The sequence below is a fragment of the Hymenobacter sp. YIM 151858-1 genome (assembly GCF_025979705.1).
Lineage (GTDB): Bacteria > Bacteroidota > Bacteroidia > Cytophagales > Hymenobacteraceae > Solirubrum.
In genome coordinates this window covers 1-115,343 of the sequence record NZ_CP110136.1, presented here as the reverse complement: position 1 = coordinate 115,343, position 115,343 = coordinate 1, and the positions used below count along the sequence as shown (strand labels likewise).

Below are 115,343 nucleotides of genomic sequence, written 5' to 3'. Positions count from 1 at the left end.
AAACGCCCGAGAATACGTGCGTGCCGTGGAAGCCGGTGATGAAGAAGAACAGATCGGCAAACAGCACCGGGCCGTACTGGTTCATCGTGAGGTTTGCTCCGAAGAAGCGCGTCCCATCGGCCATCAGCGTGCCCTCGTCGGTGCCGCTGATAAAGTGCGACCATTCCCAAGCCTGGCAACCCAGGAACATACCACCAAACAGGATAGTCCACAGCAGCCACTTCTGCACGTCGTCCTTATCCATGCGGTGACCTGCTTCCACAGCCAGTACCATCGTCACCGACGACACGATGAGAATCATGGTCATCAAGGCTACGAAGGCCAGCGGGATATCAACCCCGTGCAGGCCTGGGAAAGCATTAAATACTTTCTCCGGAATAGGCCAGTAAGCCGTGCTGAATTGGAAAGCCTCGGGCGTACCGGTGTAAGCAAGGTGGCGGTGACGCACCATGCCGTAGGTGGTCAGGAATGCCGCGAACGTGAATGCATCCGACAGCAGAAAGAACCACATCATCAGCTTGCCATAGCTAGCCTTGAAAGGTTCGTTACCGCCGTCCCAGGTGCCGCTGCGCGGCGCTTCGTAAGCGGCGTTCTGCGTTGCCGTAGTGGAAATGGCCATAGTGTGCGAGAAAAACGAAATCAGTGGTTCAAAAGTAGAAACAAATACAGGTACAACCAAAGCCCACCCAGGAAGTGCCAGTAGATGGTTCCGTTGGTCATAGCCATCATTTGCCGGGAGTGCACCTGAAAACGCAGACTTTTAAGCAGTACCACTAACAGGAACACCAAACCCGTTACCAAGTGAAAGGCGTGTACACCGGTGAGCACGTATACGAAAGAACCCCCTGGGTTGCTATCCTTGCCCCCGAAGAAAATCTTGTTCTGAACCAGCTCTTCCCATACCTGCCATTGCCCAATCAGGAAAAGAACACCTAGGGCAAAGGTTACCAGCATAGCCAGCTGTACGCGCCGAAGCTCGTCGCGGCGAGCCGAAAACCAAGCCCACTGCATAGCAGCACTGCTAAGCAAAATGACTGCTGAGTTGAATACCAAACCTGAGGGCAGATCGAACTCAAGCCAACCACCTTCGCCCCGACGCACGATGAAGGCGCTCGTAAACGCCGCGAACATCATGGTAATGCTGATGATCATCAGCCACAGCAGGAAGCGCAACGGATGAATACCTAGGGCTACTTGCTTATTATTTAACGACTCGGAAGGATGCATATCCGAAATGTTAGAGTTTGTCGATGACTAAGGCTATCTGCACGATCGGGAGGTACAGAAACGAGCCAAACATGATGCGCATCGCGGCCTTCTTGGAGCCGGTACGCATGAGGTAAAACGTCTGCATCAGGAATAAAACTCCGCACAGTACAGCAATAAGCGCCGATGTTTTACCCGTCATGCCAAACTGCATGGGCAGCAGGCTAAGCGGGATGAGCAGCAGCGTATAAGTCATTATCTGAAAGGCCGTGCGCAAATCGCGCCCTCCGGAGGTTGGTAGCATCCGGAACCCGGCTTTGCTGTAGTCCTCATCGAGCACCCAGGCGATAGCCCAGAAGTGCGGGAATTGCCACATAAACTGAATGCCAAAGAGAATCCAGGCTTCTACCGTCAGCATCCCCGTGGCAGCTACCCAGCCAATCATGGGCGGCAAACCTCCGGGTATGGCCCCCACTGCCACACAAATGGGAGAGATACGCTTTAAGGGAGTGTAAATAAACCCGTAGAGAATAAGCGAAAGCAGGGATATGACAGCCGTTAGCGGATTGAAGTACAAGCCCAACAGCAACAGGCCCGCCAACCCCGTAATAACAACAAAAACCCAGGCTTCGGTTATGGTGAGTACACCCTGCGGCAACGGGCGTTGGGCCGTTCGTTTCATCAGCCGATCCAGATCCTTCTCGTATATCTGGTTGATGGTATTTGCAGAGCCCGTTACCAATAAGCCGCCCAGCATTACTAGCAAAGCCTCGGCCCAGTGAACACGCCATGCAAACTCATGCTGGCCGAGCATGAAGCCGATAGCCGCAGAAAACGCTACGGTGAGCGAAAGCCGGAATTTCAGAAGTTGGAAGTAGGCCCTGACCTTTGTCATCAGCAGCAAAAACAATCAAGCCGGGCATTCGGCTCCAAATGGGGCCGCAAAGTTACGCAACAACAAGCGGATGCCGGGCGGTTTGAGGCAAGTGCATCAACTTTCGGTATTGTACGAAGGCCAGAAACTGCACCCCGAACAGCAATGTACCTAGGGTAAGATGAATTGGCTGCGCTGCAGCAGGCATCCCAAAATAGGCGAGCGTGATACCTGCTACAATTTCGAGTACCAGTACCAGCAGCGTGGCGTAAGCCATCTTGATGAGGGCTGCATTACCGGTTTGCAGGAGTCTAACGGCAACATACACGTTACCTACCAACAGCACTGCCGAAAAAGTGCGGTGAAACCTAAATACACCACCTAACTGCCCAATCCATTGGTCGCGGTGCATGTAGTTCAAACCAAAAGCCACCATATCAATATCCTCCCGCACCTGCGTACCTACCACAATCTGCAAGAAGGTAAGAGCGGTCAGACATAAAAGCAGCACAGCCGAACTAGTAGGCAAAGGCTGTGAGGGCCTTGTTACCGCACACTTGTCAGCTCTAACGATAGTCCAAATCAGTAACGCAACCAGCACCAGAGCCAAACTCATGTGTATAGTAACCATAACCGGCAGCAGATTGGTGGAAACCACCAATGAGCCCAGCCATCCTTGTATACCCACTGTTGTAAAACTCAGAAACGTTGCCCAAAAAATTAAGGGGTCGGTTCGACGGTAGGGCCATGCAAAAACGACTGTGAGTAGTATTAGAAAACCAATCACTACACCCGTCAGCCTGTTCAGGTATTCAATCCAGGTTTTGGTGGCGTTGAAATCAGTTTCGATGTACTGATTGGGATGAGCGAAAATGTCGGCCGCTACTTCAGCGAAACCAAGGCTTGCGAGCGTTTTAGCAAGGCGCTCATTTTTGGCTACGCGCTGGGCCGTGTATATCTCCTTATAATTAGAAGGTAATTGATTGATATGAGTAGGAGGCACCCACTGGCCAAAACATTTGGGCCAATCGGGGCAACCCATTCCCGAGCCTGTGCTTCTCACAATTCCTCCTACCAAAATCAGCACGTAAACCGCTACCAACGTTAGGGTAGCGACGAGCTTAAATCGGCGTTCAAAAGCTGGTGTGTCCATCTGAAAAGTAAAACCAGATAAGGCTGCGAAGTTCCGATTGATTTGCTTGAAAAAAGAAAAGGGAAGCCAGAATCTGGCTTCCCTTTTAACATTCAGCGGAACTGGTATTATTCCATTTCGCGCTCGTACGGCAGGTTCGAAGAAACAGTCTGCGAGTACGGGATATTCTGAGGAATGAAGTCCTGCTCTGCGCCGGGCTTGCTGTAGTCGTAAGGCCAGCGGTAAACTGCCGGAATTGCGCCAGGCCAGTTGCCGTGACCAGGAACCACTGGCGTAGTCCATTCCAGCGTATTCGAGTTCCACGGGTTCTCGGTAGCTCGACGACCGCGGAAGATGCTGTACACGAAGTTGAACAGGAATACAAACTGTGCGAAGAAAGCAAAGATTGCAGCTATCGAAATGAACGTGTTCAGGTCAGCAAACTGGTTGAAGGTCTCGTACGCCGTGTAGGCGTAGTAGCGACGTGGGAAACCAGCAATACCAACGTAGTGCATCGGCAGGAATACCAAGTAAGCAGCCAGGATGGTTAGCCAGAAGTGTACGTAGCCGAGCTTTTCGTCCATCATGCGGCCAAACATCTTCGGGAACCAGTGGTAAACACCGGCGAACATACCGAAGAATGCAGAGCTACCCATTACTAGGTGGAAGTGGGCCACCACGAAGTAGGTGTTGTGCATCTGGATGTCGAGTGCAGCGTTGCCTAGGATGATACCCGTCAGACCACCCGATACGAATAGCGAAACGAAGCCAATGGCAAACAGCATAGCAGCAGTAAAGCGGATGTTACCGCGCCACAGTGTAGCCAACCAGTTAAAGGTTTTTACTGCTGAAGGCACTGCAATGATGAGCGTCAGGAACATAAACACCGACCCCAGGAAGGGGTTCATGCCCGTTACGAACATGTGGTGAGCCCACACAACGAACGACAACAGCGAGATACCGATCAGCGAACCAATCATGGCACGGTAACCGAAGATCGGCTTACGAGCATTCGTAGCCATTACTTCTGATACAATACCCATGGCCGGCATGATTACAATGTAAACTTCCGGGTGACCTAGGAACCAGAATAAGTGCTGGAACAGGATCGGGCTACCGCCAACATGGTTCAGAGCTTCACCACCAATGTAGATATCGGAGAGGAAGAAGCTAGTGCCAAAAGAACGGTCAAAGATTAGTAGCAGAGCAGCTGAGAACAGTACCGGGAAAGAAAGCAGACCCAGAATTGCAGTCAGGAAGAACGACCAGATTGTCAGCGGCAATTTAGCCATCGACATACCGGCAGTACGCAGGTTGATTACAGTAGTGATGTAGTTAACACCACCTAGGAGCTGCGATACAATGAACAGAGCCATCGAAACCAGCCAAAGGGTTTGGCCAGCTCCTGAGCCAGGAATGGCTTGCGGCAACGCACTGAGCGGAGGATAGATCGTCCAGCCAGCAGCTGCAGGCCCGGTTTCGAGGAACAGCGAAACGAACATTACCACACCCGCCAGGAAGAAGAACCAGAACGAGAGCATGTTCATAAAGCCCGAAGCCATATCACGCGCACCGATCTGCAGTGGGATGAGGAAGTTCGAGAAGGTACCGCTCAAACCTGCAGTTAGCACGAAGAACACCATGATAGTGCCGTGCATGGTAACCAATGCCAGATAGAATTCGGGGTTAAGCTTCCCTCCTTCTACCCAACGACCCAGCAATGGCTCAAGCCACGTAAGCTGAGCATCGGGCCAACCCAACTGAATACGGAACAGCGTGGAGAGCGTGGCACCGATAAAAGCCCAGGCAATACCTGAAATCAGGAATTGCTTAGCAATCATCTTGTGGTCCGTGCTGAAAACATACTTCGTTAGGAAGTTGCCTTCATCATGGTGCTCGTCGTGGTGGTCGCCGGCTACGTGATGCTGGATGTGCGGCGCGCTGGTTGGTGCCGAGCCCATCGGAATGTTTGATGCAGCCATCAGAAAAGCTTGCTTAATAGTTACTCGTTAGAGGGCGGCTTTAGCCGAAACAGTAGAGGGCACCGCTACAGCAGCTTGTGCTTGTTCAACAGAGGCAGCCTTTTTCTGTTTGAAATCGGCAAGTACATCTGGGTTTTGCTCTACGAACGACTTCTGCTGAGAATACCAAGCAATGTAATCTTCAGGCTCGTCAACGATAATGGTGGCCTTCATTGCGAAGTGACCCCGACCGCAGATCTGATTGCAGGCAATCTCGTAGTTGAAATTCGGGTTACCCGTTTGAGCCCGCATTTCGTCAGTAGTTTTGGTAGGAGTAAACCAAAACTTAGTAGGCATGCCAGGTACGGCGTACATCTGAACACGGAAGTGGGGAGCGTACACTGCGTGCAACACGTCGCGCGAACGGATACGCATCAGCACCGGATGGCCTTTAGGTACGTGTACCTCACCAGCCGTGAAATCGTCCATTCCGCGCTGATCGTTCAGATCGAAGCCAAACTCGTTGGTAGCATCAATCAAACGGTAGTTGATGTTGCCGAGCTTTTGGTCGCGACCGGGGTAACGAACAAGGAAGTTGAACTGCTTACCCATTACCTCTACCTCAATGGCATCTTTTGGAGCAGGACCCATAATGCTCGTCCATTCTTTCCAGCCGCCAAAGATGAGGCCCGACATAACCACCGCTGGGATTACCGTCCAGATAATCTCGATTTTGTTGTTGTGCGAGAAAAAGAACGCACGACGACCTTCACGATACTGGTAACGATAAGAGTAGACAAACAACGCTACTTGAGTTATAACGAATACGATACCGATAACCACCATTGTGGTCCAGAAAAGCTTCTCGGTATGCATGCCGTGTACCGAAGCAATCGGCGGATTCATTTTGTCGAAGTTGTCGACAAACGAATAAGCAAATGCTGCGCCTCCTACAATCAGGAATAACAACATTAAGATGGCATTTACCCGGTTGCTGAGGCCTACTGGCCGGTTATAGCTGCCCGAGAAAATGGAAGTCAGAATCTGTAGCCGGAACAAGAGGCCGAACACGACCAGAAGGAGCACCAGCGCCAGAAGGATACCTAGAGCAATCATTAGTTGTACGTTGTGAAAGTCAGTGGTCCGAACCGCGCAGGGCTTAGGTTGTGTGATGTACGCTCTCCTCTACGAAGGGGTGATTGACAGGAATCAATGATGCCTGTGACAGACGTTTCGTCATCAGCAGAAGGAACGCACCTAGGAATACTAGCGCAGTACCAATCTCAATGATAAACCCACTGTCGGCCTTCATCGTTCCGGGCATAATCATCATGTAGAAATCAAGCCAGTGGCCGATCAAAACGGCAATAGCAACGATTTTCAACATGATCATCTGGCGTTTTGCATCGCGCGTCATCAGAGCCAGGAAGGGGAAAGCGAAGTTGATAATCAGGTTGAAGAAAAACAGCCAAGTGTACTGCCCATTAAACCCGCCTAAGCGCTGGTTGAAGTAAACCGATTCTTCTGGCAGGTTAGCATACCAGATCAGCATGAATTGCGAGAACCATATATAGGTCCAGAAGATGCTGAAACCAAACATCAACTTGCCTAGGTCATGCAGGTGGTTAGAGTTCAGGAAGCGCAAGTAGCCTGCTTGCTTTAAGAAAATAGCCGTTAGTAGGATAGCAGCAATCCCCGCTACCCACCATGAAGCAAACACGTACCAACCAAACATTGTTGAGAACCAGTGCGTGTCGATAGACATAACCCAGTCCCAAGCTGCAATCGAAGAGGTTACTGCGAACAGCACCAGGAACAAGGCTGATACATTGATGCTCTTATCCCAAAAGCCTGTACCTCCAAGCTGGTCTTCTTCTAGCGAAAGCTTACGCAAACGCTCCGAGAAGAACCACCAGATAAGTACAAACAGCACCATCCGGATTAAGTAGAACGGCAGATTCAGGAAACCTGACTTGCCAGCAATGATTGCATCATAATGTTCCGAGGTCGGATCCATGATGCCCTCAGTACGCCAGTGGAAGAGGTTATGACCGCTGGCGAAGAAAACGATCAGCATAATTGCCAAACCGGGCAGCAGCCAAGCGCTGAAGGCCTCAGCAATACGGCGGACGATGATCGACCAGCCCGCGTAAGCAACCGTGTTGATGGCAACGAACACAGTTCCTACAACCGAAATACCAATCAGGTAGGTATTGCTTTGCCAAAGGCTAACAAATAGCCGACGTAGCCAGATAGGGGCATGATCGCCGCCATGCTCAACTGATGCACCAGCGCCCTCTGAGGCACCATGACCAGCAGCGGCAACTTCGTGGTGGCCGCCCACATTCATAGCAGCCATTATGAGACCGATGGCCATTAGCACGACCCCGGCAACAATGAACAGGATGAACCGACGGCGCGCAGCGGGCGAGAGTTCGAGGAACTCAGCCGTTACAGGTTCGTGATGATGCGTTGAAGCCATATTGATTACTCTGCCGTGCCGTTACGAGCTTCCGTGCCACCTTGGCCCGGGGTTTCCGAAGCTTTGTCAGCCTGAGCTTGACCGTACGGCTCCTGATTTTCGGGATTGGTTTTTTGCGTAGGAGTGAGTTCGTCTTGTACCAACTCGCTCATGCCTTCCGGCCCTTTACCTTTCTGCAGTACGCGCACGTACATCGCAATCTTCCAACGTTCTTCGGGGTTGACTATTGAGCCGTGCGGCATCATACGTCCTTTACCCCATTGAATCACGTGGTAGATATGAGCATCGTTCATGTTGGCGTAAGCACCAGCTGAATAGTTGGGAACGCCTTTAAACTTAGCTCCTACAGGTCCATTGCCGTCACCCTGCTCGCCATGGCAGTGTTGGCAGACTCTGGTGTAAAGGACTTTGCCTTCTTCCAGGTTTTGACGGCTGTAAGCAAGCGGATTACGCAAAGTGCGCGAAGCTATACCTACACTGTCTTTACCGATATGGTTGAAGTAGTCAAGCTTACCACGCGGAACCGTAGCAATAGCTGGGTTACGCATATTGATGCCCATCGGATTAACCGTATTAGCATCGTACTGTTTCAGCGGCTCGTACGGGATTGACTCGTACATCTGAGGCGCATACTCCAAGCCTGGATCGTTGGCATCGTTGCAAGCAGTTACCAGCACCGAAGCGAACACAATGGCCGAAGCCTGGACGCCATATTTTACAAAGTGCGTCATTATTCTTTGGTCATTTCTTTCTCGTTCACCTCAGAAGCACCATTGCTGCGCAGCAGCTGGGTGAGTTGAGCCAGATCGGTTCCTTCTTTCAGCTCGATTGCCATGACGAACTTATCATCCGTAGAACGCACGTCCATAACCGGTACGCGCCAACGTGGCCAGAGCTTGCTGATCAGGAAGAAGGTAATCATCATGCCGTGAGCCGTGAAGAGAACCGTCAGCTCGAAAGCAACCGGAATGAAGGCAGGCAGACCAATGTGGGGTTTACCGCCTACGATCATTGGCCAGTCGAAACCCATCATGTATATCTGCATCCACAGAGCAAACGACAAGCCACACAAGCCATAGAAGAACGCAGCAATCGGCAGACGGGAGCGTTCGATACCCAAAGCATCATCGATGCCGTGAACGGGGTAAGGCGAGAAAACGTCGTAGATTTTTACGCCGGCAGCGCGGATGTTTTCAATAGCGTGCAAGAGCACGTCTTCATCTTCGAAGATGCCGAGCGCGTACCGCTTAGTCATGCTTGTTGTAGTTTACGGGAGCAGAAGCAGGAGCACCGGTCGGACGGTAGCTCGACTGTTGAGCGCCGGTGTTGGCACCACCATAAGTCGGACCGTTGTCCACACCGTATTTGAGGATAGATTTAACCTCAGCCATGTTAATCACAGGGAAAAACTTAGCAAAGAGTAGGAACAGGGTGAAGAATAAACCCAGCGTACCTACATAAATCCCGATGTCAATGATCGAAGGCGAAAACATTGCCCAGCTGGATGGGAGGTAGTCGCGGTGCAACGACGTAACGATAATTACGAAGCGCTCGAACCACATACCAATGTTCACAATGATCGACAGAATGAACGTAGCGGGAATGCTGTAGCGAATGCGACGAATCCATACCAGCTGCGGCGAAATCACGTTGCAAGTCATCATCGACCAGTACGCCCACCAGTAAGGACCAGTAGCACGGTTGATGAATGCATACTGCTCAAATTCCACCTGCGAGTACCAAGCAATGAAGAATTCCGTGATGTAAGCAACACCAACGATAGAGCCCGTAATCATCATGATTTTATTCATGAGAGCGATGTGCTCGAGCGTGATGTAGTCTTCTAAGCGGAACACAACGCGGGTAATCAGCATCAGCGTGAGTACCATGGCGAAACCCGAGAAGATAGCACCCGCCACGAAGTAGGGCGGGAAGATGGTAGTGTGCCATCCTGGTACTACTGAAGTAGCAAAGTCCATTGATACGATGGTGTGCACCGATAATACCAGCGGGGTAGAAACACCCGCAAGGATCAGCGAAACCGTTTCGTAGCGTGACCAGTGCTTGGCGCCACCTTTCCAACCGAAGCTGAGCAGCGCATAAGCACGGCGAGCAATCGGACCTTTTGCACGGTCACGAATGGTCGCGAAATCAGGGATGAGACCGGTATACCAAAATACCAGCGAAACCGAGAAGTAAGTCGAAATAGCAAATACGTCCCAGAGCAAAGGCGAATTGAAGTTCACCCACAACGAGCCCCAAGTGTTTTGCAGAGGTAGAACCCAGTAAGCCAGCCAAGGACGGCCCATGTGCAAAACCGGGAACATCGCAGCGCAGATTACGGCGAAAATGGTCATAGCCTCAGCCGCACGGTTGATCGAGGTCCGCCACTTCTGACGGAACAGCAAGAGTACAGCTGAAATCAGAGTACCAGCGTGGCCAATACCTACCCACCATACGAAGTTGGTGATATCCCAAGCCCAGTCAACCGTTTTGTTCAGGCCCCACTCACCGATACCGTACCAAAGCGTACGGTAAACGGAATAGAAGAAAATGCCCAGAAAGAACAAGGCTACGGCTAGCGCGGCCATCCAACGGATGTTCGGCTTGGCCTCCACCTGGCGGCACACGTCCTGGGTGACGTCGTGGTACGTCTTACCGCTCGTTACGAGCGGTATACGTACAGGCGAAACGTGCTGCATATTGATCAGTATTTAGTTTCGAGTTGACTTACGCATTGTGGGGCTCAGCCTTTGCTGCATGTTCAGCTTCAGGCGCGAAGAAGTTCGATACGTCCGTGTTACGGATCTTCGTCAGATACGTAATGTTCGGCTGCGTATTGATAGCGTCGAGAACTTTGAAGCCCCGTTCGCCATCTTCGCGGCGCCAAATCTGCGCCACGCGAGAGTTCGGATCTTTAAGGTCACCGAACACGATGGCTTGGGTTGGGCAAGACTGAGCGCAGGCCGTTACCACTTCACCATCTACGGGACGACGCTTTTCCTTCTTGGCTTCGAGTTTGCCCAACTGGATGCGCTGCACGCAGAAAGAGCACTTCTCGATTACGCCCCGGGCACGTACCGTCACATCAGGGTTCAGAACCATGCGGCCCAGATCGGTGAACATGTGACCGTTTACGGTCTCAAACTTCTCGTTGGAGTAGTACGAGAACCAGTTAAAGCGGCGCACCTTGTATGGGCAGTTGTTGGCGCAGTAACGCGTACCTACGCAACGGTTGTAGGTCATCTGGTTCAACCCCTCGGTGCTGTGGGTAGTGGCAAGTACCGGGCACACCGTTTCGCAAGGAGCGTGGTTGCAGTGCTGACACAGCATCGGTTGGAAAATTACCTGCGGGTTATCCGAAGGATCTTCCATGAGTGCGTAGGTAGCCAGCTTACCTTCCGTCTCGAAAGAGTCTTTGTGCGTATCCGAGCTATAGTAGCGGTCGATACGCAACCAGTGCATTTCGCGACGGTTAATTACCTCTTGCTTACCTACAACTGGGATGTTGTTCTCAACCTGGCAACCCAGTACGCACGAGCCACAGCCGATGCATGAGTTGAGGTCGATAGCCATTGCCCAGTGGTGGTTCTTGTACTCATAGTCCTGCCACAGCGATACTTTGTTCGGCTTCTCCAGACCTTCCGGCGTGGAAATTTTGTCGTACTCGGTTACTGCTTTTGGATTCTTGATGTACTGAGCCAACGTAGCTTCTTGCACCACCGGCTTGCGGTCCATGATGGTGTGGTGCGTCTGCGTTTGAGCAATGGGCTGCGATGCGTCGGTTTTTTCGAGCGTTACGGGCACATTGTACACTACAGCGCCATTGCGAAGCTGAGCAAGCGGGAAGGCATTAGCGCCAACTTTGTCGCCTACTTTACCGGCTTTCTCACGACCGTAACCGATTGCAATACCAACCGATCCTTGGGCTTGGCCCGGCTGGATCAGCACCGGCAGTTCTACGGATTTACCATTGGCTGTCACGCGGATAACATCGCCTTGCTCCCACCCTTGCTCTTTGGCCATGGCACGGGAAACAGTAACGTAGTTACCCCAAGTGGCTTTGGAAACCGGATCCGGTAACTCCTGAAGCCAAGGGTTGTTAGCATGTGAGCCATTACCAACACCCACTTTTTCATAGAGAGCAAGCTCGACACCGGAAGCAGCTTTGGAAGCGGCAACCTCACCTGCAGCTTGATCAGCCGAAACAGCAGGAGCTACTTGGGCTACTGGTGCAGGGCTCAGCGTTCCAGCGGCAACCCCATCGTGCACGGCCTTATCCCAGCCGGCTTGGAAATTACCACCTAGGACACCGCGCCAGTTGTTGCGCAGGTAGTTATAATAAGTGTTAGGGTTACCAGCCCAAACGAGCAAGCTTTCCTGAGCCTGACGAGTCTTGAACAACGGAGTGATTACCGGTTGCGACAAGCTCAGTGACCCACGACGAGGCTCGAAGTCATTCCACGACTCCATCCAGTTGTGGTCGGGGCATTGATACTGGCAAAGCGAAGTAGTTTCGTCCATCTTTTCGTTGAACGAAATGCTCAGCAGCCCTTTGTTCTGCAGAGCTTGCTTTACATCAGCAGCCAGCGGGTGGTCGTAGGCGGGATTAGCGTGGTAGAAGATGACAGCTCCTACTCGGCCAGCTTTCATATCTGCGACCAGACGCGACATGCGAGCATCATCACCCTGACGCACGAACGAAGGCGTTGCAGGATTGATGGTAGTGCCAGTATTACCTAGGGCGGCATTAATAGCCGCTACAAGGGTCTGAACAGCTACATCGTTGGAACCAGAAACTACCAATGCCCGATTGCCGGCAGCCTTCAGTTCGTTGATAGCTTTAGTGAGCTGAGGGTTCTTGTAGGAAGAACCGGCACCTCCACCAACGATTCCGTTGTAAAGCGCCAGCGCAACCTGATTGAGCTCCGAAGGCTTAACAGCTACACGAACATCGGCGTTGGCGCCGGTTAGAGTCATGTTAGGCTCGAACTGGAAGTGACGCGACATCGTCTTCTTAGACGAAGAAACCTTGCGGTTTACGATGTACTGCGACGCATACTCAACGGGGGAAATCCAAGTACCCAGGAAGTCGGCAGCCAAGCTTACAATTACAGCAGCTTTGCTGAAATCGAAACCTGGAACTACACCGCCGTTTGCACGTAGCAGCGCCGACTGCGACACTGCATCGTACATAACGTGCTCGGTGTTGGCATAGCGACCCGCAAACTCAGCAATAACCCGCTTGGTTGTGGGGCTAATGATAGTAGGCGAAACAATTGCAATGCGGCCAGTAACACCAGCAAGCTTGGTGCGAATCTCTTGATCGACCTGATCCTTATCGGCAGGCTTGCCATTGATAGCAAACGACTGCAAACGGGACTGATCGTAAAGGTTCAGCAACGACGCCTGGCCGCGAGCGGACAAACCACCACGCGTAACGGGCGACTCCGGATTGCCTTCAACCTTGATCGGACGACCTTCGCGCGTTTTGATCAGCACGCTGTTGTAGTCCTGACCGTTGAAATAGGTCGAAGCGTAGAAGTTGGCGATACCCGGGTCTACTTCCTCGGGTTTGTTCAGGTACGGAATGGCTTTGCGGACGGGCGCTTCGCAGCTAGCCAAGGTAGCGGCAGCCAGACCAAAGCCCATCAGCTTCAGGAAGTCGCGACGCGGTGCAACCGTATCATCCGTTGAGGGGTGGCTTTCTTTCACCGGCAACGTCCCGAATTCGCTCAGGGCGTTGTGCAAAAACTCCGGCGAGTTCTCGAGCTCCTCAATTCCCTTCCAGTACTTAGGCGACTCTTGCATCGTGGGTTGGGTAGTCGTATTTGGCAGAGAGTTAGGGCGTCGAGTATGAAGTAGCGAACCGCTTGCTTCCTTACTCGGCACCCTAGCTCAGTACTTTCATTATTAGTAGTGGCACTTCGAGCATTCGGTGCCGCCGTTCGACGACACGGTGAACGGAGCACCGGCATTTGCTTTGTCGTGCAGCTTCACTAGGTTGTCGTAGTAACCGTTGCCCTTAGTGTTAAGCGGCGTTTCGCGGTGGCAGTTGATACACCAGCCCATGGTTAGAGCCGAGTACTGATACACAACATCCATATTCTGGATCGGGCCGTGGCAAGTTTGGCACTCGATGCCCCCCACCTGGGTGTGCTGCGAGTGGTTGAAGTAAGCCAAGTCGGGCAGGTTGTGAACACGAACCCACTGAATCGGCTGATTACGCTGGATGGCGCGGTAGATCTTCTTGATTTCGGGAGAAGTCGTTTTGATCTGCGAGTGGCAGTTCATACAGATGTTCGCCGAAGGGATGTTCGCCGACTTGCTCTTGTACACCGAAGTGTGGCAGTAAGCGCAGTTGATCTGGTGCTCACCAGCGTGGAGTTTGTGCGAGAAGGCGATAGGTTGCGAAGGCTGGTAGCCCTGCTGTAAGCCAATTGCCATCAGGCCCTGAATCGACTCATACAGAACAACCAATACGAACAATGTGCCTACTGCTCCTTTAAACCAGCTGGATTTCAGAATGGCCATCCAGTCGGTTTTCTGGTCGATCATCTCCAGGTCACGACCGTCGAGGTCTTTGCGGCCGCGGAGCACGTCGCGCATGATATTGGCGATGATTACCAGCGTAACAACCAGAACGATCAGGACAACGATCAGTACGATTAGTACGACGTTTACATACTTACCGGCACCAGCGGCGCCACCTTCCGATACTTCGCCGGAAGGCTTGCCCTCAGCGCCACGGTCATCACCGCCTACCGCTACATTGGCAGGCTTGGAAGCCTCGGCTTTCACGTAGGCGAAGATCGAGGTGATTTCCTCGTCGCTCAGCGCGAAATTGGGCATCTGTTGCTTCTGGTACTCGTTGAAGATTTTCACCGCGTACTCGTCGCCGCTGGCTACCATCTTGCTGGAGTTCTGAACCCACTTGATAAGCCATGGCAGCGGACGACGCTGCTCAACACCGGCTAGAGCGGGGCCAACTACCACATCGTTGATGGCGTGGCATTGTGCGCAGTTACCTTTGAACAAGGCGTCGCCAGCCGAAATGGCTGCAGCGTCGCCAGCGGGGGCACTGCCCGCTGCAGCCGCAGGTGCGGCTCCGGCTGTGGCGCCGGGGGTCACACCCTCCTTGCTAACTGTCGCGTTATCCTGCGCGGCCACTTGGCCAACCGCAGTAAACGTCAGAAACAGAGCAAGAAGCCAGTGTGAAAAGGGACGTAGTCGGAAGCTACTCATTGCAAAACGTGCTGGAAAAACGTAAAAGCAGGGCGCTTTAGGGCCACAAATGTAGCCCACGATTGCCAGACCACAAACCGGGGTTTGCTAAATTTTGGCCTATCAGCACTGCTTAGAAACATTCTAAAAAGCCTTGTCACACACCTTATTATATATAGGTGTAGAAATGCCTCCCTCAAAACTTACAACTTCAGCCAGGTACCAAGGCATCTGTGTCTTCATTAACCGACTACGTTTTACAAGGTTTGAGAGTTGATCCTCAACTAGTTTACTTAGAGCTGAATAACAAATAACAATCGTAATTGATAAGCTGATTGAGAAAAAGTCTTACCTTTGCCGGCTCATTCATCGTCTCACTTACTTTTTCTCTGTTCCGCAATGGCTAACAGAAACTATGAGACCGTCTTCATCCTGACGCCCGTGCTGAACGACGCGCAGGTTCAAGAGACGATCGAGAAGTTCACGCAGGTGCTTAAGGAAAATGGCGCCGACATCCTGAATTCGGAAAACTGGGGTTTGCGCAAGCTGGCCTACCCGATTCAGAAAAAATCGACCGGGTATTACTTCCTGGTAGAATTTGCCAGCGAGCCTACGCTGGTAGATACACTGGAACTGGCATTCCGTCGCGATGAGCGCGTAATCCGCTTCCTGACTACCGCTCTGGATAAGCACGCCGTTGCTTACAACGAGCGTCGTCGCAAGGGCGAGCTGAATCAGCAGAAAGCAAAACAATCAGAAGCAGTAGCCCAGTAACATGAGCCTCGCCAACGAACGCATCCACAAGCAGGAGCAACGCAAGAAGTACTGCCGCTTCAAGAAGGCCGGCATTCGCTACGTAGATTACAAGAACCCGGACTTCCTGCTGAAGTTCGTGAACGAGCAGGGCCGCATTCTGCCCCGCCGCATCACGGGCACCAGCCTGAAATTCCAGCGCAAAGTAGCTCAGGCCGTGGCTAAAGCCCGTCACCTGGCGCTTATGCCCTTCGTGGCTGACCAGCTGAAGTAGTCCACTACCCCCTAACGACGACTGACCGAGATGGAAGTTATCCTGAAAGACGACGTAAAAGGCCTGGGCTACAAGAACGACGTTGTGAAGGTAAAGCCCGGCTACGGCCGCAATTACCTGCTGCCCCAAGGTCTGGCCGTACTGGCCGACAAAACCAACAAGAAGATCGTAGCCGAGAACGTACGTCAGGCTTCGCACAAAGCTGATAAGATTAAAGCTGACGCTCAAGGGCTGGCCGACCGCATCGGCGACCTGAGCATCGACATCCCTGCTAAGGTGGGTGAGTCGGGCAAGATCTTCGGCCGTGTTACGACGCTGCAAATTGCCGATGTACTGAAAGCCAAAGGCTTTGAGGTAGACCGCAAGCGCATCAGCCTTGATTCGGATCCGGTAGGTGTAGGTGAATACACCGCTTCGATCGATCTGCACCGCGAGGTGAAGCACAAGATCCGCGTAAACGTTGTAGCTGAGTAAGCTGCCCGCGCATGCGCTAGTGTAAAGAAAAGCCCTGCCTACATGGCAGGGCTTTTTCATTGGCCTACTTGGGCAACAAAAGCTGCACCAATCCAAGTTGAAGTTTGGCCGTAAGCTGCTAGTTGCGTAGGTTGGCCTTCCGTATACGGCCCCAGAGGCTGTTTTTGCTAATGTTTCGTACTGAATTAACACTCCGACCCGATTCCAACCCTCTGTCGTTGGGAGCCCGCGTGCTTACGCTAGGGTCGTGCTTTTCGGATGTAATCGGGGAGCGGCTGGCCCAATACAAGGTTCGGACGCTTGTCAACCCGTTCGGCACCGTATTTAATCCGCTGGCGGCAGCGCGGCTGCTGCGTGCAGTAGCGGGCGAAGAAACCGATTGGCAGCAACACCTAGTAGAAGCCCGCGGACGCTGGCAGAGCTTTGATTTGCATGCTACCCTAGGTGCAGACTCCCCCCCTGCCCTGCTGCAACGAATTGAGCAAACCGTACGCGAAACGGCGGAGTTCGTGCGCTCGGCCGATGTACTGGTCTGGACGCTGGGTACTGCTTTCGGCTATCGGCTGCAGGAAACCGGGGAGGTAGTAAATAACTGCCACAAAATTCCGGCTGAGCGTTTCGAGAAAGAATTGCTTTCGGCCGAGGAGATTATTACGGCTGTAACCGAGGCCTACGCTTTGCTGCGGCAAATCAACCCGAAGCTCAGGCTAATTCTGACGGTAAGCCCGGTTAGACACCTGCGCGATACATTGCCGCTGAATGCGGTAAGCAAATCGGTGCTGCGCGTAGCTTGCCATTATTTGAGCGAGCTGTTGCCGGAAGCCACTTACTTTCCGGCGTACGAGCTGCTGCTTGATGACCTGCGCGATTACCGCTTTTACGCGGCCGACATGCTTCATCCGTCGGAAGTGGCGGAGCAATACATCTGGGAGAAGTTCACGGCCGTTTATTTCGACGGCTCCTTCCGGCAATTCGCGCAAGAATGGGAAGGCATCCGTAGGGCACTTGAGCATCGGCCCTTACATGTGGGTGCGCCGGAACACCGTCATTTCCTGGAACAAACGCAGCTAAGGCTCCAGCGCCTGGCTGGCCGCGTAGATGTGCGTGCGGAGATGCGCGATGTGCATAAGCGCATTGTGGCCTTGCCGCCGCCCCCCAAACCCGTGCTGCCGCCCGAGCCTGAAGATGACGAGGAACGCATTGACATTGGCGAAGGCACCGCGCAGGCGGAAGTGCCGAGACCGGAACCCGTTGCGCAACCCGTGCAAGCTCGGCAGGCTGCAACTCCTGTTTCGCCCGAGGCTTGGGTTGAAGCAGTGGAGGAACAGGAAACGGAAGACCTAGGCGATGTTACTCCTGCTGCCGAAGTAGCCCACGAAATGGAATCGGCGACGCCTGAAACGGGCCCGGCCAAGCGCCGCAAGCGCAAACGCGGCGGCCGTAAGCACAAACGGAAAAACCGTGCGGGAGCTGAAGAAACCGTTGCTGATGCTTCTCAGGAGGAAGCAGCAGAGCAAGTTGCGCCGAACGAGCCGACAGAAGCTACAGAAGCAGTTGTGCTGGTTGCCGAAGGGCACGTAGCCGAGCAGCCGCAACAGCAGGTAACCGAACCCAGGCCGCCTAAGCGGCGCGGGCGGCCTACTCGCCAAACGCCGGCCTTGTATGCCGAGCCACAACCCGAGGAGCAGCCCGAGCAAAGCATTACGGCCCCTGCGCAACCTGTTGCAGCAGAAATGGCACCGGAGCCCGCGCCCGCCGAGGCACCGGCAGCCAATGCCGAAGAGCTTCCGCAGCCTCAAAAGCCCAAGTCGCGCAGCCGCGCTGGCCGGGGCAAGGGCAATAGCAAGCTTATGGCAGCAGTAGAATCGGCTATTGATGCGTTGCCAACCTTGGTGCCGGCCCTGCCCGCCGCCGAGCCCGTTGCGCCGGTTGCGGAAGAGCCAAGTAACGAAGCCCCCACCCCGCCTCGCCGGCGGCCGGCACCTAGGCGGAAACCTGCTGCTGCCGCAGCCCCAACGCCGGCCGAGCCGGTTCCGGAGGCAGCTCCGGCTGCTACGCCCGATGCCCCTGCAGTGCCTACCGATGAAGCCGTGCCCGCCTCGGAAGCCAAGCGCCGTGGCCGCCCGCCGCGCCGGAAGCCGCAGGAGCCGCCTGCTACAACTTAAAACAAACCCGGTCCCTAGGGCCGGGTTTGCTGTTTTTACGCACAAGCGTACAAGCCTACTTTCAGCCTCTACCCAAAGCCAGCCACTGCTTATGGCAACGCCTGCCCCCAATGCCAAGCCCAACCGCCTAGCGCGCGAATCGAGCCCGTACCTGCTGCAGCATGCCTATAACCCCGTCGACTGGTACCCCTGGGGCGTGGAGGCGCTTAGCCGGGCTCGGGCCGAGCAAAAGCCCATATTGGTGAGCATTGGATACGCGGCCTGCCATTGGTGCCACGTGATGGAGCGCGAATCGTTTGAGCACGAGCAGATTGCCCAGGTAATGAACGAGCGGTTCGTGTGCATTAAGGTTGATCGGGAGGAACGGCCCGACGTGGATCAGGTATACATGGATGCCCTGCACGCCATGGGCCTGGGTGGTGGTTGGCCGCTGAACGTGTTTCTGACCCCGGAGGCGAAGCCCTTTTACGGCGGCACGTACTTTCCGCCCCGCAACTGGTTTGAGCTGCTGCAGCAAATTGCCAACGCCTACGGCAGCGCCGAGCATCGGCCCGAGCTAGACCAGTCGGCCGAGGATTTTGCGCGGGTGCTACGGGCCAACGATCTGGAGAAATACGGAGCGCAAGTCACGGCTCAGCCGGTAGCCCACGAGGCGTTTCAAACCCTACTACGGAACCTGGCTAAGCGTTTCGATAGACAGCTGGGCGGCACCAAGAAAGCGCCTAAGTTTCCGATGCCGGTAATCTGGCGCTTTTTGCTGCGGGCACATGCCCTTACCGGCCACGGCGCTGCGCTGCAGCAAAGCATCCTTACGCTGCGCGAAATGGCGTGGGGCGGCATTTACGACCAAGTAGGTGGCGGCTTCGCGCGTTATTCGGTGGATGAAGAGTGGCTGGTGCCCCACTTCGAGAAAATGCTCTACGACAACGGCCAGCTCGTTAGCCTGTACGCCGAAGCGTATCAGCTGACGCAGGATGAGCACTGGCGCGAGGTGGTGCAGCAAACCGTGGCGTTTGTGCAGCGCGAGCTAATGAGCCCTGAAGGCGGTTTTTATTCGTCGCTCGACGCCGACAGCGAAGGCGAGGAGGGCAAGTTCTACGTCTTCAGCCTGGAGCAGCTGCGCGAGGCCCTAGGCGACGAAGCGCCCTTGGCGGCCGAATACTACAACTGCACGGCTGTGGGCAACTGGGAGCACGGCAACAACATTTTGCACCGCGGCTACACCGATGCGGAGTTTGCCGAAGCACATCAACTGACGGCCGGCGTAGTAGCCGATTTGGCTGCTGGCTGGCGTGAGAAGCTCCTTGAATACCGCGCCCAGCGCGTACGCCCCGGCCTCGACGATAAAATCCTGACGGGCTGGAATGCACTGATGCTGCGTGGCCTGGTAGATGCTTACCACGCCTTCCATCAGCCAGAGCACCTAGGACTGGCCCTGCAAAACGCCGAGTTTATGGATCGGCACCTGCGCCGCGGCAAGGGCTTGTGGCGCAATTACAAGAACGGCCGCGCTACCATTGTGGCATTTCTGGAAGATTACGCCCTGCTGATCGACGCGTACACGGCCCTCTACGAAGCCACGTTTGCCGAACGCTGGCTGCAACGGGCCCGCGAGCTGACGGAATACGTGCTGGAGCACTTTGCCGATGAAGCCGAGTCGCACTTGTTTTACACCGATAGCACCGGCGAGGCGCTGATTGCGCGCAAAAAAGAGCTGTTCGACGACGTGATACCCAGCTCCAACTCCGTAATGGCGCACAACCTGCTGCGCCTGGGTACCCTGCTCGATGTGCCGGCCTGGCGCGAACAAGCGGCCGATATGCTGGCGCTGGCGCAGGACTTAGCCGTGAAAGAACCCCAGCACCTGTGCAATTGGGCCTCGGTGTACCTCAGCCATTTGGCGCCGCTGGCCGAAGTAGCCATTGTGGGCCCCGAGGCCGAGCATTTCCGCCGCGAGCTGAGCCGCCACTACCTGGCCAATGCCGTGCTGGCGGGCACCAGCACCACCAGCGAGTTGCCGTTGCTGCAGCACCGCGAGGCTGCCAACGGGCAAACCACCATTTATGTGTGCTACAACCACGCCTGCCAGCAGCCGGTGCACAGCGTGGCCGAGGCGTTGGCGCAAATTCGGGCGGCAGCAGCGGGCCAGTAACGTTTGCTTAGCCCTAGGTGCCAGCAGTCTGCTCTGGGGCAGGCATATGGCTGAATAGCCATTTCCGGATGCTCCGACCTAGGGAATAATTGTGGCGTTTGGCGGGCTATCTTTGTTATTCGCCGCTGATAGAACCGTGTCCCAAACGCACCTTTTTTCCCTGCCCCAATCCGAGCCCGCCGCGGCCGACCGCGTCACGCTTTTTGCCGACGTGATTTTGCCGTTGCCGCTGCCCAAGCTCTATACCTACCGCGTGCCCTTCGAGCTGAACGACCAAGTGGTGATTGGCGGGCGGGTGCTGGTGCAGTTCGGGGCGAAAAAGACGCTGAGCTGCATTGTGGCAGCCGTGCACGAAACTCCGCCCAAGGACTACCAGGCCAAGTACATCCTCGAGTTTATCGACGATGCGCCGGTGGTAACGCAGCCCCAGCTGAAGCTTTTCCGCTGGATTGCCGATTACTACATGTGCACCATTGGCGAGGTGATTAATGCGGCCCTGCCATCAGCGCTTAAACTCAGCTCCGAGTCGCGGGTGCAGCTGCACCCGCAGTACGTGGCCGAGGGCACGCCCTACCCGCTCAGCGAGCAGGAGCAGAAAATTGTGGAGGCCCTAGGTACCGAAGACGGCAAGGCCCTGACCTTCTCGGAAGTAGGCGAAATCCTGGGCATCAGCTCCTTTCACAAAGTCATCAAGAGCCTGATTCAGAAGGACGTGGTCTTTCTGTTCGAGCACATTGCGGATAAGTACGCGCCCAAAGTGGTGAAGAAAGTGCGCCTCGCCCACCACTTTGTGGCCGAGGCGGCGCTGGAGGGCTTGTTCGAGAGCCTCGCCAGCAAGCCCAAGCAATTGGATGTGCTGATGCGCTACATCCAGCGGGTGCCGGTGTACCAAAACGAGCACCTCAACCACAACGGGCTCGAAAAGGCAGCCCTCACCAGCTCGCCGCACCTCTCCCCGTCGGCCGTGAACACGCTCATCAAAAACGGCGTGCTCGAGCAGTTCGATCAGATTGTGTCGCGCTTTCCGTTGGATGAAAACGAGGGCAACCAAATGCCTTTTGCGTTGTCAGAGGCCCAAACCAAAGCGCGCGACCAGATATTGGAGCACTTCGGCCAGAAGGACATTACGCTGCTGCACGGCGTAACGGGCGCCGGCAAAACCGAGATTTACATCGACCTGATCCGGAAGGCGCTGGAAGGCGGCGGCCAGGTGCTGTACCTGCTGCCCGAAATTGCCCTGACGGCGCAAATCGTAACGCGCCTCATGCGCGTATTCGGCTCGCGCCTAGGTGTGTACCACTCCAAATTCTCCGACAACGAGCGCGTGGAGGTCTGGAACGGCGTGCTCTCGGGTCGGTTTCAGGTGGTGGTGGGCGTGCGCTCGGCCGTGTTTCTGCCCTTCGATAGTTTGTCGCTGATTATCGTCGACGAGGAGCACGAATCGAGCTATAAGCAGTACGACCCGGCCCCGCGCTACAACGCCCGCGAAGTGGCCCTGATGATGGGCACCTTCCAAGGCGCCAAAATTCTCCTGGGTTCGGCAACGCCGTCGGTCGAGACGTACTACCAGTGCCGCGCCGGGCGCTGGGGCTTGGTACAGCTTACCAAGCGCTTCGGCGAGGCGGGCCTGCCCGAAATAGAGCTGATTGACACGCGGCGCAATGCGCAGCAAGGCCAGAAGAAACCCTCGCACCACTTCACGCCCGAGCTCACGGCGGCTATTGAAGGCCGATTGTCGCAGGGCGAGCAGGTGATTTTGTTTCAGAACCGCCGCGGCTACTCGCCTTTTATCAGCTGCCTGGACTGCGGCTGGATACCCAAGTGCAAGAGCTGCGCCGTGAGCCTGAGCTACCACAAAAACGCCCACGAGCTGCGCTGCCACTACTGCGGCCACCACGAGGCCATGCCGCGCGAGTGCCCGGCCTGCGGCTCCAGGGCTATTCGGGCCATGGGTTTCGGTACCGAGCGCATCGAGGACGACCTGAAGATTATGCTGCCCGAGGCCAATGTGCAGCGCATGGACTTGGACACCACGCGCGCCAAAAACGCCTACCAGCAAATCATCAGCGACTTTGAGCAGCAGCGCACCAACGTGCTGGTGGGCACCCAAATGGTGACGAAGGGCCTGGACTTCGGCAACGTGAGCCTGGTGGGCATCATCAACGCCGACAGCATCATCCACTACCCCGACTTCCGGGCGCACGAGCGGGCTTACCAAATGTTTGTGCAGGTAAGCGGCCGCGCGGGGCGCAAGGGCAAAAAGGGCAAGGTAATCGTGCAAACCGGCGACCCGCAGCAGCCCATCTTCGACAAGGTGATGCGCAACGACTACGAGGACTTTTACGAGTACGAAATTGCGCAGCGCCGCGAGCACATGTACCCGCCGTTTGCCCGCGTCATCAAGATTACGGTGAAGCACGTGGAAGAACGCGTAGCCTTGGAGGCGGCTGTGCTGCTGACGCAGGAGCTGGTAGAGCGCCTAGGTCGGGATGCCGTGCTGGGCCCCGAGGCACCGTACATTTTCCGCATCCGCAACTTTTACCTACAGGAAATCACCATCAAGCTCAGCCGCGAGCATACCGTGCTAAAGCACGCCAAGGCACAGATACTGGAAGCCATGACGCTGGTGCGCGACGAAAAAGATTTCCGGCAGGCCCGCATTGTGGCTGATGTGGACCCGATGTAAGCCCGCGACCTAGGGCTGACAAACAAAAGCGCCCCGGCTGCAGTAGCCGGGGCGCTTTTGTTTAGGCTGGTACGGTGCGCACGACCTAGATTTCCTCGAGCAGGCCGAGTACGATCAGTACGATACCGATGATGGCGAAGATCAGACCGAGCAGGCCAATGACACCGCCGAAAATACCGAGCAGTACACCGATCAGCAGCAGGATGATACCCAGCTTGATGTTTTTGGACAGGGCGTTGGCATCGTCGGCCGAGGCAGCGTTCGACTGCTTCTTCAGCTCGGCTTTGGCAGCCAGCTTGTCAACTTTCTTCAGGGCCTTGGCAATAAGGGCTTTCTGAACCATGTTGGGCTTGGCAGCCGGAGCAGCAGCTACGGCGGCACGCTCTTGCTTAGCTACTTTGGCAGCTTTGCGCGGAGCAGCGGCTTCTTCTTTTACGGGGGCAGCAGCTACCGTGGCGGCCGGAGCTACGGGCTCGTCGGCTACTACAACCGGAGCAGTTTGCTCGGCTACCGGCGCCGGGGCGGGCTTAACGGCTACCGAGCGGTGCTGGTCGCCGTGGTACGAGCTGGTTTTGGGCAGCATAGCGTACTCGTTGCGCGCGCAGCCCGTGAGTGCAGCGGCAAACAGCGCAGCAGCAGCCATTTTCTGGAGGGCAGAGGCAAGTTGCTTCATAGTGGTTATGGGTTAAGAAAGGTTTGAACCAAGGAATGGTACGAATTCGAGCCGAAAATAGGAGTTAGCTCAGACAAAAGAAGTATTAACTATATTCTTTCTTCAATTGATTGAGGATCAATTGGGTTTTTTCCGGCGTAGGGGGCGCAACGAACGGTTTTGCCAGCAAGCGTTGTTAAACCCGCAGTTGCCGTTTTCTTTGCACGCGTCTATGCATCCGGATGCCTCCCTGTTTCTGCGCAAAGCCCTGACCGCCGCGTTGGCCGTGCCTGCGCTGCTGTTTTCCTGCACCCAAACGCCCATTGCCGAGAGCGACGCCGCGCGCGTGGTGCAGCACCGCACCGAGGCCACGCCCGACTCGGCTGGCTACCAGCGCCGCGCCCCCCAAGACCCCAACGGTATTGGCCGCTACTACATGGGCCGCCAAATTGCCCACGTAATGGGCCACGACGGCGCCGGCTGGCTGGAGCGCCCCGACCGGGAGCAGGAAGAAGGCACCGATATTTTGCTGCGCGAGCTGAAGCTGAAACCCACCGATGTGGTAGCCGACATTGGCGCGGGCACCGGGTTTTTCACGTTCCGCATCAGCGAGCAGGTGCCGCAAGGCAAGGTGCTGGCCGTGGATATTCAGCCCCAGATGCTGGAAAAGCTGAAAGCCGCCAGCCAGCGTCGCAAGGTTACGAACGTGGAGCCCGTGCTCGGCACCGTGAAAAACCCCAACCTGCCCGCCAACAGCGTTGATCTGGCCCTGATCGTGGATGCGTACCACGAGTTTGACCACCCGCGCGAAATGATGCGGGCCATCAAAAACGCGCTGAAACCCGGCGGCCGCGTGGCTTTGGTGGAGTACCGCTCCGAAGACCCCAATGTGCCCATCAAGCGCATCCATCGCATGAGCGAGGAACAGGCCCGCCGCGAGCTGCAGGCCGTGGGCTTGCAGTTTGTGGAGAACATCAAAACCCTCCCGCAACAGCACTTGCTCATCTTCAGGCGGCCTTAATTTGCCTCGGCACCTGGGCCAATAACACGGCCGCACCCAACCTATTGGGTGCGGCCGTGTTATTGGCGGGTAGCTACCTAGGACGCGGTTACCGGCCCTAGGTTAATTTTGCCCCATGCACACCCCCGACCCTCGTCAGCTTTCCATACTGGACTTTACTTACGACTTACCCGCCGAGCGCATCGCGCCGGAACCCCTCCCCGACCGCGACGGCTCGCGGTTGCTGGTGTACCGGCAGGGCGGTATTCAGGACCGCATATTCCGGGAACTACCCGCCGAGTTGCCGGCCGATGCATTGTTGGTATTCAACAACACCAAAGTGGTGCGGGCCCGCTTGTACTTGCACAAGCCCACGGGCGGGCAAATTGAGCTGTTTTGCCTGGAGCCGGTGGCCCCCAGCCGCGCTATTGAGCCGGCCATGCAGCAAACCACTGAGTGCGTGTGGCGCTGCCTGGTGGGCAACGGCAAGCGCTGGAAAACCGGTGTGGTGCAAGCCACCTTTACCACGCCCGACGGGCAAACGGCAGTGCTCGAAGCCGAGCGCGAAGCCGCGGAGGAGGGCAGCTCGCTGATTCGGTTTCGGTGGCAGCCGGCCGAGCTGCCGTTTGCGCAGGTGCTGGCCGGCGCGGGCCGCCTGCCCTTACCGCCCTACCTCAACCGCGAAGCCAACCCCACCGACGACGAGCGTTACCAAACCGTGTACGCCGCCCACGATGGTGCCGTGGCCGCCCCTACTGCCGGCCTGCACTTTACCGACCGCGTGTTGCAAGACCTGGCCGAGCAGGGTATTCAGAGCGCCCAGCTTACCCTGCACGTGGGCGCCGGCACTTTTCAGCCGGTGAAAGCCGCCCAAATGGCCGACCACGCCATGCACTCCGAGCCCATTAGTGCCACCCGCGAGGTGCTGCGCCAGCTGATTGCGCACGCACCCAGGCCCATTATCGCCGTGGGCACCACCAGCCTGCGCACCCTCGAGAGCCTGTACTGGCTGGGCTGCCAGGTGGTACGCGGCGGCAGCCTTTCGGGGCTGGTGCAGCAATGGGAGCCCTACGAGCACGCCACCGAGGTGCCCATGCAAACGGCTTTGCAGGCGTTGCTCGACGAGTTGGAGCGCCGCGGCGACGATGCCCTGCAAGCCAGCACGCAGCTGCTGATTGCGCCGGGGTACCGCTTCCGGATGATACAAGGGCTGATTACCAACTTCCACCAGCCCGAAAGCACCTTGCTGCTGCTGGTTTCGGCGCTTATCGGCAACGATTGGCGCCGCGTATACGACCACGCCCTGGCCAATAATTACCGCTTTTTGAGCTACGGCGACAGTTCATTATTGCTTCCTTAGGTATCCTTGTGGCAGGGTTTGCGTAGAAAGGTCGATTCCAATCTGACCTCATCCTATGAAAAAGATACTGATGCTCCTGTCGGCCGTTGCGCTGACCAGCATTTCGGCCATGGCGCAAACCGGCACCACCACTTCGTCGTCGTCGACCACCACGAGCGGCAGCACCACTACCGGCACTACCTCGGGCACTATGTCGACGGGCACCACCTCGGGCACCATGTCGACGGGTACTACCTCGGGTAGCTACAACACCGGTACCACGGGCGGCACCACCACCGGCGGTTCCATGTCGACGGGCACCACGACCACCAACGACGCTAACAGCTCGGCTACGACGCCCGCCACAGGCACCAACACGCCCTACGAGCGCACCAAGTCGGGCCGTATGGTAAGCAACACCGGCAGCGACGTAAAGCGCGGCGGTAAGAAAGTAGGCCGTGCCGTGGGCAAAGGCGCCAAGAAAGTGGGCCACGGCGTGAAGAAAGGCGCCAAGAAAGTAGGCAACAAAGCCGAAGACATCGTAGACTAATCTTCGCCCTGAAGCAATAAAAAGCCCCGCCGGAGCAGTCCGGCGGGGCTTTTTGCTGGTGGCCCTAGGTGCCTACTGGCCTACCATAAACACGGCATTGGTGAAGAGCAGTTTGCCGGCCTGCCAGAAGCCCCGGAACAGCGGGTTGTCGCCGAGGTATATTACCTGGCCGCGGCCCATTTCCTGCACGCCCAACACCACTGTATCGTTGAGCTTGGCGCGCACCTGGCTGCCCGTGAAGCCAGCGGCGGCCTGGCCTTTTTTCAGTACACCCACGTTCCAGCTGCCTTCGCCCAAAAACTGGTAGTTGAGGGGGCTGCGCACCAGCGCGAAGTAGCTGCTGGGGTAGCCAAAAGCCAGCGGATGGGTATTATCGAGCTCCACGCGGTACACGCTGCCCTGCACTTGCTCCTGCAACGACTCGCGCTCCGAGGTGCCGTAGCGGCGCAGCTGGCGGTACGGGTTGGGCGCGGCGCCTTTTTTACTGTTGGTCTGGCTGGAGTCGGCGGGCTTGGTTTTCAGCGCGAAATCCTTTTTGCCGGCCAGGTAGCTCATGGCACCTTCCAGGGCTATGAGGCGGCCACCACTGCGCACCCAGCTTTTCAGGTTCTCGAGCTGCCGCTCGTTCAGCACGTCGGCGTAGTTGCCATCGGGCAGCACCAGCACGTCAAACTTGTTTAGCGGCACCGAGGCAAAATAATCGGTGCCGATTACGGATACCGGGTAGCCCAGCTGCTGCTCGAAAAAGTGCCACACTTCGCCAAACGCCGTAGCATCGGTGCCGGGGCCGGCCATCAGGGCCACGCTGGGCCTGCCTACCCCGTGCACATTGCTCGAGCCTAGGTCGCTGCCTTCGCTGGCAAAGCCGGTTTTCACGGCCGTCAGTTCGGCTCCTACCGAGTCGGCCAGGCTGCGCACCACCGCATCGAAGCGGTTGCCCAGGCCCTGGTTGTTGCCGCGGTTGATGATGAGCGTCCCGGCCTGAAACTTCTGCCCACCGGCCTCGAAGGGCTGGTAAGCCACGCGCACGCGTACCTGGCGCTGCAGCAGCGTGGAGAGCAGCCGGGCATCGCGTAGCGAGTTCCAGCGGGCAATGTAGGCGTAGGTGGTGCCATCGGCGGCGGGCAGCGTACTGTTGGGCTTAGTTGCCGCAGCTGGCGCTTTGCCGCCGGCTTTTAGGTTGGAGGTAAGGGCGTAGCCCTGCAGCCCGTAGGCATACGGCAACGACCACGCCGTGATATCGTAGGTCAGCGAGTCCTCCAGTGCGGCCTGGGGCTCGAACAGCACCTTCACCAACGTCGATTTAGGCTGGTACATGCTTATCACCACATCGGTGGGCTGCAGCGTTACGCCTTCGCGCTTGCCGTTGCTGTAGTTGTAGGCCTGCGTTTTGCGCCGCTCGCCCAGGTAGCCAAACTGTATTTGCTGGCGCTGGAGGTAGTCGACCAACGGCGCCAGGCGTTCGGGCGAGCCGCTTACCACGTAGCTTTTGTAGCGGCCGCGGGGCCGCTGGCGCGCATCCTGGTAGTACTTGTCGAACTCCTTAAGCATTTCCTGCTGGTGGTCGGCAGCAGCCCTGATGGTGGCCCAGCTAGCGGCGTGGTGGTGGGCAATGCGGTCGGCCAACGTAAGCGTGTCGCCGTCGCTTTTGATGTAGCGCACCCCGGCGCGGCCACTACCGCCCTGCTCGTACGTCATGCCAATGGCGCCGTTGAACGAGGGCCAGGTGTCGCCGTAGCTGGGGGCAAACAGGTCGTAGGTTTCGCGGCTGAAATATAGCCAGCCGTTTTTATCGAACACCTGCCGGTTGTAGTCGCCGATGACGTTCTGAAACTTACGCTGGTAGGGCGTAATATCCTCGTGGAAGGGCTTGGCCGCCGGCGAGAAATAATACGGCGCTTCGGCGCTCATCTCGTGAAAATCGGCGTGCACCTGCGGCAGCCATTGGTTGTAGAGGGCTATGCGCTGCTGGCTTTCGCGCTGGGTTTGCCAGGCCCAGTCGCGGTTCAGATCGAACATGTAGTGGTTGAAGCGGCCGCCGGGCCACGGCTCGCGGTGCTCCCAGCTCAGCGGCGAGGCGTTGGCAGGTGCACCCGCCACGCGGCCGTACCACTGCGCGTACCGCTCGCGCCCGTCGGGGTTCACGCACGGGTCGATGAGCAGCACCACGCGCTCAAGCAGGGCTTGCGCCTCTTTGTTTTGCGGGTTGGCAAAGTCGTAGAGCACTTGCAGCACGGCCTCGCTCGACACGGCCTCGTTGCCGTGCACGTTGTAGCTCAGCCACACAATGGCCGGCTGATCGAGGCTGGGCGTGCCGCTTTCGAGCCCAGCGCGGCGCAAGTTGCTGCGCCGGATGTCGTCGAGGCGCTGCAAGTTGCGCGGACTAGCAATTTGCACCACCTCGAGTGGGCGGCCTTCGTAGGTGCGGCCGTACGGTACCACACGCATGCGGTCGGCGTGTTGCTGCGCCAGGTAATCGGCGTAGCGCAGTACATCGGCGTGGTAGGTAAAGCGGCTGCCCAGCTTGTAGCCCAAAAACTGCTCGGGCGACTGCAACGCTTGTTGCGCAAAGCTGGGGGCAGCAGTTGCCACACTCAGGGCCAGCAGCCCGGCGCGCAACACGCGGGTAAACGGTAGAGTCATCGTTGTGCCTAGGTCGGAAAACGTGGGGAGAAGCGAGGGCCTGCGGGGGCCTCGCAACGAATGTACGCTACAAGGTAGCCGAAGTGGTTATACCACCCGCCCTGGGTAGCTTAGCGGCCGCGGGAGCCGGCAAGCCCCGGCTTTGCTTATGGATATTTCGCTTACCACCCCTACCCTGCTCTTCCCGGCGTTGTCGCTGCTGTTGCTGGCGTTTACCAACCGCTTTCTGGCCCTGGCCAACCTCGTGCGCACGCTCAAGGCGCAGTACGCCGAAACCCACAGCGAGCATTACATGCGGCAAATCCGGAACCTGCGGCGGCGCCTGGGGCTGGTGCGCAACATGCAGGCCGTGGGCATTGCCAGTATGTTTGGCTGCGTGCTGTGCATGTTTCTGCTGTACGCGGGCTTTGCCGACCTAGGCAAAATTGTGTTCGGCGCCAGCCTGCTGGCCTTACTGGTATCGTTGGCGTTGTCGTTGTGGGAAATCCAGATTTCCGTGGATGCCCTCAACATCGAGCTAAACGACCTGCAGCAAAACGAACAACGGCGGCAGACCCACGAGGCCAACCGCCGTTGAATGTGTTATTGAAGCTTGGAGCAGCCTTACCGCAGCCCGAAGCTGGCCCCGCTGCCCGGCACAAAGTCGAGCACGATGGAGTTCATGCAGAAGCGCTTGTAGGTAGGCGCGGGCCCGTCGTCGAAAATGTGCCCCAGGTGCGAGTCGCAGCGGCCGCACACCACCTCTATGCGCTCCATGCCGTGCGAGTTATCGGGCAGGTATTTCACCGATTTGGCCCGCATGGGCTCAAAGAAGCTGGGCCAGCCGCAGTCGCTGGCAAACTTGGCATCGGACCGGAACAGGGCGTTGCCGCACGCCGCGCAGTAGTAGGTGCCGCGGCTGTTGGCGTTCCAGTACTTGCCCGTAAAGGCGCGCTCGGTGTATTTGCCGCGGGCCACGCGGTAAACGTCCGGCGACAACACTTTTTGCCACTGCGCATCGGTTAGCCGCAGGCGCGTGGTATCGGTGCGCGAGTAATACGGGTTGCGCGGGGCAGCCGGCCTGGCCGCAGCGGGTTTTTGGGGCTTTGCGCCTGTAGGCTTGGTTTGGGCGTGGGCCGCCGAAAACCAACCCGCTACGAGCAGCAGCAATAAAGCCGTACGAATGTGCATGGTGCAGAAGGTGATGTTGCAATGCTTACGCAGCAGCTGCCCCCATCGGTTTTAGGCCTGCTGGTGCCGGAGCCCATGCGTTGGCAGGCCACGCAGCTGCTGACACCTGCAACAACAAAAAAGCCCCGCAGAAGTGCGAGGCTTTGAAGTGATTCCGCTGGGATTCGAACCCAGGACCCATACATTAAAAGTGTATTGCTCTACCAGCTGAGCTACAGAATCGGTTCCCGGTATTGCTTGCCTGTACAGGCAGTGCTGAAACGGGGTGCAAACTTAACACAGCTCGTCTTAAATCTGCAACTATTTTTTTCAAATCTGCCGAGCAATGCTGTTCCCTAGGTGCGCCTACCTCAGCAACGGCTTGCAGTACAGCACTACTACGCGTGTTCACCGGCCCGAGGGGGCAGTTCGCACAGCGCTGATTGCCATTCAGCAAGTATGGCCGCCGTTCCCTTTTGCCAGCTCTACTTTTGAATCGTCGTCCGGCTTTTGTGGTGAGGGTCGGGCGGCTACTAGAAAGCAAAGGTGCCAGCAAAAGGGTATTGGTGAGAAACTACCTGGCACGTAGGCAAGGCCGCAGTCTTTGACTGCGGCTTTCTGCTTTTGGGGGCAGCAGGTGGCGTTAGTCCTGCGGCGGTTTGGGCCGGCTGGCTTCATCGCGCGGCTTTTCTTTCAGCTGATACAGCACGCTCTCGGCCACTCCCCGGCCAAAAAGGCTAAGCCCGGCGTTGAATACCCCCAGGGCAGCCGTGCCCGCCAATACCCAGTCTTTGGTGGCGGCGCCGTCCTGCATGCGCTTGGTGGCCCACTGAATCAGGCAAATGCCGAAGCCTACCACCACCAGCCCGCTTGGGGCAAATACCAGCCACTTGGTTTTATGCGTCATGTTTCGTCGAGCAATTAGGTGAGCAACAACAACCCGACCGTGGGCTGCCGGTTTACTCGTACGTAATACGGCAAGACAACGGCCGCGCGTTAGCTGGGCCCAAATCCGTTCCTTTGCACCCTACCCCGGTTACTTACTTCGTGCCCATGCCTGCCACTACCTTCCAGCAGCTCCTTCATGCCGCCTTCCGCCAGGAAGGCCCCCTTTACCTGCAGCCCGACGACGTGAAAGCCTACCAAACGCTGCAGCAAGCGGCTCCGGCCGAGCAGGGCTTCCGCTTCGAGCGCGTGCGGCTGTTGGTGGCCATGAGCCTGATGAAGGCCCTGGCCGACCTAGGCGACCACGACGAAAGCCGGCAGGTAATGCAGGTGTTGCACAAAGCCCTGGAGGCCCGCTCCACGCAGCAAATCGACGCTGTCATCACCAAAGAAGCGCACCGATTCGAGCGCCTGTACACCGATTTGTACGTGAACGAGGAAGGCAGCCAACTGCTCAACCTGTTCGAGCGCACGCTCGACGCCGATTCCATCCCGGCCATGGATCAGGTACTGGAAGAGGCGTTCGAGCTGGTTTCGGAGCTGGATTTCGACCAACAGGCTGAGCAGGACGAAGACGAGGACGAATAACCACCGCCCGCGCACCGCATAAAAAAAGCCACCCCGGCAGCTGCCGGGGTGGCTTTTTATTTGAAGCACCTAGGGCCGGGCTTAGTAGCCGGGGTTTTGCGGCAAGGAGCTGCCTAGGTTGATTTCGCGCTGCGGAATGGGCAGCACCAGGCGCGGGCTATCGAAGGTGTATACCGACGTGATGTTGCGCTGCGTACGCTTGTAATCGTGCAGGCGGAAACCCTCGAAGGCCAGTTCCAGTTCGCGCTCCTTCAGCACGTCGTCGAGCGTTACGGCAGTGAGGGCCGCGGCGCCGGCGCGGCGGCGGATGCGGTTCACGTCGTTCAGGGGCGTATCGCCCACCGACGAGCCCAGGCGCACGTTGCACTCGGCACGCGTCAGGTACATTTCGGCCAGTCGGATCAGCGGAATGTTCTGGCCGGGGTCGTTGTACTTAAAGTTGCGCAGGCGGCCGGCACGGGGGCCGTCGCCCGTGTAAATCAACGAGCCCAGAATGGGGCCGGAACCGCGCTGGTCGCCGGGGCCGTACTGGCTGGCAAACGCAGCGACAATCTGCACGTCGCCGCGGCCGTTGAAGCCCGAAGCCCGGCTGGTGTAGAACGTGGCCAAGCCGTCGTTCACGGCACCGGCGTTGTTCTGGTCGTTCTGCTGAATCTCAAACAGCGACTCGCGGGTGTTGCGGTTGGTAAAGGCCGACAGCACCGAGGGATTGAGGCTGGCGCCGCTGTTGTTGATTACGTCGTTGGCCAGGGCCAGGGCTTCGGCGTAGCGGCCCTGCTGCAGGCGCACCCGCGAGAGGAACGCCTGCGCATCGAAGCGGTCGAGGCGGTTGCCGTTGTTGGTGGGCAGCAGCTGAATGGCGGCTTGCAAATCGGTTACCACCTGCTGGTACACCTCCTCCACGGTAGCGCGCGGCAGACGGCGGGCTGCCTGTTCCTCGGTTTTGTTGGGCGTGAGGTTGATGGGCACGCCCGGCTGGCTGTTGGTTTGGCCGGCCCGGTACGGCAGCCCGTACAGGCGCACCAGCTCAAAGTACACCATGGCGCGCATCATACGCGCCTCGCCTTCGTAGCGCTGGCGGTTCGCCTGGTTGGTTACCACCGGCAGCGCATCGATGATGAGGTTGGTGTGGTTGATGGTGCGGTACGAGTGGTCGAAGGTGCGGTCGGCTTCTACGTTGAAGCTCGTCAGGTTCGTCTTCTGGGCCAGCTCGCGGTAGCTCTGGAACGTGCCCAGCCAGTTGATGTAGTTGTTGGAGGCCAACAGCTCGGGCACCAGCAGGTAGTTGGTGCCGTACAGCTGCGGGCGGCCTAGGCGGGCGTAGCCCCCTACCACGGCCGCATCCACGCCCTCGGGCGTGCTCAGGGCCTGTTCGGCGTCCACAGATTGCTGCGGCTGCAGGTCCAGTTGGTCTTGGCAGCCGGTGCCGAGCCCCAGCGTTAGCAGCAGGCCCGCCGCGGCGGCTCGCCGCATTACGTGAGAAGAAAAAGTATTCACGGTCATCAGTCGGTTAGAAGCCCAGGTTTACGCCTACCAGCACGGTGCGTGCCAGCGGCGGCGTGTAAAAGTCGTGGCCGAGCAGCACGTTGGTATTGCCCAGGCCGGTGGTATTCACCTCAGGGTCGTAGCCGGTGTAGTCGGTGAGGGTGATGATGTTCTGGCCGGTAACGTAGATGCGGGCCGACTGCAGCTTGGCGCGCTCAATCAGCGACTTGGGCAGGTTGTAGCCCAGCGTTACGTTTTTGAAGCGGAAGAACGAGCCATCCTCAACCCAGCGCGAGGAGGGCTGGGCGCCGTTGGCGGCGTACAGCTCGGCGCGGGGCACGTCGGTTACGTCGCCGGGCTGGCGCCAGCGGCGCAACTGGTCGCGCGTCTGGTTGTCGAAGAAGTCGCCGTTTACCGACTGAAACAGGCCCGCCACGTTGTAGATGTCGTTGCCCTGGGTAAACTGGTTCAGAATCGACAGCTCGAAGCCTTTGAAGGAGAAGGTGTTGGTGAGGCCGCCCGTAAAGTTCGGGTTCGGGTCGCCCAGCTTCTGGTCCACGGCATCGGCGTAGCGGGCGGTGGTGCCGCCATCGGCAGTAAAGTACAGCGCGTTGCCGGTGGCGGGGTCTACGCCGGCGTACTTCTTGCCCCAGAACACGCCAATCGGCTCGCCCTCGCGGATGCGGCCCACGTTGCGCCCACCCCCGAAGATTTCCTGCCCGTCGAGGTCAATCACCTTATTGCGGTTGAAGGTGATGTTGAAGTTGGTGCTCCACTTAAACTCGCCCTCCAGGTTGCGCGTGTTCAGGTTCAGCTCGATGCCGCGGTTGCGGATTTCGCCTAGGTTCTTCGTCACGATGGGGTAGCCGCCGGTATAGGGCAACTGCAGGTTCAGCAGTGCGCCGCCGCCGGTTACTACGCCCGTGCGCTTCTCGTACACGTCAATCTCACCGCTGATGCGGTTGTTGAGCAAGCCGTATTCGAGGCCTACGTTGGCCTGGTTGGTGGTTTCCCAGGAGAGGCGGCTGTTGCCCACGTTGGTACCCAGCACAATACCGGCCTGGTCGGCGTAGGCCAGGGTGCTAAACAGGCGCTGGTAGCTGAAGTTGCCGATTTCGGCGTTGCCCGTTACCCCGTACGACGCCCGAATTTTCAGCAGGCTCAGCACCGAGTTGTCGCGCAGGAAGTCCTCTTCCGTAATCACGTAGCCCACCGAACCGGCCGGGAATACGCCGTACTTACGGTCTTCGGGGAAGCGCGACGAGCCGTCGGCGCGGGCGCTAACCGAGAGCAGCAGCTTGTTGCGGAAGGTGTAGTTGACGCGCGCCAGGTACGAGATAAACGAGTAGTCCGTTTGCGACGAGCTGCCCGAAATAATGCGCGAGGCCGACGCGATGCGGCGGAACTGGTCGTTCGGGAAACCGCGGCCCTCAGCGGCCGTAGCCTGCTGGTTGTAGCGCTGGAACGAGAAGCCCACCAGCCCCTCGAAGGTGTGGTCGGTACCTAGGGTTTTGAGGTAGGTAGCGGTTTGGTTGGTGGTGTAGTTGATCGACTGCACCTGGTTGGAATACCCGTAGCCGGTGGGCGCGCCATCGAGGGTGTAGCGGCCGCGGTAAAGGTTCTCGTTCAGGTTCAGGAAGTCGGCTCCCAGCTCCGAGCGCAGCGTAAGGCCCTGAATGGGCTGGTACGACAACGACAGGTTGCTGAACGAGCGGTACGTACCGGCGCGGTTGCTGGCGTTGGTTACATCAACCAGCGCGTTGTAGTACAGCGTGTTGCGGTTGAGGCCGGTGGGGTCGTTGGGGTCTTCTTTGGGCTGAATCGGGGGCAACGCGTTCAGCTGCACCGGGTTCGAGAAGGCGTTGTCGTCGGGCACGCGGTCGTTCACGGAGCGCGTAGCCGAAATGTTGAAGCCGACTTTCAGCTTCTCGGTGATGTTGTGGTCGATGTTGGCGCGCAACGAACCGCGGCGGTAGCGGTTGCCCACAATGATGCCGGTTTGGTCGTTGAAGGTGCCGCTGAGGTAGAAGCGCGTTTTGGCATCGCCGCCGGTTACGTTGGCATCGTACTGCTGCACGCTGCCCGTCCGGAAAGCGGCGCGGTTCCAGTCGGTGTCAGACGTAGAGTTGAAGTCGAGGCCGGCTTCGCCCTCAAAGGCCTCCGCCAAGTCGGCGTAGCCGCCCGGCCCGATCAGGCCGGCGTTGGTAATGGCTTCGCCGAACAGCTCTTTGTACTCGGCCGCGTTCAGAAACTCGCGCAGGCGGGTAGGCTCGGAGCGGCCGTAGTAGGCGCCCACGTTTACGCGGGTAGCGCCCTGGCGGCCCTTTTTGGTGGTTACCAGAATTACGCCGTTGGAGGCACGCGCACCGTAAATGGCCGAGGCAGCAGCGTCTTTCAGAATGGTAATCGACTCGATGTCGTTCGGGTTCAGGTCGGCCAGCGGGTTGATGGGCTCGTCGTTGGCCGCGCCCACGTCCTGCGAGGTTACCGGAATGCCGTCAATCACGTACAGCGGCTCGTTGGAGCCCGATACCGAGGCCGCGCCGCGCACCCGGATTTGCACCCCGGCCCCCAGCTTGCCCGTGCCCTGGTTGATTTGCACGCCCGGCGTACGCCCCTGAATGGCCTGCTCGAAGCTGACCACGGGTACGTTCTCTACCTCGCGCGAGCCCACTTGGGTAACGGCACCGGTTAGCTCGCGCTTGGCCTGCGTGCCGTAGCCCACCACAATGGTTTCGTTGAGCAGCTGCTCGTTGGTGGCCATCCGCACGTTGAGGCTGGACTGGTCGCCCACCGGAATGGTTTGCGTGGTGAAGCCCACCGAACTAATTACGAGGGTGGCACCGGGCTGCACCGTAAGGCGGAAGTTGCCGTCGGCATCGGTGCTGGTACCGTTGGTGGTGCCGCGCTCCAACACCGTAGCGCCTGGCAACCCGGTGCCATCGGCTACGGCCGTAACGCGCCCGCTCACGGTGCGCGTCTGGGCCTGGGCTACCACTGCCGCCGGGCCCATAAGGGCCAGCGAGAGTAGAAGTTTATGATCCATAATGGGTGGCCTTGCGGCCGGTTTGGTGAGTGAAAAAGCGGAAAAAATTAAGCCATGCGTACTGCTAAGCGGTGGAAACTGCCTCTGCAACAACGCCACCCCGATGGCAGGCAGCGCGGCGGGTGCCCAGGCCGGAAACTATCTGTGGAACCTAGGAAGATTTCCTGTCGAGCTTGTGGGGCCAAAAGAAGAAAAAAAGCTGAGAAAAGCACGCTATTGCCGACCGGTAAACTACGTCTTGGCTTGCAACTAATATAACTATCGTGCAACACAATAGCACTACCTGGCAAATTTGCCCCTAATAATTCTTGCGATGTTACTAACCAAAGGCTAATGCTAACTTCGTGCGTACCCAAGCAGTGGCTGGTTGTACTGCAGCAGGGCTTCGAAGCCTTAACCGCGCACCCGTAACCTGAACAGTATGGTCTTTACTGCCCTAGGTCGCGTTGGGTTTCGTGGTGACCGACAGCCCCAACTTACCGCCCTGGTGCAGCCGTTTGGCGCCCGGCCGGGCCGAGCGCCCAGGTGCAGCGCTGGCGAAGCTCGTTTGGCCTGCCTACCTTTACCCTGTACAAAGCGGCCGCGCTACTACCTTCGCGGAAGGTTTCTACCTTGTGGCCTACTTGTGATTTAATGGCTGAAATACAATACCTCACTACGCCCGACGCCATTCGGCAAGCTGCCGACTGGCTGCGTAATCAACCGCGCATTGCCGTCGATCTGGAGTTCGACGACATGCGCCATCATTACGGCCGGAACCTTGCCTTAATTCAACTTTTCGACGGAGCCAGGGCTTACCTCATCGACCCGATTCCGCTGGCCGATGCCGCCGCCGAGCTGCAGCCCCTGTGGGATATTTTCGGCGACGCCAACGTGGAAAAAGTGTTCCACAGCTGCAAATCCGACATTCTGTTGCTCGATGAGCTGTACGGCGTGCGCGTGCGCCGCATTACCGATACCAGCGTGCTGCACACGTTGCTGGCCGAGTCGGATAACAACATTGCCCTAGGTCGGCTGATCCAAAGCGAGCTGGGCATTGAGGTGGACAAGGGCGAACAAAAGTCGAACTGGCTGAAGCGCCCCCTCACCGAGGCCCAGAAGCAGTACGCCGCCAACGACGTGCTGTACCTGCTGGAGCTGGCCGACCGCCTGGCCGATAAACTGGCCGTGCTGGGCCGCACGCACTGGGCCGCCGAGGAAAATGCCTCGCTCGAAGACGTGCGCTACACCCGCGACGAACGCCCCTACCTGCGCATTGCCGGCAAATACCGCATTCAGCCGCACGAGCTGCCCCTGTTCCGCGATTTGTACCTGCTGCGCGACCACGTAGCCAAGGAGCTGGACCGCCCGCCTTACATGGTGTTTTCGAACGACCGGCTCTCGGAGCTGGTGCGCGACACCCCGCGCAGCACCAACGACTGGCGCTCGGCCCGTGGCCTGCACCCCGAGCTGAAGCGCGAGCCGTACCTGGGCCAGCTGGCGGCTATGTCGCCGGATAAGTTTGTGGCCGTGCCCGATCCGCCCCTGGCCAACGAGCAGCGCCGCTACCCGTTCCGCCGCCGCCTCAACGGCGACCGGGCCGCCCGCGCCGATGCCCGCGAGCAGTTCCTGATGACGCTGAAGTCGCATATCGCCAACGACATCAACAGCTACGTAGCCAACCTCGTGCTCTCGAACCGGCTGGTTGCCGACATTGTGGAGCAAGGGGCCGAGCGCGTGCTGCGCCCCTGGCAAAAGCAGCTGCTGCGCGACGCTACCCAGCGCCACAACCTCGATTACAACTTTATTGCCGAGCCCTTTGATGCGGTGAGTGCCTAAGCCGCCCTAGGTCGGCAGCAAACAAACAGCGCCCGGCAGCAAAGCCGGGCGCTGTTTGTTTCTTGTCATGACGCCGCGCCTGGCAGGTCGAGCGCGTCTGTCATGTCGAGCGGAAGCGAGACATCTGGCGCAGGATACCTCCAATGTTGTTCACCCAGATGTCTCGCTTGCGCTCGACATGACAGGCATAGCGACACGACAGGCGGGACACCTAGGGCCAGCCGCTTAGTGATGAAACTGCGCCTCTTCGGTGGAGCCCACCAACGCCGCCGTGCTGGCTTGCCCGCTCGATACCACGTTCTGCACGGCATCGAAGTAGCCGGTGCCCACGAAGGCCTGGTGCTTCACGGCTTTGAAACCGTGCTGCTGCAGGGCAAACTCGCGCTGCTGCAGCTCGGAGTAGCCGGCCATGCCTCGGTCGCGGTAGGCCTGGGCTAGCTCGAACATGCTGGTGTTGAGCGCGTGGAAGCCGGCCAGCGTGATGAACTGGAATTTGAAGCCCATAGCGGCCAGCTCTTCGCGGAAAGTCTCCATCTGCTCCACCGTTAGCTTGGCGGCCCAGTTGAACGAGGGCGAGCAGTTGTAGGCCAGGATTTTGCCGGGGTACTTGGCATGAATACCCTCGGCAAATTGCCGTGCCTGCTCCAGGTCGGGGTGCGAGGTTTCCATCCAGAGCATATCGGCATACGGGGCGTAAGCCAGGCCGCGGGCAATGCAGGCTTCTACGCCGCAGCGCACCCGGTAGAAACCTTCACTGGTGCGCTCGGCTTCTTGCAGCACAAAGGGCTTGTCGCGCTCGTCGACATCGGAGGTGAGCAGATCGGCGGCGTCGGCGTCGGTGCGGGCCACGATGAGCGTGGGCACCCCCAGCACATCGGCGGCAAGGCGGGCAGCTACGAGTTTTTGTACAGCCTCCTGGGTGGGCACCAGCACCTTGCCGCCTAGGTGCCCGCACTTTTTGGCCGACGACAGCTGATCCTCGAAGTGTACGCCTGCGGCACCGGCTTCAATCATCATCTTCATCAGCTCAAAGGCATTCAGGTTGCCGCCAAAACCGGCTTCGGCATCGGCCACAATGGGCACCAGGTAATCTACGCCGCCATCTTTGCCTTCGAGGTGCTGAATCTGATCGGCGCGGAGCAGGGCATTGTTGATGCGGCGCACCACGGCCGGCACCGAGTCGACGGGGTATAGGCTTTGGTCGGGGTACATGTGGCCGGCCAGGTTAGCATCGGCCGCTACTTGCCAGCCCGAGAGGTAAATGGCATTGAGGCCGGCCTGCACCTCTTGCACGGCCTGGTTGCCGGTGAGGGCACCTAGGCCCGCCACGTAGGGCTCGGTGTGCAACAGCTCCCAGAGGCGTTCGGCCCCGTGCCGGGCCAGCGAGTACTCAATTTTTACGGAGCCTTGCAGCTTCACAACGTCTTCGGCGGAGTAGGGTCGCTCGATGCCCTCCCAGCGGGGGTTGGTGGCCCAATCTTGGTTGATGGCGGCAATGCGTTCGGCGCGGTTCATACGAGTGGTGTTTTGGATGTGGGAATGGAGAAATGTGTAAGCAATGCAAAGCCAGCCCGACGATTTTGAACGTCGGCTTGGGGTAAGCAGTGAGCAGAGGAAGCGTGCGATGTAGCGCGGGCTGCAATCCGCAGCCTCTGGGCAGTAAAGTCAATCATCCAGCGGATTGCCGGTTAACACCCAAGGCCGCGGACTGCGAAACCCGCGCTACGGTACGCTAGGCCAGCACTTCGTAGGCTGGCAGGGTCAGGAAGTCGGCGCAGCTATCGGCCAGTACCAAGCGGTCGAGCAGGTGCACGGCAGGGCGGTAGTACTCCTGGTAGGTGTCCTCTCCTACTTCGCGCCGCAGCTTTTCTACGGTGTCCTGCAGCAGTTCGCGGTACAGTTCCTGGGTTACTTCGCGGCCATCGGCCAGCACAGTGCCGGAAGTGTGCAGCCATTGCCACAGCTGCACGCGTGATATTTCGGCGGTGGCGGCGTCTTCCATCAGGTTGTAAAGCGGCACGCAGCCGTTGCCGCTAATCCAGGCGCCTAGGTAGCGCAGGGCCACATCAATGTTCTGGCGCATGCCACCTTCGGTAATGGTACCCTCGGGGGCTTGCAGCAGCTCAGCGGCGGTGGGCAGCGGCTGTTCGGAGCGGGGCTTGTCAATCTGGTTTGGCTGGGGCATCAGCTTATCGAACACCTCCAGCGCAATGGGCACCAGCGCGGGGTGCGCCACCCAGGTGCCATCGTGCCCTAGGGTAGCCTCGCGCACTTTGTCGTTGTGCACCTTGTCGAGGGCAATGGCATTGTCGGCGGGATTGTCCTTGATGGGAATTTGCGCGGCCATGCCGCCCATGGCGTGCACCCCGCGGCGGTGGCAGGTATCGATAACCAGGCGCACGTAAGCGGCCATGTTGGGTACCGTCATGGTTACCTGCGAGCGGTCGGGCAGGCGGTACTCGGCGCGGGCACCTAGGGTTTTGATGTAAGAGAAGATGTAGTCCCAGCGGCCGCAGTTGAGGCCGGCCGAGTGCTGGCGCAGCTCCCACAAAATCTCGTTGGTTTCGAAGGCGGCGGGCAGCGTTTCGATGAGTACGGTAGCCTTGATGGTGCCCTTCGGAATCTTCAGCTCCCACTGCGCAAACTCGAATACCTCGTTCCAGAGGCGCGCTTCCAGGTGGCTTTCCAGCTTCGGCAGGTAGAAGTACGGGCCGGTACCGCGGGCAATCAGCTCATGGGCGTTGTGGAAGAAGTACAGGCCGAAGTCGAACAGTGCGCCGCTTACTTCTTCGCCATCCACGAGCACGTGCTTTTCGGGCAAGTGCCAGCCGCGGGGGCGCACCAGCAGCGTGGCGGTGCGCTCGTTCAGCTTGTAGGTTTTGGCGGGCGTTTCGAGCGAAATGGTGCGACGCACGGCATCGCGCAGGTTTATCTGGCCCTGCACCACGTTGTCCCAGGTGGGCGAAAGCGAGTCCTCGCAGTCGGCCATAAACACCTTGGCTCCCGAGTTCAGCGCGTTGATGATCATCTTCCGCTCGGTGGGGCCGGTAATCTCCACGCGCCGATCGAGCAGGTCGGCGGGCAGTTTGGCTACCTGCCAGTCGCTTTCGCGCAGCTGCTTGGTTTCGGGCAGGAAATCGGGCAGCCGACCAGCCGCAAACTCGGCGTGGCGCTGCTGGCGGCGCTGCAGCAGCTCGCGCCGGCGGCCCTCGAAGTGGCGGTGCAAGGCAGCCACAAAAGCCAAAGCCGATGGCGTGAGCACTTCAGCATAGGCCGGCGTGCAGCGGCCCAGCACTTTCACGCGCTCGGGGCAGAGGTAATCAGTCTTAGGGGCAACGATCGGCTGATCAAGCGTTTCCATAGTGTTTTGGTTGGTGGGAGTGTGGGCGTGAAGATCTGTACCAAACATACGTGAGCGAATTGTTTTTGTCAAGCGAATTTTCGCTAAATGACAAAAATTAGCTTTTATGTTGATTTTCACAGCATCTGGCGCAGGTTTCGTTTCTTTGTTTTCTTACTCTCCACCGCTTGCATGCTCACTCACGCTCAGGTAGTCCGCTTAATTTTTGGTCTTAAGCTTCGGCAGCTCCGCCAAGAGCGCGGCCTTACCCCGGCCGCATTGTCGCAGGCCGTTGATGTGTCGGTCTCGTACCTGAATGAGATTGAGAAGGGCAAGAAGTACCCCAAAGCCGATAAGATTATGGCCTTTGCGCGGGTGCTGGGCGTGAGCTACGACGAGCTGGTATCGTTGCACCTAGGCAAGCGCCTGGCGCCTATTTCGGAGCTGCTGCAATCGGATGTGCTGCGCGAGTTTCCGCTGGACATGTTCGGGCTCGATCCGGCGCGGCTGATCGAGATGATATCCGACGCGCCCACGCGGGTAATGGCGTTTATCAGCACCATTCTGGAGCTGGCGCGCAACTACGAGATGCGGCAGGAGAACTTTTACCTGGCCGCCCTCCGCTCCTACCAGGAAATGCACGACAACTACTTCGACGACCTCGAAGATGCCGTGCGCAGCTGCGTGGCGCGCTTCCGGCTGCGTACCGAACCGCCGTTCGATATGCACCAGCTCGAAGACTTGCTCGGACAGGAGTACCACTACCTCATCGACCGCCACACCCTAGCCGAACACCCCGCGCTGCAGGAGCTGCGCTCGGTGTACAAGCCCGCGGCGCGGCGCCTGCTGCTGCGGCCGGGCCTTTCGCGGGCGCAGGAAATGTTTGTGCTGGGCCGCGAGGTGGCCTTTAACTACCTAGGGCTGAAAGAGCGGCCGTACACCAATGTGCCGTCGGCCACGCCGGGCTCGTTCGAGCAAGTGCTAAATCACTTTCGGGCTTCGTACTTCGCCGTGGCCCTAATTATGGAGGAAAGCCAGCTAGTGGCCGATTTGCAAGCCCTGTTCTCGACACCGCGCTGGAATGCCGCCTTGCTCCTTGGCTTGCTCACGCGCTACGAGGTGTCGCCGGAAATGCTGCTGCAGCGCGTTACCAACCTGCTGGCGCGTCACTTCGGCATCGGCAGCTTGTTTTTCCTGCGCTTCGACCAAGAGCCCGACGGCCAGGGCTTCCGCCTCACCAAAGAGCTGCATCTATCGCGCCTTCACAACCCGCACGGCAACGAGCTGCAAGAGCACTACTGCCGCCGCTGGGTAAGCCTGTGGCTGATGGAGCAGGCTCGGCAAGCGGGCAGCCCCGGCCTGCGCGTGGCCGCCCAACGCTCGCGCTACTGGCAAACGCCCGACGAGTACCTCTGCATCACCATTGCGCGCTACGATGCCTCGGGCCACGCCACCAGCGTAACCGTGGGCCTGCCCGTCGACGACAACCTGCGGCAGAAAGTGGCGTTCCTGGCCGACGAGTCTATCCCGACGCGTTGGGTAAACGAAACCTGCGAGCGGTGTTCCATTCCGGATTGCGAAGTGCGCGCCGCTCCGCCCGTGAAGATTGTGGAGCAACAACGCAAAACCGAACTGGCCGCCTCTATTGCGGCGTTGGTACAAGGCCCGTAAGCCCTAGGTGGGTTGTAGCTCCGGCATTGGCCGGAGCTAGTTGACGATGGTAGTACACGCGATTGAGGCGACGCACGCCGCTAACCTCTCCCCTAGGTCGCGTAAGTTTTCTTTTGATTGGCTTACCCAAAGAATAAATCTGCTTTGCTGTGGCGCCGCGTTGGCTGGGCACTGTTTGTAGTGCTGCTGATTGCGGGCGGCATTGCGCTGTATGGTGCCTGGCGCGTGCTGTGGCGCCCCAATGTGGAGCCGTCGCCGTTTGGCCCGGCTTACCTCTACATCCGTACCGGCGGTACGTACCAAGATGTGCTCGACTCGCTCGAACGCCACGAGCTGCTGCAGGAGCCGGCCACCTTTGCGTGGCTCGCTGAGCGCAAAGGCTACCCCGCGCAAGTGCGCCCCGGCCGCTACGTGCTCGAGAGCAACCTAGGCAACGCCGCCCTGCTCGATAAGCTGATGCAAGGCCAGCAGGATACCGTGGAATTTGTGCTCGATGCCTTCAAGTACAAGCCGCAGCTGGCCCGCCAGATGCAACGCCAGCTCGAAGCCGACTCAACGCAATTGCGGCGCCTGCTGAATCGGCAGGCCAATTTGCAGCGTCAGTACCGCGTGGATACCACCACGGTGCTGACGCTGTTCATCCCGGGCCGGTACCGGTTCGTCTGGAACACCTCGGCCCGGCAGTTCCTCGACAGCATGGCGGCGCACCACCGGCGGTTTTGGTCGGCGGAGCGGCAGCGCCGGGCCGATTCGCTGCGCCTCTCCCCTGCCGAGGTGCACGTGCTGGCCAGCATTGTGCAGCGCGAAACCGCCAAGCCCGAAGATAAGCCCGTAATTGCCGGTGTGTACCTCAACCGCCTGCGCCGCGGCATGCGCCTGCAAGCCGACCCCACGCTGCTCTGGGCCATCGGCAACTTCGGCGTGAAGCGCGTGCTCAATAAGGACAAACTGGTTGATTCGCCTTACAACACCTACAAGCACAAAGGCCTGCCGCCCGGCCCCATCACCTCGGCCAACCGCCAAAGCCTTGATGCAGTGCTGAAGCCCGCCCAACACGACTACTTGTTCTTCTGCGCCCGCGCCGGCGGCAGCGGCTACTCCGATTTTGCCGCCTCCTACGCCGAGCACAAGCGGAACGCCCGCAAGTATCAGCGCTGGCTCGATAGCCTCCGGATTAAGCGCTAGCGCGGCTCCGGAAGCGGCAACGCGCCTAGGTCGATCAGGCGCAATTGCAACGTATCGCGGGCGGCTTGCTGCTGGCGCTGCAGCGTGGCTTGATAACCTAGGCCGGTGTACTCGGAGTGCTCGAGGTAGATGAGCGGCGAGCGGAGCAAGGGCTCGGGCCAAGCCGCCACGTACGGCACGCGGCGCAACGAATCGAACTGCTGCACGCCGGCTACGCGGTAGTAATCATCGAGCAGCAGGTAGCGGTAGCCTTTCTGGCGCAGCGCGGTTAGCTGCCCTAGGTTGTTTGCGCCGGTTACAGCAATGCCATGCTCGGCGGCCGCAGGCGCCAAGCTTATGCCCACGGTAGTAGCTACTCGTGTAATCTGCTGCTGCTTGAGCCACGCCGCCACCTGTGGGTAGCTAGATGGCGCGTAAGCCAGCACCTGCCGCTGCACCTGCCAACCGTTGTAACCTAGGGCCAGCACCGGCAAACCCAGCGCTACTCCACGCGGCCACTTTTGCAGCAGCAGCACGGGCAAGGCGTACATCGGGATGTAGCCAAACAACAAGCCCCGCGGCGCCTTTATCAGCAACGACATACCCGCCAAGGTGCAGGCGGCCCACACCAGCAAATACGCACCAATGGTGGTTGGCCGTTGGCGCAAATCGGCCCCAAACCACACCAGCGCCATGCCTAAAGCCGGCAACAGCAACGGCGACTCGAAATCGGCGAGGTAGCGCAGGTAGTAAGCAAAATCGACCTGCACGGTACCTTGACGACCAGCCGCATTGGCCGCCGCCGGAAACATGATGACGAAGTACACCGCTGGCCAACGGTACAGCGGCACGCCCGATATCAGCCAAGCCAGCACCCCGAGCACCACAAAGGGCAGCGCCACTACCAGCAGCAAGCGCCACCAGTTGCCCTTGCGCCACAACAGCCCATCGGCTTGCAGCAGCTCGAGCACCAGCAGAATGGGCGCGGTGAGCAGGAATTTGTAGTTGATGGAGAGCCCCAGGGCCAACCACAAGGCGGTGCGTAGCAGATTGCGCTGAGTGGGCATTTGCAGGCGCCGCCAATGTGCCCGCATCAGGCCAGCCAAAGCCAGCAAGCTAAGGGAGCTCATGGTGAAGTCGCGGCCCGAGAACGTCAGGAACACCGACGAGCCCGCCAGCAGCACCAGCAACGCCGTTTCGGGACCGCGCAGGCGCGCTGCCCGGGCTATCCACTGCGTCATCAGACCTAGGGCCGCTACGCCCACCAAGGCATTCAGCACCAGGTACACGCGGTAGTCGGTGGTAAGCCACGTAACGGGCGCGAAAAGCAGGTAGAACCCCGGGCTGCCGTGGTGGAAGATGTGCCGCCAATCGAGCTGCGCTACTTCTTGGATGATCTGCCAGTTACGCACCGAGTCGTAATCGGGCAGGGCTACTGCGGGCAGGTGCCACAGCCGCAAAGCAGCCACCAGTAACAGGGCTGGCAGCAGCCAACGCAGGTAAGCCGATGCGGAAGACGGAGTAGCGGATGGAGACGACACGTGGGCGAAGATGGGCATTTGCTGCCTTTCTTTGCGGCTCTTGTTCGCCTTTACCTCCTCCATATGCGCGTAGTTGTGCAGCGCGTCGCGGAAGCTTCGGTTACCGTCGACGGCGAAATCACGGGCCAGATTGGCTCCGGCTTGCTGGTGCTGGCCGGCTTCACCCACTCCGATGGTGCCGCCGAGCTCGATTGGATGGCCCGCAAACTGGTGCAGCTCCGCATCTTCAACGACGACGAAGGCAAGATGAACCGCTCGGTGCAGGATGTTGGCGGCGACTTGCTGGTGGTAAGCCAGTTTACGCTGCTGGCCGATGCGCGCAAGGGCACGCGCCCGAGCTACATTGCCGCCGCGCCGCCGCCCGTTGCTATTCCGCTGTACGAGCAGTTTGTGCAACAACTCGAGCAGTTAATGGGCCGCCCCGTAGCCACCGGCCGCTTCGGCGCCGACATGAAGGTGCGCTTGCTCAACGACGGCCCCGTAACCATTGTGCTCGACACGCCCAGTTCCAATAACGCTTAAACCCTAGGTGCCATGACCATCGAAGAAGCCCAACAAACCGTTGATCAGTGGATACAGACCACCGGCGTGCGTTATTTCAACGAGCTAACCAACATGGCTATGCTCACCGAAGAGGTTGGCGAGGTGGCCCGCATCATTGCCCGCCAGTACGGCGAGCAGTCTTTCAAACCCTCCGACCGCGACAAAGTATTGGCCGATGAGCTAGCCGACGTACTGTTTGTGGTGATTTGCCTAGCCAACCAAACCGGCGTCAACCTCACCGAGGCCCTGCAGCGCAACCTCGAAAAGAAAACCCAGCGCGACGCCGACCGGCACAAGCAAAACGAGAAACTGCAGTAGCCGCCGTAGCGCGGACTTTGCAGTCCGCGTCCACAGATAGTAACTTCTTACCCCAGCAGCCGCCAACGTTTAGCGCGGACTTCAGTCCGCGTTTGACAGAACGACTGGTAAAGCAGGATTAGCTTTATACAACAACGGCTCGGTGCCTATGCTCCGAGCCGTTTGATTTTACTATCCGTGGACGCGGACTACAAAGTCCGCGCTACAGCGGCTACACTCGCGCTACTTCGGCCTGCAGTGCTACCAGCCGGTCTTCCTTCCAGATGGGCAGCACCGCGGGGTACTCATCCACGCGCAGGCAGAACTCAAAATCCTTGTTAGCCTCGAGTGAATTGAGGCGCCGCACGTGGGCCGATTGCAGCAAGTAACCGTGCAAATCGGCTTTGGCTTGCTGCCAGAGGTGCAGCGCGGCAATCGTAGAATCGGAACTGCTCACGTCGAATGTGTCGCTCAGACGCTCGGCCAAGGCGCCGCCGAATACCGTGTCTTCTAGGCAGAACTTGCCCTTCCAACCGGCGCACACCACTACCACGTCCTTCTGCTGCGCACGGGCAAATTCCTCCACGGCCCCTAGGTTCAGGAAGGCGCCCACCACCACGGCATCGGCCGCGAGCGAGCGGCGCAAAGCCTGCGTGCCGTTGGTGGTGCTGATGGCTACGGCGCGGCCCCGCACGGGCAGCACGCCATCGAGGTAGCCGAAGGGCGAGTTGCCTAGGTCGAAACCTTCGGCGGCACGGCCGTCGCGCTCGGCGGCAGTGAGGCAGCCGTGTTGTTCACCTAGGGCTTGGCACTCGGCCAGCTCCGCCACCGGAAACACGTGCGTAACGCCGCTGGCCAACGCCGTAACAATGCTGGAAGTAGCGCGCAGGATATCAACCACCACGGCTACCCGACCGCGCAAGTCGTACAGCGGCAGCAGCTCGGGCGAAAAACAGATATCAACAGAGGGCATGGATTCAGTTGTCAGTTGTGTGTCATCCTGACGAAGGAAGGACCTTATCACGTGAGAACGACCTAGGAGCAGGTAGTTGCTATCAGGCGTGAAAAGGTCCTTCCTTCGTCAGGATGACAGATAAAAACTACTACGCTTCCTCCGTGCCTTTCACGAAGGGCAGCTTGGTAACGGTAGCCGGCAGGTTTTTGCCACGCACTTGTACAAAGATTTTGCTGCCGGGCGCGCTCAGCTCGGTGGCCACGTACCCTAGGCCAATGCCTTTGCTCATGCTCGGCGACTGCGTGCCCGAGGTAACTTCGCCAATCTTCTCACCGGCTTCGTTTACCAGCTCGTAGTGCGCGCGCGGAATGCCGGGGCCGTCCATCACGAAGCCAACCAGCTTGCGCTGCACGCCTTGCTCCTTCTGCTGCTTCAGAGCTTGGCTGTTGGTGAAGTCCTTGGTGAATTTGGTAATCCAGCCCAAGCCACCTTCGAGCGGCGAGGTGTTGTCGTCGATGTCGTTGCCGTAAAGGCAGAAGCCCATTTCGAGGCGCAGGGTGTCGCGGGCACCTAGGCCGATGGGCTTCAGGCCGAAGGGCTTGCCGGCTTCCAGAATCTTGTTCCAGATATCGGCGGCCGCTTCGTTGGGGATGTACAGCTCGAAGCCGCCGGCGCCGGTGTAGCCCGTGGCCGAGATAATCACGTTGGGGTGGCCGGCAAACGTGCCCTGCACAAACGAGTAGTACGGAATCGACTTCAGATCCACGTCGGTGAGGCTTTGCAGGGCATCGGCGGCTTTGGGGCCTTGCACGGCAAACAGGCTGATCTGGTCCGACACGTTTTCCATATCGGCGCCGAACTCCTGGTTGAAGCGGCTGATCCAGTTCCAGTCTTTCTCGATGTTGGAGGCGTTTACCACCAGCATGTAGTCTTCGTCGGCCAGCTTATACACCAGCAGGTCGTCAACAATACCGCCTTGCTCGTTGGGCAAGCACGAGTACTGCGCTTTGCCGTCGGTGAGCTTGCTGGCGTCGTTGCTGGTTACGCGCTGAATGAGGTCGAGCGCGCGGGGGCCGCGCACCCGAAACTCGCCCATGTGCGACACGTCGAAAATGCCCACAGCCCGGCGCACAGTGTGGTGCTCGTCGAGGTCGGAGGAGTAGCGCACGGGCATGTTGTAGCCGGCGAAGGGCACCATTTTGGCGCCGAGTTGCTGGTGCACGTCGTTCAGCACGACGGTTTTCAGTTCGCTCATGTCGGTGGGAAAAGCTTGCGGGAATCGGTGGGAATAAGCAACCCGGCAACCTGGGCTGCCAAGCCGGCGCAAAAGTAGCCGAAAACCCGCGCCGCCCAATCGAGTATCTTTGTCGTAGAAGGGCTAGCAGCCGCATGCGCGCCTTTCAGCTACTATCATATGAGTGAAGACATCAAGCGGGAGATTAACGCAGCCCGACTCAAGCATATCCTGTTTAAAGCCAAATTGCGCTCCTTCTTGTACGGCAGCGGCACCGACGAGGCCCCCGTGCGCGACCCCGACGTGTGTGGCCTAGGTCAGTGGATCAGCCACGTAGCCCTGCCGCAGTTTGGGCACATGCCCGAAACCCAAAAGCTCGACCGCATACACCGCCAATTGCACCAAATGGCCAACAAGCTGATGGACCTGCGCCAGGCCGGCCAAGCCGAGCAGGCGCAGCGCGGCCTCAGCGACATCAACCCCCTTACCGACGAGGTATTGGAGCTGATCAATACCATTGAGCGAAAGTTGCGTAAAGAGGGCGCTTAGCGCCTTGGGCGCCGCCTCGTAGCATGAAGCTGAAGCTCTCCACCCGCCTGTTTATCGGCTTTTTAGCCATTGCGCTGCTGTTCGTCACGGTAGTTATCGTCAACTATCAGCTCTCGCGCAAGGTGCTGCGCAACTCCGAGCGCATTGCCCAGTCGCAAAACCGCACGGCGCAATCCACGCGCATGCTGCGCCACATCGTGGATATGGAGTCGGGCTTTCGGGGGTACCTGCTGATTGGCAATGAAGGCCTGCTCGAATCGTACTATGAGGGCGAGCGGCAGCTGCTGGGCTCGTTTTCGCGCCTGCGCGATGAGTTTGACCCCGACGACCCACAGTACGCCCGGCTGGTGCGGGCGCAGGAGCTGTACGAGCGGTGGTCGGCGTACTCGCATTTGCTCGTGAGCGAAAAGCGGCAGGCCCGCCTGCGCAACGCCCGGCAAGAGGGCATCGAGGGAATGGAGCACCGCAGCCTGGTAGAAGACAAAACCGGCAAGCAGCTGATGGATCAGATTCGGGTGCTGTTCCGGGGCTTCGACCGCGAAGAGCTGGCCTCGCGCGATAAGCAGCGCGAGAAACTGGCCGACAGCATCCGCGAAACGCGCATTATCTCGGTGGCCCTCACCATTCTGGCGCTTATCCTAGGTCTGATCGGGGCCATGATCATCACGCGGCTGCTGGCCGGGCGCATCAACTCCATGGTGCAACTGGCCACGCGCATTGCCAACGGCGAGTACCACGTGCGCCTGGCCGACGACGAGCAGGACGAGCTCAGCGAGCTGGCCACCTCGCTCAACTCCATGGCCGGCACCATCGAATCGACGATTTCGCAGCTGGAGCGCCGCAACCAGGAGCTCGACCAGTTTGCCTACGTGGTGTCGCACGACCTGAAAGCCCCCCTGCGCGGCATCGAAAGCGCCTCCCACTGGATTGAGGAAGACATGGGCGATACGCTGCCCGACCACATCCGGGAGTTTCTGGTGCTGATGCGCACGCGCGTGCACCGCATGGAAAACCTCATCAGCGGCATTCTGGAGCTGGCCCGCATTGGGCGGGTAAAAGAGGAGCAAGAGCGCGTAAACCTGCGCGAGCTGCTCACGGAAATCATCGACTCGCTGGCGCCGCCCGCGGGCTTCCGGATTGTGCTGCCGCCCTACCTGCCCACGCTCACAGCCTCGCCCGTGGAGCTGCATCAGGTGTTCAGCAACCTCATCAGCAACGCCCTCAAATACCACCACGACCCCGCCAACGGCCTGGTGCGCATTACCCTGCGCGAAAACCCCGAAGAGTACACCTTCGCCGTAGCCGATAACGGCCCCGGCATTGCGCCCGAGTACCACGAGCGGGTGTTTGTCATTTTCCAGACGCTTACCGAGCGCGACACCCTCGAAAGCACCGGCGTGGGGCTGGCCATCGTCAAGAAAATCATTGAGCGCCACGGCGGTACCATCCGGCTCGAGTCGAGCGAGGGAGCGGGCGCCACGTTTACGTTTACCTGGCCGAAAACCTCGGCAGCACGCATTGCAGCCAACCAGCGGGCAAAAAAGGTTATCCCCTAGGGCAAAACGCCGTATAGGACGGTTGCCCCTCCACCAGGTTGTTGCCCTCTCCTACTCCGAACCCATGTCTGCCGATACCCACGCTTCCCCCAGCATTCTGCTCGTCGAAGACGACCAGATGGACATCATGAACGTGCAACGCGAACTGCGCAAGCACAACATTGAGGTGCCGCTGCACATTGCCCGCAACGGCCGCGAGGCCCTCTCGATGCTGCGCGGCGAAGGCGGCAAGGAGCGCATTCCGAAGCCCAACGTGGTGATGCTCGACATCAACATGCCGCGCATGAATGGCCTGGAGCTGCTCGAAGCCCTTCGCTCCGACCCCGAGTTCGTGGGCCTGAACGTGTTCATCATGACTACCTCCGACCTCGAATCTGACCGCCTGAAAGCGCGGGAGCTGGCCGTAAGCGGCTACATCATCAAGCCCATGAGCTTCGACCGGTTCGGCGAAGGCGGCGCCACCGTCGATGGATTCAGCTTGTTCCTCGATTTGCTGCAGCTGAAAGAACAAGCGCACTAACCTAGGCCGCCCGCAAGCGCGAAGGCCCGCCCGGTACTGCCGGGCGGGCCTTCGCGCTTGCGGGCGGCGCTGGCACCTAGGGCATCAGAGCAGCCGGAAGCCCATGCGGTGGTGCAGCGTGGGGCCGTGCGCCCGAATGGCGTTGCGGTGCAGCGCCGTGGGGTAGCCGGCGTTCTGGCTCCAGCCATAATCCGGAAACTCGGCGTGCAGCTCGCGCATGCGGTCGTCGCGGAAGGTTTTGGCCAGCACCGAGGCGGCGGCAATGTTCAGGTACTTCGCATCGCCCTTTACAAGGCAGGTGTGCGCAACGCCGGGGTACGGCTTAAACCGATTTCCATCGACCACCAAATGCGCGGGCACCACGCCTAGGTTGCTCACGGCGCGGTGCATGGCCAGGTAGCTGGCCTGCGCAATATTGATGCTGGCAATTTCTTCGGGCGAGGCTTCGGCTACGGCCCAGGCCACGGCGTGGCGGCAAATCAGCTCGCGCAGCTGCTCGCGCCGGCGGGCGCTTAGCTGTTTCGAGTCGTTGAGGCCGGGCAGGGCCAGCTCGGGGGGCAGAATTACGGCGGCGGCGAATACCGGCCCGGCCAGGCAGCCCCGGCCCGCTTCGTCGAGCCCCGCCTCCAGGGGCATTCCGGTGTAAGATGCAAGCAGCATAGTGCCTGCAAAGCTAGGCACGAACTCCGCCTAGGCCGCCACAATAAAAAATCGTCCTTCGGGCCGGCTGCCCAAAGAACGATTTCATTAGTGCTGGAGCAAAGAATCGGCTGGACTAGTGCTTGCCCGCCGTGCTGCCCAAATCTATGCCGGGTTCGCCGCGGCGGCGGCCCTGGCTGTCGCGGGGGCCTTCGTCCAGCTCGCCGTCTTCGTCGGTGCTGATGTATTCGTTGGTGAGCGGCCCGAGGCCGCCGGTTTGTTGCTGAAGTTCTGCTTCTACCTGAGCATGCTTAAGGTTGAATAGCGGGTCGCCGATGTTGTTGGTGTCTTGGTTGGTAGCGCCTTTTTTTTGCGAATTGGCCATAAGTGCGGTATGCCGACCGGGATGTGGGCGGCCGGCTAGCTTAAGTTACGGCTTTAATAAATATGGAGTTAAGTCTATGTTAAGCCGTGATAAAGCAAAAACGCCGCTGCTCCTGGGAGCAGCGGCGTTTGCCGTTCATGAAAGGTTATTCCATCCACCCTAGTGTTTCACGAAACGGCTTGTCAGCACCGTGCCCGTGGCGGTAGTCACCTTCAGCAGGTACGTGCCCTGGGGTAGCGTGCTCACGTTGAGCTTGGTGGTGGCAGCGGCGCCAAACGACTGCTTGCGCACAAACATGCCGTTTACCGTGTACACCTCCAGCGTGGCGTTCGGCGCGGTAGCACCCAGGCTTACGCTCAGCTCGTCGTGAGCCGGGTTGGGGTACAGCGCAATGCCGTTCTGGCCCAGCTCTTTGCCGAATGCTACTGTGCGCACCGGCGAGTACGCCGTGGTACCGTCGCGGTCAACCTGCTTCAGGCGGTAGTACACCTGCGTGGCCAGCGTGCCGGCGTTGGCATCGGTGTAGGCGTAGGTTTGCGGGGCCGAGGTGGTGCCGTGGCCGGCTACCTGCCCTACTTTCTCGAAGCGTACACCATCGGTAGAGCGCTCTACCTCGAAACGGTCGTTGTTTTTCTCCTGAGCGGTTTTCCAGGTCAGCAGCGCATCGGCGTTCTGCGTTTTGGCTGCAAACTCAACCAGCTCCACCGGTAGCGGGCGCGTGCCAATCGTTAGGGGTACTTGCACCGAGTTGGTGCCGCCGTTGGCATCTACCGTCACGATGATTACGGTGTAGTTGCCGGTTACCAGCTTCGTGCGGTCGGCCACCGTGATGGCACCGGTTACTGCGTCGAGCGCCAGGCCTGCGGGCAAGGGGTTGCTGCCCGTGGCCAGTACGGCCGAGCCAATACCGTTTTTGTTTACCACGGCGGTGCTGCCGCTGAGGCTGTAGCTGCCCGTGTTCACGTCAAACGTGCTGGCAATCAGGTCGCCGTTCTGGTACGGGGTAGCGCCGCCCTTTACCGGCGTGCTGGCGTAGGTCGAGTTCTGGTCTTGTGCTACCGGAATCGTGTACAGTGCCGCAGGCGAGGTCTGCCCTAGGTTGTCGGTGGCCAGGTAGCTGAAGGTAGCGTTGCCCACGAAGGCAGCGTCGGCATCAAAGCTCAGCTTGGTAGCGTCGGTGATAACCTGCCCGGCCGTAGCCAGCGAACCGTTGTAGTAAAGCACACCCTGCGAAGCCAGCGGCAGCGTTACGATGGTGTAGCTGGTGATGCTGCCGTCGGCATCGGAGGCGTTCAGTGCCGAAATTAGCAGGGTACCAGCCGTGTTGCCCCGCACGCTTTGCAGCGTGTTCCACACGTTCTGGGCTACCGGGGCCAGGTTGGCCTGGGCAGTCGTGAGCGTAGCCGAGTTGTTGCCGGTGTTGCTGTCGTTGGCGTTGTTTACCGCGGCCGTCAGCGTCAGGCTGCCCGAGTTGGGCATCGTCAGCGAGAACGTATTTACCACTTCGTTGGTAGCGCCGGCTGTCTGACCTAGGGGCACCGTCCAGGTAATTACGCTGCCCGTTTGCGAACCATTGCCCGAAATGTTGGTGGCCGTTACGCCCGCAGGCAGGGTTACCGTTTGGGTAGTAGCCGTAGAGGTAGCCGAAGCGCCGTTGTTGAGCGTAGTTACCGTGTAGGTATTCGTGCTGCCGGCCAGCGCCGTGGCCGGACCTGCCAGCAGGGTCGTTACGTCGTAGCTGGTGTTGATGGTGACGCTGCTGGTAGCGGTGTTGTTGCTCAGCACGTTGTCCGAAGTAGCCGAAGCCACCTGCGAAGTTACCACCAGCTGACCGCCGTTCGGGGCCGGGAAGCTTACGGTGTACGAGGCGTTGGCCGAAGTGCTGGCCGCTGCGCTGGCAATCGTCGGGAAGGTCAGCAGGCCCGTTTTCACGTTATACGTAGCGCCATTCACGTTCACGTTGCTGAAGGTGATGATGTCGCCCGACTGCGTGCCGGTGCTGCCACCCACCTGCAGCGTGCTTGCCGATAGGCCAGCCGGCAGGCTAGCCGTGGGCACCACGTCGGTAGCCGCCGAACCGACACCGCTGCCGCTGCCGTCGTTGCGGTAAGCAATGGTGTAAGTGATGGTGCTGCCAGCCGGTACGGGGTTGCTGCTTACCGAGATGCTAGTGAGCATATTAGCTACCTCTACCGTTGCAGGGGCAACGCTGGTGGTAAGCGCCGCCGTGTTGTTGCTCGATACGGCATCCGTGGTAGCGGTGCTTGCCGAGGCCACCCCGCTGATCAAGCCACCAGTGGGGTTGGCAGGCATGGTAAACGTTACGTAGTTCACCACGCTCGTGCCGGGCAGCAACGTAGCCGTGGTACCAAAGGTGAGCAGGCCAGTACCAGTAGTATAGGTGCTACCCGAGCTTTGGGCAACCAGCGTTAGGCCGGCGGGCAATTGCAGCGTGGGCACCACGCTGGTAGCCGTGGTAGGGCCGTTGTTGGTGGTGGTTACCACGTACGTTACGGCATTGCCAATCACCGATACTTCGGGGCCGCTGATAGCCACTGCCAGGTCGGCATTGGCCGTTACGGCGGTGCTTTGCTGGGCGGTGTTATTCAGTACTGTGCCATCGGCCGTTACCGAACGAATCGCGCTGATTACCTGGAAATTTTGACCAGGAGCTACTAGCTGAATGCTGAACGTTTGGGTAGCGCCAACGGCATCGGCAGCCAGTGCCGGGAAAGTTACCAGCCCGGTAGTGCTGTTGTAGGCATTTGCCACCACGGCACCCGTGGCATCGGTTACCACTACGTTGCTCAGGCCAGCCGGCAGCTGAGCCGTTTCTACTACGTTGGCTGCATCGGCGGCGCCGCCGCTCGTAAAGCTTACCGAGTAGGTAACTGGCAAGCCAGCGGTGGTGCTGCTCGGGCCATTTACCACCGTTGCCACTTCGGCTTTGGTGTTCACCTTCACAGTCACCGAGGCTACGTTGTCGGCAGGTACGTTGTCGCTGGTGGTCGAAGCCACCGAAGCCGTAGCCAGCAATTGGCCGTTGTTGCCGGTGTTGGCCGGAGCCGTAACGGTAATGTTGGCGAAAGACTGGGTAGCGCCCACGCTCAACGTATTAACGGTTGCATACTGCAGCACGCCCGTAGTCGTGTTGTAGGTAGCCGCGGTGCCGAAGGTGATGACGTTGCCTGTGAGCACACCCGTGGTGCCGCTAACTTGCAGCGTGCCCGTGGTAAGGCCCGGCAACAACTGCACGCGCTCTACTACGTTGGTAGCGGCCACAGGGCCGTTGTTGGTCGCCGTTACGCTGTACGTAACCGAAGCGCCCGGTGCTACCACGGTGCTGGTGGTGGCAATGCTCGTGGCCACATTCGCAGCCGAAGCCGTAGCCGGGCTTACTACCACGCCGGTGCCAACCACGCCGTTGAGGGCAGCCGAGTTATTGCTCGTGGTGGTTTCGTTGGGCGAGGTGGTGCTGACAGCGGCCGTGGGCGTAAAGTTGCCGCTTGGAGCCGTGAAGCTGATGCTGTTGGTTACGGTTTGCCCAGCGGGCAGGTTAAGCAGCGTCGGGAAGGTTACCACGCCGGTGTTCCGGTCATAGGTGCCGCCGTTGGTTACGTACACGTTGTTCAGGTTGGCGCCGATGTTTACCGTTTGGGTAGCGTTGCCAGCCTGGTTCGTTCCGTTGTTGGTGGTGGTTACGAACAGCGTGGTAGGCGAGCCGGCCACGGCCGTGGCGGAGCCGCTCAGCGTCGTGGTCAGGTCGAACGACGGGGCCATGGTAGCCACGGCCACGTTGTTGCCCTGGCGCCCGGCCTCATCCGAAGTGGTCGATACGCGGGCCGTAGCCGTAACCGGCATGCCCTGGCTGTTGGCCAGCGGGTAGCTAATAGCCGAGGCAAACGAGCCATTAGCAGCCAGAGTAGTAGCAGCCGTAGGGTAGGTTACCAAGCCGGTAGTGTTGTCGTAGGTACCGCTGTTGCTGGCCGTTACCACGTTCAGACCAACGTTGAGGCCGGCCGGCAGCTGCACGGTATAAGCTACACCGGCAGCCGTCAGCTGGTCGTTGTTGCTGAAGGTAACATTGAAGGTGCCGGTGGTAGCATTCGTCAGCGTGGCCGAAATAGCTGCCCGTACATCGGCTACGGCTACGGTACCTAGGGTAAGCGCAGCCTGGTCAGGAGCCAGGTTCGCGCCTTGCGATACGCCATTGCCAGTATTAGCCGCCAGCGTCAGCGAATTGCCGATGGTAGCGGGCGCCGTGAAGGCGAACGTTACCGTGCTGCTCGCATCGTTAGCCAGCGAAGCAACCGAGCCAAAATTGATGGTTGTAGCCGAGGGGAAGGAGGCCGTCGGATAAGCTGCACGAATGGCGTCTTGCTGAGCCGAAGTCAGAGTAGCACCAGCAGGCAGCGTAACCGTGCGGGTTACGGCGGTAGCGGTGTTTGGCCCTTCGTTGGTGAAGGTAGCAGTGTACGTGCCCGTAGGCTGGCCGGCATAAAGCGTGGTAGGACCTGCCAAGCTCACGGTTACATCGGCAACCGGAGCTACGTTGAGGGTAACGGTAGCCTGATCGTTCGTTGTGCTGCTTTGCGAGGTCGCTGTGCCAGTATTGCTCGTAACGGTAAGGTTACCGGTGTACGTGCTAAGCGGGGTAATCGCAAAGTTGTAGGACACCGAATTGCCGGAAGCATACGTACCGCCGGGGTAAGTAATCGTCCAGCCGCCAGCTTGGCTACCGGTTACGGTGCCACCAGGAGCCGTAACCGCCGACACTGCGTTGGCCGGAATGCTTACGGTGCGCGTCGTACTTACCGCGTCGTCGGGGCCGTTGTTGGCGTAGGTTACGGTGTATGCCGCCGACGAAGCCCCGGGGCTTAATGTAGCCGGGCCAGTGAGCGTAGTGGCCACGTCGGCCAAAGCGCACCACGACATCGACTCTATTGTCACCACCTGTTGGATTGGATCAGCGACCGTAGTTGTATTGGAATAGGTTACAACTACCCGGGTGATTGCCTGAGGCCAAGTGACTACTGTATTAGCATCGGCTGTGGAGCTGCCGGTAGTACCTGTAATGATGTTATTTCCCGAGTAGGTTGCGGCATTGCCTACCCGTACATCGTTCGCACTGAGGGTTACGAGCGTATTATTGGCCGTATAGCCCTCCAGCTTGATCTGGTCAATCCAAGCGTTAGTCGCTAAGTCAATATCACCCAAAGACAGGGTAAAACCCGTGAGCGCACGATTGAAATTGTAAGTTATGGACGACGATTTGTTTGTCGCATTGTTCGGGTAGTCTGCTGTCCAAACAAGCGCTTTACCAGGCATCGTCGGGTTATCCTCGATGCGCAAAGCTGTACCGCCGGGCGAGGTATAGCTACCCGCCGTAACCGTTACCCCCTCAACGTTTGCCGTACGTGCAGTTGTCCAATCCTCCAGTTCTGTCCGCCCATAGAAGTTTAGGACATTACCGTCGGCGCACCCGGCATTACCGACTGGTATTGAATAAAAAGCAGGCGAAGCATCAACACCTCCGTTATTATCTACGGCTGCGTACCGGAACGTAACGTTACCGAAGAATCCCGCCACAGGATCAAAAGTGATTCGCGCCGCATCAGCAGCTGCAATACTTTGGTTGAGCGTGATGGCATTGCCATCCAACGCTAGCACGCCTTGGGCAGCCGTCGGCAACGCTGTTATGTTGAACGAAGCAATTGTGCCGTCCGGGTCCACCGCGGTCAGCGGAGCTTGCAACAGCGTTGCACCAGCCGTGTTAATCAGGTTTTGTGAGGTTAACTCACGTGTTAGGGGAAGTTGGTTGACTTGGGCGCTATTAATTACGTTGATCGTGTAGGTAGCATTACCCGACACTGCTCCGGTATTGTCAACACCCGCAAACGTGAAAGTAACGGTTGCAGCACCTCCATCAACCGGGTCGAATAGCAGGTTGGGATACTGAAACGGATTGACCTGCTGTCCAGCAGAGGTAATCTGCACAGCAGCACCCGAAGCCTGATTGTAAGCGTACAGAGTGCCTGAAGTTGGCAACGTTACGAAACGATAAAAGGCTAGTGTCGGATTACCATCGGGGTCGGCTACGTTTAGGTTAGTGATTAGAGTCCGACCGTTGGCATCCGGGATGTTGACTGCAGTCCCGTTAACGTTGTTGGTAACATTGCTTGCTACCGGGTTAGCCGCCCATGCGGCTGTTTGGCCCAGCGCCCCCCAAGCCAGCAGCAATGCCGCGAAGCGTAAGGTTGTTTTCATCTATTGAGAATTTGAATGAGTAAATGCGTTTCGTGGCAATGGCATTTAGCCGTTGCAGCTTCGAAACTATTTCTGCCCATTCTCCAACTCGTCCGTATTTCTCCCAACAGAACTATTTGCTAGCTGAACGCACGCTTTTATCTGCGTTGAATACGTACCGTCTGATTACGCATTCCGATTTGTACGTAGTGGACTGCGAGGACCGCACTTTGATGGCCGATGCCTTAGCTGCTGCTAATTTGCGGCCGTAACCAAGCTCGATACATGGCCCAACCCACTGAACGCCCCGACGAACAGCGCAACCCCTGGCAAATCCTCAGCACCGAGGCCAAGTACCAGAACCCCTGGATCAGCGTGCGCGAAGACCAGGTCATCAACCCCACGGGCGGGCGCGGCATCTACGGGGTGGTGTCGATGAAAAACAAAGCCCTAGGTATCATCCCGATTGATGCCGAAGGCAACACCTGGCTGGTGGGCCAGTACCGCTACCCCCTGGAGGAGTACTCCTGGGAAATACCCATGGGCGGCGGCCCCGTGGAGCTGGACATTCTCGAATCGGCGCAGCGGGAGCTGAAGGAGGAAACCGGCCTGACAGCCCGGCGCTGGACGAACATTGCCCGCCTGCACACCTCCAACTCCGTTACCGACGAGGAAGGCTTCGTGTTTCTGGCCGAAGACCTGGAGTACGGCGAAGTGGCCCCCGAAGAAACCGAGGAACTGCACCTCTGGAAATTGCCGCTGGCCGAGGCCGTGCAGATGTGCATGGACAACCGCATTACCGACGCCATCAGCGTGGCCGGGCTGCTGAAAGCCGAACGAATTCTGCGCGAGCGGAACCTAGGCTAACGCGGCTTTGTGCTTCAGGCAGCCGTGCATCTTGGCACCGCTGCCTTACCTTTGCGGTTATGCGCAGGCTGTTGCAATATCTGGGACACCGCATTTATACCACGTGGGCAACCTTCTGGTTTGTGATGCCTTTTGTGGTTACCTATCCGCTGCAGTGGCTGTTTTCGCGTCAACCGCAGTGGCACCGGCACCTGCACGCGCTCAACCGGGCGTGGTCCATGCTGTTCATCCGGATGTGGGGCGTGCCCGTTACAGTGGTGCGCAAGCGGCTGCTCCCGCCGGGGCAAGCCTGCGTGTACGTACCCAACCACAGCTCCTACATTGATATCCCGCTGCTGTTCAAAGCCATACCCGGCCACCTGAACATCATGGGCAAAAGCTCCCTGGCCAAAGTACCCCTGTGGGGGCCCATATTCGAGCGCGGCTACATCAGCGTCGATCGGGATAACCGCGTGAGCCGCGGCCGCGCGTTGGTGCAGGCCCGCCAAACGCTCGATGCCGGGCGGTCGGTGGTTATCTTCCCGGAAGGCGCCATTGCCGAGAAACCTGGCGAGGAGCTGCTGCCCTTCAAGGATGGTCCGTTTCAGCTGGCCATAGCCGCCGGCGTGCCCATTGTGCCGGTTACCATGCCCTACAACCACCGCTTTATGCCCGATGTGGGCGGCTTGCGGGTGCGCTACTCCCCCCTGCGCATCGTGCTGCACGAGCCGATTTCAACCCAAGGACTTACCCTGAACGACATACCCGCGCTGAAAGAGCGCGTACGTGCTATCATTGCCAGCGAGTTCGACCCAACGGCGGCGGGTGTGCCCGCGCCGAGCCCCTTTGTGCGGGCGCGGCCCCAGAGCACCGCGGCCCGGCCAGTGGGTACCCCGGTAGCTCGCTGATACCTTTTCTCCTGACCTTCATTTATTTGCCACCCCCGTGAGCACCGATCTGAATACCCTTCGCCAACTGGCCCACCTTGCTCGTCTGGAGTTTGATGAAAGCAACGAGCAGCAAATGCTCAACGACCTCAACAAGATTCTGGATTGGGTTGAGCAGCTCCGCGGCCTCGATACCGCGGCCGTTGAGCCCCTGGTGCACCTCTCGCACGAAATCAATGTGTTGCGCCCCGACGAGCCCCAGAACACGATTTCGCACGCCGAGGGCCTGCTAAACGCTCCGCGCAAAGACTCCGATTACTTCCGCGTACCTAAAGTACTGGAGTAAGACGTGCGCGAACTTCCATCGGTAAAGCAAGATACTCCGCGCGGCCTGCTGTGGGGCTTGCTGGGGGTGCTCTTTGCCGCCCTGGGCCTAGCGTTTTACTTCCACTTTGCGGGCCCCGAGCACACGCTGCCGGTGGGCACCGTGGCGCAACTTACGCCGGTGCCCGCCACCGTGGCCAAACTCCCGGCCGGCCCCGATACCCTGGGCCTCCCGGCCAACGCTTACCTCGTTACCCAAACCTACGACGTTGCCGGCCCTAACCTGTGGCCGGCCGCGGCGGGGGCCTGGGTGGTTTTGCTGAGCGTGGGGTTGGCGGTTTGGCTGGCAGCCATCAGCCAGCTGCGGCGCCCAGCCTTCGTGGCCGGTGCGGCCGTGGTTATTTTCCTGCTGATGTCGCTCAACATGGATTTGCTGGGCGTGTTCGGCGAGCAGGATCAGTATTTTCTGGTGCTTAGCATTGCGGTGCTGATCGGGGCGGCCTTCGTGCTGCACGCCTTTTTCGAGGGCGTAAGCCCGGGGCGGCGCCTTGCGCTATTTGCCCTGCTGATTGCCGCCCTAGGTGCTTTGCTCTTCGCCAAAACCAGGCACCCCGCCAGCTTTGTGGTATTGCACCTGGCGGCCTACGGCACCCTAGCCGGCGCGGCGGCGGTGGCCTTGCTGGCCGTATGGCTTGGCGGTGAGTTGATCTACGGCCTGCTCTGGCTGAACACCCAGGGTGCTACTGCCAAAGGGCGGTTCGGCCTGATTCCGTTTGTGCTGTCGAGTGCCCTGCTGCTGGGCATTTTGCTGATGTACTACTGGAACGGCGGCCAACTGGCTATTCTGCCAGGCGTCCGTCTCAACCCGTATCTGCTCCTGTTGCTGGCCGCGGTGGTGGGCTGGTACACCCTACCCCTGCGCGAGCCTACTTATCGTGCGTGGCTGCCGCGCCAGGCAGCTACCTGGCTGTACGTGGCGCTGCTGCTGGTTGCGGCGGGCACTTTCGGGTACGCATCGGCAACCCTAAACGAGCCCCTGCTGCAGGCCACCCGCGACTTTATAGCCCTGGCGTTTGGCGCCATCGGACTGGCTTTCTTCGGGTACGTACTGCTCAACTTTGGGCAGCTCATTCAGCAGCGCTTGCAAGTGCACCGCGTGGCTTACGACCCGCGCCGGATGCCTTTTTACGTGATGTACGTGCTGGGCATTGGCCTTGTGGCGGTGGTACTGATGCGCAACCAATTCGATCTGCTTGATCGGGCCAGTGCGGGCCAGTACATCCAGTTCGGCGACCTTACCCGCCTGCAAAGCGAGCAGCGACCCGATAACCTGTACCTAGCCCTGCTGGCCGAACGCTACTACGCCGAGGCCGACCAGATGGACCCGCTCAACGCCCGCGCGGCCCTAGGTCGGGCGGCGCTTTACCAGGCCCGGGCCCAGCGGCAAAACGAAATCAACATCCTGCGCAGCACCCTGCGCCGCGAACCCAACGAGAAAGTGTGGCTCCGGCTGGCGGCCCGTTTCGACCAGCCCACCGACTTTTTCGAACGCCAGCAGGTGCTGCGCCAGGGCCTGGGGGCTTTTCCGGCCAGTGGCCGCCTTAATGCCGAAATGGCGCAGCTGTATTCGCGCTCCTTCTTGCCCGACTCGGTGCTGCACTACTACGGCCGGGCTACCGCCGCCAACGCTGCCGACCCCGTGCCGCACACCAACTGGCTGGCTTTCCTGCTGAAAAACAACCAGCTGGCGGGCGCCCAGGCCGCCGCCACCGAAACGCCCAACCCCAACTGGCCGGCCTGGCAGAACAACACCATGGTGCTCGATCTGCTGCGCGGCCGTTACCAGCCCGTAGCCGCCAGCAAGCCCGCTATCGACTCGGTGCTTACTGTTGCCCAGTTTGCGCAGCTGTACCACCTAGGGCTGGCCGAGGCCGCCCGCCACGACACGACGGCCTTGCCCTTGGTGCAAAACCTGCTGCAAGTACAAGCCAACGACCCGTTTGCCGATCAGCTTACGTTTGTGAGCGGCCTGCAGTTGCTCCGCAGCGCGCGGCCAGCCCCAGGTTTCGACCGGCTCGAGGCCCTTGCTACCGGCGTTACGAGCGGCTATTATCATCAGGTATTAGGCATGTACCTGCTCGAGCGTGGCCTCTACCCCTCGGCCGCTGCACGCCTGGCCCTGGCCGAACAAGCCGGCAACGCGGCCGCTTTGGCACCTAGGGCCTATGCGCTGGCCTGGGCCGGCCAGCCCGATTCGGCCCGCGCCGTTGCCCTACGAGCTATTATCGCTGCCCCTACCAGCGCAGGCCGGTTGCGCAGCCTGGCGGCAGGCACCATTCCGCCGGCACCGCGGGCCCGGCGCCCGTCGGCGCAGGCTTATGCCAACGCCGCCGCCACGGCTTCCAAAGATGCCAAAGCGGCTGCTCGTCAGTACCAGAAACTTACCCAGGCCGATCCTTTTGATGAGAAGGGGGTGTTGCAGGCGTCGGAGTTCTTTGCCGCGCGCCAGGATCCGGTTACGGCTTACGAAATCATGCGCCGGGCCGTGTCGTACAACCCCGAGTCGGTAGCCATGCTGCAGGGCTATGTATTGGCGGCCACGGATGCCGGTTTGGAGGAATACGCATCGGCTTCTTTTGCTAAACTTGCCACGTTGCTTCCCTCATCAGAATATATTACCTTTCGTAAGCTTTACGACAAGCGGCGTGCCGCCCACCGGGCCGCCGTAGCACCCTGGAACTAACCCCACGCCCTCATGCTGCCGCCTGTCATCGAAACTACCGACATATCCAAAGTGTACCGCATGGGCACCGAGGAAATCCACGCTTTGCGCTCGGTTACCATCCGAATTCAGCGCGGCGAGTATGTAGCCTTTATGGGCCCCTCGGGCTCGGGCAAGTCGACACTCATGAACATCGTGGGGTGTTTGGACACCCCCACCACGGGCCAGTACGTGCTCAACGGCAAGGACGTGAGCCGCATGACGGATAACCAGCTGGCCGACGTGCGCAACCGCGAAATCGGCTTCGTGTTCCAGACGTTTAACCTGCTGCCCCGCGCCACGGCCCTCGATAATGTAGCCCTGCCGCTGATTTACGCGGGCTACTCCAAAAAGGAGCGCGAGGAGCGGGCCATGGAGTCGTTGCGCAGCGTAGGGCTGGAGGCCCGCGCCAAGCACCGCCCCAACGAGTTATCGGGCGGACAGCGCCAGCGCGTAGCCATTGCCCGCGCTTTGGTCAACAACCCCAGCATCATTCTGGCCGACGAACCGACGGGTAACCTCGATACCAAAACCAGCCACGAAATCATGGACCTGTTCGAGGCCCTGTACGTGAAAGGCAACACCATCATCATGGTAACGCACGAAGAGGACATTGCCCGCTACTCGCACCGCATTGTGCGCCTGCGCGATGGCCTCATCGAAAGCGACCTGCCCAACCACGATGTGGCTACGCACCACCTGGCGCTAAACACGCAAGGCTAATTGCTGTTATGCCCTAGGTTGTGTTGTTTGGATTAGTGCCCCAACCTGTCCGTTGGGGCACTTTCTTTTTTTACCTGCTAATTTCGCTTGCGCCTTAGGCTAGCTCCTTTCCACCAGCATCTGTGAAGATTTACACCCGCACCGGCGACCAAGGCCTTACTTCGCTTATTGGCGGTACGCGCGTACCCAAATCGAGCCTGCGCATCGAGGCATACGGCACCGTCGACGAGCTCAACTCCTGGGTGGGCCTCGTACGCGACCAGGAAGTAAACCTGCCGCACCGCCCGCTGCTCAAGCATATTCAGGATCGGCTGTTCACCATCGGGGCCACGCTGGCCTCCGACCCCGAACGCTCGCGCATGCAACTGCCCGATTTGCTCGACTCCGATGTGGACGAGCTGGAGCAGGAAATGGACCGCCTCAACGAAACCCTGCCGGAGCTGCGGCACTTTATTCTGCCCGGCGGGCACCCCGCCGTTTCGCAGGCCCACGTAACGCGCTGCGTATGCCGCCGCGCCGAGCGCCTGGCCATTGCCCTGCGCGAGGAGTCTTTTGTACCTGACCTGGTAGTCAAGTATTTAAACCGGCTATCCGACTACCTATTCGTGCTGGCGCGCGGCATGGCCCGCGACCTAGGGGCCGAAGAAATTATTTGGCAACCGCGTCAGTAGCCGCCCCGTTTCAGAACCAAGCACCTGCCCTTTCTCCGCATTCCCCCACTGATTTCCCCGTTGGTCATGCTTGATACGCTGACGATTCCTTTTCAGCCCACCACTGCCTCGCGCCTGGGTGAGCTGGACCCCGCCAACATTGAGTTTGGTAAAATTTTCGCCGACCACATGTTCGCCGTCGATTACGTTGATGGCGAATGGCAGGCCCCTCAAATTGTGCCCTACGGCGACATGGCCGTGAGCCCCGCCAACTCGGCACTGCACTACGGCCAGGCCATTTTCGAGGGCATGAAGGCCTATAAGGCCCCCAACGGCGACATTTCCTTGTTCCGCCCGCTCGATAACTGGCGCCGCCTCAACGAATCGGCCGTGCGCATGTGCATGCCCGAAATACCGGAGGAGCTGTTCATGCAAGGCTTGTCGCAGCTCATTCGCGTCGATGCGGGCTGGGTACCTAGCAGCCCCGGCAGCGCGTTGTACATCCGTCCGTTCATGTTCGCTACGGATGGCTTCATTGGCGTACGGCCTTCCGATACCTACCGCTTCATGATTTTTACCTGCCCGGTAGGTAAATACTACAACAAGCCGCTGCGCGTACGCTTCGAAGAAAAGTACGTGCGCTCGGCCGAAGGCGGCGCCGGCTTTGCCAAAAACGCCGGCAACTACGGCGCGGCCATGTACCCTACCAAGCTGGCCCAGCAGCAAGGCTACAACCAGCTGATCTGGACGGATGCCTCGGAGCACCGCTACGTGGAGGAATCGGGCACCATGAACGCCATCTTCGTGATTGATGGCCGGGTGGTTACGCCCGCACTGAGCTCCTCCATCCTCGACGGCATTACCCGCCGTAGCGTGCTGCAGCTCGCCCGCGACTGGGGCCTGACGGTGGAAGAACGCAAGGTTTCGGTACTGGAAATCATTGATGCGCTGAAGCACGGCAAGCTGCAGGAAGCATTTGGCGTGGGCACTGCCGCAACCATTGCGCCCATTGCCACCATTGGCTACGAGGGCAACGACTACGAGCTGCCGCAAGCAGGTGCCGATGCTTTCTCGCGCCGCGTGGGCGAAGCGCTTGATGCAATCCGTAGCGGCGAGGCTGCCGATACGCACGGCTGGATGGTGCGCGTATAAGCCACGCGTTCAGCTTCATTAGTACTGCCGCCTGCTGTGGCCCTAGGTCGTAGCAGGCGGCTTCGTTTTCGGCAGGCTACCTTTGCCCGCGAGCGGCCTTGTCGGGCCGCTCGCACTGTATACTTTAACCCCCCTACCCTTTCGCTCAGATGACGACTGAACAAGTGAAAGACCTGAAGGGCCGCGTGGAGGCCTTGAGGAGGTACCTTTGACTACGATAACCGCAAAGCCGAAGTAACCCGGCTCGAAGAGCTAAGCCAATCGGCCGATTTCTGGAACGACTCCAAGAAGGCCGAAGCCACCCTCAAAGAGCTTAAAGGCATTAAGGTTTGGACCGACGACTTCGAGACAGCCCAGAAAGCCGTTGACGACGTGGATGTCCTTTACGACTTCTACAAGGAAGGCGAAGCCACCGAGCCTGAAATGCGCGCCGAATTCGACCGCGCCGCGCAAGCCGTGGAGCAGTTGGAGTTCAAGCGCATGCTTTCGGGCGAGGAAGATCAGCTTTCGGCTATCCTCGAGATCAACCCCGGGGCAGGCGGCACCGAAAGCCAGGACTGGGCCGAAATGCTCATGCGCATGTACATCATGTGGGGCGAGAAGCACGGTTTCGCGGTGCGCGAGGTAAACTACCAACCCGGCGAAGGAGCAGGCATCAAATCGGCCACGCTCGAGATAGAAGGCCAGTTTGCCTACGGCTACTTGAAAAGCGAAATCGGGGTGCACCGCTTGGTGCGCATCTCGCCGTTCGACAGCAGCGGCCGGCGGCACACCTCTTTCGCGTCGGTATTCGCCTACCCCGTTGTCGACGATACGATCAACATCGCCATCAACCCCTCCGACATTACCTGGGACACGTTCCGGGCAGGCGGTGCAGGTGGGCAGAACGTGAACAAGGTAGAAACGGCCGTACGCCTTACCCACGCTCCGTCGGGTATCGTTATTGCCGTCCAAATCGAACGCAGCCAGCTCATGAACAAGGAGCACGCGCTGCGCATGCTTAAGTCGCGCTTATACCAGATTGAAATGGAGAAGCGCAACGCTGCCAAAGCCGAGGTAGAGGCCGGCAAAAAGCGCATCGATTTTGGTTCGCAGATCAGGAACTACGTGCTGCACCCTTACAAGCTGGTGAAGGACCTGCGCACCGGCGTGGAGCGCACCGATGTACAAAACGTACTCGACGGCGACCTGGATGAGTATATCAAAGCCTACCTGATGGAAAGCTAAGCCACCATCCCTAGGTGCCGTAACGCAAAAGAGGCGCCCCCTAGGTGGGGGCGCCTCTTTTGCGTTACGGCACCTAGGGATGCCACCGTTCTCAAACAAAAAGGGCTGCCCAAACGGGCAGCCCTTTTTGTTTGAAAGCACTTCCGCGACTTAGTTTTTGTCCCAGAAGATCTTGGTAGTTACCACGTCGCCACCGATAGCGGAGGCAGCCGAAGCGTAGTTAGCACCGTTTACATTTTGCTCGGCAATCGGGTACGGGAAACGCAGCGGCAGTGCCGAACGAGCGCCCGTAGGAGCCGTCAGTTTCGGCGAATCAAGGCGGCGGAATTCCGTCCAGGCGTCAACCGGCTGACCGTACAGAGCAATCCACTCCTGGCGGCCGATTTTTTCCTTGGCAGTACCCGTAGCGGTAGCGAAAGCAACCTCCGGCTGAAGCAGGTATGCAGCAGCTTCAGCTTGGGTGTTGCCCCACTGCAGGATAGAAGCCGTGATGCCCGCGTTGTAGTGCGACTCAACAGTGCCACCTACATTGAAACCGCGCGAAGCAGCATCAGCCAGCAGGAACTCAACCTGCGCGTACGACATCAGCGCACCGGGCAAGGTCGGGTCCTCCAGCGCCGGGCCGGGGTTCGAGAAGTTGGTAGAGCTGTTGTTCACCCCGTACACACCACCGCGGTAAGAGCCGTTTGCCAGAGGCTTGAAGTACTCATCCAGGCGCGGGTCCTTCAGCGAAGTGAGCGTGCCTACGAACAGGCTGGTGCCTACAAAGTCCTTACGGCCGCTTTGCACGAGGTCTTCCCACAGCGGGTTGGTGCTCGGGGGCGTGCTCAGGAAGGTAACCTGGGCGTTGTCGTCGTTCGACTTGAACACCTTGCCAGCAGCCTGCTCAACAAGCGTCTTGGCTTTGGCAGCGTCGTCGTCGGCAATGGTCATGCCCATGCGCAGCTTCAGCGAGTTGGCGAACATCACCCAGTGGCTCACGTCGCCGTGGTACAGCAGGTCGCCATCACCTAGGCCAGCGGCCGAGGCATCGAACTGACCGATGGCCGTGTTCAGACGGTTGATCAGGTCGTTGTAGATGGCCTTGTCGTCGTCGTACTTCGGCTGCGACTTGGCAAAGTCCAGAGCTTCGGTGTAGGGCACGTCGCCGAAGGTATTCACCAGCGTCGACCATGCGTATACTTCCAACACCTCGATAGAAGCCAGTTGATTGGCTTTCACCTTCGGGCTCAGCGTATTGTCAGCCTGGATGAGACGCTTAGCCTCGAGCAGGTCGCGCAACACATCGCGGTACATCGCATTCCAGAACGAACCGTTGATGTTACGCGTGTTGATGTCGTACGTGCTTTCGTCGAAGTACGTGGTTTGCGCCCATTGCTGAACGTACAAACGGAACACGTTCAGGTTCACGCTGCCGCTCACCATGGTACGCGCCAGGCTGCGCTGCGCGTTCGATACCAGCGTTACGCCCGGTACTTTGGTGGCCGCCTTAGGATTGACGTTGTAGTCATCCTCCAGCGAATCCACGCACGACGTTGTAAACAACAGCGCCGGGATGCAGAATAACAGAAGCTTTTTCATTTCTGAGAATACAATTCAATTAGAAGCTGAAGCGGATGTTACCCCCGATCTGGCGGGTGTTGGGGTAAGAACCCACTTGGTAACCCTGGCCGGCGTTACCCGAGCTCAGTGCATCTTCCGGGTCAGCATCCGGGAGGTTCTTGTGGATAATCCAGAGGTTACGACCTACAAGCGACAGATCGATGCCACGTACGGGGCCGAACTTGGCCAGCAGCGTCTTGGGCAGCGAGTAGCTCAGCGACACTTCGCGCAGCTTCACGAAGCCGGCATCGTACACGAAGCCAGCGGCAGGGTTGCGCACGTAGCCGTAGAGGCCGTAGTTGGTGTTGCTGGTACGCACTGCGTTCGGCTGACCCGACACGTCAACACCGTTGATGGTAGTACCCGGAGCATAAGTGCCGCCCAGGATTACACCACCCGAGTTAGGAGCGTACGAGCCGTCGGCGTTACGAACGATGGGGTTACGCGAGGGGTTCCCGAGTTCGTTGTTGCCAGCAGTTTCCGGAGTCAGACCCGTAGCCAGACCATAGAAACGGTCGAGCGAGAACACGTCGCCACCCTTGCGGATGTCAACCAAAGCGTACAGCGAAATCCCTTTGTAGGACAAGGTGTTGCCGATGCCGCCGGTCCAATCCGGGTTCGGGTCGCCGATAACTTCGTTGGCTGTAGCGCTCTGCTTAAAGTAAGCAGCAGTCGGAATGCCGGCCGCGTTTTTGGTCACCGTTACCTGGCGGTTGCCGTTGTTGTCGTACACGTAGTTAGAGCCGCGCAGCACGCCGTAGGGTTGACCCACGGTTGCGTTCGAGCTCACACCGCCTTGGTAGCTGGCAATCAGAACGTTGTCAACACCTTCGTACAGCGACATTACGCGGTTGCGGTTACGCGTCCAGTTCACGTTCACGGTCCAGTTCAGGTCGTCCGTACGGAAGGGCGTTACGTAAGCCGTCAGTTCGATACCGCGGTTACGCACATCACCCGAGTTTACGTAACGCGAGTTGTAACCTGTAGCTGTCGAAATGGCAACAGGAATGATCTGGTCAACCGAGTTCGATTGGTAAACCGTTGCGTCGAAGCCCAAGCGGCTCTGGAAGAAGGCCATTTCGATGCCGACTTCAGCAGCCTTGGTGCGCTCCGAGCGCAGGTTCGGATTGTTTTTGGTACCCGGCACTGAGAACAGCGGTACGTTCCCGAAGGCGGTCGGCTTGTCGTACACGTCTATTACGTTGTAAGCGTCGGCACCCGAGCCTACCTCAGCGTAGTTGGCGCGCGCCTTGGCGTACGACAGCCACGGAGTGTCCTTCAGCAGTTCCGAGAACACAAAGCCTACGGCTGCTGAGGGGTAGTAGAACGAATTGTTTTCCTTCGGCAGCGTCGACGATACATCGCGGCGCAGCGTCAGGTCAAGGAACACCATCTCACGGAAACCGAAGGTGGTGCTGGCGAATACACCGTCAACTGCGCGGCGGTAATCCACTTCGCCGGGAGGCGTAAGCGGCTGAGCCGTGTTCGAGAGCGAGTACAGACCGGGTACTACCAGACCGCCGTTAGTTGACGAGCGGATCGACTGCGAACGTTCGCGACGGAGGTTGGCACCAACCAAACCACGGAACGAGAAGTTCTCGGTGATGTTTTTGTTGAAGTTACCGATCAGGTCGTAGTTGGCTTCGCGGAACGTACGGTCGTAGCGCGAGTAAAAAGCCGGGCCGTCGTTGGTGGTCGAACCAATAGCCTGGCGTTCCTCCTGCATCTCGTCGTACGAGTCGAGGGTTACGCGGCCCATCAGGTTAAACCAGTCGGCAAACTTGTAGGTAGCTACTACGTTACCGAATACGCGGTTGCGCTGGTCGTTCTGGAAGTTCTGATAACGCGTGAAGTACGGGTTGTCCCAGTAGATGGCGGTCAGATCGTCCGGATCGTGCCAGTTCCAGGTTACGTTCTGGTTGTTGCGGTCGTAGGCAGCCTTCTGGTCCTTAATGTCAACGTTCGTCTGCCACCACTGGCGGAAGTTCGTCATCAGGTTGCGCGACGAGTAACCCGTGCCGTAGCGGCCCAGGCCCTTGATGCGCGTGAAGTTAACCGAGGCGCTGGTGGTCAGGCGGGGCGATACGTTCAGCGAGCCGGAGAAGTTAACAATGTTCTTGTTAACCTGGCTGTTCGGCAGGATACCCTTGTCGCGGATATCGTTGTAGCCCAGCTTAAAGGTACCCATGTCGTTGCCGCCATCGATGCTCACGCTGTTGTTGGTCGAAACGGCGGTTTCGAAAAACGACAGCGGGCCGTTTTTGGCAGCTACCCACGGACGTGCTTTGCCGAAATTCGGCGAAGACGGGTCGAAGGCGTCCCACTGGAATACGTTCAGGTTCGGGTCGAAGGCCGCGCCGTACGAAGCGTCTTCCGACAGCGGAGCCACGAGGTCGTCTTTGCCGTCGCCATCGATATCGCGGTACAGGAACTTGCCCGAGGGGTCCTCGTAGTAGTTGCCGTAGCCGGCGCCATAGCGGTCCTGGTACTTGATGAAGGTGCTCTTGTCAACCTTGCCTGCCGTCAGGCCAGTGTTGATGGTTACGCCCAGGCCTTTGCGCCCTTTTTTGGTCGTAATCATGATAACACCGTTCGAGGCACGGTCGCCGTACAGGGCCGTGGCAGCCGCACCTTTCAGTACCGTTACCGAAGCTACGTCGTCGGGGGCGATGTCAGCGGCAGCGTTGCCGTAGTCATAACCGCCGCCGCCGCTGCGCTGGGTAGCGGTGTTGGTGTTGGAGTTGCTGATCGGCACGCCATCCACTACGAACAGCGGCTGGTTGTTGCCCGTTACCGACTTGGTACCGCGGATCAGGATGTTCGACGAACCGCCGAGCGAGTTGCTCTGGCGAATCTGTACGCCGGCAACCTTACCCGAAAGGCCGTTTACCACGTTCGTGTTACGGGCCTTGGTAATGGTTTCGTTCTCAATCTGCGTGGCTGCATACGGCAGAGAGTTGCGGGTTCTCTCAACGCCCAGGGCCGTTACCACTACTTCGCTCAGCTGCTTGGTATCGGTGCTCAGTCCTACATCGATGGTCGAAGAAGTACCGATTGCACGCTCTACCGGCAAGTAACCAATTGAGCTGAACGTAAGCGTAGTGGCACCAGCTGGCACAGCCAGCGAGAATTCGCCATTGGCGTTGGTTGATGCACCGGTAGTAGTTCCTTTAACTATCACCGTTACACCGGGCAAACCCTGCCCCGAAGCAGCGTCCGTTACCCGGCCACTTACTTCTCTAGTCTGCGCTACGGCAGGCTGAACGATACCTACCGCCCCCAGAAGGGGTACAGCTAACAGTTTTCTCATAAATGATTTGGTATTGGAAAATATGGTGAGTGAAAAAGCAAGTTAATCGGTTTTAACCTGAATATGCTAAGGGAAAACAGTCTCTCGAAGCGCCTGCGCACCATTGTTGCGTCGATAATTGCCAAGATTGTATTGTAAACTACTGTGTATTAAATTCTTGTTAAATTGTATAAGCATGATACAAAATGTGGCGGCAGCTATAACTTTTTGTTGAAATACGGGTTTTACGCGCCCTTCATGTCTTTCTATCAGTAGTTACCCAAGCCATAATTGGGCGAACCGAGTGGCTATCCAGACTTTGCACTCCGGGCACACCAACGTTCTGTTTACTATTTGGCGGGCTCGAGCAACAGGGCAAAGCTGGGTTAAAGACACATTATTGCACTATCGATAGCCCCACATCAGTTGGCCCCAAAAAAAGGGCCCTGCACCGCTAGCGGTGCAGGGCCCTTTGTGCGAATAAGGCGTTGTTCACCTAGGGGTTAATGGCATCCCAGGCTTTCTCGGCGGCCGGGCGCTCTATGCGGTCGAACAGGCGGTACTGCCCGCTGCTGAAGGCCAGGGTTTGCGGCGTGAAGGGATACGGCGGTGTACCCAGCGGAGCTACGCGCACGTTCTGGGTTTGAGCGGCAGTAGGCAGGCGGCCCAGGCGGCGCAAATCAACGAAGTAGTGCCCTTCGTAGAACAAGGAGTAGCGGCGCTGCCGCACAATCTCGTCGGTAGCTACGGTTACGTTCGGAAACGAGCCGGCAGGCAGGGCAGCCAGGTTGCCCGAGCGCGTCCGGATAACGTTGATGTCGGCCAGGGCGTCGGCCAGGCGGTTGGTGTTGGCCTTGGCCTCAGCGGCAATCAGGATTAGCTCCTCGTTGCGCATGATATCCAGCGACGACACGTTGGAGGCAAACAGGCGCGGCTCGTAGGTGCCCGTAATACCCCCCGTAACCCGAGGCGTGGAGCGGGTGCCGACTTTAGCAAGGCGGGCGTCGCCAGGTTCGGCTTCCGTCACGAAGTTATCGGGCACGGCCACCACCGTAATGCCGGGCGTGTTGGGCACCTGGAAATACGGGTTGCCCTGGTCGCCGGCCGTAGCCGGGTTGAAGGTCATTTTCGGACCTAGGGACAAGCTACCTGCGGGGTCGTAGAACGACTGACCAATGGCGGTGAGGGCGCCGGCGTAATCGCGCTGGTAAAGGGCTACGCGCGCGGCCAAACCCCGGTTGAAGCGCCGGAACGTAGCGGGAGTGTTAAAGCCAGCGTAACCCGAGCTAAGCGCGAAGGCAAAGGTAGGGCCGGCTTGGTCGAGGGCAGCGGCGCCCTGGTCGAGCAGTTGGCGGATGTTGGTCAGGGCTTCGGCCTGCGTCACAAAGGGCCCGGGGCGCAGCACGTTGCTTACATCGGTCCGGATGCCGTTTTCGCCCTGCATGTTCAGCATCAGAAGCTTGGCCAGGGCCTCGTAGGTGTAGGTAAAACCGGCTACCCCCTGTTTCTGCTGCTCGTTGTAGGCTTGGCTGCTGTTGGCCGACTCGCGGTACACCTGCGCGGCGCGGCGCATCTGGGCCAGCGGCACGTAGTAGGCGTTGTAGTAGGCGGCATCGTCGAGGCGGCCGCGCGTGCCTTGCAGTTCGGTGTACCAGCGCGATTCGGTACCGGCCAGCACCACTACCTCGCGCCCGAAGGTGCCGATAACCTGGTTGTAGGGCGCGTTGGTGGTGTGCTGGTTGCGGTACGAGGCCTCCACGCCCACGGCCATGGCATCGAGTTGGGCCCGCGAGGCGTTGCTAAGCACCGCATCGAGGCTGGGGTTGTTGGGATCGGGCACGGGGTCGGTGTCGAGGAACCCGCACGAACCCAGGGTGAGCAGCAGGGCCGCAGCGGCCCACAGTTTACGTCGTATGGCTAGCATAGGAATTGGCGGAAGAAGCTGAGGGACCTAAAAATCCAGGTTGAGGTGGAAGAACACGCGGCGCGTATTGGGGTACGAGGCCACATCTACCTGCGCAAAGTTGGCGGTGGCCCCGAAGTTGGATACCTCCGGGTCATAGCCCACGTAATCCGTCCAGGTAATCAGGTTGTTGCCCGATACCCCCACCCGAATGTTCTTCACGAAATCGTTGAAGAGGCTGGTGCGCACCCCGGCCGGCACGGTGTAGTACAACGAAGCTTCGCGCAGGCGCACGTAGCCGGCGTTCTGAATGTACTCGCGCGCGGGCTGGGTTTGCCGGAACTGGCCCTTGGTCAGCGGGGTGCCGTCGGCGGCTACCTGCCCGCTTGGCTCGCTCCAATCCTCGGTAGTGCCGTTTTCGTCCTGCAGCAGGCGGCTCAGGTTGCTGTTGTAACCGTCCTTCTTCCAGTGAAACAAAAACGACAGCTCGAAGCTCCGCAGCAGGCTGATGGAGTTCAGGAACGACATCTGGAACGTGGGCTGGGCCTCCTCGTAGCGCGTCAGGCCGCTGAAGTTGTTGTTGGTGGCGAAGTTGACGGGCGTACCGAACCAGCGCGAGGGCGAATCGCCCAAAATGAACAGGTTGCGGCCGAACGTGTTGCCGAAGCCCAAGCCCGTGTTGAAGGGCGGTACTACCAGTGGGTCTTCGTCGAGGCGGGTAACCTCGGTGCGGTTCAACCAAAACTGCGTGGTCGAGGTCCAGCTGAAGTTGTCCTTGCGCACGGGGTTGGCCGTGAGGGCCAGCTCCAGGCCGCGGTTGCGTATGTCGCCCACGTTGTAGGCCCGCAACGAGGTTACGCCCACGCTCGGCGCCAGCACGTAGGTGTTCACCAAGTCGAACACCTGCTTATTATAATAAGTGGCTTCCAGCGTTACGCGGTTGTCGAGAAACCCTAGGTCGATACCGGTCTCAAACTCCGATGCTGTCTCGGGCCGAATGTCGGGGTTGCCTAGCAACGTAGAAGGCAGCAGGCCGGGGCGGCCGCCCGTCGAAATGGCCGTGAGCGGCGAGTACAGCGAGTTGAAGAAAGCCGGACCGCCGGTTTCGCCGTAGGCCGCGCGCAGCTTCACCATGTTCACCGGCTCAAACGCCCAGAAACCAAGCTTGGCTACGTTCACGGCCAGCGAGGCCTTCGGGAAAGCAAAGTACTTGTTGGGGTCGCCGTTGCGGTTCGATTTATCGAAGCGGATACCAGCCGTGGCAATAACCATGTCGCGGAAGTTGGCCTCCTGCTGCGCCACAAAGCCCACGTCGGCTTCTTCGGTAATAAAGGTTTCCTGCGTGGTTACGGTGCCGCGGTTGGGAGTATAGGGCGGGCCCGGCGACAGGTTCTGACCTTGGTTGAACGTGAGGTTGGTGCGCTGCGAGAGGCGCACGGTACCCACCTGCGAGGTCAGGTTCAAGGTTTCACCTAGGCGCCAGTCGTAAATCAGGAAGCCCTGGAGGTTAGAGTTGAAGAACTCGTTTTTGGCCACGCGCGCGGCACCCGGCAGCGGCAGGCCCCGCTGCGACTGCATATCGGACGGAATAGCCAGCTGCGCCGTGCTGTTGGCGTAGTCGACGCCGCCCTGCACCGCCAGCCGCAGCGAGGTGCGGTTGTTGTCGATGATGCGCAGCGTGCCCGTGGCGGTTTGCACAAAGCGGTTGGTTTCCTCCTCGTTGATGGCGCGCTCCACTACGGCCAGCGGGTTGTCGCCGGTGTAGGGCGAGTCGGGGAATTCGCCGTTGGCGTTCGGGAATAGCTGCGCGTAGCTCGGCACGCCCGCCAGCGTGTAGCCCAGGCTGATGCCACGGTTGTCGTTGCCGGTAAAGCCGCGCTTGTTGAGCGAGTTGATGTAGTTGGAGCTAACCCCTAGGTCGATGCGGTTGCCGATCTTCTGGTCGATGTTGGCCCGGATGGAGTGGCGCTGAAAGCCGGTGCGCTTTACAATGCCTTCCTCGTTGGTGGTAAAGCCCGACACGAAGAACTTGGTGCGCTCGTTGCCGCCCGAAACGCTCAGGCCGGTGTTGCGCAAAAAGGCCGTGTTGCCAAACACTTCCTTTTCATAATCGACAATGCGCCCGGCCTGTTGGGCTTCGGCCAGCAGGCGCTTTTCCTCGGCGGCGCGGGCGCCGGTGTAAAACAGGTCAATTTTCTCGGGCGTCCAGTCCTCCTTGCCCAACAGGCGCCAGGCCCGCGCAAAGCCGATGTCCTGCGAGAAGCTCACGCGGGTTTGGCCCGCCGCCCCGCGCTTGGTTTTGATAATTACCACGCCCGCGTTGGCACGCGTACCGTAGATGGCGGCGGCGCTCGGCCCCTTCAAAATCTCAATCGACTCGATGTCGTTGGGGTTAAGGTCGGCCAGGCGGTTAATGCCGTTATCCTGGGTGGTGCGCCCTGTACCGGCCGAAGCCGACGAAAACGCCGCCGAGCCGGCACCGTTGCCTACCTCCTGGCTTACAGCGTACACTCCATCTATAATATAGAGTGGTTGCGACGAGCCGTTGATGGTAGAAATGCCCCGCAGCTGCACCGATAAGCCCCCACCGGGTGCCCCGCTGGTTTGGGCAATGTTGGCCCCTACCACCTTGCCGCTGAGGGCAGCATCCACGGTAACCGGCCGCGTGCTACCCACCAGTTCCTTCGCGCTGATGGTGGTTACGGCGTTGGCCAGGTTCGAGCGTTTTACGCTCGTGGCCAGGCCCGTTACCACTACCTCATCAATCTGGCGGGTTTGGGCTTCCATGGCTACGCTGATGGACGTAGCAGTGCCAATGGGGCGCTCAACCGGCTTGTACCCCACGAAGCTAAACGTGAGGGTAGTTGCCGATGCCGGAGCACTAATGGAGAAAGCGCCATCGGCGCCCGTGGAGGCTCCGGTGGTGGTTCCCTTAACCAGAACCGTGACGCCGGGCAGGCCCTGCCCGGTGGCTGCATCGGTAACCCTGCCGCTAATCTCCCGGTTTTGTGCTAGCGCAGGCTCCACAAGGGCAACCATTGCCAGCGGTGTAACAGCTAACAGTGTTTTCATACGCACTCTTCTTAGGATGATTTGGTGAGTGAACAGGATAAGGTATCATTATTTCACTCACTTATACAACACAGGTTTAAATTATTCCAACAATGTACAATTACATATAAAAAACAATATTTACATAATAATGATAACAACAATGCATACAGTGCAAATTTCAAGGCTTTGCAACGCTGCTACCGCGGCCCCTTTTTATTCTAACACCTCTATTTAGTTATAAAACTGATTGTTTGGACAATAGCGCCCGAAAGGCCCTGATTGGCTTAAAAAACGATTAAAGCACTTGCCCAAGAATTTCCTTCGCTATCTTTTCGCACCATTTGCTGAGCTTGATCGGTTCAGCACCATCTCACTCACTATTTAATAACCGCATGAACAAACTTTTACTGGGACTAATACCCCTGGTGGCTTTTGCGCACCAGTCGGTAGCCCAAGACAGGTCCGTTTCAGGCCGCATAACTGACCGGGCTACCGGTGAAGGTATTCCTGGGGCAACAGTATTGCTGAAAGGCACCACCACGGGCGTATCGACGAACTCCGACGGTACTTTTACCCTGAGTGCGCCTGCCGCTGGCGGTACCTTAGTAATCAGCTCTGTTGGGTACGTTTCTATTGAGCGCGCCCTAGGTTCCGAAAACCAGGTAAACATCGGTTTGGCAGCTGACAACAAGCAGCTAAGCGAAGTAGTGGTAACTGGCTACGGCACGCAGGAGCGTCGCGACGTAACCGGCTCTATCGCCTCGGTTAAAGGCGAAGAAATTGCCAACCTCCCCACGCCCAGCTTCGATCAGCAACTGGCTGGCCGCGCCGCTGGTGTGCAGGCTACTGTGCCCTCGGGCTTGTTGGGTGCCACCCCGCGTATCCGTATTCGCGGTACCAACACTATTACCTCCGGTGCGCAGCCGCTAGTGGTAGTGGATGGCGTGCCGATTATTACGGGCAACCAATCGGGCGTAGTACAGAACAACCCGCTGGCCGACATCAACCCCTCCGACATCGAGTCGTACGAGGTACTGAAAGACGGTTCGGCAACGGCTATCTACGGTTCGCGTGGTGCCAACGGCGTTATCCTTATCACGACGAAGCGCGGCCGCCTGGGCAAAGCCAAGGTTAGCTACGACAACTGGTTTGGCTGGGCCCAAACGGTGAAGCGTTACGAAGTGCTGAACGCCGATCAGTTCATTGAGATTAACAACGAACGCCTGCGCAACAACAACTCTCCCGCCCAAGCCTTCCCCTTCGAGCAGGATGGGCAGCGCGTGAGCACCGATTGGCAGGACGAGATTTTCCGCACCGGCTTCCAGCAAAACCACGCGCTGTCGGTAAGCGGCGCTACCGAGAAAACCAACTACTTCTTCTCGGCTGGCTACACCGACCAGAACGCCGTTATTAAGGCCAACTCGCTGCAGCGCATCACCTTCCGTACCAACCTCGATCAGGAGGTGCTGAAGTGGCTGCGTGTGGGCATGAACCTAGGCCTGACGCGCACCAACACCGATGGTTTGAACACGAGCGTGAACGGCCTGTCGGGCAACGTTACCAACGCGCTGTCGCTGTTCCCGAACGTGCCGGCCCGCAACCCCGATGGCACGCCTTACATCAGCACCTCCAACCCGGCGGTAGTCGGCCAAGGCAACAACACCCTCGGCATTGCCTTCAACTACCCCAACATTATTTTCCCGCTGGAGAATAACGTTTACCGGGCTACCAACTACCGCGTTCTGGGCAACACCTACCTGGAAGCCGAGCCCCTGAAAGGCCTGCGCCTACGCAGCCAGCTGGGCACCGACGTTTTCCTGAACGACGACTTTCAGTACAACGACCCGCGCCACGGCGACGGCCGCGGCCCGAACGGTATTATCTACCAGCAGTCCTCGCCCACCACGCGCTGGAACTGGCAGAATACCATCAACTACGACAAGCTGATAGCTGATCAGCACAAATTGGGCGTAGTGGTTGGCTCGGAGCTGCAGAAAACCAAAGCGCAATTCTTCTGGTCGCAAGCCACGGGCCTGTCGGACCGCTTCTTCGGCCCGAACAGCCTTATTTCTAACACGTTTGCTACGCCAACCGTTGGCGGCGGCTACGTGGAGCGCGGCTTTAGCTCCGTATTCGGCCGCCTGAACTACGGCTTCAAGGACCGTTACCTGTTCAGTGCTTCGCTGCGTTACGACGGCATTTCGGACCTGCCCGAAGCCAACCGCTACGGCTTGTTCCCCGGCGGTTCGGTGGGCTGGCGTATTTCGGAAGAGCCGTTTTTCAAGAACCTGAACCTCGGCTTCATCTCCGATTTTAAAGCCCGCGCCAGCTACGCCGTAGTGGGTAACGTCGACTTCGGTGCCTTTGCCTACGCCAGCTTGTTCGGCCCCGGCAAATACGGTAGCCAGAACGGTATCGGCTACAACCGCGACGGCCAGTTCGGCAACGACCAGCTGAAGTGGGAGCAGTCGAAGAAGAAGGACATCGGTGTGGACCTTGGCTTCCTAGACAACCGCATCACCGTTGGCGCTGATTACTACATCAACGACAACAGCGACCTGATTCTGAGCGTGCCAGTAGCCGTTTCGCTGGGTATTCCCAACTACTCGTACCGCGCCAACGTGGGTGACCTCGAAAGCAAAGGCTTCGAATTCACCTTCAACTCGCAGAACATCCAGAACGAGGCCTTCACCTGGACGACTAACTTTAACTTCGCCACCAACAAGGCGATTGTTAAGTCGCTTGGCGGCAGCGGCGACATCCTAGCCACCTACAACATCACGCGGGTAGGCGAAGTAATCGGCGCCTTGTACGGCTACGACTTCCAGGGTGTAAACTCGGCCAACGGTTATCCCATCTACCGCAAAGGCGACGGTTCGCTGGTGCAGGCCAACGTCGATAACAACTCGTACTACGCCTACGACCCCGCCAACCCCGGCGCGGCCCTAGGTCAGGCGGTTACGCCGCTGCAGGCCAACGTCGACCGCAAGATCCTGGGCAACCCCAACCCCACGTGGTTTGGCGGTATCACCAACTCGTTTACGTTTAAGGGCTTCGACGCCTCGGTGTTCGTACGCTTCTCGGGCGGCAACAAAATCATGAACGTAACGCGCCAGCAACTGCTGCGCCAGGAGTTCCTGAACAACGGCACTGAGATTCTGGACCGCTGGACCACCCCTGGCCAGCAAACCAACGTGCCGAAGCAGCGCTACAACAACTCCGACTTCATCAACCTAAACAACTCGGCCGTTTCGCGCTTTGTTGAGGACGGGGATTTTGTACGCATCCAGAACATTTCGTTGGGCTACACCCTGCCGCAGAATCTGCTGGGCTTCACGGGCCTGAGCCGCATCCGCGTGTACGGCCAAGTGCAGAACGCCTTCACGTTCACGAAGTACAAAGGTGTTGACCCCGAGGTTAACTCTTCGGGCAATAGCAACCTGCAGCAGAACACGCAGTTTGGCATTGATAACAACAGCAATCCGCAGCAGCGCGTGTTCACCACGGGCCTCAACGTAAGCTTCTAATCCCGTCTGACTCCGAATTCATGAATAACGTACTGTTTCGCTTCGCGCCGTTAAGCCTGCGGGCTATGGCCTTGGCAGCTTTCCTGTCGCTGGGCATGAGCTCTTGCGACGTAACCGACCTAGAGCCGAAGGACGCCATCACCGAATCGGCTGCTTTTACAACGCCTGAGCGCATTGCCCTGGCCGTAACCGGTGTGTACAACGCTGCACAGTCGGGCTTTTACGACCCCCTCAACGGCGGCGCGCTGCAAACCCGCGGCTATCCGTTTGGCTCGGCTGCCACCGAGTTCGGCGATGTACGCGGCGAGGACGTGGTAGACATGGCCGGCTTCTTCGGCATCGTGTACTCCAACGTGCAAACTCCCTCCAGCCCCAACGTGGTGGGCATGTGGTCGAACCTGTATGCGCTCATCAACCAGTGCAACGTGGTAATCGAAGGCGTACGCGCAGCTCAGCAGCGCGGCACCATCGACCAGGCCACAGCAGCGGCGTACGAAGGCGAGTGCCGCTACCTGCGCGCCCTGGCCTACCACGAGCTGCTGCTGCACTTTGCGCGTCCGTTCTCCGATAACAACGGCAGCAGCCTCGGTGTACCGTACCGCGACTTCGCCGTGAATACCTCCGCTACCCTGGAGCGCGCCAAAACAGCCGGCCGCAATACGGTAGCCGAAGTATACACCGGCATGCTGGCCGACCTCGACTTTGCCGAGCAGAGCCTGCCCACCACCCGCACGGGCAACCTGCGCGTTACGCGCGTTACCAAGGGTGCCGCCATTGCCCTGAAGCAGCGCCTGCGCCAGCACCAGCAAAACTGGGCTGCCGCCAAAGCCGAAGGCGATAAGCTGGTTGCCGTGAGCACCGCAGCTCCCGGCGGCTTCAGCAGCCCCCTAGGTGGCTACCAACTGCAGGCCACGCCGCAGGCCGCTTTCCCGGGTGGTACGAGCGTTACGGCCGAGAACATCTTCTCGATCGAGAACAGCTCCGACGACAACCCCGGCGTAAACGGCGCGCTGCCCAACTTCTTTGGTTCGCCGGCTACCGCACCTGTTGGTGTTCAGGGTCGTGGTCTGATTGCTATCAGCCCGATTCTGTTTAACGCCAGCTTCTGGCCCTGCAACGACCTGCGCCGCACGCAGTTGCTGCAACCCAATAATGCTACGCCTGCCCGCTACCACAGCTTTAAGTACAAGGACGCTGCCACCAACACCGACTTTGCCCCCATCAGCCGCTACGCCGAAGTACTGCTGAACCAAGCCGAAGCCGAGGCTCGTCTGGGCAACAGCGTCCGCGCCGTGGCCCTGCTGAACGCCGTACGCGGCCGCGCCGTGCAGGCAGCCGACCTGTACCCTGTTACCCTCACCGGTGATGCTTTGGTGCAGGCCATCCTCAACGAGCGCCGCATCGAGCTGCTGGCTGAAGGTTTCCGCTGGGATGATATCCACCGCTTGTCGCCCACCTCGTTTAGCCCCCGTGCTACTGGTGGCATTCCGGCCAAGGCTGGTAACGCGCAGTCGGTAGTTGCCAACTACGCTTGCGGCACGTCGCCGGCACTAACCCCCTCGGTAAGCGCCATCCCGTACAGCGACTACCGCTTCCTGTGGCCGATTCCGGCCATCGAAGTGGCTAACAACCCTGTACTGGCTGCACAACAGAACCCGGGCTACTAATCAATAGCTAGGTCATCCGCAAAACAAAAGCCCCGCCTGAACTCAGGCGGGGCTTTTGTTTTGCGGATGGGCATGGAATGAAAGAGCAAGTCATTATTACAATAGTTCAATATTTAGGTTTTAAGCTGGTCGGCACTTATAATAGTTATATGTATATACAGCAAATAAGTCCATATCTTAAAAAAAGGAAAAGCGAATTTGCTTGTGCTGTGATTATCTGCTATTCTTATAGGCAAGTTTCAAGGAGCATGCTTCGAGGAGTGCATCGTGCAGGGGGCATATGAGCTGGCGAATCCTGGATTGCCAGATTGGCAATAATTGAGCATGCGCTTGCCAAATTTTCGGAATCGCGTTTTTTTAGCATTGGTACTTGCTAGGTAAAATCCTTTTACCTGCATAAATTGGAAATCGGTTGTCACTTCACTCACTTCTAACCGCATGAACAAATTTTTACTGGGTTTAGTACCATTGGTAGCCCTTGCTCACCATGTGGATGCTCAAACCCGACAGATCTCTGGTCGGGTAACCGACCGTACCACTGGCGAAGGGTTGCCTGGAGCTACGGTACTTGTAAAGGGCACTACCAATGGTGTCTCCACAAACTCCGATGGTACTTTCACTCTGAGTGTATCCGGGGAAGGCGGGACCTTACAAGTAAGCTCGGTTGGCTACATAGCACTCGAGAGACCGATCGGCACCGATACCCAGATCAACGTTGGGATGGCACCGGACGCCAAAACCCTTAGCGAAATTGTGGTAGTAGGCTACGGCGAGCAGTCCAAAACCCTCGTTACGGGTGCGGTATCGCAGGTAGATTCTAAGCAGTTCGAAACCCAACCTGTTGCCAGCGTAGAGCAGGTGCTGCAGGGCCGTGCGTCGGGTGTGCAGGTAAACGCCAACTCGGGTACTCCGGGCGGTGGTGTTACGGTGCGTATCCGCGGCAACAACTCTATTTCGGCCAGCAGCGACCCACTGTACGTAGTGGATGGTGTACCGATTAATATCGGTAGCTATTCGAACGTGGGCGTTGGCAACCAGCAACTCAATGCCATTTCGGACTTGAACCCGAACGATATTGCCTCGATCGAAATCCTGAAGGATGCATCGGCGGCAGCTATCTACGGTTCGCGTGCGGCCAACGGCGTAGTGCTGATCACGACCAAGCGTGGCCAAGCCGGCCGAACCAAAATTACGCTCGACGCCTACGCAGGTGTACAGCAAACCTGGCGTCGTCTCGACGTACTGAACGGGGAAGAGTCGCAGAATCTTATCAACGAGGCACGTACCAATGTGGGCCTGACGCCCCGCTACGTAACTGCCAACCCCAACCCTGCTACACAGCAGCTCTTCACGGGTGCCAGCACCAACTGGCAGGATGAAGTGTTCCGGGATGCACGTATTCAGAACTACACGCTGACCGCTTCGGGCGGCGACGCAAAAACCCGCTTCCTGATTTCGGGTACCTACTTCGATCAGGAAGGCATCATCTTAGGCTCTGGCTTTAGCCGTGGTAGTGGTCGCATCAACCTCGACCACCAAGCTACCGATAAGCTGCGCCTAGGTATGAGCCTGACGGGCAGCCGCTCGCTCAGCAACCGAATCAACAACGACAACAATATTTACGGAGTATTGAGCACGGCCCTGCTGCTGGGCTCGCAGTTCCCCGTACGCAATGCCGATGGCACCTTCGGCCGCGACCCGTTCTCGTCGGTTGAAAACCCGATTGCCGCGGCCACGCTGCCGACTTTCTTGGCTCGGAATAACCGTGCAATCGGTAACATTTACGCCGATTACCAGATTATTCCTTCGTTGCGCTTCCGCACCTCCTTGGGCGGCGACTACCTCAACCTTAAAGAGGACGTGTACATTCCGAGCACGGCCTTGCAGGCCGTAGGTAGCAACGGCTCGGCTAACTTCAACTCGCGCTACGATGTGGGTTGGATTAACGAAAACACCCTGACCTACGACAAGGCTTTTGGCGACCACTCGCTGACCTTGCTGTTAGGCCAGAGCGCCCAGCGCTCGGTGCAGAACGGCATCATTACGTCGGTATCGGGCTTTGCCACGAACAAAATCCGTCAGGCATCGGCTGGCTCGGTGAAAACGGATGCGTCTTCCGACGAAACTCTCTGGACGTTGCTCTCCTACTTTGGGCGTGCCAACTACAACTACCAGGGTAAGTATATTCTCTCGGCTTCGCTGCGTCGCGACGGTTCTTCGCGCTTCGGCGCCGAAAACAAGTACGGCTGGTTCCCGGCGGCTTCGGCAGCTTGGCGTGTGTCGGAAGAAGGTTTCCTGAAGGGTAACCCCGTTATCAGCGAACTGAAGCTGCGCGGTGGTTACGGCGTAGTGGGTAACTTCGAAATTGGCAACTTCGCTTCGCGCAACCTATTTGGTGTTGGTGCGGGCAACTTGGCCAACTACAACGGCATCTCCGGCTTTGCGCCCACGCAGCTCGGTGTAAGCGACCTGGGTTGGGAGCAAACGGGTGAAATCAGCGCGGGTGTCGACGTAGGTGTGCTCGAAAACCGGATTTCGCTATCGGTAAATGCCTTCGACCGTAAATCTAAGGACCTGCTGCTCAACCGCCAGCTGCCGCTCACTTCGGGCTTCGGCAGTGTTACCCAGAACATCGGTGACCTGCGCAACCGGGGTCTCGAATTTGACCTGACCACGCAGAACGTGAAAACGGACAACTTCAGCTGGACGACCAACCTGAACGTTTCGATCATTCGCAACAAGGTAACCCGTCTGGTTAACAACGCTCCCTTCCTGGCCGGCTTCGCCAGCCGCGTAGAGGTTGGTCAGCCGCTGGGTAGCTTCTATGGCTATGTAGTAGACCGCGTTTACCAGAACCAGGGCGAGATTGATACCGACATTGCCAACGCACGAGCCCGTACCGGCAGCGCTACGGCATTGTACCAGGGCACCAGCGCGGCAACCACTCCCCGCCCCGGCGACATTCGCTTCCGCGACCTGAACAACGACGGCGTTATCACCGCTGCCGACCAGAAGATCATTGGTTCGGCTCAGCCTAACTTCTTCGGCGGTATCACCAACACCCTGAACTGGAAAGGCATCGACTTGAGCTTCTTCTTCCAGTTTACGCAGGGCAACGAGATTTACAACAACACGCGTGCGTTCGGTGAAGGCATGAACGGCCAGTTTGGCCAGTTGGGCTCGGTGCGCGACCGTTGGACGCCCGACAACCCCAGCACTTCGATGCCGCGTGCGGCCTGGGGTGACCCGAACAACAACCGCCGTGTATCGGACCGCTGGCTGGAAGATGGCTCGTACCTGCGCCTGAAAACCGCAACACTGGGCTACAACCTGCCAAGCAACCTCATCCGTCCGCTGCGCCTGCAATCGGCTCGGGTGTACCTAGCTGGCCAGAACCTGCTGACCTTCACGAAATACTCGGGTCTGGAGCCGGAAGTAAACACGTTCAGTGGCACTAACACCTCGTTGGGCACCGACTTCCTCACCTTCCCGCAGGCCCGCGTGTACCAAGTGGGCGTCAACATCGGCCTGTAATTCTTTCCCTCGTTGAAGTCTCTCTCATTCATGAATATTCGTTCCAAAATTTCGACGCTGGCTGTTCTCGGACTGCTGAGCTTCGGCGCGGTAAGCTGCTCGGACTTTCTGCAGCCTGAACCCCGCAACTCCCTCGACCGCACCCAGGTTTTCACCGACCTGGAGGGTGCCCAGGCTGTGCTGACCGGCACCTACGGCAACCTGCTTAGCGCCAACAATCTCGGCCTGCGGGTACCGCTGTTCTCCGATTTGCTTGCCGATAACCTAGCACACGTTGGCACGTTCCCGACCTTCAGCCAGATTAAAAACCGTTCCATTCTGGTTGACAACACGGAGGTAACCAGCATGTGGAGCTCGTTGTACTCCACGGTGAACCGCGCGAACAACCTGATTGCTTATGCCCCGGGCATCACGGCTCCGGAGGCTACGAAAAACCAGATTGTTGCCGAAGCCCAGTTCATCCGGGCATTGGCTTACTTCTACCTCACCAACTACTGGGGTGATGTGCCGCTGGTGCTGACCCCGACCACCACGCCCGACAACACGCTGAACGTGGCGCGTACGCCCCAATCGGCCGTGTACGATCAGATCGTGGCGGACCTGACGGCGGCGGCTCCTAACCTGCCGACCTCGACCAACCCGGCCCGCGCTACCCGTTGGGCAGCCTTGGCGTTGCAGTCGCGCGTGGCCCTGTACCGCCAGCAGTGGGCCGATGCGGCCCGCCTGGCCGACCAGGTAATTGCCGGCCCCTTCCAGCTCAACGCGAGCTACCGCACAGCTGTTACGGCCGAAAACCCCTCGGAATCTATCTTCGAGGTACAGTTTGATGCGCAGACGCAGAGCTCGTTTGCCTTCTTCCTATTGCCCACGGCAAATGGTGGCCGTAACGAAATTTCTCCGACGGGCCCTGGCTCGACCCTGCCGACAGCTTACGAAGCTGGCGACCTGCGCAAGGATGCTACCATTTCGAATGGCACTTTTACCCTGAACGGCCGCACGGTACCCACCGGTACTTCGATCAAATATGTTGATCCGGGCACGGGCACCGATAACTTCAAAGCCATTCGCCTGGCCGAGATGCTGTTGAACAGCGCCGAAGCTAAGGCCCGCCAGAACGATCTGCCCGGCGCGCTGACTGCCCTAAACCGCGTTCGTACCCGTGCAGGCTTGCCCGTTGCAGTAGCTACGCTTACCCAAGCGCAACTGCTCGAGCAAATCGAGCGCGACCGTCGGGTTGAGCTAGCCCTGGAAGGCCACCGCTGGTTTGACCTGATTCGCACGGGTCGTGCCCAGCAGGTACTGAGTCTAACGGATGCTCGTCGTTTGTTGCTACCGATTCCCTTCCGCGAAACGGTAAACAACCCGAACATCACGCAGAACCCCGGTTACTAAGCTTAGCCTCTTTTACACAAAAAGCCCCGGCCAAATGGTCGGGGCTTTTTGTTTGTTGGAAGCTCGGCAATATATAATTATTCTAACATTTATTATTACCTTATAATATCAGTGGCATGATACTCTAAATCGTGGTGCAGCATGGAAAAACGCCTACTGTTGAGCTTTGTGCTCATGGTGACGCTGGTACTGCAGGTGGCAGCGCAAAACAGAACTATTACGGGGCAGGTGACTGACCGAAGTAATGGTACGGGGCTACCCGGGGTTACTGTGCTATTGAAAGGAACAACCACCGGTACGGCTACCGGTGCCGATGGCAGCTACACAATTTCGGTTCCGGCCGAAGGTGGAACGCTCGTGTTCAGCTCGGTTGGCTACAACAACCTGGAGCAACCCATCGGCACGACAAACCAAGTGAGCGTTGGCTTGGCTCCCAGCACTCAGCAGCTGGGCGAGGTAGTGGTAACGGCCCTAGGTATCCAGCGCGAGAAACGGGCTTTGGGCTATGCGGTGTCAGAAATCAGCAGCTCGCAGGTGGTGCAGAAGGCCGAACCCGATGTGCTCCGGACGCTGCAGGGCAAATTGCCAGGCGTGAACATCGGCGGTTCGAGCGGCTCGCCGGGGGCCGCTACGCGCATTACCATCCGGGGAAACTCGTCGTTGCTGGGCGAAAACCAACCCTTGTTTGTGGTCGACGGCATTCCGTTTGATAACCGGCAGGACAACTCGGCCTCGTCGCTGGGCAACAGCTCGTCGTACTCGAACCGCGCTGCCGACATCGACCCGAACAACATCGAGAGCATCAACGTGCTGAAAGGCATTGCCGCAGCGGCGCTGTACGGCTCGCGGGCAGCCAACGGGGCTATTGTAATTACTACCAAGACGGGCAGCCGCAACCGACGCGACAAGGGCCTGCGCGTGGGGTACAACTCTACGTACGCGGTGGAGCGCATTGCCAGCCTGCCTGATTACCAAAACCGCTACGGCTCGGGGGCCAACTTTGCCTACTCGGCGGCCAACGGCTCGTGGGGGCCGGCTTTTGGGAGCCCGCAGGCCCCGGCTGATGTGGCCCACCCCTACGACACCCCGGCGCTGAACGGGCCGCTGCCGCAGTTCAGGGGGGCGCGGTACCCGTACCAGGCCTTTGACGACAACGTAAAGGACTTCTTCAACACGGGGCACTTGTTCGAAAACTCCGTGAACCTTACCGGCGTGGGCGAGAACAGCAAGTTTACAGCCGTGCTGTCGCGCTCCGATCAGGAAGGCATGATTCCGTTCACGAGCTTCGACCGGACCAGCATCAGCGCGGGTGGTTCGGGGCAATTCAACAAGATTACGGTAGGCGCCACGGTTACCTACGTCAACTCCGATCAGCGCGGGCCTATCCTAGGTGCGCCTAACGCTTTGGGCAACGCATCGGCGTTTGGGCGGGCGCTGTTTCTGCCGCGCAACCTCGACCTCTCGGGCCTGCCCTTTGAAAACCCGGTTACGCGGGCCTCGCTGCTGGGCTGGCTGACGGGCCAGGCCGACAACCCGTACTGGTCGACGCGCTACAACAGCTACAAGTCGCGCGTGGACCGGGTTATCGGCAACTTCAACGCCAGCTACGATTTCACCGACTGGCTGAGCCTGAGCTTTACGGGCGGCGCCAACGTGTACACCGACCGCCGCAACACGGCGTTGCGCCCGGGCTCGGTAGCCGCTGGCGGCCTGGGCCAGGTGGTGCAGGATTACATTACCAACACCGAGCTCGAAGGCACTACCCTACTCACCTTCAACCGCAACCTCACGGAGGATATCAGCATACGGGCCATTGTGGGCCACAACGTAAACCAGCGCAGCTACGAGAACTCCTCGGTGGTTGGCTCGACGTACACGGTGTTCAACATCGACGACATTACGAACACGCGCAGCGTGGCCCAAAACGGCACGCTTAACCAAAAACGGCGGCTGTTTGGGGTACTCGGCGACGTAACGCTGGGCTTCCGCGACTTCATTTACATCAACGCGACGGGCCGCAACGACTGGACCTCGACGCTGGCGCGCAACAACCGCAGCTTCTTTTACCCCAGCATCAGCGGTTCGGTCATCTTCACGGAGGCCTTCGGGATTAAGTCGGATGTGCTGAACCTAGGGAAGCTGCGCCTGAGCTACGCCAAAGCCGGCAACGACGCCGCGCCGTACCAAATCCTAACGCGCTTTAGCCTCTCGCCGGGCCTGGGCAACAACGCCGCCAGCCTGGGTTTCCCCTTCACGCCCACGGGCGGGGTGGCCACCTCGGGCGCCGCCGTGTTCGGCACGGTGGGCAACCTCGACCTCACCCCCGAATTCACGAAAGAAGTTGAAGGCGGGGTTGACCTGAATTTTCTGAAAGACCGAATCGTGCTGAGCGCGACGTACTACGACCGGCGCACCACCTCGCAGATTGCCAACGTTACGCTGCCGTTTGCCACGGGCTTCACGGCTTTCACCACCAACTTCGGGGAGGTATCGAACAAGGGCGTGGAGGTGGGCCTGACGCTGATACCGGTGGATGTAGCCGGTTTCCGCTGGACGAGCTTTACCGCCTTCACCCGCAACCGCAACATTGTGGAAGAGCTGCGCGAGGGGCTGCAGCAGCAGCTCAACGGCACCACGGGTGCGTTTTTCTCCGACCCGCAATCGGTGCACCGGCCCGGGCAGCCGTTTGGCCTGCTGGTGGGCTCGGTAGCGGCCCGCGACCCGGAAAGCGGCCGCGTGCTCATCGACCGCAACACCGGCCGGCCCATCGTTTCGACCACGCCCGACGTGATTGGCAACCCCAACCCCGATTTCCAGTTCGGCTTCACCAACACCTTTACCTACAAGGGCATTACGCTGGAAGGGGTAATCGACTACCGCCAGGGCGGCGACATTTACTCCACCACCATCCAGACGCTGTATGGCCGCGGGGTGACGAAGGATACCGAGGACCGCAACAAAACGGTGGTGGTTGACGGCATTTACGGCGACCCGAATACCCGCCAGCCGCTGCGCGCCGCCGATGGCAGCACCATTCCGAACGCCACGGCCATTTCGCTTAACGATTTGTACTTCGGTACGGGCTCGTTCGGCATCGGGGGGCCGTCGGAGTTTTCGGTGTACGATGGCACCACCATTCGCCTGCGCGAAGTGACCCTGGGGTATGAGGTACCGACGAAGCTGCTCGACAAGACGAAGTTTATCCGGGGCGTGAACATCGGTTTCTCGGCGCGCAACCTGTTCTGGTACTCGCCCAACATTCCGGAGCACATGAACTTCGACCCCGAGACGAGCACCTACGGCAACGCCAACGCGCAGGGCTTCGATTTCTCGAACGCCCCCACCGCGCGCCGCTACGGGGTAAACCTGCGCGTCAATTTCTAGCCCTCCTCAATCCTTAACCGAGCACATCACCATGAACATCACGAAGAAGATTTCGGTGGCGCTGCTGGCCTTGATGCTGGGCGGAACAGGCTGCGACAAGTTTCTGGACGTAAACCAGGACCCCATCAACCCCACCGACGTGGATATTCCGCTGCTGCTGCCCACGGCGCAGGCGTCGATGTCGACGTACCTAGGGCACAGCGTGCTGGGCCTGAGCCAGCCCACCTCGGCCATTATGCAGCAGCTGGTCAACTTCCGGGTGGGCGCGTTTGCGCTCGATGGCAACACCCTGAACAACCAGTGGCAGGGGCTGTACACGAGCATGCTCCAGAACAACGAGCAGATCATCAGCCGCGGTTCGGCCACCGGGGCCTGGGGCCACGTGGGCATCGCGCAAATTCAGAAAGCCTACGTGTTCAGCCAGATGGTGGACGTGTGGGGCGACATTCCGTACTCGCAGGCGCTGCAAGGCATCAACAACCCCGCACCCGCGTTCGACGACGATGCCGCCATTTACACCGATTTGTTCCGGCTGATTGACGAGGGCATTGCCAACTTGCGCCGCACCGATGCCTCGCGCAACCCCGGCGCCGAAGACCTGATTTACAACGGCGACCGGGCCAAGTGGATTCGGCTGGGCAACACGCTCAAGCTGAAGCTCTACAACCAGATCAGGCTGACGCGCAACGTAACCACCGAGGTAACGCCGCTGATTGCGGGCGACCTGATTACCGCGGCTGATGATTTCGAGTTTCGGTACGGCATTGGCGCGGGCAACCCCGAAAACCGCCACCCCGGCTTTCAGGGCGACTACGTGTCGACAAGCCGCGAGAACCTGATTAACCCGTTCTTCTACAACCTGATGAAGAACAATACGGACCCGCGCATTCCGTACTACTTCTACAACCAGGTAGCCGTGGCCACGCCCCGCACCGACGTCGATTTTCAGGACGGGCGCTTTATCTCGGTGCGGTTTGGCAGCATCGGGCCGCAGGCCAACTCCAACACCAGCAACACGCGCACCTTGCAGGGCCTGTACCCCGTGGGCGGCCGCTACGACAACGGCGCGGGCGGGGCGGCTACGGGCAACTCGGGCCGGGGCAACGTGCCGCAGCGCTTCATCACGTTTTTCATGCGCAAGTACATCGAGGCGGAGCTGCAGCTGATGGTGCTTAGCAACCCCGCCGCGGCCCGCACGGCCTTTACCGACGCGCTGAATGCCTCGTTTGCGAAGGTGAATGCCATACCCGCCGCCGATGGCAGCCCCGCCATACCGGCCACCGCCGTAACGGCCTACGTAACCGCCGCCCAGGCCCGCTACGATGCCGCCGCGGGCAACGAGGCCAAGCTGAACGTCATCATGACGGAGAAATACATTGCCTCGTTTGGCACCGGCGTGGATGTGTACACCGATTACCGCCGCACGGGCTACCCCGATGTGCCGAACGCCGCTACCGACAACGACCCGCAAACTGTGGCCACGGGCGGCTTCCCGGTGCGCCTGCCCTATCGCATCAACGACCTGCTGTCGAACCCGAACGCGCCGCAAACGCAGCCGGACATTACCACCGAACGGGTTTTCTGGGACCGGTAAAGTTGCTTTTCACTTGCCCTGCAACTGCTTAATCAACTTTAACTCAGCCTTCCATGAAAAACGTAATAACTGCCCTGTTCCTGCTGTTTGTGGCCCTGGGTACCCCCGGCTGCAAAGACGACCCCGACCTGCCGTTCCCCAAAACCGAGGAGTTCCCGCAGATCTTCACCAACCTTACCCCGCAAAGCACCTTTAGCGCGGCGGCGGTGCAAAGCAGCGCCGGCAACCCCACGGCCAGCTTCAACATCGAGGTGCAGGGCGGCGACCTGGGCCAGGTAGAAGCCATCGAGCTGTTCAGCACGTTTCGCGGGTTCAACAGCTCGGGGGCCGGCGCCCTCAGCAATGCGCCGCGCATCCTGGTGAAGCGGCTGCCCCCCGCCAGCGGCGCCGTGGAGGTAAGCATCAACGAGCTGATTGCGGGCGTAACCCGGGCCAACGCCACCGCGGGCGGCGCCCGCGTGCCCGTAACGCGGGCCTCGTTGCGCGCCACCGAGAGCTTCACCTTCACCTACGAACTGGTACTGAAGGATGGGCGCCGCATCGTGTACAGCCCCACGTTCAACAACGCGCCTTTTGCGGGCACCATTGCTATTGGGCAATGAGCAATGAGCAATGAGCAATGAGCAATGAGCAATGAGCAATGAGCAATGAGGCTACGCCCGCCCGCCGCGTGGGTTACCCCAATTGCTCATTGCTCATTGATAATTGTTCATTCAAAACAACCTAGGGCAGGGTATCGATGCGCAGCACCACGGGCTCTTGCGCAGCGGCGGGTTGCGTAATCCAGCGAATGATGCGTTGGGCTACCGCCTGCGGCTGGGCCAGGTGGCCCTCGCGGTGGTAGGCCTCGAAGCGCGCTACCTGGCTAAACTGCCGCTCGTCGGAGCTGCGGATTTGCTCCTGCATTTCGGTATCCACAATGCCGGGCGCCAGGCTCCGGATGCGCACGCCGGTGCCGCGCAGTTCCTGCTCGTGCTGGGCCACCTGGCTAAGCATATCGAGGGCCGCCTTGGAAGCGCAGTACGCGCCCCACCCATCAACGGGCCGCTGGGCGGCCCCGCTGCTGATGTTGAGCACCGTACGCGGGCACCCTAGGGCGCCGTAGGCACTCAGGAAGGTGTTCATGAGCATAGCCGGCACAATCACGTTCACATCGAACACAAATTCGAAGTGCTCGTTTTTGTGCTCACCTACGTAGCCGATTTCGCCCACCACGGCGGCGTTGTTGATGAGCGTAATGCTGCTGGCATCGGGCCGCGCCGGAAACACTTTGTGCAGGTTGTTTTCCACGGCTACCACGTCGGAGAAATCGAGCGGCTGGTGGTGGTAGCGCGGGTGTTCGATGGTAGCATGCCGCGACACTCCTAGCACGGTGGTATCGGGGCGGGCCAACGCCTGCTCGGCCAAGGCTTTGCCTAGGCCGCGGCTGGCACCGGTGATGATGTAGTAGTGCATAACTGGGAACGGAGGGTTTGTCAATGACTACGTAAGAAAGCAAAAAGGGCAACCCCTTGGCTGCCCTTTTTGCGGTTGCGGCACCTAGGGCACCTTACAGAATGTACTGGCTCAGGTCGCGGTTTTTCACCATGTTCTGCAGGCGCTCATCTACCAAAGCCCGGTTGATGAGGATGTGAGCGTTGGCGCCGATGCGGTCGGGCACGTCGAACAGAATATCGTTGAGCAGGCGGCTCATCACGGTGTGCAGGCGGCGGGCGCCGATGTTCTCTACCTCGCTGTTCACCTCAAACGCAATTTCGGCTAAGCGCTCCAGAGCCGAGTCGTCGAAGGTAAGCTCCACGTCTTCGGCCTTCAGCAGGGCTTCGTACTGCTTGGTGAGGGCGTTTTTGGGGTCTTTCAGGATGCGGAAGAAGTCTTCCTTGGTAAGGCTTTGCAGCTCCACGCGAATGGGGAAACGCCCCTGCAGCTCCGGAATCAGGTCGGAGGGCTTGCTGACGTGGAACGCCCCGGCGGCAATGAACAGGATGTGGTCGGTGTTCACCACGCCGTACTTGGTGCTCACGGCCGAGCCCTCCACGATGGGCAGCAAATCGCGCTGCACGCCCTCGCGGCTTACATCGGGCCCGCCTTTCTGGCTGCCGCTGCTGCTGGCTACTTTGTCGATTTCGTCGATGAAGATAATGCCGGCGTTTTCGGTGATGCGAATGGCCTCGTCCTTCACCTCATCCATATCGATGAGCTTGGCCGCTTCTTCGTCGAGCAGCAGTTTGCGCGCCTCGGCAATGGTAACCTTGCGCTTGCGCGTTTTCTTGGGCACCATCGAGCCGAGCATGTCCTGCAGGCCTTGCAGCGAGGCTTCGTCGAGGCCGGCTTGCCCGCCCAGCACGCCAATGCCGGGGCCGCTGCTCTGCTGCACTTTAATTTCGATGCGGCGGTCTTCCAGCTCGCCGCGGCGCAGCTTCTCGCGGAAACGCTCGCGGGTGCGCTCGTTCAGCTCGATATCGGTCTGCGGCATATCGTCGGAGCCCATGTTGCCAAAGCCCACGCCCGGCTTGTTCACCACCGAGGTACCCGTGCCCTGGATGGGCGGAATCAGCGCATCGAGAATGGTATCCTCAACGGCTTGCGCGGCCTGGGTTTTCACGGCCTCTTTGCGGCGCTGCTTTACCAAATGCACCGCCTGTTCGGCCAGGTCGCGCACCATGCTTTCCACGTCGCGGCCCACGTAGCCTACTTCCGTGAATTTGGAGGCCTCAACTTTGGTAAAGGGCGCATCGGCAATGGCCGCCAGGCGGCGGGCAATTTCGGTTTTGCCGACGCCCGTCGAGCCAATCATCAGGATGTTGTTGGGCACGATTTCGCGCTGCATCTCCTGCGGCGCGTGCAGGCGGCGCCAGCGGTTGCGCAGGGCAATGGCTACGTTGCGCTTGGCCTCGTGCTGGCCAACTATGTATTTATCGAGTTCGGCTACAATTTGAGCCGGCGTAAGGAAGGTCGCAGAATCGAGCATGAGCAAGGGGCTGCGCTTATGGCGCCGCCAGCTGATTAGATACTGAGCAATGTGGTAAGGGTTGCCCAGGCTGCAAAAACTGTGACGAAAACCCAGGCGTGCCGTTCTGGCAGATGCAGGCAAGTAGCACCGTTCCGCTAGCTGTCATTGCGAGGAGGCACGACGAGGCAATCGGTCCTGAGCGGGGCACAACCGTTCAGCTAGCACTAAGCGAAAAAGGTTGCCTGCTGTAGCGCGGACTCTGCAAGTCCGCGTCCACAGATAGTAAAATCAATCGTTGCAGGTAGCGCGGGCTTTAGCCCGCGTTTGCGTGAACGACGGTTTCGCGCGGTTTCGCCCTATTGATTTCGTGCTGGCCAACGCGAGCTAAAGCCCGCGCTACACGCGCTGCATCCCTAGGTCAGACATTACTATCCGGGGACGCGGACTACAACCGAAGGTCGGCGTAGCCAAAGTCCGCGCTACATCGTTCGGCCCCGCCCTAGGTCGGTTTCGCTTAGTGCTGGCTGAAGGGTTGTGCCCTGCCCGGGACCGATTGCTTCGCTTGGCTCGCAATGACAGCGGGCGCAACGGCGGCTACTCCTTTTTGCCGAACAGCTCGTGCACGTTGCGCGACAACGTGAGGTAGTTGGTGCCGCCCGATACGTGGTAGAGCGCCCGCGTGTACTCGAACTGATACGCCCCAAGCTTGAGCATGGCACCGAACGAAAAGCCGGCCCCGCCCGAAACGTTATCGAGGCGCAGCTCGCGGCGGCGCAGGTGATTGTAGCCCACGCGCACGTTCAGGCCTTTGCCCAAAATCAGCTCGCCGCCTACCACAAAGTGCCGCGCAATTTGGTCGCCCAAGCTCTTTTTAGGCGTTTTCTGCTGACCATCGAGGCTTTGGCGGCGCTGCTGCAGCGTATCGAGGTACACGATGTCGAGCTGGTACAGGTGGTGCGCCGTGATGGTAAAGCGCACGGGCATGTGCTCGGGCTTGATGCTGGCGCCCAGCTGCACATCAAACGGCATCGGCTCGCGGCTGCTGCCCTCAAAGGGTTTCAGCTGGTAGCCTAGGTTCTTCACGGCCAAGCCAACGGTAAAGTCCTGCTTGGGGTGCTTGAATACACTGCCTACATCGGTAAGCACCGCCACTGAGTGGTTGCCCGCAATGCCGGCTACCGCCAGGCGCGCCGTAGCGCCCATGGTAAAGTTGCCGAAGGTGTGGGCGTTGGTCAGGCTGAGGTGGTAATCGTTGACGGAAAACTGACCTAGGGGCGCGCCGGCCGGGTCGTACATCTCGAAGTCGCCGTAGCTCAGGTACGACAACCCGAAGCCCCAGCGCCCCAGCCGCTCGGTGTTGCGCACGTAGGCAGCCGTGCTCTGCCGGATATCGGCCAGGTAGTCGCCGTAGCTTAGGGCCAGGCGGCCGTCCATGTCGCTGTTAAGCAGGGCCGGGTTGCCGTAGAGCATGCCGGGGTCGTTGTTGCGGCCCGATACGCTCACCCCTCCTACCCCGGCCAGGTAAGCCGTAGGTGGCAGACCCAGGGAAGCAAAAGCCCGCTGCCCGCCTATCTGTGCGTACGCCTCGCCAGCCAGCAGCAAAGCGGGCAACACCAACAAAGCACCTAGGAAACGGCGTACGGGTCGAATCATCGTAGCGAAGATAATCAGCTATTAGCTGCTGGCTGTTAGCTATTAGCCTAGGTCGAAAACTAATAGCTAACAGCCAGCAGCTAACGGCTCGCTACTGTACTTCCACCTCGTGCAGCGGGGCGGGTGCGGCGGTTTCGTCGCGTACGGTCAGCTTCAGCGGGTTTTTCACCAACTCGTCGAGCAGGGCCACGCGCACCACGTCGTCCACGCGGTCGACATAGTGCACGGTAACGCCCTTGAGGTACTCGGCTGGGATGTCCTGAAGGTCCTTGCGGTTCTTCTCGCACAAAATCACGTCGCGAATACCGGCGCGCTTGGCCGCCAGCAGCTTCTCCTTGATGCCGCCCACCGGCAGCACCTTACCGCGCAGGGTTATTTCGCCCGTCATGGCCAAGTGCGAGCGAATTTTGCGCTGCGTGTACACCGAAGCAATGCTGGTGAAAATGGCAATACCCGCCGAGGGGCCATCTTTAGGCACGGCGCCCTCGGGGAAGTGAATGTGCAGGTCGTACTGATCGAACAGGCGGTAATCGATGCCCAGTTCCTCGGCGCGGCTGCGCAGGTAGCTCAGCGCCGTCACGGCCGATTCCTTCATCACGTCGCCCAACTGGCCCGACAACGTGAGTTTGCCACGGCCACGGCTCAACAGGCTTTCCACGAACAGAATGTCGCCACCCACCGAAGTCCAGGCCAGGCCGGTTACCACGCCGGCGGTTTCGTTGTCCTGGTACAGGTCGCGGTCGAAGATGGCGGCACCTAGGATTTTGCTTACATCATCGGGCTCCAGCTTGGCCGGGAAGGCTTCATCCATGGCCTTGTGCTTGGCGATGTTGCGAGCCAAAGCCCCCAGCTTACGCTCGAGGCTGCGCACGCCCGATTCGCGGGTGTAATCATCAATCACGCGCTGCACGGCGGCGGTGCTGATGGTTACATCCTTTTGGGTAAGGCCGTGCTCGGTTACCTGCTTGGGCCAGAGGTGCTTTTTGGCAATCTGGGTTTTCTCTTCCAGCGTGTAGCCCGTCAGGTCGATAATTTCCATCCGGTCGCGCAGGGCCGGGTGAATGGTGTCGAGCGAGTTGGCCGTAGCAATAAAGAGCACGCGCGACAAGTCGTACTCCACCTCCAGGTAGTTGTCGGTGAAGGTCGAGTTCTGCTCCGGGTCCAGCACTTCGAGCAAAGCCGCCTGCGGGTCGCCGCGGAAGTCCGAGGAAAGCTTATCCACCTCGTCCAGAATCATCACCGGGTTGGAGGCGCCGGCTTTCTTGATTTGCGACACGATGCGGCCCGGCATAGCCCCCACGTAGGTTTTGCGGTGCCCGCGGATTTCGGCTTCGTCGCGCACGCCACCTAGGGAAAGGCGCACGTACTTCCGCCCCAGGGCCGTAGCAATGGAGCGACCTAGGGAAGTTTTGCCCACGCCGGGAGGCCCGTACAAACACAGGATGGGTGCCCGCAGATCCTGTTTCAGCTTAAGCACCGCCAGGTACTCCAGGATGCGCTCCTTCACTTTCTCCAGGCCGTAGTGGTCCTGATCGAGGATTTTGCGGGTGCGCTTCAGGTTGAAGTTGTCCTTGGTGTACTCGGCCCAGGGCAAATCGAGCAGAAACTCCACGTAGTTCAGGCTCACCGGGTATTCGGCGGCGGCCGGGTTCATGCGGCTCAGCTTGTCCAGCTCTTTCTGGAAGTGCTTGGCCACCCCTTCGGGCCACTTTTTGTCCTTGGCGCGCTGACGCAGCTTGTCCAGTTCCTGGTCGGGGCCTTCGTGGCCGAGCTCGTCTTGCAGCACCTTCAGCTGCTGGCGCAGGAAATAGTCGCGCTGCTGCTGGTCGATGTCGGTGTGGACCTTGCTCTGGATTTCGTGCTTAATCTCGAGCAGCTGAATTTCCTTCAGCAACAGCTCGAGCAGTTGCGTACCGCGCTCTACGGCCTCGTTTATCTCGAGCAGACGCTGCTTCTGCCCTACTTCTACGTTGAGGTTGGAGGACAGGAAGTGAATCAGAAAGCCCGGCGACTCAATGTTGTCGAGGGCAACCTGAGCCTCCTGCGGAATTTCGGGGTTCAGCTTCAGCATCTTGGTGGCCGCATCTTTCAGCGAGGCCATCAAGGCTTTTACTTCTTTAGTTTGGCGGGTGGGCAGCAGCTCGGGCAGGTAGTCTACCTGCGCCGTGAAGTAGGGCGTGGTTTGCACCATTTCGGCCAACCGGAAACGCTGCTGGCCCTGAATGATGATGGTGGTGTTGCCATCGGGCAGTTCCAATAGCTTCAGAATACGCGCCATGGTACCCACCTCGTAGAGGTCGGCCAGCACGGGGTCTTCGGCGTTGGAGTTCTTCTGGGCAATTACCCCAATCAGCTTATCGCCCTTGTAGGCCTTGCGCACCAGCCGAATGCTTTTTTTGCGCGTAACCGTAACGGGCAGCACCACCCCCGGAAACAGCACCGTGTTGCGCACCGGCAAAATGGGCAGTTTTTCCGGCGCTTCGCCTTGCGCCGCGGGTTCCTGCTCCGAGTCGGACGAAACTACCGACACCATTCCGTCAGGGTCTTCGGTCATGAGCAGGAAGGAAGCTGGAAAGCGCGGATTCGAATTTTTCGACATAGAGAAGGAAACGACAGCAGCGCCAGATTGGCAGCAAAAAGCCGCCGCGCCGCCGTCCACGAAACGAAGATACCTCTTTGTCAAGTGCCGTGCCACGTGCACCTAGGGCACAAGCGGCCGCCATGGCAGCAATTTCCGCCCGACAAGGCGTCAGCCGGGCGCTGCGTCATCAGCTAAAAGCTATATTTTTGAAGGCCGTAGCTCCCGCTCCACGTTGGGCTTCCGTGCCGACTACCTTCCTATGTTTCGTTTGATACGCCCGCTTTTTCTGCTGCTGGTGGGTTTGTGCTTTGCGAGTGTGCTCGCAGCGCAAAATAAGCCGTACCGCCAGCGTGCCCTTTCGGGCAAAGTTCGCCAGCTCCGGGTGCGGCCCGATGCTACCCCGGACTTTATCAACATCAACCGCGTTGCTTATTTCCAGGACAAAAAAGCGCTGCGCGAAATCGCCCGCGCCGAAAAGCGCAAAAGCTGGACCTCGGCCCGCAACCTGCTGGAGCAGTACGTGGCCAACTTCGGCATCGAGAACTTCAGCAAGGACAACATGATGCTCTGGCGGCTGGGGCAGCTGTTTGAGCGCGCCGGCAACGAGGACAAAGCCAAGGCCTACTACCGCCTGGCCCTCAAGCACCACCGGCAGGACGTTCGGAAAATTCAGCTGTACTACGACTCGCTCGAACGGAAGGACGCCGACTTGTACGTGCCCCTGAAAACGTACTACGACATTGTGGAGTACCGGAAGAACATTGCCACCTTCCGGCCGCCCAAGGGCGTGTACACCAACATGGGCGCGGGCATCAACTCGCAGGTAGAGGACTACGGCCCCAGCTACCACGACGACTCGGAGCAACTCATTTTCTCCTCGAAGCGCAAAACGCGCGGCCTGCACAACATCGTGGACGAGGAGCTGTACATGGCCAAGCGCCAGGGCGAGTCGTGGTCGGATGCCGAGGCCTTGCCCAAGCCCATCAGCTCGCCCTACAACGAGGGCTCAGCCTGCCTTACCAAGGACGGCACCACCATGTACTTCTCGCGCTGCGAGTGCCCCACCTGCCACGGCAACTGCGACTTGTTCGTGAGCCACTACAAAAACGGCCAGTGGACGGTGCCTCAAAGCCTGGGTATGCAGGTGAACTCCACGGCCTGGGACTCGCAGCCTACCCTCTCGCGCACCGAGGACACCTTGTACTTCGCCTCCGACCGCCTGGGCGGCTTCGGCATGTCCGACATCTGGTTTACCTACAAGCTGAAGAACGGGCAGTGGGCCAAGGCCCAGAACATGGGGCCCATCATCAACACGCGCGAAAGCGAGGTAAGCCCCTTCTACCACCCGCTCTACAACGTGCTGTACTTCTCGTCGCGCGGGCAGCTGCTGAACTTCGGCGACTTCGACATTTACAAAGCCTACCGCACCAAAGGCCGCTGGCAGGAGCCCATCAACATTGGCCCGCTCGTGAACGGCAAGGGCTCGGAGTATTACTTCACCATCGACGGCGAATCGAAAAACCTGTATTACGCCCGCTCCGAGGAGAAGAACATGAAGAACCTCGACCTGTACTCCTTCCCGCTGCCCATGGAGGCTCAGCCGCTGGCCACCACGCGCTTCGAGGGTACTTTGGTCGACTCGGTAACGCAAAAGCCCCTGAGCGGCATCGTTAGCATCATCGACGTGGACAACGGCATTGAGGTGGCCTCGAAGTACATCCGCCCCGATGGCTCTTTCGATTTCGACCTCATCGACGGTTCGAAGTACGTGATGCTCATTCAGAGCCCGGAGTACTTTACCGTCGAAAAGCAATTCAGCCTGAAGCAGGACACGGTGATGAAGCTGATGACTACCAGCATCGACTACAACATCCCGCTGATCTTCCGTAACATCGAGTTCGACCAGGGCAAATCAAACATCCTGCCCTCGATGCACGCCACCCTCGACCGCATCGTGGTGTTCATGGTCGACCACCCCGACCACCGCTTGCGCATTTCGGGCCACACCGACGCCAAAGGCGACCCCGACGTGAACGAGCAGCTTTCGCAAGACCGCGCCGACGCCATTCGCCGCTACATCGAAACCAAAGGCAAGCTCAAGCCTAACCGCATCGAGAGCCGCGGCTACGGCAGCACCGTGCCGCTGAAGGAGGAAGCCACCGAAGAGGACATGCGCATCAACCGCCGCGTGGAGTTCCGCCTGATCAAGCCCGAATCGGAGCAAAAACCCGCCGATAAGGATGCCGGCGGCTGGAACTAGCAACCCAAGGTACCTTACACAAAAGGCGCGGGCCGGGAGCTGTATCAGCTCCCGGCCCGCGCCTTTTGTGTAACCGGCTGTCATTGCGAGGAGGCACGACGAAGCAATCGGTCCTGGGCTGGGTACGACCCTTCACCTAGCGCTAAGCGAAAACCACCTAGGATAGCAATTCTTCCCAGTTTGGGTTTAGGCTGGCTACGGCGTCGAGTTTCTTCTGCCGCGAACCGCCCTTGAACTGTTTCTCGCGCGCAATAGCCGCGTTGATATTCGTGTGCTCTTCGAAATAGATGAGCTTCGTTGCGTTGTAGCGCTTTGTAAAACCCTTGTGTGCGCCGGAGCGATGCTCCACTAGCCGACGCCCTAGGTCGTTGGTAACGCCGACATACAGAACAGTATGGTTCTGGTTGGTGAGGATGTAGACGAAGTAGCGGTGGTCGCGCATACCCGGTTTACGGTTGCTGCTGGCTGAACGGATGTGCCCTGCTCAGGACTGATTGCTTCGCTTTGCTCGCAATGACAGCTAAGGGAACGGTTGCTACCAGCTAATGCGCTGCGTGTCGTTGCCGCTGCGGAACAGCGCGCTTTGCTTTTTGCCGTTGGCCTCGAGGTTCACGATGTTCATCTGATCGGAGAACTGCTCCATCAGCAGGCGGTGGCTGAGGTTAATGCTTTGGGTACGCTTGTTCAGCTTCACGCTGAAATAAATCCAGTGCGCATCTTTCTCGCGCTCCATCCCTAGGTAGTTCAGCGGCAGGGCTTCGCCGGGCTTGGTGCCCACCGTAATGCTGCGCCGCAGGTAGTTGCTGATAACGGGCGTAAGTTGGGCGGCAGGTGTTTCGAGCAGGCGCACGGGGCGCGCCGCGCCCTGCGACAGGCCGGTTTCCAGGTCGTCGGTAAACACCTTCAGGGCTATTTCGAGCTGTTGAGTTTTGGGGTTGAGCTTCGCCTCCATGATGCTGGCATGGTACGGGTGGGCCCACGCCGCAATAGCCATCAGCAAGGCACCTAGGAAAGCAACAAAACGACGCATAAGTGAGGAAGAAAGTATTGGATTGGTGACCTAACAACCGCCCGGAAAAAGTAATGCCATCTTGCGAAGAAGATGGCATTACGACAGTGGCCGGGAGCTTACCTAGGGGCTACAGCACGTACTTGATGAACGGGTTGATGATAAGCACGAAGGCCATCAGCGAGAGCAGCAGCACCATGCCCACCTTCTGGGCGTTTTCCAGGAACTTGTCGGAAGGCTTGCGGCCCGAGAGCATTTCGTAGGTCAGGAACATTACGTGGCCGCCGTCGAGCGCCGGAATGGGCAGCAGGTTCATGAAGGCCAGCACCATCGAGAGCATGCCCGTCAGGGTCCAAAACTTTAGCCAATCGAAACGGCCGCCGTACTGCTGCGCAATTTCGATGGGGCCACCTAGGGATTTGCTTACCGAGGCCTCGCCGCGGAAGATTTTGCCAAAGGCCTTTACCTGCGCTGCCACAATGCCGAAAGCCTGTTTGGTACCGGCCGGAATGGCCTCAACCAGGCTGTACTCGCGGGTGTTGTACTTCAGCAACGATTTGGGCCGGAAACCTACCTTGCCTTCTTCGTCCACGTTCAGCGTCAGCGTCACAGTTTGGTCGCCGCGCTGCACGAGCACCGGCGTAGCTTTGCCGGCGTTGGCTTTCAGGGCCGCTTGCAGTTCTGGGAAAAACTGAATGTTGGTACTGCCCACGCGCACAATGCGGTCGGAGGGCAGCAAACCACCTTTCGAGGCCGGGCCGCCGGGTACTACTTCATCCACCACAAAGGGGTCGAGCGGCTGCACGAACAAGGCCTGGTCCTGGTCGGCCATCTTGTCCATGAAGTCCTTCGGCACCGGAATGTCGATGAGCTGGCCGCCGCGCTCCACGGTGTAATAGCTGCCGTTGCCGAGTACCACATCTACGTCGTACACATCGGTGAATTGCTCGAACGGGCGGCCATTGATCTTCACGATACGGTCGCCGGGCCGGAAACCGATTTGCTTGCCCAGCTCGTTGGGCACCACGCCAAAGCGCTGCGCCTCCGAAGCGGGCAGGTAGCTTTCGCCGTACTTGTAGGTGAGCAGCGTGAAGATGAGGATGCCCGTGAGCACGTTTACGATAATGCCGCCGAGCATCACAATGAGGCGCTGCCAGGCCGGCTTGGCCCGAAACTCGTAGGGTTTGGGCTCCTGGCTGAGGCTCTCGGTGTCGAGCGACTCATCCACCATGCCCGTGATTTTCACGAAGCCACCTAGGGGCACGGCGCCCAGCATGTACTCGGTTTCGCCGATGGTTTTGCCGAAAATTTTGGGCGGAAAGCCGATGGAGAATTTCTCCACGCGCATCCCAAACCACTTGGCCGTCAGCATGTGCCCTGCTTCGTGCACGCCCACCAAAATGGTGAGCCCCAGCAGCAGCTGGCCAGCCATTACCAGAATATCCATTCTATATCAGTTGTCAGTTTTTAGTTGTCAGCCTGAGCAAAGCGAAGAGTCATCTTCTATTCAGGCAGTTATTCAGAACGTCATGCTGAGCGCAGTCGAAGCATCTCTACCGCTTCGTGAGATAGTAGATTACTATCCGTAGAGATGCTTCGACTGCGCTCAGCATGACGGCCTTGTGTGATAGGCTTCTTTTCCTTTGCTCAGGCTGACGCGCGAATCTTAAAGTTACTTTACCAACTCCGAAGCCACGCGCCGGGTTTCGGCATCGGTGTGCACGTAGTCGTCGAGCGAAGGATCGGCAAGGTACGAAACCCGCGCGAGGCAGTTTTCGACCACATCGGGCAGTTGCAGGAAGCCGATTTGGTCGCGGAGGAAAGCGGCTACGGCTATTTCGTTCGCGGCATTGAGCACGCACGGCGCGTTGCCGCCCCGGCGCATGGCCTCAAAAGCCAGCGGCAGGTTGCGGAAGGTGTCGCCATCGGGCTGCTCAAAGGTGAGCTGCGGGTAATCGAGGAAGCTGAACCGGGGGAAATCGTTGGGCAGGCGCTCGGGGTAACCCAAGGCGTACTGAATGGGCAGCTTCATATCGGGCAAACCGAGCTGCGCTTTCAGCGAGCCATCCTTAAACTGCACCAGCGAGTGAATGATGCTTTGCGGGTGCACCACCACCTCAATCTGCTCGTCCGTCAGGGCAAACAGCCACTTGGCTTCAATCACCTCGAGGCCTTTGTTCATCAAAGAGGCCGAATCGATGGTGATTTTGGCGCCCATGTCCCAGTTGGGGTGCTTCAAGGCTTGGGCCTTGGTTACGGTAGCCAGCTCCTGCGCTGAGCGGCCGCGGAACGGCCCACCCGAGGCCGTGAGGATAATTTTCTCGACCGAACCGGGCGCCTCCCCCACCAGGCACTGAAAAATGGCCGAGTGCTCCGAATCGACGGGGTAAATGGCCGAGCCGTACTGCCGGGCCAAGCGCGTAACCAGTTGCCCGGCCACTACCAGGGTTTCTTTGTTGGCCAGCGCAATGGTTTTCCCGGCCTTCAGGGCCGCCACAGTAGGCAGCAGGCCGGCGTAGCCTACCAAGGCCGTCAGCACCACGTCTACATCGGGGCGGGCGGCGGCTTCGGCCAGGGCTTCGGCCCCGGTCATCACCTGGGTTTCCGGCTGATCGGCCAACGCGGCTTGCACGGCAGTGTACTGGGCTTCGTCGCCGATTACGACCACGGCGGGCCGAAACTCGCGCGCCTGGGCTACGAGCAGGTCGGCGTTGCGCTGGGCAGTAAGCGCTACTACCAAAAAACGGCCGGGGTGCGCGCGCACTACCTCGAGGGTTTGCGTGCCAATGGAGCCGGTGGAACCTAGGAGAGCAAGAGAGCGGGGCTGAAAAGAAGACATGCTAGCAAATGTGCCTGCAGCTACGGGCGGCACGGGCTAACAAAGGTACTTTTCTTTACTCTACAGCCTCGATGCGGATCTTCTTTCCGTTGAAAGTCGCCTCCTCGCCTGCGCGTTTGCCACTTAGCGCCGCCGCAATGGGCGCCGCCGCCGACACGGCAAAGTACTCGGCCCCATCAATAGCCAGCTTGCCGGCGCTGATGCTCACGTAGAACTGGCCCATGCTGGTACGCACCAGCGCGCCGGGCCGCACGGCGTCGCAAGGCTTCTCCGGGTCGATGCGCTCCAACTCACCTAGGAGCTTCTTGGCTTCGTGTAGCTGCACAGCGTTTCGGTCGCGCTCGTTCTGGGCCATGGCCCGGCCGGTTTCGTACTTGTCGCCGGCGCTGCTCTTGGTTTCGCTGTTGGCCGACTCCTGCGCCGCCTGAATGGCGGCCTGGCAAGTATCGATGCGCTGCTGCACGTAGGCCTGGCAGGCGGTGTATAGCTTTGGTTTGGTATCTGACATAGGGCAGGCATGAAGGCTCATTCAGCAAGTATGGTCTGCAATGTTGCTTGAACACGGGCAGTCCATTGCTCATCCTTTGGATCGATAACTACTACCCGAAACCCGTAACGCTCGCCTTCGATTCTCACCCCGGGAGCATCATCAACCAGCAAATCAATGCCAAAGCTCGGCGGATGTTTGCTGCATTGTACGCGCGCTTCCCGATTATGCCAGGCCTGATTTACTACCCCGTTCAGTCGAATGCCGTAAAGCCAAAACAGCCGTCGGATGTATGCTGGGCTGCGATAAGAGGTTGTGTATACCCACACTTCGTGCCCCTGCTGCCGACAGTAAGCGCAGAGCTCTGCTATGCCTTGGCGGAGCTGCTCTTTGCCAATTAAGCGAGCCAACATGCGGCGTTTGGGAGCTTCCAGTGGAAAGGCATGTACGCCGCGGATGAGGGTGTTATCTAGGTCGAAAGCGATGCGCATACTTTAAGAGGCGTAATACTAGTTACAACGCTTCCTGAACAAAGAACGCACAGGCAGCCACAAACAGGCCTTACAAATCCTTCATAACCCAGCATAAGCCAGCACCAGTGGCTTTTCGGTAACTTCGGAGCTGATAACGGCAGCTTACCAATGCTCGATTACCTGCGCAACCGGCTTCGCTCCCTGAAGCTCACTTACACGGTCTACAACTTTCTGCACCAGCGCAAGCTGCGCCACAACGAGCAGTTGTACCGCCGCTACGGGTTGCGCAAACGGGTGTACCAGTCCGTTTCGTCCGAAGACTTCAAGGCCCTGGGTGCCGGCGAGCCGCCGCGCTTCGATGCCCACGATAGCCGTCTGGCAGCTGCCAGCTACCCCGAGTTCAAGCAGTTTTCGCCGGCGGTGCAGGAAGGCATTCTGTCGTGGTCGGAGCGCGGCTACATGGTGCTGCGCGGCTTTTTTACGCCTGAAGAAGTAGCTACCATCAACAGCGAAATTGAGCGGCTGATTGGGCAAGGCGACGCCAACTGGCGCTACAACCACGTCAAGATCATGTTCGCCATTCATCAATCGGAGGCCATTCGGCGGATTGTGGCCAAGCCCGAGCTGCACGCGGTGCTCAGCTTTTTGCTGGGCAAGCCGGTAACGCAGCCGTTCCAGAGCATCAACTTCATCCAAGGCAGCCAGCAGCGCGCCCACTCCGATACCATCCACATGACCACCTACCCCCTGGGGTACATGGTGGCCGCATGGATTGCCCTCGAGAACATCGACGCCAGTAACGGCCCTGTATTCTACTACCCCGGCAGCCACCGCTTGCCCTACGTGCTCAACAACGATTACCCCCACGGCAACACGCACTTCACCATCGGCGAATCGGCCTACAAAGCCTACGAAAACGCCATCGATGCCGTGGTGCACCAAAACCAGCTGCAGCCCGAGGAGTTCCACGCCCAAGCCGGCGACGTGCTGCTGTGGCACGCCAACCTGCTGCACGGCGGCACCCCCATTCGCGATGCCAACCGCACGCGCAAAAGCATGGTGCTGCACTACTTCGCCGACGACGTGATTTGCTACCACGAAATTACGCAGCGGCCCGCCCTACGCGAGCAAGCTCAGAACGCGTAGCCCACGGCCAGCCCCAGGCGTGGTTCGGCGCCGTCGTGGGTTTGGGCGGTGTAAAACTCGTGGTTGGTGAAGCCCGGCGTGGTTACGTTGCTGAAGGCCAGGTTGAAACCCAGGCCCACAAACGGATCGAGCCGGAGGCGCTTGAGTATGCTTACCTGATAGCCGGCGCTCATGCCGAACCCAAAAGCATTCATGGTGCCATCGATGGGCCGGCCGGGCAGGGTGTTGTCTTCGAGGCGGGTAAACCAGTCCGTTTTCTTGATGTCCTCGTGCACCCGGAAGTGCTGGTAGCGCGTGTACAGCCCTAGGTAAAAACCTTGCGGGGCGTTGCCGGAGGTATAAAACCGGACTTCGGGGGTAATGCCGAAGCCCGACAACTCCCGGTCGCTGAACAGCTTACTGGTGCTGGGGGTGTAGAACACGCCCAACTGCACGCTGACAGCCGGGTGCACCTGCCGCTCGGCCAATACCGAAGCGGTACGAAAGGCCAGGCTAACGGTGTTGACCTTCACAATGGTTTTCTGCGCGTGCCCTAGGTGGGCGCTCAGCAGAACGGCGAGGCAGAGTAGCGTTTTCTTCATGACGTGGTTTGGGCTAGGTGACAAGGAGCACTGACCAAAACTAGAACTCCGGCAACCCGCTGCCCAACGGCCTTCGCGGCTCTGCAAAGCGGCCGGTTGCAGGAAGCGCAAAACCCCACCCCAGCGCCAGCCGGGTTTGCGGCAACTGGCGTTTTTTGCAACTTGGGCAGTCTGCTTTCTCAATTTCTGCAAGTATTACCTAGGCCTGCCGTTCGCGTTTTATGGGGTTATCCATTAAGTCTGTTCCTGCGCTGCCGGCCCAAACCGCTTTTTTTGCCCGACTGCGGGGGCACTTGCCCGCGCATTTGTCGCTGGTTGATGAGGTAGCCGATGTGCTGCAGCTCAGCTCGGATAGCACCTACCGTCGCCTGCGCGGCGAAACCGCCTTGTCGCTCGACGAGGCCACTCGCCTGGCCCAGCACTTTCAACTGCCGCTTACCGACTTGCTCGCCAGCCCACGCGAGTCGGTTACGTTTCAGCGCATGAGCATCAATGCCCAGCCTGGCGGCATCGGCGATTACCTGCGCTACACGGCGAGCTATTTCGGCCAGGCGGCTGCCGCCAATGCGCACATCAGCTACGCCGCCAAGGATATTCCGGCCATTTACCACTTTCTGTTTCCGGAGCTGGCCCGCTTTAAGGTGTTCTTCTGGCTGAAAACCATTAAAACCGTAGCGGCCTTTAGCAACCTGCGCTACGCCGCCCAGCACATCCCCGATGACGTACTAGCCGCCGGAGCCGCCGCCGCCGAGCAGTACCTGCGCATGCCCACCGTCGAAATCTGGAACGATGAAACGGTAAACAGTACCCTGCGCCAAATCGAGTACTACCACGATGCCGGCCTGTACGAGCAGCCCGCCGACGTACCGCGTCTGCTCGATGCGTTGGAGGCGCTGGTGCAGCACATTCAGCGGCAAGCCGTAACGGGCCGCACCCTGCGCCACAACCTAGAGGTGGCCCCTTATCAGCTATACTTCAACGAAATTCTGCTGCTCGACAACACCATCCTTACCGCCGCCGAGGGCCACGACCGCGTGCTGGTGAGCTACAACGGCATGGATTACCTACACACTACCGATGCCTCCTTCTGCACCGAGGTGAAACAGTGGATGCGCGTTCAAACGGAGAAATCAACGCTCATCAGCCAGGTGTCGGAGAAAGAGCGGAACCGCTTTTTCAATAAGATCTACGCTCGCATCGAGGAGCAACGGCGCAAATTGCGGTAGGTGTTCTGCTCCTATAGGATTCGCACCGTGGTACCCGCTTCAAAATCAAAGTCGGGTGGCGACCAACCATTGTTAATTAGGCTGATCAGCTCGATAATGCGTGCTTTATAGGTACCCGCTAAATCGAGGCACAGCACTACATCCATACCTTTTCGGCTGTGCTGAGCTACGGAAGTAGTAAACCAAAACGCTTCGGCTACATCAGGCATGCTGACGGTTACAGCAGCTTGACCGTAATCGAATTGCTGCTGGTGACTCACTTCCCAGTCGACGGCCAACCGGACTATTTCCTCATCAAAGGCGGTATCTAAGTGAATCTCCGTAGCACCAGTACTACACACATACAGCGGCGAGTACTGCAATGCTTCGGCAGCTACTTTTTCGAATAAGGTTTCGTCGTGTTGGTCTGCTACTACAAACAGCACCCAATTACGAGTAGCTAAAAAGTCAGCCCCCTCATCGCTCCACGACGAGCTGAGGTAGTAAACATCCCGGTGATTGACAGCGCCTAGCTTTTCCACAGCTACTGCACTTCGATCAACCCCTCTGCCAGCTTCCGGTCGTTGCTCAACCTAGGCACTTTGTTTTGCCCGCCTAGCTTGCCTTGGCTTTTCATGTAGCGCTGGAAAGCGCCAGCCGGCAGCGGCGTCAGCCGCAGCGGCGCCAGGATGTTGCCGGCCAGCAGGTCGTCGTAGTACACGTTGCGGCGGCGCAGGCCGGCATCCAAGGCGGCGGCAAAGGCGCCTAGGTCGTGGGGCGGGCGGGCAAACTCAACCAGCCATTCGTGGCGCGAGGGTTCGGCTTTGTTGTCGCTTACCAGGGGTGCTACGGTAAACTCCGTTACTTCTACCTCCGGAAACTGCTGCAGCGCATCGCGCAAGGTCTGCTCTACCTCTTCGCCAATTACGTGCTCGCCGAAAGCCGACAAGAAGTGCTTGATGCGGCCCGATACCACCACGCGGTGCGGGCGCAGGCTGGTAAAGCGCACCGTGTCGCCCACGGAGTAGCCCCACAGGCCGGCATTGGAGCTTACCACCAAGGCGTAGTTTTTATCCAGCTCTACTTCGGCTAGCGTCAGGCGCGGCGGGTTGGGCTCGAAGAACCGCTCGGCCGGAATAAACTCGAAGTAAATGCCCGCGTTGGCCAGCAGCAGCATGCCGGGGTTGCCGGGCTCGTCCTGAAAAGCAAAGAAGCCTTCCGATGCCGGAAAAAGCTCCAGCGTATCCACCGAGCGGCCGATGCTTTCGAGCAGCTTGCGGCGGTACGGCTCGAAGTTGACGCCGCCGTACACGAACAGCTGAAACGCCGGAAAAACCTCGCCCACCGGCTTGCCCGTGCGGGCGGTAAGCCGGTCGAAGTACATCTGCACCCACGGCGGTATGCCCGAAATCAGCGTCATAGGCTGACCTAGGGTTTCGTCCACGATGCGGTCGAGCTTTTGCTCCCAATCCTCGATGCAGTTGGTGGCGTAGCTCGGCAGCTGGTTGCGGCGCAGGTAAGCCGGCACGTGGTGGTTGCTGATGCCCGACAAACGGCCCGTTGGGATGCCGCCCACCTGCTCCAGCTCCGGCGAGCCGGAAAGGAAGATCAGCTTACCATCGAGAAACTGCGGCTTGCCGGTGCGGTGCACGTAGTGCAGCAAGGCGTCCTTGGCGCCGTTGATGTGGTTGCCGATGCTGTCCTTGCTGATCGGTATGTACTTGGTGCCCGACGTGGTACCAGAGGTTTTAGCCAAGTACAGCGGCTTGCCCGGCCAGAGCACGTCTCGCTCCCCCTCCTTCACTCGGTTGAAGTACGCACCTAGGGCTTCGTAGTCGCGCACCGGCACCTGGCGCTGAAAGTCCTGCACCGAGCGTACATCGGCAAGGCCGTGGTCGTGGCCGAAAGCCGTGGCAGTGCCTTGCTGCAGCAGGTTCTGCAGAATGCGCTGCTGAGCCACCTCGGGCTGGTGCACCCATTTCTGGTACTGACTAACGGTGTAGGCGGCGAGCGGGCGGCTCAGGAAGGACTTCAGGCCCATGCAGTAGGACTAGGTAAAGCGAGGCGGTAAATGTAACGGCTATTGAGGTACGCGCTGCCAGCCTGTTTTGTCGAAAGTCGCCGTATCCACAGTCTCAACATGCTGCCACAGCCCCAGCACAGGGGTGAGCTTTACTATTCGCTCTTCTTGGCTGATGCTGGGCCAATCTTCCAAGTATTGTGCGGCAATTCGCACTCCGGGGTTCGCATTGTTCCTATACAGTACCTGCTGGTCTACCCACCTGTCTTCATCATCGAAGGCTAACAACGCCAGGGCCAACAACAACCACGGCATACTCACCACTACAGTTACTACCCGCAGCACAGGCCATTTCCGCTTACCAAGCACCGCTTTGGCTTGCATGAGCATAGCGCCAGGCCAGACGATGAAGAACAACAGGTTTTTAACCTTATTGAACAGCTTGAGCAAACCGTAGTGGGTAGTTTCAAGCGGCACGTAGTCGAATAATCGGTCGGTTAGAAACAAAGCCAAACCGAACCATCCTAAACAGATAACCGCACTGCGGAAGCTAATCGGAGCTTTAAGAAAGCTATTGGGCTGTTTTATCGTGTACATAACAGTTGCAAGTAACGGTGCACAACTTAACGATGATATGCCCTTGTTAAACCTCCGCGTTGTGCTGCTGGTATTACAGCCAAAGTATCCTTCCACACCAATACCCAAACACCATGATCAACCAACGCGGTACGGCCGTCTGGAACGGCGACATCAAAGGTAGCGGCGAAATCACGACCCAAAGCGGTACGGTGCAAGTGCCCTATTCGGTAGGCACCCGGTTTGAGGGCCAGAAGGGCAGCAACCCCGAGGAACTGATTGGGGCCGCTCACGCCGCCTGTTACACCATGTACCTGGTGAGCTTGCTTACCCGCGAAGGCTACTCGCCCACCCAGGTGCGCACCGAATCGAAGGTAACGCTCGACCCGGGCAATATGTCGCCGAAGGTGGTGAAGATAGCGGTAAGCACCTCAGTTCAGATACCTAACCTCAGTGCCGAAGATTTCCAGCGTTATGCCGAAGATGCCAAGCAGAACTGCCCCATTTCGCAGCTGCTATCGGCCGTGCCCGAAATGACTTTGGAAGCCAAGCTACAGTAAATAGCCGAGCGGAGCCGCGGGGCACAGTGCCGCGGCTCCGCTCGCTTTCACCGGCACCCGGCGCTTTTGTATTAGTTTTGCCGGCTGAATCTCTCCCCTGCCTATGCCGTCATCCTATACCCGCATTGGTCTGCAGCCGGCCAACACCTCTCGCGTACCGTTTTTCGGGCAGCTTGTGTTTGGCTTGGTAGCTGTGGCTTACCCCCTGCTTTCCATCCTCGGCGACCCAAACCGCACGCCCGGCGTGCTGCGCTACCTCGATTGGATGTTCCTGGGTTTGGCGGTGGTATTCCTGCTTTATATCTCGGTGCAGAACCTGCCCCTCTTCGGCACCCAAACCTACCTCGAAATCACGCCCGATTACCTGGTGCACAAGCCCGGTCTGTTTGCCCCCAAGCAGCCCTTTGCCGCCAAAGAAATGCGCGCCCTCGATCTGGAGCCCAACCAGCTGCTCCTGCGCCTGCACGATGGTACCAGCTATTCGCTGAACCTGCGCCAGGTGCGCGGCCGCATGCGCCGGCAAAACCTGCGCGGCATGCTCAGCAACTTCGCCCAGCGCAACGGCCTGGAGCTGCGCGAGCGTTCGGCCTCTGATTTGTAAAACCCTAGGTGCTCCGAAACGAAAAAGCCCGCGGCAACGCGGGCTTTTTTGATGTAGCGGGGTGCAGCGCGGGCTACTTGCCCGTAAACTTCTTGCGCAGCTCCTGAATGGTGGTGCGAAAGGTTTTGTCCGAGTCGATCAGGTCCGATACGGTCTGTACCGAGTGAATAACGGTACTGTGGTCGCGGCCGCCGAAGTGGTAACCAATGCTCTTGAGCGAATGGTTGGTGTGCTCCTTGGCGAAGTACATAGCTACCTGGCGGGCGGTAACTACCTCCTTTTTGCGGGTTTTGGCCTTCAGCAAGTCAACCGCAATGCCGAAGTGCTCGGCCACGGTTTTCTGGATGAAATCGAGGTTTACCTCCGCTTCTACATCCTCGATGATGTGGCGCAGGGCCTGCTTGGCCATTTCCAGGTCGATTTCGCGGCGCGTGAGCGACGATTGCGCGATGAGCGAAATCAGCACGCCTTCCAGCTCGCGCACGTTCGTTTCGACGGAGTACGCGAGGTACTCCACCACCTGCGGCGGAATGTCGATGCCGTCGGCCTGCATCTTGTTCATGATGATGGCCACGCGCGTTTCGAAGTCGGGGCTTTGCAGGTCGGCGGTGAGGCCCCACTTAAAGCGCGACAACAGACGCTCTTCAAACCCTTTTAGCTCGCGCGGCGGCACGTCGGAGGTCATGATAACCTGTTTGCCGGCCTGGTGCAGGTGGTTGAAGATGTGGAAGAACATTTCCTGGGTACGGTCTTTGCCGGCCAGGAATTGCACGTCGTCCAGAATCAGGATATCAACCAGCAGGTAGAAGTTGCCGAAGTCCTGCACCGAGTTGGTTTTCAGACTTTCGATAAACTGGTTGGTAAACTTTTCGGCCGATACGTACAGCACGAACTTGTTGCCCGAGTGCTCCTTGATGTGGTTGCCGATGGCCTGCACCAGGTGCGTTTTGCCTAGGCCCACCCCGCCGTAAATCATCAGCGGGTTGAAGGAGGTAGTGCCGGGCTTGTTGGCCACGGCCCAACCGGCCGAGCGCGCCAAGCGGTTGCACGAGCCCTCGATGTAGTTCGTGAACGTGTAGTTCTGGTTCAGCTGCGAATCGAGGTAGCTGCGGTCCGACACGGCACGCACCTCGAAGGGGTTGCGCAGCGGCGGTGGGGCTACAGCTGCGGCAGCTACGGCGGCAGCAGCGGCCGGCGGCGTCTGGCGCTTGGGGTAAGCAGCACTGTTGGCCCCGGCAAAGTTTTGCTGCGCAGGTTGGGCGCCGCCGCTAGGTTGCTGCGGGGCCATGGGCCGTACCTGGGCTGCCATGGGCGTGTGCGCGGGCGGCCGATGAGGCGCCCCGCCGCGGGTGGCGGGCAGGTTTACGGTACGGGGGCGGGCTTGATCGTTGCCCTGGTCTACTACAATCGAGTACTCCAGCTGACCTTCGGGGCCGAGCTCCTGCACAATGGCTTTCTTGAGTACATCCACGTAGTGCTCCTCCAGCCATTCGTAGAAGAACTGGCTCGGAACCTGGATAATGAGCAAGTTCTTCTGCAGGCCTACCGGTACAATGGGTTCAAACCATGTACGGAAGCTCTGCTCTCCGACACTGCTCCGGATGACGCGCAGGCAATTGGCCCAAACGGTACGGCAATCCTTCTGCAT

84 protein-coding genes and 1 tRNA gene (1 of these 85 running past the window's edge) are annotated in these 115,343 nt (G+C 59.1%); 39 read left to right on the top strand and 46 right to left on the bottom strand.

Features of this window, described 5'->3' with window-relative positions; translation table 11 throughout:
• The 12 genes from OIS50_RS00425 to OIS50_RS00370 form a co-directional block, all read right to left on the bottom strand.
• Window positions 1–613: the 5' portion of a cytochrome c oxidase subunit 3 gene (locus OIS50_RS00425; protein WP_264694432.1), read on the bottom strand. The gene continues 146 nt to the left of window position 1, outside the view; the window shows 613 of its 759 coding nt (coding positions 1–613); it begins with the start codon at window positions 611–613; its stop codon lies off the left edge, out of view.
• A 26-nt stretch (window positions 614–639) separates the two neighbouring features.
• Window positions 640–1,227: a cytochrome c oxidase subunit 3 gene (locus OIS50_RS00420; RefSeq protein WP_264692367.1), complete on the bottom strand. Its 588-nt coding sequence runs from the start codon at window positions 1,225–1,227 to the stop codon at window positions 640–642.
• 10 nt (window positions 1,228–1,237) lie between these two features.
• Window positions 1,238–2,101: a heme o synthase gene (gene cyoE / locus OIS50_RS00415; protein WP_264694430.1), complete on the bottom strand. Its 864-nt coding sequence runs from the start codon at window positions 2,099–2,101 to the stop codon at window positions 1,238–1,240.
• A 52-nt stretch (window positions 2,102–2,153) separates the two neighbouring features.
• Window positions 2,154–3,233 carry a COX15/CtaA family protein gene (locus OIS50_RS00410; protein ID WP_264692366.1) on the bottom strand — a complete coding sequence of 360 codons (1,080 nt, stop codon included), beginning with the start codon at window positions 3,231–3,233 and terminating at the stop codon, window positions 2,154–2,156.
• A gap of 107 nt (window positions 3,234–3,340) precedes the next feature.
• A complete protein-coding gene (locus tag OIS50_RS00405) occupies window positions 3,341–5,173 on the bottom strand; it encodes a cytochrome c oxidase subunit I (protein WP_264694428.1) in 1,833 nt (610 codons plus the stop codon).
• A gap of 48 nt (window positions 5,174–5,221) precedes the next feature.
• Entirely contained in the window at window positions 5,222–6,289 is a 1,068-nt protein-coding gene (locus OIS50_RS00400; RefSeq protein WP_264692365.1) for a cytochrome c oxidase subunit II, read from the bottom strand.
• Between the two features lie 43 nt (window positions 6,290–6,332).
• Window positions 6,333–7,655, bottom strand: a complete 1,323-nt coding sequence (locus OIS50_RS00395; RefSeq protein WP_264692364.1) for a quinol:cytochrome C oxidoreductase — start codon at window positions 7,653–7,655, stop codon at window positions 6,333–6,335.
• Window positions 7,656–7,660: 5 nt separating this feature from the next.
• Window positions 7,661–8,386: a c-type cytochrome gene (locus OIS50_RS00390; RefSeq protein WP_264692363.1), complete on the bottom strand. Its 726-nt coding sequence runs from the start codon at window positions 8,384–8,386 to the stop codon at window positions 7,661–7,663.
• Complete coding sequence (locus OIS50_RS00385; RefSeq protein WP_119443230.1) at window positions 8,386–8,910, bottom strand: DUF3341 domain-containing protein; 525 nt, start codon at window positions 8,908–8,910, stop codon at window positions 8,386–8,388. Before OIS50_RS00385 ends, OIS50_RS00390 begins: the two co-directional genes overlap by 1 nt.
• Window positions 8,903–10,357 (bottom strand): NrfD/PsrC family molybdoenzyme membrane anchor subunit, encoded by a 1,455-nt coding sequence (nrfD, locus tag OIS50_RS00380; protein WP_264692362.1) that lies wholly within the window; start codon window positions 10,355–10,357, stop codon window positions 8,903–8,905. Before nrfD ends, OIS50_RS00385 begins: the two co-directional genes overlap by 8 nt.
• Window positions 10,358–10,385: 28 nt before the next feature.
• On the bottom strand, window positions 10,386–13,466 hold the full coding sequence (locus tag OIS50_RS00375; RefSeq protein WP_264692361.1) for a TAT-variant-translocated molybdopterin oxidoreductase: 3,081 nt from the start codon (window positions 13,464–13,466) through the stop codon (window positions 10,386–10,388).
• Between the two features lie 102 nt (window positions 13,467–13,568).
• Window positions 13,569–14,900 carry a cytochrome c3 family protein gene (locus OIS50_RS00370; RefSeq protein WP_264692360.1) on the bottom strand — a complete coding sequence of 444 codons (1,332 nt, stop codon included), beginning with the start codon at window positions 14,898–14,900 and terminating at the stop codon, window positions 13,569–13,571.
• Between the two features lie 378 nt (window positions 14,901–15,278).
• On the opposite strand from OIS50_RS00370, the gene rpsF reads away from it, so the two are divergent.
• The 6 genes from rpsF (at window position 15,279) to priA (ending at window position 23,383) form a co-directional block, all read left to right on the top strand.
• Window positions 15,279–15,653 carry a 30S ribosomal protein S6 gene (gene rpsF, locus OIS50_RS00365; protein WP_264692359.1) on the top strand — a complete coding sequence of 125 codons (375 nt, stop codon included), beginning with the start codon at window positions 15,279–15,281 and terminating at the stop codon, window positions 15,651–15,653.
• Window position 15,654: 1 nt separating this feature from the next.
• Window positions 15,655–15,906 carry a 30S ribosomal protein S18 gene (gene rpsR / locus OIS50_RS00360; protein WP_264692358.1) on the top strand — a complete coding sequence of 84 codons (252 nt, stop codon included), beginning with the start codon at window positions 15,655–15,657 and terminating at the stop codon, window positions 15,904–15,906.
• 30 nt (window positions 15,907–15,936) lie between these two features.
• Complete coding sequence (rplI, locus tag OIS50_RS00355; RefSeq protein WP_264692357.1) at window positions 15,937–16,380, top strand: 50S ribosomal protein L9; 444 nt, start codon at window positions 15,937–15,939, stop codon at window positions 16,378–16,380.
• A gap of 170 nt (window positions 16,381–16,550) precedes the next feature.
• Complete coding sequence (locus tag OIS50_RS00350; protein WP_264692356.1) at window positions 16,551–18,545, top strand: GSCFA domain-containing protein; 1,995 nt, start codon at window positions 16,551–16,553, stop codon at window positions 18,543–18,545.
• A gap of 91 nt (window positions 18,546–18,636) precedes the next feature.
• A complete protein-coding gene (locus OIS50_RS00345) occupies window positions 18,637–20,697 on the top strand; it encodes a thioredoxin domain-containing protein (protein ID WP_264692355.1) in 2,061 nt (686 codons plus the stop codon).
• A 136-nt stretch (window positions 20,698–20,833) separates the two neighbouring features.
• Window positions 20,834–23,383, top strand: coding sequence for a replication restart helicase PriA (gene priA / locus OIS50_RS00340; RefSeq protein WP_264692354.1), 2,550 nt, complete (start codon window positions 20,834–20,836; stop codon window positions 23,381–23,383).
• Window positions 23,384–23,468: 85 nt separating this feature from the next.
• Here priA and OIS50_RS00335 read toward each other — a convergent pair whose 3' ends face one another.
• Window positions 23,469–24,056, bottom strand: coding sequence for a hypothetical protein (locus OIS50_RS00335; protein ID WP_264692353.1), 588 nt, complete (start codon window positions 24,054–24,056; stop codon window positions 23,469–23,471).
• A 211-nt stretch (window positions 24,057–24,267) separates the two neighbouring features.
• On the opposite strand from OIS50_RS00335, the gene OIS50_RS00330 reads away from it, so the two are divergent.
• From OIS50_RS00330 to OIS50_RS00320, 3 genes are all read left to right on the top strand, one after another.
• Entirely contained in the window at window positions 24,268–25,056 is a 789-nt protein-coding gene (locus OIS50_RS00330) for a class I SAM-dependent methyltransferase (protein WP_264692352.1), read from the top strand.
• 115 nt (window positions 25,057–25,171) lie between these two features.
• Window positions 25,172–26,395 (top strand): S-adenosylmethionine:tRNA ribosyltransferase-isomerase, encoded by a 1,224-nt coding sequence (locus tag OIS50_RS00325; RefSeq protein WP_264692351.1) that lies wholly within the window; start codon window positions 25,172–25,174, stop codon window positions 26,393–26,395.
• Between the two features lie 55 nt (window positions 26,396–26,450).
• Window positions 26,451–26,924 carry a hypothetical protein gene (locus OIS50_RS00320; RefSeq protein WP_264692350.1) on the top strand — a complete coding sequence of 158 codons (474 nt, stop codon included), beginning with the start codon at window positions 26,451–26,453 and terminating at the stop codon, window positions 26,922–26,924.
• Between the two features lie 72 nt (window positions 26,925–26,996).
• On the opposite strand, the gene OIS50_RS00315 is transcribed toward OIS50_RS00320, so the two are convergent.
• A complete protein-coding gene (locus tag OIS50_RS00315; protein WP_264692349.1) occupies window positions 26,997–29,567 on the bottom strand; it encodes a M14 family metallopeptidase in 2,571 nt (856 codons plus the stop codon).
• Between the two features lie 148 nt (window positions 29,568–29,715).
• Here OIS50_RS00315 and OIS50_RS00310 point away from each other — a divergent pair, with 148 nt between their 5' ends.
• A complete protein-coding gene (locus OIS50_RS00310; protein WP_264692348.1) occupies window positions 29,716–30,144 on the top strand; it encodes a DUF2721 domain-containing protein in 429 nt (142 codons plus the stop codon).
• A 26-nt stretch (window positions 30,145–30,170) separates the two neighbouring features.
• Here OIS50_RS00310 and msrB read toward each other — a convergent pair whose 3' ends face one another.
• The 3 genes from msrB to OIS50_RS00295 form a co-directional block, all read right to left on the bottom strand.
• A complete protein-coding gene (gene msrB / locus OIS50_RS00305) occupies window positions 30,171–30,737 on the bottom strand; it encodes a peptide-methionine (R)-S-oxide reductase MsrB (protein ID WP_264692347.1) in 567 nt (188 codons plus the stop codon).
• 149 nt (window positions 30,738–30,886) lie between these two features.
• Window positions 30,887–30,959: transfer RNA gene (locus OIS50_RS00300), tRNA-Lys, on the bottom strand.
• A gap of 400 nt (window positions 30,960–31,359) precedes the next feature.
• Window positions 31,360–31,623, bottom strand: coding sequence for a hypothetical protein (locus OIS50_RS00295; RefSeq protein WP_264692346.1), 264 nt, complete (start codon window positions 31,621–31,623; stop codon window positions 31,360–31,362).
• A 146-nt stretch (window positions 31,624–31,769) separates the two neighbouring features.
• Between OIS50_RS00295 and OIS50_RS00290 the strand changes: the two genes are divergently transcribed.
• Complete coding sequence (locus tag OIS50_RS00290; RefSeq protein WP_264692345.1) at window positions 31,770–32,249, top strand: hypothetical protein; 480 nt, start codon at window positions 31,770–31,772, stop codon at window positions 32,247–32,249.
• A gap of 81 nt (window positions 32,250–32,330) precedes the next feature.
• On the opposite strand, the gene OIS50_RS00285 is transcribed toward OIS50_RS00290, so the two are convergent.
• Together OIS50_RS00285 and OIS50_RS00280 are read right to left on the bottom strand one after the other, a co-directional pair.
• Window positions 32,331–33,722, bottom strand: a complete 1,392-nt coding sequence (locus tag OIS50_RS00285; RefSeq protein WP_264692344.1) for a RagB/SusD family nutrient uptake outer membrane protein — start codon at window positions 33,720–33,722, stop codon at window positions 32,331–32,333.
• 37 nt (window positions 33,723–33,759) lie between these two features.
• The gene (locus tag OIS50_RS00280) at window positions 33,760–36,780 is read right to left on the bottom strand and encodes a SusC/RagA family TonB-linked outer membrane protein (protein WP_264692343.1); all 3,021 of its coding nucleotides are present in this window, start codon (window positions 36,778–36,780) and stop codon (window positions 33,760–33,762) included.
• Between the two features lie 633 nt (window positions 36,781–37,413).
• Here OIS50_RS00280 and OIS50_RS00275 point away from each other — a divergent pair.
• Window positions 37,414–38,598, top strand: a complete 1,185-nt coding sequence (locus OIS50_RS00275; RefSeq protein WP_264692342.1) for a ribonuclease D — start codon at window positions 37,414–37,416, stop codon at window positions 38,596–38,598.
• A 225-nt stretch (window positions 38,599–38,823) separates the two neighbouring features.
• On the opposite strand, the gene aceA is transcribed toward OIS50_RS00275, so the two are convergent.
• Together aceA and aceB are read right to left on the bottom strand one after the other, a co-directional pair.
• Window positions 38,824–40,113, bottom strand: coding sequence for an isocitrate lyase (gene aceA, locus OIS50_RS00270; RefSeq protein ID WP_264692341.1), 1,290 nt, complete (start codon window positions 40,111–40,113; stop codon window positions 38,824–38,826).
• Between the two features lie 217 nt (window positions 40,114–40,330).
• Window positions 40,331–41,959, bottom strand: a complete 1,629-nt coding sequence (gene aceB / locus OIS50_RS00265; RefSeq protein WP_264692340.1) for a malate synthase A — start codon at window positions 41,957–41,959, stop codon at window positions 40,331–40,333.
• 171 nt (window positions 41,960–42,130) lie between these two features.
• Here aceB and OIS50_RS00260 point away from each other — a divergent pair, with 171 nt between their 5' ends.
• Complete coding sequence (locus OIS50_RS00260; protein ID WP_264692339.1) at window positions 42,131–43,609, top strand: helix-turn-helix domain-containing protein; 1,479 nt, start codon at window positions 42,131–42,133, stop codon at window positions 43,607–43,609.
• A 144-nt stretch (window positions 43,610–43,753) separates the two neighbouring features.
• Window positions 43,754–44,794 carry an endolytic transglycosylase MltG gene (gene mltG, locus OIS50_RS00255; RefSeq protein ID WP_264692338.1) on the top strand — a complete coding sequence of 347 codons (1,041 nt, stop codon included), beginning with the start codon at window positions 43,754–43,756 and terminating at the stop codon, window positions 44,792–44,794.
• Here the strand turns inward: mltG and OIS50_RS00250 are convergent.
• Window positions 44,791–46,314: a hypothetical protein gene (locus OIS50_RS00250; protein ID WP_264692337.1), complete on the bottom strand. Its 1,524-nt coding sequence runs from the start codon at window positions 46,312–46,314 to the stop codon at window positions 44,791–44,793. The genes mltG and OIS50_RS00250 overlap by 4 nt on opposite strands.
• Before the next feature lie 63 nt (window positions 46,315–46,377).
• Between OIS50_RS00250 and dtd the strand changes: the two genes are divergently transcribed.
• Together dtd and OIS50_RS00240 are read left to right on the top strand one after the other, a co-directional pair.
• Window positions 46,378–46,836 (top strand): D-aminoacyl-tRNA deacylase, encoded by a 459-nt coding sequence (dtd, locus tag OIS50_RS00245; protein WP_264692336.1) that lies wholly within the window; start codon window positions 46,378–46,380, stop codon window positions 46,834–46,836.
• 12 nt (window positions 46,837–46,848) lie between these two features.
• The gene (locus OIS50_RS00240) at window positions 46,849–47,175 is read left to right on the top strand and encodes a nucleotide pyrophosphohydrolase (RefSeq protein WP_264692335.1); all 327 of its coding nucleotides are present in this window, start codon (window positions 46,849–46,851) and stop codon (window positions 47,173–47,175) included.
• Between the two features lie 211 nt (window positions 47,176–47,386).
• On the opposite strand, the gene OIS50_RS00235 is transcribed toward OIS50_RS00240, so the two are convergent.
• Both OIS50_RS00235 and gcvT read right to left on the bottom strand, forming a co-directional pair.
• Complete coding sequence (locus tag OIS50_RS00235; protein WP_264692334.1) at window positions 47,387–48,127, bottom strand: 2-phosphosulfolactate phosphatase; 741 nt, start codon at window positions 48,125–48,127, stop codon at window positions 47,387–47,389.
• A 130-nt stretch (window positions 48,128–48,257) separates the two neighbouring features.
• Window positions 48,258–49,364, bottom strand: a complete 1,107-nt coding sequence (gene gcvT, locus OIS50_RS00230; RefSeq protein ID WP_264692333.1) for a glycine cleavage system aminomethyltransferase GcvT — start codon at window positions 49,362–49,364, stop codon at window positions 48,258–48,260.
• A gap of 159 nt (window positions 49,365–49,523) precedes the next feature.
• Here gcvT and OIS50_RS00225 point away from each other — a divergent pair, with 159 nt between their 5' ends.
• The 3 genes from OIS50_RS00225 (at window position 49,524) to OIS50_RS00215 (ending at window position 51,968) form a co-directional block, all read left to right on the top strand.
• Window positions 49,524–49,892, top strand: coding sequence for a CZB domain-containing protein (locus OIS50_RS00225; protein ID WP_264692332.1), 369 nt, complete (start codon window positions 49,524–49,526; stop codon window positions 49,890–49,892).
• A 23-nt stretch (window positions 49,893–49,915) separates the two neighbouring features.
• Window positions 49,916–51,448 (top strand): sensor histidine kinase, encoded by a 1,533-nt coding sequence (locus OIS50_RS00220; protein WP_264692331.1) that lies wholly within the window; start codon window positions 49,916–49,918, stop codon window positions 51,446–51,448.
• A 64-nt stretch (window positions 51,449–51,512) separates the two neighbouring features.
• Window positions 51,513–51,968 (top strand): response regulator, encoded by a 456-nt coding sequence (locus OIS50_RS00215; protein ID WP_264692330.1) that lies wholly within the window; start codon window positions 51,513–51,515, stop codon window positions 51,966–51,968.
• 84 nt (window positions 51,969–52,052) lie between these two features.
• On the opposite strand, the gene OIS50_RS00210 is transcribed toward OIS50_RS00215, so the two are convergent.
• The 3 genes from OIS50_RS00210 to OIS50_RS00200 all read right to left on the bottom strand — a co-directional run bounded on the left by OIS50_RS00210 (window position 52,053) and on the right by OIS50_RS00200 (window position 57,945).
• A complete protein-coding gene (locus OIS50_RS00210) occupies window positions 52,053–52,628 on the bottom strand; it encodes a ribonuclease HII (RefSeq protein WP_264692329.1) in 576 nt (191 codons plus the stop codon).
• A 115-nt stretch (window positions 52,629–52,743) separates the two neighbouring features.
• The gene (locus tag OIS50_RS00205; protein WP_059072483.1) at window positions 52,744–52,992 is read right to left on the bottom strand and encodes a hypothetical protein; all 249 of its coding nucleotides are present in this window, start codon (window positions 52,990–52,992) and stop codon (window positions 52,744–52,746) included.
• A 159-nt stretch (window positions 52,993–53,151) separates the two neighbouring features.
• A complete protein-coding gene (locus tag OIS50_RS00200) occupies window positions 53,152–57,945 on the bottom strand; it encodes a T9SS type A sorting domain-containing protein (RefSeq protein ID WP_264692328.1) in 4,794 nt (1,597 codons plus the stop codon).
• A 1,578-nt stretch (window positions 57,946–59,523) separates the two neighbouring features.
• Between OIS50_RS00200 and OIS50_RS00195 the strand changes: the two genes are divergently transcribed.
• From OIS50_RS00195 to prfB, 8 genes are all read left to right on the top strand, one after another.
• Window positions 59,524–60,105 (top strand): NUDIX domain-containing protein, encoded by a 582-nt coding sequence (locus tag OIS50_RS00195; RefSeq protein WP_264692327.1) that lies wholly within the window; start codon window positions 59,524–59,526, stop codon window positions 60,103–60,105.
• Between the two features lie 59 nt (window positions 60,106–60,164).
• Window positions 60,165–60,992: a lysophospholipid acyltransferase family protein gene (locus OIS50_RS00190; protein WP_264692326.1), complete on the top strand. Its 828-nt coding sequence runs from the start codon at window positions 60,165–60,167 to the stop codon at window positions 60,990–60,992.
• A 37-nt stretch (window positions 60,993–61,029) separates the two neighbouring features.
• Complete coding sequence (gene gatC / locus OIS50_RS00185; RefSeq protein ID WP_264692325.1) at window positions 61,030–61,317, top strand: Asp-tRNA(Asn)/Glu-tRNA(Gln) amidotransferase subunit GatC; 288 nt, start codon at window positions 61,030–61,032, stop codon at window positions 61,315–61,317.
• A gap of 3 nt (window positions 61,318–61,320) precedes the next feature.
• Window positions 61,321–64,038: a tetratricopeptide repeat protein gene (locus OIS50_RS00180; protein ID WP_264692324.1), complete on the top strand. Its 2,718-nt coding sequence runs from the start codon at window positions 61,321–61,323 to the stop codon at window positions 64,036–64,038.
• 12 nt (window positions 64,039–64,050) lie between these two features.
• The gene (locus tag OIS50_RS00175; RefSeq protein ID WP_264692323.1) at window positions 64,051–64,779 is read left to right on the top strand and encodes an ABC transporter ATP-binding protein; all 729 of its coding nucleotides are present in this window, start codon (window positions 64,051–64,053) and stop codon (window positions 64,777–64,779) included.
• Window positions 64,780–64,901: 122 nt separating this feature from the next.
• On the top strand, window positions 64,902–65,450 hold the full coding sequence (locus OIS50_RS00170) for a cob(I)yrinic acid a,c-diamide adenosyltransferase (protein WP_264692322.1): 549 nt from the start codon (window positions 64,902–64,904) through the stop codon (window positions 65,448–65,450).
• Window positions 65,451–65,516: 66 nt separating this feature from the next.
• Complete coding sequence (locus OIS50_RS00165) at window positions 65,517–66,581, top strand: branched-chain amino acid aminotransferase (protein ID WP_264692321.1); 1,065 nt, start codon at window positions 65,517–65,519, stop codon at window positions 66,579–66,581.
• Between the two features lie 149 nt (window positions 66,582–66,730).
• Window positions 66,731–67,808 (top strand): peptide chain release factor 2 gene (gene prfB / locus OIS50_RS00160; protein ID WP_264692320.1). Its coding sequence is split into 2 segments (ribosomal slippage): window positions 66,731–66,781 and window positions 66,783–67,808, totalling 1,077 coding nucleotides; the frame shifts between segments, so codons are not numbered across the junction.
• A 150-nt stretch (window positions 67,809–67,958) separates the two neighbouring features.
• Here prfB and OIS50_RS00155 read toward each other — a convergent pair.
• From OIS50_RS00155 to OIS50_RS00140, 4 genes are all read right to left on the bottom strand, one after another.
• A complete protein-coding gene (locus OIS50_RS00155; protein ID WP_264692319.1) occupies window positions 67,959–69,389 on the bottom strand; it encodes a SusD/RagB family nutrient-binding outer membrane lipoprotein in 1,431 nt (476 codons plus the stop codon).
• 19 nt (window positions 69,390–69,408) lie between these two features.
• Entirely contained in the window at window positions 69,409–72,720 is a 3,312-nt protein-coding gene (locus OIS50_RS00150) for a SusC/RagA family TonB-linked outer membrane protein (RefSeq protein WP_264692318.1), read from the bottom strand.
• Window positions 72,721–73,195: 475 nt separating this feature from the next.
• Window positions 73,196–74,623, bottom strand: a complete 1,428-nt coding sequence (locus tag OIS50_RS00145; RefSeq protein WP_264692317.1) for a RagB/SusD family nutrient uptake outer membrane protein — start codon at window positions 74,621–74,623, stop codon at window positions 73,196–73,198.
• 27 nt (window positions 74,624–74,650) lie between these two features.
• Window positions 74,651–77,674, bottom strand: coding sequence for a SusC/RagA family TonB-linked outer membrane protein (locus OIS50_RS00140; protein WP_264692316.1), 3,024 nt, complete (start codon window positions 77,672–77,674; stop codon window positions 74,651–74,653).
• Window positions 77,675–78,048: 374 nt separating this feature from the next.
• On the opposite strand from OIS50_RS00140, the gene OIS50_RS00135 reads away from it, so the two are divergent.
• The 7 genes from OIS50_RS00135 (at window position 78,049) to OIS50_RS00105 (ending at window position 93,356) form a co-directional block, all read left to right on the top strand.
• Window positions 78,049–81,183: a SusC/RagA family TonB-linked outer membrane protein gene (locus tag OIS50_RS00135; RefSeq protein ID WP_264692315.1), complete on the top strand. Its 3,135-nt coding sequence runs from the start codon at window positions 78,049–78,051 to the stop codon at window positions 81,181–81,183.
• Window positions 81,184–81,203: 20 nt separating this feature from the next.
• Window positions 81,204–82,850, top strand: coding sequence for a RagB/SusD family nutrient uptake outer membrane protein (locus tag OIS50_RS00130; RefSeq protein ID WP_264692314.1), 1,647 nt, complete (start codon window positions 81,204–81,206; stop codon window positions 82,848–82,850).
• A 438-nt stretch (window positions 82,851–83,288) separates the two neighbouring features.
• The gene (locus OIS50_RS00125; protein ID WP_264692313.1) at window positions 83,289–86,384 is read left to right on the top strand and encodes a SusC/RagA family TonB-linked outer membrane protein; all 3,096 of its coding nucleotides are present in this window, start codon (window positions 83,289–83,291) and stop codon (window positions 86,382–86,384) included.
• Between the two features lie 30 nt (window positions 86,385–86,414).
• Window positions 86,415–87,776, top strand: a complete 1,362-nt coding sequence (locus OIS50_RS00120) for a RagB/SusD family nutrient uptake outer membrane protein (RefSeq protein WP_264692312.1) — start codon at window positions 86,415–86,417, stop codon at window positions 87,774–87,776.
• 141 nt (window positions 87,777–87,917) lie between these two features.
• Window positions 87,918–91,160 (top strand): SusC/RagA family TonB-linked outer membrane protein, encoded by a 3,243-nt coding sequence (locus OIS50_RS00115; RefSeq protein WP_264692311.1) that lies wholly within the window; start codon window positions 87,918–87,920, stop codon window positions 91,158–91,160.
• Between the two features lie 31 nt (window positions 91,161–91,191).
• The gene (locus OIS50_RS00110) at window positions 91,192–92,754 is read left to right on the top strand and encodes a SusD/RagB family nutrient-binding outer membrane lipoprotein (protein ID WP_264692310.1); all 1,563 of its coding nucleotides are present in this window, start codon (window positions 91,192–91,194) and stop codon (window positions 92,752–92,754) included.
• 53 nt (window positions 92,755–92,807) lie between these two features.
• Window positions 92,808–93,356, top strand: coding sequence for a hypothetical protein (locus OIS50_RS00105; protein ID WP_264692309.1), 549 nt, complete (start codon window positions 92,808–92,810; stop codon window positions 93,354–93,356).
• A gap of 121 nt (window positions 93,357–93,477) precedes the next feature.
• On the opposite strand, the gene OIS50_RS00100 is transcribed toward OIS50_RS00105, so the two are convergent.
• The 4 genes from OIS50_RS00100 to lon form a co-directional block, all read right to left on the bottom strand.
• Entirely contained in the window at window positions 93,478–94,209 is a 732-nt protein-coding gene (locus tag OIS50_RS00100) for an SDR family NAD(P)-dependent oxidoreductase (protein ID WP_264692308.1), read from the bottom strand.
• A gap of 94 nt (window positions 94,210–94,303) precedes the next feature.
• A complete protein-coding gene (gene hslU, locus OIS50_RS00095) occupies window positions 94,304–95,722 on the bottom strand; it encodes an ATP-dependent protease ATPase subunit HslU (RefSeq protein WP_264692307.1) in 1,419 nt (472 codons plus the stop codon).
• Between the two features lie 576 nt (window positions 95,723–96,298).
• Entirely contained in the window at window positions 96,299–97,357 is a 1,059-nt protein-coding gene (porQ, locus tag OIS50_RS00090) for a type IX secretion system protein PorQ (RefSeq protein ID WP_264692306.1), read from the bottom strand.
• A gap of 91 nt (window positions 97,358–97,448) precedes the next feature.
• Window positions 97,449–99,911 (bottom strand): endopeptidase La, encoded by a 2,463-nt coding sequence (gene lon / locus OIS50_RS00085; protein ID WP_264692305.1) that lies wholly within the window; start codon window positions 99,909–99,911, stop codon window positions 97,449–97,451.
• 286 nt (window positions 99,912–100,197) lie between these two features.
• Here lon and OIS50_RS00080 point away from each other — a divergent pair, with 286 nt between their 5' ends.
• A complete protein-coding gene (locus OIS50_RS00080) occupies window positions 100,198–102,198 on the top strand; it encodes an OmpA family protein (RefSeq protein ID WP_264692304.1) in 2,001 nt (666 codons plus the stop codon).
• Window positions 102,199–102,355: 157 nt separating this feature from the next.
• On the opposite strand, the gene OIS50_RS00075 is transcribed toward OIS50_RS00080, so the two are convergent.
• From OIS50_RS00075 to OIS50_RS00050, 6 genes are all read right to left on the bottom strand, one after another.
• Window positions 102,356–102,640 (bottom strand): GIY-YIG nuclease family protein, encoded by a 285-nt coding sequence (locus tag OIS50_RS00075; protein ID WP_264692303.1) that lies wholly within the window; start codon window positions 102,638–102,640, stop codon window positions 102,356–102,358.
• 93 nt (window positions 102,641–102,733) lie between these two features.
• On the bottom strand, window positions 102,734–103,228 hold the full coding sequence (locus OIS50_RS00070; RefSeq protein WP_264692302.1) for a DUF6702 family protein: 495 nt from the start codon (window positions 103,226–103,228) through the stop codon (window positions 102,734–102,736).
• A gap of 109 nt (window positions 103,229–103,337) precedes the next feature.
• Entirely contained in the window at window positions 103,338–104,654 is a 1,317-nt protein-coding gene (rseP, locus tag OIS50_RS00065; protein WP_264692301.1) for an RIP metalloprotease RseP, read from the bottom strand.
• Between the two features lie 225 nt (window positions 104,655–104,879).
• The gene (locus tag OIS50_RS00060; protein ID WP_264692300.1) at window positions 104,880–106,046 is read right to left on the bottom strand and encodes a 1-deoxy-D-xylulose-5-phosphate reductoisomerase; all 1,167 of its coding nucleotides are present in this window, start codon (window positions 106,044–106,046) and stop codon (window positions 104,880–104,882) included.
• Between the two features lie 55 nt (window positions 106,047–106,101).
• A complete protein-coding gene (locus OIS50_RS00055) occupies window positions 106,102–106,554 on the bottom strand; it encodes a 3-oxoacyl-ACP synthase (RefSeq protein ID WP_264692299.1) in 453 nt (150 codons plus the stop codon).
• A 17-nt stretch (window positions 106,555–106,571) separates the two neighbouring features.
• Window positions 106,572–107,024, bottom strand: coding sequence for a hypothetical protein (locus OIS50_RS00050; RefSeq protein WP_264692298.1), 453 nt, complete (start codon window positions 107,022–107,024; stop codon window positions 106,572–106,574).
• Between the two features lie 150 nt (window positions 107,025–107,174).
• On the opposite strand from OIS50_RS00050, the gene OIS50_RS00045 reads away from it, so the two are divergent.
• Window positions 107,175–108,152: a phytanoyl-CoA dioxygenase family protein gene (locus OIS50_RS00045; RefSeq protein WP_264692297.1), complete on the top strand. Its 978-nt coding sequence runs from the start codon at window positions 107,175–107,177 to the stop codon at window positions 108,150–108,152.
• Here the strand turns inward: OIS50_RS00045 and OIS50_RS00040 are convergent.
• The gene (locus OIS50_RS00040; RefSeq protein ID WP_264692296.1) at window positions 108,140–108,733 is read right to left on the bottom strand and encodes a DUF3575 domain-containing protein; all 594 of its coding nucleotides are present in this window, start codon (window positions 108,731–108,733) and stop codon (window positions 108,140–108,142) included. The two genes, OIS50_RS00045 and OIS50_RS00040, sit on opposite strands and share 13 nt — an antisense overlap.
• A 305-nt stretch (window positions 108,734–109,038) precedes the next feature.
• On the opposite strand from OIS50_RS00040, the gene OIS50_RS00035 reads away from it, so the two are divergent.
• Window positions 109,039–109,959, top strand: coding sequence for a helix-turn-helix domain-containing protein (locus OIS50_RS00035; protein ID WP_264692295.1), 921 nt, complete (start codon window positions 109,039–109,041; stop codon window positions 109,957–109,959).
• A gap of 11 nt (window positions 109,960–109,970) precedes the next feature.
• Here OIS50_RS00035 and OIS50_RS00030 read toward each other — a convergent pair whose 3' ends face one another.
• The 3 genes from OIS50_RS00030 to OIS50_RS00020 are packed head-to-tail and all read right to left on the bottom strand — an operon-like array spanning window position 109,971 to window position 112,555.
• Window positions 109,971–110,480, bottom strand: coding sequence for a hypothetical protein (locus OIS50_RS00030; RefSeq protein ID WP_264692294.1), 510 nt, complete (start codon window positions 110,478–110,480; stop codon window positions 109,971–109,973).
• 2 nt (window positions 110,481–110,482) lie between these two features.
• Window positions 110,483–111,979: a GH3 auxin-responsive promoter family protein gene (locus tag OIS50_RS00025; RefSeq protein WP_264692293.1), complete on the bottom strand. Its 1,497-nt coding sequence runs from the start codon at window positions 111,977–111,979 to the stop codon at window positions 110,483–110,485.
• A 39-nt stretch (window positions 111,980–112,018) separates the two neighbouring features.
• Window positions 112,019–112,555: a hypothetical protein gene (locus OIS50_RS00020; RefSeq protein ID WP_264692292.1), complete on the bottom strand. Its 537-nt coding sequence runs from the start codon at window positions 112,553–112,555 to the stop codon at window positions 112,019–112,021.
• 113 nt (window positions 112,556–112,668) lie between these two features.
• On the opposite strand from OIS50_RS00020, the gene OIS50_RS00015 reads away from it, so the two are divergent.
• Both OIS50_RS00015 and OIS50_RS00010 read left to right on the top strand, forming a co-directional pair.
• The gene (locus OIS50_RS00015; RefSeq protein ID WP_264692291.1) at window positions 112,669–113,094 is read left to right on the top strand and encodes an OsmC family peroxiredoxin; all 426 of its coding nucleotides are present in this window, start codon (window positions 112,669–112,671) and stop codon (window positions 113,092–113,094) included.
• Between the two features lie 103 nt (window positions 113,095–113,197).
• Complete coding sequence (locus OIS50_RS00010) at window positions 113,198–113,695, top strand: hypothetical protein (RefSeq protein ID WP_264692290.1); 498 nt, start codon at window positions 113,198–113,200, stop codon at window positions 113,693–113,695.
• 73 nt (window positions 113,696–113,768) lie between these two features.
• On the opposite strand, the gene dnaA is transcribed toward OIS50_RS00010, so the two are convergent.
• A complete protein-coding gene (gene dnaA / locus OIS50_RS00005; RefSeq protein WP_264692289.1) occupies window positions 113,769–115,343 on the bottom strand; it encodes a chromosomal replication initiator protein DnaA in 1,575 nt (524 codons plus the stop codon).

Coding starts and splice junctions, on each gene's coding strand:
- rpsF (WP_264692359.1), top strand. CDS start 15,279: ATGGCTAACAGAAACTATGAGACCGTCTTCATCCTGACGCCCGTGCTG.
- OIS50_RS00405 (WP_264694428.1), bottom strand. CDS start 5,173: ATGGGCTCGGCACCAACCAGCGCGCCGCACATCCAGCATCACGTAGCC.
- OIS50_RS00400 (WP_264692365.1), bottom strand. CDS start 6,289: ATGATTGCTCTAGGTATCCTTCTGGCGCTGGTGCTCCTTCTGGTCGTG.
- OIS50_RS00110 (WP_264692310.1), top strand. CDS start 91,192: ATGAACATCACGAAGAAGATTTCGGTGGCGCTGCTGGCCTTGATGCTG.
- OIS50_RS00335 (WP_264692353.1), bottom strand. CDS start 24,056: ATGAAGCAACTTGCCTCTGCCCTCCAGAAAATGGCTGCTGCTGCGCTG.
- OIS50_RS00225 (WP_264692332.1), top strand. CDS start 49,524: ATGAGTGAAGACATCAAGCGGGAGATTAACGCAGCCCGACTCAAGCAT.
- OIS50_RS00155 (WP_264692319.1), bottom strand. CDS start 69,389: ATGAAAAAGCTTCTGTTATTCTGCATCCCGGCGCTGTTGTTTACAACG.
- OIS50_RS00165 (WP_264692321.1), top strand. CDS start 65,517: ATGCTTGATACGCTGACGATTCCTTTTCAGCCCACCACTGCCTCGCGC.
- OIS50_RS00125 (WP_264692313.1), top strand. CDS start 83,289: ATGAACAAATTTTTACTGGGTTTAGTACCATTGGTAGCCCTTGCTCAC.
- OIS50_RS00055 (WP_264692299.1), bottom strand. CDS start 106,554: ATGTCAGATACCAAACCAAAGCTATACACCGCCTGCCAGGCCTACGTG.
- OIS50_RS00315 (WP_264692349.1), bottom strand. CDS start 29,567: ATGACTCTACCGTTTACCCGCGTGTTGCGCGCCGGGCTGCTGGCCCTG.
- OIS50_RS00290 (WP_264692345.1), top strand. CDS start 31,770: ATGCCTGCCACTACCTTCCAGCAGCTCCTTCATGCCGCCTTCCGCCAG.
- OIS50_RS00395 (WP_264692364.1), bottom strand. CDS start 7,655: ATGGCTTCAACGCATCATCACGAACCTGTAACGGCTGAGTTCCTCGAA.
- aceB (WP_264692340.1), bottom strand. CDS start 41,959: ATGGAAACGCTTGATCAGCCGATCGTTGCCCCTAAGACTGATTACCTC.
- OIS50_RS00280 (WP_264692343.1), bottom strand. CDS start 36,780: ATGGATCATAAACTTCTACTCTCGCTGGCCCTTATGGGCCCGGCGGCA.
- OIS50_RS00350 (WP_264692356.1), top strand. CDS start 16,551: ATGTTTCGTACTGAATTAACACTCCGACCCGATTCCAACCCTCTGTCG.
- rseP (WP_264692301.1), bottom strand. CDS start 104,654: ATGGATATTCTGGTAATGGCTGGCCAGCTGCTGCTGGGGCTCACCATT.
- OIS50_RS00190 (WP_264692326.1), top strand. CDS start 60,165: ATGCGCAGGCTGTTGCAATATCTGGGACACCGCATTTATACCACGTGG.
- OIS50_RS00210 (WP_264692329.1), bottom strand. CDS start 52,628: ATGCTGCTTGCATCTTACACCGGAATGCCCCTGGAGGCGGGGCTCGAC.
- OIS50_RS00235 (WP_264692334.1), bottom strand. CDS start 48,127: ATGCCCTCTGTTGATATCTGTTTTTCGCCCGAGCTGCTGCCGCTGTAC.
- OIS50_RS00015 (WP_264692291.1), top strand. CDS start 112,669: ATGATCAACCAACGCGGTACGGCCGTCTGGAACGGCGACATCAAAGGT.
- OIS50_RS00040 (WP_264692296.1), bottom strand. CDS start 108,733: ATGAAGAAAACGCTACTCTGCCTCGCCGTTCTGCTGAGCGCCCACCTA.
- OIS50_RS00215 (WP_264692330.1), top strand. CDS start 51,513: ATGTCTGCCGATACCCACGCTTCCCCCAGCATTCTGCTCGTCGAAGAC.
- gcvT (WP_264692333.1), bottom strand. CDS start 49,364: ATGAGCGAACTGAAAACCGTCGTGCTGAACGACGTGCACCAGCAACTC.
- OIS50_RS00370 (WP_264692360.1), bottom strand. CDS start 14,900: ATGAGTAGCTTCCGACTACGTCCCTTTTCACACTGGCTTCTTGCTCTG.
- OIS50_RS00295 (WP_264692346.1), bottom strand. CDS start 31,623: ATGACGCATAAAACCAAGTGGCTGGTATTTGCCCCAAGCGGGCTGGTG.
- cyoE (WP_264694430.1), bottom strand. CDS start 2,101: ATGACAAAGGTCAGGGCCTACTTCCAACTTCTGAAATTCCGGCTTTCG.
- OIS50_RS00150 (WP_264692318.1), bottom strand. CDS start 72,720: ATGAGAAAACTGTTAGCTGTACCCCTTCTGGGGGCGGTAGGTATCGTT.
- OIS50_RS00045 (WP_264692297.1), top strand. CDS start 107,175: ATGCTCGATTACCTGCGCAACCGGCTTCGCTCCCTGAAGCTCACTTAC.
- OIS50_RS00325 (WP_264692351.1), top strand. CDS start 25,172: ATGCACACCCCCGACCCTCGTCAGCTTTCCATACTGGACTTTACTTAC.
- OIS50_RS00010 (WP_264692290.1), top strand. CDS start 113,198: ATGCCGTCATCCTATACCCGCATTGGTCTGCAGCCGGCCAACACCTCT.
- OIS50_RS00285 (WP_264692344.1), bottom strand. CDS start 33,722: ATGCGGCGAGCCGCCGCGGCGGGCCTGCTGCTAACGCTGGGGCTCGGC.
- OIS50_RS00135 (WP_264692315.1), top strand. CDS start 78,049: ATGAACAAACTTTTACTGGGACTAATACCCCTGGTGGCTTTTGCGCAC.
- lon (WP_264692305.1), bottom strand. CDS start 99,911: ATGACCGAAGACCCTGACGGAATGGTGTCGGTAGTTTCGTCCGACTCG.
- OIS50_RS00140 (WP_264692316.1), bottom strand. CDS start 77,674: ATGAAAACACTGTTAGCTGTTACACCGCTGGCAATGGTTGCCCTTGTG.
- rpsR (WP_264692358.1), top strand. CDS start 15,655: ATGAGCCTCGCCAACGAACGCATCCACAAGCAGGAGCAACGCAAGAAG.
- OIS50_RS00175 (WP_264692323.1), top strand. CDS start 64,051: ATGCTGCCGCCTGTCATCGAAACTACCGACATATCCAAAGTGTACCGC.
- hslU (WP_264692307.1), bottom strand. CDS start 95,722: ATGCTCGATTCTGCGACCTTCCTTACGCCGGCTCAAATTGTAGCCGAA.
- OIS50_RS00320 (WP_264692350.1), top strand. CDS start 26,451: ATGAAAAAGATACTGATGCTCCTGTCGGCCGTTGCGCTGACCAGCATT.
- dtd (WP_264692336.1), top strand. CDS start 46,378: ATGCGCGTAGTTGTGCAGCGCGTCGCGGAAGCTTCGGTTACCGTCGAC.
- OIS50_RS00120 (WP_264692312.1), top strand. CDS start 86,415: ATGAATATTCGTTCCAAAATTTCGACGCTGGCTGTTCTCGGACTGCTG.
- OIS50_RS00115 (WP_264692311.1), top strand. CDS start 87,918: ATGGAAAAACGCCTACTGTTGAGCTTTGTGCTCATGGTGACGCTGGTA.
- OIS50_RS00070 (WP_264692302.1), bottom strand. CDS start 103,228: ATGCGTCGTTTTGTTGCTTTCCTAGGTGCCTTGCTGATGGCTATTGCG.
- nrfD (WP_264692362.1), bottom strand. CDS start 10,357: ATGCAGCACGTTTCGCCTGTACGTATACCGCTCGTAACGAGCGGTAAG.
- OIS50_RS00060 (WP_264692300.1), bottom strand. CDS start 106,046: ATGTCTTCTTTTCAGCCCCGCTCTCTTGCTCTCCTAGGTTCCACCGGC.
- OIS50_RS00375 (WP_264692361.1), bottom strand. CDS start 13,466: ATGCAAGAGTCGCCTAAGTACTGGAAGGGAATTGAGGAGCTCGAGAAC.
- OIS50_RS00100 (WP_264692308.1), bottom strand. CDS start 94,209: ATGCACTACTACATCATCACCGGTGCCAGCCGCGGCCTAGGCAAAGCC.
- OIS50_RS00390 (WP_264692363.1), bottom strand. CDS start 8,386: ATGACGCACTTTGTAAAATATGGCGTCCAGGCTTCGGCCATTGTGTTC.
- OIS50_RS00420 (WP_264692367.1), bottom strand. CDS start 1,227: ATGCATCCTTCCGAGTCGTTAAATAATAAGCAAGTAGCCCTAGGTATT.
- OIS50_RS00240 (WP_264692335.1), top strand. CDS start 46,849: ATGACCATCGAAGAAGCCCAACAAACCGTTGATCAGTGGATACAGACC.
- OIS50_RS00345 (WP_264692355.1), top strand. CDS start 18,637: ATGGCAACGCCTGCCCCCAATGCCAAGCCCAACCGCCTAGCGCGCGAA.
- OIS50_RS00195 (WP_264692327.1), top strand. CDS start 59,524: ATGGCCCAACCCACTGAACGCCCCGACGAACAGCGCAACCCCTGGCAA.
- OIS50_RS00275 (WP_264692342.1), top strand. CDS start 37,414: ATGGCTGAAATACAATACCTCACTACGCCCGACGCCATTCGGCAAGCT.
- OIS50_RS00410 (WP_264692366.1), bottom strand. CDS start 3,233: ATGGACACACCAGCTTTTGAACGCCGATTTAAGCTCGTCGCTACCCTA.
- msrB (WP_264692347.1), bottom strand. CDS start 30,737: ATGCACATTCGTACGGCTTTATTGCTGCTGCTCGTAGCGGGTTGGTTT.
- OIS50_RS00075 (WP_264692303.1), bottom strand. CDS start 102,640: ATGCGCGACCACCGCTACTTCGTCTACATCCTCACCAACCAGAACCAT.
- OIS50_RS00105 (WP_264692309.1), top strand. CDS start 92,808: ATGAAAAACGTAATAACTGCCCTGTTCCTGCTGTTTGTGGCCCTGGGT.
- aceA (WP_264692341.1), bottom strand. CDS start 40,113: ATGAACCGCGCCGAACGCATTGCCGCCATCAACCAAGATTGGGCCACC.
- OIS50_RS00050 (WP_264692298.1), bottom strand. CDS start 107,024: ATGCGCATCGCTTTCGACCTAGATAACACCCTCATCCGCGGCGTACAT.
- porQ (WP_264692306.1), bottom strand. CDS start 97,357: ATGATTCGACCCGTACGCCGTTTCCTAGGTGCTTTGTTGGTGTTGCCC.
- OIS50_RS00260 (WP_264692339.1), top strand. CDS start 42,131: ATGCTCACTCACGCTCAGGTAGTCCGCTTAATTTTTGGTCTTAAGCTT.
- dnaA (WP_264692289.1), bottom strand. CDS start 115,343: ATGCAGAAGGATTGCCGTACCGTTTGGGCCAATTGCCTGCGCGTCATC.
- OIS50_RS00080 (WP_264692304.1), top strand. CDS start 100,198: ATGTTTCGTTTGATACGCCCGCTTTTTCTGCTGCTGGTGGGTTTGTGC.
- rplI (WP_264692357.1), top strand. CDS start 15,937: ATGGAAGTTATCCTGAAAGACGACGTAAAAGGCCTGGGCTACAAGAAC.
- OIS50_RS00025 (WP_264692293.1), bottom strand. CDS start 111,979: ATGGGCCTGAAGTCCTTCCTGAGCCGCCCGCTCGCCGCCTACACCGTT.
- OIS50_RS00020 (WP_264692292.1), bottom strand. CDS start 112,555: ATGTACACGATAAAACAGCCCAATAGCTTTCTTAAAGCTCCGATTAGC.
- OIS50_RS00130 (WP_264692314.1), top strand. CDS start 81,204: ATGAATAACGTACTGTTTCGCTTCGCGCCGTTAAGCCTGCGGGCTATG.
- OIS50_RS00145 (WP_264692317.1), bottom strand. CDS start 74,623: ATGCTAGCCATACGACGTAAACTGTGGGCCGCTGCGGCCCTGCTGCTC.
- OIS50_RS00330 (WP_264692352.1), top strand. CDS start 24,268: ATGCATCCGGATGCCTCCCTGTTTCTGCGCAAAGCCCTGACCGCCGCG.
- OIS50_RS00205 (WP_059072483.1), bottom strand. CDS start 52,992: ATGGCCAATTCGCAAAAAAAAGGCGCTACCAACCAAGACACCAACAAC.
- OIS50_RS00385 (WP_119443230.1), bottom strand. CDS start 8,910: ATGACTAAGCGGTACGCGCTCGGCATCTTCGAAGATGAAGACGTGCTC.
- OIS50_RS00220 (WP_264692331.1), top strand. CDS start 49,916: ATGAAGCTGAAGCTCTCCACCCGCCTGTTTATCGGCTTTTTAGCCATT.
- OIS50_RS00310 (WP_264692348.1), top strand. CDS start 29,716: ATGGATATTTCGCTTACCACCCCTACCCTGCTCTTCCCGGCGTTGTCG.